Source organism: Microcoleus sp. T3_B1, from assembly GCF_036700445.1.
GTDB lineage: Bacteria > Cyanobacteriota > Cyanobacteriia > Cyanobacteriales > Microcoleaceae > Microcoleus.
On the sequence record NZ_JAUBOX010000015.1, the window covers coordinates 1 to 115,343 of the forward strand.

Here is a 115,343-nt window from a genome sequence, read left to right on the forward strand (position 1 = left end):
TGACTCCACTTGTGGTGCGATGAAGAAAGTAGTTGCAAATACCCTCAAAATGATTCTCAATTGTTGATGCAGATTCTCTAAAAAATACTTGTGCATGATTTAGCCATTCTTTGATTTTTGTCTGCCCTTCTTTGACCGTCAAATTAGTCTCATATATTTCTCTAAATTTTTCTTTCATCTCATACGCAATTCGCAAACATTCGGATTTTTCTAGTATTAATTCTAATTTATAAATCTGCTCTTGATTCAAATTTACTCGATTACTTAATAATAAATTTTTACTTTGCCTGTCTGTTATTCCGGCTGCTCTACGTAACTTATTTACGTCTTTGTTAACTACTTTCATTACATGAAAACGATCAATAATAACTTTGGCGTTTGGGAATACTTTTTTGATAACTTTAGGGAATCCTCCCCACATATCAACACTCACTTCCTCAACTTGTTTACGAACTTCAATTGGTTGTTCTATAAGGACTTCAATGATTTCTTCACAGCGATGAGAATCAATCATCTCAATTAAATTACCTTCGCCCAGGTCACTCACAACAGTCACAAAATTTCCTTGACATGAGCGCATACTTATCTCGTCGAGACCAATTCGTTTAACCCGTTGCCAATTCGGTTTTTTTTTGAGGGTGTTTACCTGCTCAAATATTCCTTTTATTTCGTCATAACTCAGTCCTTCTTCTCGTCCAATTTGCTCCATGCTCGATTGTTTGACACGCTCATAAATATCTTGTTCATATCGTTGAGTATGCCGTCTTTTAACGTCCAAAAAATCTAATTTTTCTGTGGGATACCGTTGACAAAAAGGACAGTAAAACTGCCGTCGTGGGATTTTTAGATATACAGGACGACCAAAAACCGACAAATCTCTTACTAAAATTGGTCGATTTTGATGCAGTTTTTCGGTAGGATTGTTACAATGATGACAAACAATTCCTTCTGATGAAATGCTCAGTCCCAAGAAAATTTTTCCCTCAACTTGAGTACAAGTTTCAACCCTGACTCCAGGCAAGGCTAATAGATAGTCTAGATGGAAGCTCATAACGGTAAATGTATTAGTAGGTACATTTTACACCATAAACTCAGGAGAGCCCAGTTAACAGTCAACAGTCAACAGTCATCAGTCAACAGTCAACAGTCAACAGCCAACCGTTCACAAATTATGAATTTTGGCGGCAAATCCCGAATACAGAGGTGTAGCCGTGCAGAAATGTGCTGCCGCCGACTGGGCCGATTTCGCCGTTGCAGAAAAAGCCGCTCAGCGGGATGTTTTTGAGGTATCGGCCGAACAGTCGGGAGTCAAAGTTCGATTCGCCGTAAAGCCCTTCACCGCGCCCCAGACAAGAGAACATCAAGGCGCCGGCGCTGGAGGTACCACTGTACTCGGCGGCCCGCTGATAGCGATCGAGCAGCATTTCTAGGTCTTCTGCGGAGGTTCGCGCGTCCCGCAGGTGAAATTGGATGCGCTGTCCGGGACGGACTCGATCGCCGATCGCAATTGCCCCCACTTTCGGATCTACTCCCAACAGATTGCGGATTAAAAAATCTCCCGGCTCTAATGTCAGCTTGAATTCATCGCTGACTAAGCCTACAAATAACGAGTGCTGCGCTAATTCTCGGTCTTCTTCGCTCAAAGTTTGAACTAACTCTCGCAACGCCTCTAAGGGCGATCGCTCGATGCCCGCGCTGCCCGTATCGTCGGTTTGTTCTTCGAGTTTGAGCAAAATATTCCGCTCTCCTTCCGTCACCCGATAAGGATGCCCGATCGGCCTGCAGCCTTGAGCGACGATCGTTTCCAAAACTATATTGCCGCTCAAAGCTACCCCAACCGTCCCTTCTCGGTAAAGCTGATAGTCGCAAAACAGCGCCGCGCCCCTGCCCGCACCGTCCCCCCCGGCGAGCCCCCCTACCTTTGCCGCGCCCGGATAGGCATAATCTAGCCCTTGCAGCAAATCGTTAATTTTTGCGGAAAAGGGGTCTGCCAAGATGATGAACTGCGGTTCTTCCTGGGCCGGCACGCCCAAGAGATCCACCCAAGTATCCGGGGGACTGTCTAAGTCGGGCAGTTCTTCTGCACCGACGTGAAAAGTTCTGACATTCACTCCCGGCAAATGGGCCAGACTGAGGCTGACTGCGGGAGATCCCTCGACTTCTTCGGTGATGCCGCCCCGGTTCGTGCCGATGACTCCTCCCCCGCCACAGCCCAAGATCGCGGGCACTGGCAGCAGTTCTCGGAGTAAAGGCATCAGCCGAGAATACTCGCTGGCAAAGGCAGACGAGATAAATATCAGCGCTAAATCAGCCGGGCCTTCTAGGTCGCGATCGGCTTGTTCTATAACTTCTTTGAGGGCGGATTCCAAAGAGGGACGGGTTGATAAAGCGCTGACCCATTGCATTTGGTTTTGGGTGTACATAAGGCAAACTTCTCTATAAAACTATCTCTATACATTAGGCTAACCGGAACTGGCCACTGGGGGGACGGTATTCTTGGGCGATCGATTCCCCATCGATTGCCGTTCTTGTGTTAACATAAGTTAACATGAGTGTCCCATTAATCTGTTTGGTCTTAAATGCCGTATTCAGCTAAATCTTAAAAGATAAAGCTCAATACAGTTTGACACACCAACCTCGTGTAATGTTTTCATCAAAAGTAAGGTCAGCTCGACCTACATTGATGCCTGTGGACTAGAATCCGCCTACGGGCTAGTAAAGCAGGAAGTAGAGACGGCTGCTGCGCTCGCAGTTATGGATGGTTTCTCTCTGGGCTGCTGCAACAGCAGCGCATCTCAAGCTATTATTAGCTGGGGTCGCCAGACCGAAACAGCAAATCCAACCCAAACTAACATCCAAAAAGAAAACCTTTCTTACTTAATAAGGTCAACGACCCAGGTCTAAAGACACGCTCGCTTCGAGCCTAAGACTTAAACCACAGTTGACCAGCCGTATACTTTAGAAGTCTACGTTTTTTGAGTTATGACACCAAGCGGCTGCTTAGCTAGTCCCTTGCTCTGTCGTTAACGGTTAGCGCGACTTGAAAAGGTTGTTTAGTTTGAGGAGCCTACTCCTCTAGGGGATTCACACCCTCTACCCTCACGTAAAAGACTCTTATAGAGTTCGGTCACGCCCAAGTAAGTAATGAAACAGGCGGAGTGCAGACCACGGAAGTAACCCTTACTGGAAGCCTAATCTGGTAAGGAGCAAGAGGGAGTTTTTCTATGATGAACACTCGTGAACTGTCATTTAAACTGCGTCATAACGAAGGGAGCCAAATAGGGCTGATAGGCTCTAACCAAAAAGGTAAGTGGGTAGATTTAATATTTAATCGTTATTAAATCGTGTGAATACAATTCCCACCGCAGAATAGACAGCATCTAAGGAAGAACAGACAACTAAACGATACAACAAGGTAAACCCTACAGAGTCTAGAAGAGGTCGAAAACTTCTAGTAAGTCTAAGGCAACGAAGACCGAAATCTCTGGAGGGTAGAGGATGGATGAAAAAGCAAACGCTAGTTTGTAATGAACTAGATAGAGGTTCAAGATTTGCCTCTGACCAAAAGGAATAGCAGACTTCATCTGGGTCTTATACGAAAAGACAAAATGTCAAAGAAACCAAATCTGAGGACAAGTTAGATGGGGGCAGTAATGTCAACAAACGGACTGAAGAAACAACTAGAAGACTGGAGCCATATTGAATGGCCAAAGGTCAACAAACTTGTTAGGAATCTACGACAAAGAATCTTTCGTGCTCGAAAACTTGGTAACTTCAAAACTCTTAGGAGTCTACAGAAGTTAATGCAACGAAGCTACGCAAACTTATTACTATCTGTTCGGCGTATCACCCAGACCAATAAAGGCAAAGCAACGGCAGGAATTGACAAAGAAATTATCAATACCCCAGCGCAAAGGGTGACTCTGGTAAATACTTGGAAGGGGGGAAATCTCCAACCAACCAGAAGGGTGGAGATACCAAAACCTAATGGAAAGAAACGACCGCTTGGAATCCCAACCGTGCGCGACAGAATCGAACAGGCAATAATTAAGAATTCACTAGAACCCGAATGGGAAGCCGTGTTTGAGCCAAATTCCTATGGCTTTAGACCTGGTAGAAGTTGTCAGGATGCCATTGTACAGAACGTCAATAGAGTTCTGCCTAAACGATACGGAAGTAATGACAAATGGGTACTAGAAGCGGACATTCGAGGATTTTTCGATAACATTGCTCATGAATCTATCCTGAACCAGATTAGTAACTTCCCCAAAAGAAGTCTTATCCAAGGATGGTTAAAAGCTGGATTGTTCTTTGAAGGAAAATTAAATCCAACAGAGATGGGTACGCCACAAGGTGGGGTTATTTCACCCCTACTTGCCAATATAGGATTGCATGGATTAGAAAATTACATAAAATCCACCAACCCAAAACTTGGCGTGGTCAGATATGCTGATGATTTTATTGTCACAGCCAAAGACAAAGGAAGTCTTGAAAAAGCCCAAATCCAGATTCAACAATGGTTATCAAAAAGAGGACTCGAATTAAGCGCGGAGAAGACGCTAATCACGTCAATGGATGATGGTTTTGATTTCCTTGGATACAACCACCGCCATTACAATGGCAAATTGCTAGTCAAACCCTCGAAGAAGAAAGTCTTAGACTTTTGTAAACGAATCGGGAAAGAAATAAAGGCAATGAACGGAGTAGAACAAGAGGGGGTCATCAGAAAACTCAATCCAATTCTTCGAGGTTTTGCTAACTATTACAAAGGACAAGTTAGCAAGGAAACCTTTGGATATATCTCATGCCGGGTATGGCAATACCTATGGCAATGGGCAAAGCGTAGACACCCACAGAAAAGCGCAAAATGGGTTCGGAAACGCTACTTCAAGACCATAAATGGCAATACATGGACATTCGCTACAACAACTAGCGACCGCCGAGGGAAAGAGAAATATTTAATCCTCTACCCGATAGCATACACACCCATTGAACGCCATGTAAAGGTCAAGGGGGAAGCGTCACCGGATGACTCCTCTCTAAAGGAGTATTGGGATAATCGCCACCAAAAATACGGTAAGAGCTACTGGGTTAAAAATTCTCGGAATTACAAAATCGCTCAAAACCAGAACTGGAAATGTCCAACTTGTGGCGAACCTCTATTCAATGGAGAGGAAATAGACACCCATCACATAATCCCTGTTTCTCAAGGCGGACGAGACGACATCGAAAACCTTCGGCACTTGCACAAAACGTGCCATAATCAGGAACACTCAAAACCCAAGTTTTCCGAGCTTGAAATAAGGCTTGAGCCGGATGAGTGCGAAAGCCTCACGTCCGGTTCTTAGGGGAGGGGAGAGCGGTGACGCTCGAACCTTACCCGGCAACATCTTTATTTGGGTTAAGGACGTGCCGTTAGCCGAACAAGCTCACTAAACAAAGGCGCGTGCTAACATTACCTAGAAATAGGTCGGGGACAACCATATTCTCCTACACTTTCCTACCAACAATTTTTATGACAACAACACCCGCAGGCAACATCCAAGAAAAAATTGAAGAAGAACTAGAAAGCGCTCGTACCGTCTGTGACCTCAAGGGCGCCACTTCCGGGGAATGCGCGGCGGCGTGGGACGCAGTTGAAGAACTGCAAGCAGAAGCTTCCCACCAAAAGCAAGTCAAACCTAAGAATTCTTTTGAAAAATTTTGCGACGACAATCCTGACGCTGCTGAGTGCCGCATCTACGAGGAATAAACGAGCCATTTAGCTCTATCCCTTTTCTCCCGCGCCGAAATCTAACTTTTGGCGCGGGAGAATTTTATTTGAGGGGTTGAGCCTTTAGGTAATGGCGAGATTTGCCCTCTATCCCCATACGGTTCAAATCCGCCAGCTTCCCCCTCGCCCCCCAAGGGGGACAAGAATTGGCTCTTGCGTCCCCCAAGGGAGGCGAGGAGGGGAAGGAGATATCTGAGGAATAAACAGTTTTAACTCAAGCGTATTGCCGTCTATCGTGTCTCAAGTAGCCTTCAAAGCGCGCCAAGTACCTTAGAAAAAATAGCAGTAACTAAAACATTAAGACCGTGTTCTGGTTGCTGATTTTTTAGCATTTTTGTAGTAAAATTTGTGACAAATAAGTGAGTATATTTTCCCAAAGATGTTGAGTCTTTTATTGGCAGCCACCGGGCCTTGGTTTCAACCGCTAGTCTGGATGCACTATCGGTTATCTGTGTTATATTGTTTCTGTGCCTTCATTCACGCTATGCACACAGCTCGATTCACCGAGGATTGCTAGAAACTTGATAGAAGGCTAAAACCCTTACAGAACCTTGAAAAAACAATATGTACGCTAAATCACAAGCAACCCCTGAGACGATCAAAGTACAGTCCGATAACGGTTCACTCCGGTTACAGTTCAGTACCAAGTACAATCCCATTTTTGGGGGGAAGCGAAAGCATCAGGGCTTAGGGATGAAGGATACTCCCGAAAACTGGCAAAAGGCGATCGCTATCGCTTGGCGGATCGAAGGAGCCAACAACGTTTAAGGTTAGTTTTGCTGGGTTTTATGCTAATAATTGAATCAATTTGTTAAATCCGTCAGTCGTCGACGTATCAAGGCCGATGATTTACTGCATCAATCCTCAATGCGAACAACGTGAAAATCCTGCTGCTGCTCAAAATTGTCAGGCTTGTGGCACGGATTTGTTAATTGCCGATCGCTATCGTATCCTTAAACCAGTGCGATCGCCCAATCCCGCACGCCCCACAGACATCTTTGAAGTTGAAGACTTGGGAACCGGGGAAAACGAATGGGGCACTGTCAAAATTTTAAAAGTCTTGAAACACACACACAATCCCGATTTAGTTCGCGTGTTCAAGCAAGAAGCGCGAGTTTTGATTTGGCTGGCCGGAAAGGGCTCAGTTCCCCAAGTCGAACCTGACGGTTATTTCCCAATTAAACTCCCCAATAATTTCCAGAAATTGTCTTGTTTGGTGATGGAAAAAATTACCGGAGAAAACTTGGCAGAATTCTTAACTAAAAAACAGTACGTTTCTCAAAATCTCGCTCTTGATTGGCTGCAACAAATGAGCAATATTTTGCAGGAAATCCACAAATATCATGTAGTGCATCGGGATATTAAGCCATCCAACCTGATGCTTGAAGCCAATGGGAAATTGAGATTAATTGACTTCGGCGCCGCCACAGAAGCAGAGATAGAGACCGCACCCATAGGTTCTGCGGGATACGCCGCACCGGAACAAATTCTAGGTAAAGCAGGCGTGCGATCGGACTTTTTTGCCCTAGGGCGTACTTTTGTACATTTATTAACAGGCATAGAGCCGATTAACTTTCCCGTTAATGAAAAAACTGGTAAAATTAATTGGAGGAACCAGGCTGTAGATATTGACCCGTTACTCCTAGAGTCGATCGACGAATTGATGGAACCGCTACCGGAAAACCGACCTGAAAATACCCAAGTTATTTTAGAAAAATTAAAAATTCACGACGCAGACCCCCTGCAAAAGGGGGACGCAACATCGCTTCAATAAATCTGTTCCAACCTGCGAAAATCGCGCTCAACTTCCGCCCACAAAGCCCGATTGTGAGGGTCAGTTTTCACAGCCTTTTTCAAATAAATTCTCGCCTTATCAACCTGCTTTTCTCCGATCAAATGTCGTCCCCAGCGCTGATAGGCGATCGCCTGCCACTGACGCACCTCCAAATCTTCGGGAACCCGCTGGGCTAAACCCTCAATCAAGGCGATCGCCCGTGGGAACCTCTGATATTTCAGCAACTGCTGCAGCTCAAAATAAGCATCTTGCTTTAACTTTTGTTCCGCAGCCGACAGATCCGCATTAGATTGAACCGCAGCCTCTTTTCGAGTCACTTTAACTGCCTGCGGTTGAGCTTTCACCTCCTGATCCGGCGGTGTCCAAGTAGGCGGCACAGTTGAATTGGCAACTTTCGACTCCGCAACATGGTGGGGGGCAACATTCACCAGGAACTTATAAGCCTCAGTAATAGCAATAAACTTATTCTTAGCCTGTTCGTTTCCCGGATTCACATCGGGGTGATACTGTCTGGCTAACTGCCGATAAGAGGCCTTAACTTGCGATAAACTCGCGCCAGACCTCAGTCCTAACTGTCGGTAATAATCTGCAATATCCATCTAGCATGAATGAGCGTTGATAATACCAGTGAACAAACCTGACGGTCAACGGAGTATCGTTAGACTGCAGGCTTCTTTTTCCCTGTTTGCAAGGGCTTTTTTGAGTGACGTAGAACCACCGCCACTTTCGTAATTCAAGCCAATCTTTTTGATAAGCTTGGCTGAATTTTCATCTCTCTCGAGTTCCTCGCCACACTGACAAGAATGCCATCGCTCAGACAATTCTTTAGGCACTTTGTTGAGACAGTTCCAACAATGTTGAGAAGTGCCTTTCGGGTCAACGAATACAACGCTTTTACCTAGTTTACCAGCGACATATTTGATAACAGTAGCAAACTGACCATGAGCAGCATCAAGCATTGATTTGTTTAAGCCACTCTTAGCCGCTTGACCGTTGGGCAAGTAGACCAGATTGCCGTCCTCAATATCAGTCTTAACTTGGGCGCGTCTAGTTAGATTCTTGAGACTCAAGTCTTCCAAAACTAAAACATCACACTTATTGAATAATTTATGTGCAGTCTTGAATTGAAAATCTAATCTTGTTCTCGCTACAAATTGATGAAGTTTGGAAATTTTGTCTTTGATAATTTTCCAAGACTTAGATCCTTTAACTCTTTTAGCTAACCTCGCTTGAAGTTTGGCCAACTTCTCAGAAGACCTTCTCAAAAATCTAGGATTTTCGACTCGTTCGCCATTGGACAAATAGAGATAATTCGTAATTCCCAAATCAATACCGAGACAGTTTTCGGCAGTCGGTTGAATTTCTGCAACCGTTACTGGCACTGTTTTATCTTCTAGCGTTAGGGAAATATACCATCCGTCTGCTTCTCTGATAACCGTTCCCGTCTTAACCTTGAATCCTTTCGGTATTGGTCTGTGGAATGCCATCGGCACTTGACCTATTTTCGCTAGGTCAATACAAATCCTGCTTTGCTCATCTTTGATAATATTCAAATTGTCAAGTTGAGGATAAGTAAACGATTTGTAATAATGAAAACCTTTAAATCTAGGCTTCCCCCTACGGCGGCCATTCTTGTCAAGTATCGTAAAGTTTGAGAAAGAAGTTTCTACCCTGTTGACTACATCCTGTAAGACTTGGGCATCCAACTTTTTGTAATCAGGAAATAGTTTCTTGGTGTTTTTCAAGTCAGCTAACTGTACGGTTTGCCACTGTACATAACCACCATCAATATTTGAGAAAATATCACCCTTTCTTGTTATGGGATTGCCTGCTTCATCTTTTTTCCTGCCATCTCTGGTTTGCACTCTAGTCAGAGGAATATTCTTGTAGATTTCCTCTACTGAGACTATAGAAGCATTCAAAGGACAAGTATTGATGGGTGTTCTGGTAGCTTCCCACCATTTGAATCTCTCGCTCAAACGGTAATTATACTGTCGCCTGCAGAGTTCCAGGTGAGTCGATATCGTCACTGCTTGGGGACGAGTGGGTTTCAGTTTGTACTTGTAGGTTAGCTGCAATGATATCTTCCTTTTTTCGACCTTCCTCAAATATAATGTGTGAATGCTAAAAGCGCAAGACTTGTTAGTAGAAAATCGCATCTTGTAGTGGTGCTACTGTTTCAATGCTTAGAATATACATTGAGAATCAGGATGCTCCCAAAGTATAATTGACTCGCTCCGTACCTCCGACCGCCGCGCCTTTCATCCTCTTGCTGAATTTATTCGGGGTACTGCGATCGCCCGGACGCCTCCAAGATATCTCCGCCTTATACACGCCTTGGACTTCCCGGCTGTTAAGTTAAATATGGCAGAATCCTTAAAGGTAAAGATTCTGCCAAAATTTACTGCGAACTAGGTTGTAGTGCGAGGGTTGCCCGCACTACGGTAGCGCAAAAATAACTTACGGACGATCTTCGATCACTCTGTCAATCAAGCCGTATTCTCTGGCTTCCTCAGCGGACATGAAATAGTCGCGATCCATGTCCTTCTCGATTTTCTCGATCGGCTTGCCAGTATTCTTAGCATAGATATTATTGAGTTCGTGGCGCAGCCGCAGAATCTCTTTCGCCTCAATCTGAATATCCGTTGCTTGTCCCCGCGTGCCCCCAGAAGGCTGGTGAATCATGATTCGCGAGTGAGGCAAAGCTAACCGTTTCCCCTTCGCACCGGCAGCTAACAGGAAAGAACCCATCGAAGCAGCCAAGCCCACACAAATCGTCACCACGTCCGATTTAATGTGCTGCATGGTATCAAAAATAGCCATGCCTGCCGACACCATTCCGCCTGGGGAATTGATGTACAAAATAATATCCTTACCTGAATCTTCCGAATCAAGATAGAGCATCACAGCGATGATTTGATTGGCAATTTCATCGTCAACGTCCCTGCCCAAGAAAATAATCCGTTCCCGGTAGAGGCGATCGTAGATATTAATCCACTGAGTATCATAACCCCCCGGCATCTTGTAGGGAACTTTTGGCACACCGATAGGCATAATTCGGAACTCCGTTTAGTTGGTAATTGGTAATTGGTAATTGGGAATTGGGCATCGGGAATTGGGCATCGGGCATTGGTGATTGGGAATCGGTAATGGGGAATCGGTAATTGGGAATTGTTAGTCATAAAAAGACTATTGAATAACTAACCCGGGTAGAAACTACTAGCCATTAACCCTTAATTATTACTCATGCCCATTCCCCATTTCCTATTACCCATTCCCCATTCCCCATTCCCCATTCCCCATTTCCAATTCCCAGTTAGATGACTCCAGCAGGCAGCGGTTTCGGCAATTCTTCCGAACTTTCAAGAACGCGATCGATCAAACCGTATTCTTTAGCTTCATGGGGCGTCAGGTACAGCAACCGATCCATATCTTTAGTAATCTTTTCGATCGGTTGGCCAGTACAGCTTGCAAAAATCTCAAGCATCGTCGCTTTATTTGCCAGCACTTCCTTAGCCCGAATTTGAATGTCACTTGCTTGACCCCGCGTGTAAGCCTTGGGTTGGTGCAACACAATCGAAGCGTGGGGCAAACTCGCCCGAAAGCCTTTTGTACCAGCCGCTAACAGCATCGCAGACATCCCCATTGCCGAACCGAGGCAAATAGTGTGCACAGGCGGCTTAATGTACCTAATCGTATCGCAGATAGCGAAGGCTTCTGTTTCAAAGCCGACGGGTTCGCCACTGTAACCAGAAGTGCCGGTCGAGTTGATGTAGATTTTGATCGGCTTATCCGGGTCTTCGTACTGCAAGAACAACAGTTCAGCGATAATCAGTTCTGTTACCGCAGGCACCAGAGGCATCCCCAGATAAACGATCCGCTCCTTCAGCAACAGGGATGGCAAATCGGGAGGTGGCGTCCGAGAGTTCCCTTCCCCGTAGTATGGCGATTGCACTGCTTTAATGGGTGTGTTCATCAGAAAAATGAGTCTGAAACCCCGTCCTTCTAGGACGGCTTTACATTGGATTGGGGTGGAGGGGTATGGTTGCCCCTCCGTGGAGATGTGGTCTTCTCCAAAACTCCCTTACGGGTAAAGTTAGCACGCGCCTTTGTTTTTAGAGCTTGTTAAACTTGCAGCACTGTTTCAGTGACCTTAAAACTGTTTAACTGCAAATGACAGGGCAGGGGACTAGCTTCGCATCAAGCGGGTGTCATGACTCAAAAAACGTAGACCTCGAAAGTCTTAGGCTGGTCAGGACGGCTCGCAAGAATCTCTTACAAGCCTCATGCACTTAGGCTGAGGTTCCTGACATAACCGAAATGTTGCCTGAACTGATGGAGCTATTCTTAAAGAAATACTAACGCAATCTTTAGGTATCCCGCATGAAAGTTAGTTTGCTCCCGGTTTTAAACGACCCTAACCTTGACGCTGCTGCGCCCTCAACGCAGCGCCAGCTAGCGATTTCGGTGTCTGCGATGGCAAGCTCGATCGACTCCAGCGTACCCTTAAACCTGTGCCTGATTCTCGACCACAGCGGTTCGATGGGCGGACGCCCCTTGGAAACCGTCAAACAAGCCGCCGGACGCTTGCTAGACCGGTTGAAGCCCGGGGATCGCTTTTGCGCGGTGGCTTTCGACCATAAAGCCAAAGTCCTCGTCCCCAATCAAATTGTGGGAGACCCCAGTAGCATTAAACGGCAAATTGAGCAATTGCGATCTGCCGGTGGCACAGCAATTGATGAGGGCATTAAGTTAGGTATTGAAGAGTTGGGCAAAGGTAAAAAAGAAGCTATATCTCAGGCATTTCTGCTGACTGACGGCGAAAACGAACACGGCGACGACAGCCGGTGTTTGAAGTTGGCTAAATTGGCGGCCGACTACAACATGACTTTAAATTCTCTGGGATTTGGCGATAACTGGAACCAGGATATTCTGGAAAAGATTGCTGATGCAGGCGGCGGTGCTCTGGCTCACATTCAGCGTCCTGAAGATGCGGTTGACGAGTTTGGTAAACTGTTTAGCCGCGTCCAAGGTGTAGGTTTGACTAATGCTTATTTGCTATTTTCCCTAATGCCAAAAGTGCGGTTAGCCGAACTCAAACCGATCGCCCAAGTTGCCCCGGATACGATCGAATTACCGGTACAGCAAGAGGGCGATCGCTTTATGGTACGTTTGGGAGATTTAATGAAGGATATAGAGCGAGTAGTTTTGGCTAATATTTATATTGGACAGTTGCCCGAAGGTACACAGGCGATCGGGCAATTGCAAATTCGCTACGACGATCCGAGTGTCGGTCAAGGTTTGCTTTCCGATCCTGTTGCACTTTCCGCTAATGTCCTGAAAGTTTATCAGCCGGCCATTAACCCGATGGTACAGCAGCACATTTTAGCTTTGGCTAAATACCGCCAAACTCAACTCGCAGAAACCCGATTGCAACAGGGCGATCGCGCCGGCGCGGCAACAATGCTGCAAACTGCTGCGAAAACTGCTCTGCAAATGGGCGATAAAAGTGCCGCAACTGTGCTGCAAACTTCTGCTACTCGTTTGCAGTCTGGTGAACAATTGAGTGAAGCCGATCGCAAGAAAACTCGGATTGCTTCTAAAACTATTTTGAAGTAATCGCGCGATTTGAAATTTTAAATAATTTTAAATTGGGCGATCGGACAATTTGGCGATGCTAAATCGCGTCTACAAACACGAAACCCGCACCCAGGCGGGTTTCAATATTCTGAGTCTCGCCTGCAAAAAGCGAAAGTCAGTGTAGCCGGATTGTTTCAAGCTGTGGAGCGACAAGAAGCTCGATCGTTTAGAATGTTTGTATCACCTATCAAGAGTGCTTGTAAGCTGTTGTGCATTTAAATTGTATATTTCGAGTCCCGATCAAAAATCGTCAAATCCTCTCCCCCTCTCCCCTTCTCCCGCTCTCCCTCTCTAAACCATAGGCAATCTAGATGCAACACAGCTTATGAGCCAGACAATATCTGATAAAGTACGCTGGACTACCGCCGATTTAGAACTATTGCCCGATAACGGCGATCGTTACGAAATTATTGATGGAGAGTTATTTGTGACATGGGCGGCACACTGGAATCATCAAGAAGTTTGTGCTAATATCTGCATGGAGTTAAAAACTTGGTCACAAAAAACAGGATTAGGAGAATCAGTAATTAGTCCAGGAGTTATTTTTACAGATGTAGATTGTGTTATTCCTGATGTAGTTTGGGCCAGCAATGAACGCTTGGCTATCTTGCTAGACGAAGCAGGCCATTTAACCGCCGCACCTGAGTTAGTTGTTGAAGTATTGTCCTCCGGGGCAGACAATGAAAGACGGGATAGAGATTTGAAACTCAGACTCTATTCGGTACGAGGAGTACAGGAATACTGGATTGTGAATTGGCGGTTGCAGCAAATAGAAGTTTATCGCAGGGAACAAGCAAGTTTAAGGCTCATTGCTACGCTGTTGAACGCTGATGAATTGACCTCGCCTTTGTTACCTGGCTTTAGTTGCTCTGTTGCTCAAATTTTTGCTTAGATTTATGAAACACTTTTACCGGGCGATCGGCATTTTAGGATTAGTTACCGTTTTGGGTGACATATCCCCTGCCATTCCAGCAGAGTCAGCGCCAATACTCATCGTTCAAAATCCTGCTGAAGACTTATTTAACAGCGGTTTAGCCAAATCAGAAGCAGGAGACATTCAAGGGGCGATCGCCGATTACACCGAAGCCATCCGGCTCAACCCCAACTACGCCAAAGCCCACAACAAACGCGGCATCATCCACGGCCGCAATCTCAAAGATTATCCAGCAGCTAAAGCAGATTTCGATCGCGCAATTGAAATTAACCCCAACTACGGCGACGCCTACTACAACCGCGCCAGAGTCCGCGAGTTCTTAGAAGACAAAGACGGGGCGATCGCCGATTATCAAAAAGCAGCGGAACTTTATCAAAAAGACGGCAATACCAACGATTATCAAGATGCTATCAAGCATCTTCAAATGCTGCAAGAATAGAGTGCTTTTGAAAACATAGTATAATATCCTTCTATCTGCGTTCATCCGCATTCATCGGCGGTTAAACATTCCAAATTAACTATTCAAAAAATGCCCGAAACTTCCACCGTTACCGTTACTGTACCCGCTACAACCGCCAATTTAGGCCCCGGCTTCGACTGCATCGGCGCCGCTTTAAGCCTCTACAACCGCTTCCAATTCTCCCGACTCGAACCCTCAGCAACAGAGAAACTAAAAATTACTGTTACAGGCAAAGAAGCCGCCAAAGTCAAGACAGATGACAGCAATCTCGCTTATCTAGCCTTTGTCAAGTTATACGGATACCTCAACCAATCGCCGCCGCCCGTAGCCATACATATAGATATGCAAGTGCCGCTGGCTAGAGGTTTGGGAAGTTCCGCCACAGCTATTGTCGGTGGGTTAGTCGGTGCAAATGAGTTAGCCGGAAAGCCTTTGAGTCAGGTGGAAGTGATGCAATTGGCGATCGAACTTGAAGGACATCCCGACAACGTTGTCCCCGCTTTACTAGGAGGATGTCGCCTCGCTGCGTCAACTTTGAGAATTGAACCGCAGAGGCACAGAGAACACAGAGAGGAGGATGCAGAGGGTTTTGCTTGGGAAATTTGCGATATTCCCTGGCATCCGAATATTGTGCCCGTGGTAGCCATCCCCGATTTTGAACTGTCTACAGCCGAAGCCCGCAAAGTTTTGCCTGCAGATTACAGCAAGGCTGATGCGATTTTTAATGCTGCACACCTCGGTTTGCTAGTGCGGGCTTTGGAAACTGGCAATGAAAACTGGCTGCGCTGCGCCCTCCAAGACAAAATTCACCAGCCTTACCGGCAATCTCTGATTAAGGGATATGAAGCGGTGCAACAAGCTGCCCTGAATGCAGGGGCCTATGAAATGGTAATTAGCGGTGCCGGGCCCACGCTTTTAGCTTTAACGGATGTGGCTAACGCTGAGGCGGTTGAGAGGGAAATGGCGGCTGCTTGGATGGAATTTGGGGTAAAGGCTGAGGTGCGTGCGATCGGCCTCGATACTCAAGGCGCGCAAGTCTCCCTTTAATTATTCCACTCCTAGACACACAACATCTACATAACCGTGTTTTGTAGGGGCAATCCCCCGTGGTTGCCCCTCTCCAGGGAATTATTCATATTTCTATTCTCGACCTCTCTCCTTCAAATCTCTTGAATATCAACTCAAGTCTCTTCTCGATAACTTCTGCTATTCCCTCTACAAAATTTTACATAAAAAAAATCCAGTCATTGTAGGGGCGGATTCACCATAATCTCAGGCTCAAACCAACAATCGCAAAAACCCGCCCCCACCAACGGTAAATACTCTTAATTAACTGTGACGCAGCGGAAGCTCTATCTGAATTTTAGTGCCTTTACCCGGTTCGGAAAAACACTTGAACTCTCCTTTGTGCTGCTCTACAATTATCCGATAGCTGAGAGCAAGTCCCGATGATATGGGTGGTTCCGCAGGTTTTACTCCCAAAAATGGATCGGAAATTTGGGCTGTGATATCTTTGCTATGTGCGATGTCGTTATCAGCAATCTCAATCGAAATTCGCTGAGCATCGACTACCTGAGTGGTAATCAAAATCACGGGCTTAAATTTGATGGATTCCAACTCCTCTAACTCTTGAGCCGACTCTTCCAAAGCATCGATCGCGTGATTGATGATATTCAGAAAAGCTTGATTGAGCAGACCTGCATAACACTCAATCTGTGGCAAATTGCCGAATTGTTTCATCACCTTGATGTCTCGCCTTCCCTCGCGAGCCGGCAAGCGGTGCTGCAACAACAACAGAGTATTTTCTAAACCGTCGGAAACATCAAATAACTGCCAGCCCGATCGATCGCTGCGGGAAAAATCCTGTAGCGACAAAATTATTTGGCGGATGCGATCGCTCCCGGTACGCATGGAACTCACAATTTTTAATAAATCGTCGAGTACGAATTCCACATCCATATCTTGCTGCTTTTGCAGAATTTCCGATCCGGGATTGACTAGCTCTTTTTGATACAATCGCAGCAGTTCAATTAAATCGGTCGCGTAGCTTTGGACGTGAGTTAGATTGCTGTAAATAAAAGTAATTGGGTTGTTAATTTCGTGGGCTATCCCAGACACCAATTCGCCCAAACTAGACATTTTTTCAGTTTGCAGCATTCGATCGCGCGACAGATCCAATTCTTGCTGGGTTAACTCCAACTGCGCCCTCAACTCGTGCGATCGCTTAGACGCACGCACCCGCGCCAATAATTCCTGCTTAACTATCGGTTTAAACAGAAAATCGTCAAAGGGCGCATCCAATGCTTGAACTTCATCAAATTGCTCCGGTGTTGTCAGCAGAATAAAATAGGCTGCCGCCAATTCTCGCTCGGCTTTCACCAGCCGGCACACCTCCAAAAAGTTGATTTGAGGCGAACTCCCGTCGCAAATTATCGCATCGGGGGACAATTCCTTCGCCAACTCTAAACCCTCCTTATCGTCGGGAACGACTCTCACCTGATGTCCCTCTTGGCTGAGTAACTCTTGGACAACTTGAAAAGTCACAGTATCCGCGATGATCGCCAGAATCTTTGCCATACTTCTACCACCTCCACAAATTACTTTTTAGGATACAACCGCCAGAATTGCGCTGACAGATTTAAAATTCCAAAATAGTTCAATTACATCAAAAAACAGCCCATACCCGCTCCCTCAAAACCAAAAATAGCTTATACCATTTTAGATTTTATATTTTAGAGTAAAAAATTGGGAAGGACTTACTGTATAATAATAGTTGGGAGCTTGCCTAAATTTGCATATTTTTTGGGGAATGGTATCACTAGAAGGTATAATTTTAGACGGGTAATGCAAAAATGCCAATTTTCTCCTTCGTAATTAATGTTACATCAGAGCTTTCGGTCGAAAGACTGCTGAGGGCGATCGCAGATACTTTCTCAAATTGCGCCAGGAAACAATAAAAAACTTTAAAATTAATTAATAGTATCGTTAAATTCACCTTCTCGGTCAGCGCCTGGGAATGCCAATTACCAACACCACCTCAACTTTGATTCAAGCCGAAACACTAGAACTATTAGAATGGCCGCGCCTGTGTCAGCACTTGGCTACCTTCGCGGCCACCAAACTCGGCGTCGCCGCCGCCCTTGACCTCGCAATCCCGGCAACTCAAGCTCAAACAGCAGAACTCCTCGCTCAAACTCAGGAAACTTATCAGTTAGAGAGCCGCGCTGGCGGTGCTTTGAGTTTTGAAGGAATCCAAGACATCGGCACTTCCCTGCAGCGAGCCGAACTCCAAGGTTTGCTCAGCGGCGAAGAATTGCTGGCAATTGCTACTACCCTCGCCGGAGCAAGGCAATTGCGCCGGATAATTGACTCTCAGGCAGATGTGCCGACGCTCAAAGAACTGGCAGCCCAATTGCGGACTTATCCCGAACTAGAGCAAGAAATCCATCGCTGTATAGACGATCGCGCTCAAGTAGCAGACAGAGCCACTCCTAAATTAGCAGGAATTAGAGTTCAAATGCGACAGTTGCGCGATCGCATTTATCAAATATTGCAGGGGATTTTGCAGCGCCAATCCAACGCCGTACAAGAACAGCTAATTACCCAAAGAAGCGGACGCTTTGTCATTCCCGTCAAAGCTCCCCAAAAAGATGCCATACCGGGCATCGTTCATGATTCCTCTGCCAGCGGCGCGACACTCTACGTAGAGCCCCACAGCACAGTCAATCTTAACAACCAAATGCGGCAGTTGCTCAGGCAAGAACAAGCCGAAGAAGAAGCAGTCCGCCGCGCCCTCACCGAGCAAGTCGCAGCAGTAAAACCCGATTTAGACAGATTGGTGGTTGTAGTTACAACTTTAGATTTAGCAGCAGCTAAAGCGCGTTATAGTTTTTGGTTGCAAGCAAACCCTCCGAAATTTATCGAATTGGGAGAGCCAGAATTAGCACCAAAAAATCCCGAAACAGAAGATGAGGAAAAAGAAGATGAGGAAAACTCAGAAAACAGTCAATTATTAATTCGCAACCTGCGATCGCAAATTACCCTGCGCCAGTTGCGCCATCCTTTATTAGTTTGGCAGCAACAGCACGAGCAAGGCTTTCCAGTCGTGCCGGTCGATTTAACGATCGGGCCGCACATCCGCGTCGTCGCCATCACTGGCCCCAACACTGGCGGCAAAACTGTCACCCTCAAAACCTTGGGATTGGCAGCTTTAATGGCGAAAGCAGGAATGTTTGTTGCCGCCCGCGAACCCGTAGAATTGCCTTGGTTCGACAATATTTTGGCTGATATTGGTGACGAACAATCTTTGCAGCAAAGTTTGTCTACTTTCTCTGGCCATATCCGCCGCATCAGCCGCATTTTAGAAGTTTTACACAATAAATCGCAGGCAGAAGGGGAAGAAAATTCAAACCTTCCAATTACTAATTCCCCACAGCAAGACCAAGAAGTCACAGATACACAGAACACTGTTTCTGCTCTCCCAATCCTCAAACCTAAATTACAAATTCCCAAACCCCAAATCCCAAATACTAATTCCCAATTACCAATTCCCAAATCTTTAGTTTTGTTAGACGAAGTAGGAGCGGGGACAGACCCCTCAGAAGGCAGTGCATTGGCGATCGCCCTGTTGAAATACCTCGCCCAACATTCCCTATTAACAGTTGCAACTACCCACTTTGGCGAACTCAAAGCCCTTAAATATCAAGACTCCCGCTTTGAAAATGCCTCAGTAGAATTTGACGACAATTCCATGCAGCCAACCTATCGCTTGCTGTGGGGAATTCCCGGACGTTCCAACGCCCTCACCATTGCCAAAAGACTCGGTTTGCTAGCATCTATAGTCGATGAAGCTCAAACCTATGTCGGGGGAGCATCTCAAGATGTCAATCAAGTGATTGCTGGACTCGAAGCACAGCGCCGGAAACAGGAAACCAAGGCCCGAGAAGCAACTCAACTGCTACACCAAACCGAAAAACTGCACAGAGAAGTTTCTCAAAAAGCAGCCGCTTTGCAAGAGCGGGAGCGAGAACTAAAAATAGCTCAGGAAGTGGCAGTAAATGAGGCGATCGGGTCGGCAAAATCAGAAATTGCTCAAATCATTCGTCGCTTGCAGTCGGGCAACCAGACGGCTCAAAATGCCCAACAAGCGACAGATACTTTAAATCAAATTTCTGAAAAACACCTGCCCTCTCGCCAACAACCGGTTAAACCCAAACCGAGTTTTATGCCGAAAGTGGGCGATCGCATCCGCATTCCCAGCTTGGGCCAAACCGCCGAAGTCCTCAGCGGCCCCGATGCTAACGAAGAGTTGAGCGTTCGGTTTGGGATTATGAAAATGACTGTCAAACTAGGAGAAATTGAATCCCTAGACGGTCAAAAACCCGAAACTAAAGCTCAATTAGCCAAGGCGGCAGCCCAAGCACAAGCACTCGCTACCGCTAAAGCTAAGCAAGCAGCGGCGGAATCTCCAAAACCCAATCCCGAAATTGCCATTCGCACTGCTAATAATTCGATCGACTTACGGGGTGCGAGAGTCTCAGACGCAGAAATCGAAATAGACAGAGCTCTTTCCAAGGCTGTGGAATACGGAGTTCTGTGGATAATTCACGGCAAAGGTACGGGACAGTTGCGGCGCGGGGTTCACGAGTTCCTCGCGAATCACCCGCAGGTTTCCCGCTTTGAGCTGGCTAGTCAAAAAGAAGGAGGCGCAGGTGTGACGGTGGTTTATTTGAAGTAGTCAGGATTTACGCATTTCCGGTTGACTCGTAATTATAGCAATCCTAAATCATTTGCATAATTATTGTAGGGGCAATCCCCCCGTGGTTGCCCGATAGATAGGGGGTAGGCACGGGGAGTAGGGGTAGCACTACCCCTACAGATTTATCTGAATCATTTAGGATTGCTATATCTAGTTGTATGCCGCAAAACAACTCGCAAGGAACATATCATACTGATGCAACCGGAATGGATACTAGACTGCAAATGTGGAATAATTAAGAGTTGATTTCCCACTTTAGTAACTGCCTGACTAATGAAAAAAACTCCCTCAAATGAAGTTTTGGTTGGCGACTGTCGTGAAGTGATGAAGACATTGCCAGAAAATTATATTTCTGCCTGTATCACTGACCCACCTTATAATTATGAATTTATTGGTCATAAATGGGATGACTCAGAAATTCAAAGGCGGATTGAAAGAGTCAATGGCAAGAGAAATAAAACCCTTGTTAAAAACATTCCCTATGGCAGTGGTTTAGCAGGTGGAGTCAGAAACGAAAAATGGTATCAAAGGAATCGCAACAACACTCTGGATTATGAAAAGTGGTGCTTTGAGTGGGGTGAGCAGCTTTTTCGGATCTGCAAACCGGGTGCGACAGTTTTAGTTTTCAATAGCACACGAACGGTTGCTCACGTACAAGTAGCACTTGAAAGTGCTGGTTTCTATGCGAGAGATATTCTTGTTTATAAAAGATCGAGTGGTATTCCTAAAGGTGTCAATATCAAACAACAGTTAGAGAAGAAAGGATATGAAAATTCTGAACAATGGGATGGTTGGCACAGTTGTCTGAGGAACGAATGGGAAGCAATCTGCGTACTTCAAAAACCACTGGTCAATAATTACTTGGAAACTCTACAGGAGTATGGTACTGGTCTATTTTATACTAAAGATCAGTTTGGTGGTTTTCAGTCAAATATTTTAGAAGGTATACAGCGTGAGAAAACCGAGGAGTTTAACGTCCATTGCACAGTTAAACCAATCGCTCTAATGAGAAAGCTGGTCGAAATATTTGTACCGCGTTTGGAAAATTCTATTCTAATCGATCCTTTCGCAGGATCGGGAACTACATTGCTGGCGGCGAAAGAATTTGGCATTAGGTATGTTGGCATTGAAATAGTACCTGACTACATAGAGATTATTAACAAGCGCCTTGATAGTTTCAGCGGTATACAGGGAATTCTCCCACTTTTTCAATAAGAAATGACTTTAAATCAAACCCGCTTATTGTTTGTATAAAATTAAACGAATCGTCCCCAGTGTAAACTTTCCAAGTCCCTACTTGGCACGCTGTAATAGCTGCGGGCAAATTATCTTGTCTAAGTATTAAAAATACGGGTTCGTAATTATAAGTACGAAGTAGTGGGCCATAAGATTTGAACTTTTTCAGTGTTCCAGAGTCTCCTGAGCCAATACGATATTTTGTATCTATTGCGTACCCATCAACAATCAGATCGCACGGCTCATCGCTTCCAACTTTAAATGCTGGCTGAAAGCTACTGCAATATGTTTTACACGTTTCAGTAACTAACAATTGCCAACACATACCTAACTCTTCCAATATTGCCTATTTTCTTTTTTTATTATTGGAGAAATACCAAACACATCCATTAAGATATCGTGTTCTTCATTCTCTTCTGCATAAATTTTTTCGGTAAATGACTTTTGGTATTTTGCTAAAATTTGCTCTAGTCTTCTTTCAGTCATCAGCAGTTACCAGATCAGCTAGACTAACGGATAATGCCTTGGCTATTTTGCTGGCATTAAGTAGAGTTATATTCCTTTCACCTCGTTCAACTGAACCAATATAGGTGCGATGTAATTCAGATAGTTCTGCAAGCTGATCTTGGGAAAGATTTCTGAGCTTTCGGAAATGTCTAACTTTTTTACCAAATTGCTCCGTAATATCCATACATTGCGCCAGATGAAGCAATCACAACTATAATCTGACAGACTATAAGTAGCGACAGACTATAAGTAGCATTCGAGAGCGCTAGGATCTTTGCATTGATATAAGTCCCGATCGTTTCAAACCACTGATTTGATTTCGGTCACTCTGCGGCGTAGGATGGTTAGAAGTAAAAATCTCTGGGTTTTGCGGATTGCGATCGATCGAACTTGAAACCGCAACTTTTCACCCGCAACTTTTCACCCGCAACTCCGTCCAGCAGTTAGGATTGCCGGAATCAAAGCAACGAGCTATGGAGACAAATTAACAGATGTGCTGTTGCCCACAGGCCGCAAAGCTTGAATCACGGCATACTGTTTGATATCCAGCCTCAACCAGTCTTAATTTCCCGTGCTGAAGCCATGCGCTCGACCGTAAAGCCCTCCGCTCCCACAAACGAAAGGGGCCAATCTCCCAACTGGGAAGAATTGACCCAAAAAGCACCAGAACCTACCCAGTTGGACAACATTAAAGCCCAACTGGATTTAGTGCTGTTAGCCCTAGAAGCACTGGCAGAAATAGGCTCAGAGGCGATGCTCAAGGTAGCAGCCGAACTGAATTTAGAGCCAATGGTAGCCGATCGGGTAGCTTTGTGGCGGCTGCGCCAATCTAACCCGCTGCGGAAAGGCCACGGAGGGCGCAAAAAACTAGATGTGGAGGAAGCTCGATCGCTCGTTTTGATAAGCTGTCATTTGGCAAAACAGCACCAAGCTTTAATCCGCCGCGCTGTTGCTTTGCTCGAACAAATGGCAGAGCAAAACCGCGAACCTCACACAATTGCTTTGTTGGGAGATTATATTGACAGGTTCAGCAACACTTATGGCTCGCGCATGGAAGATGCAGAAAATTTATCGGCCAGAGAGTTGACTGATTTGGCCCTAAAACTCCTGATCGATTTGCTGTTTTACAGCAGTCCCGGCGGCCACCGCCGCCTCTGGCTGGCTCTTCTAGACCGCGCTAAGAATTAAGCTAAGCATAATGGGAACGAGAATCACAAACATCGGGAACAGGCAAGATGCCTGTTCCACCAGAAAATTTATTTATTGTGGAACAGGCATCTTGCCTGTTGCTAAAAAAGCTTGTTGAGAATGCTGCCAAATATCAGATAAAACATAGTTATTCCCTCTTCCTTCTTCCTTCTTCCTTCCTGCTATGGTTCTCAAACGGTACACGCCCCCCACTTGCACGCTGGAAATTACAGCCAAAAGTTCGCCTCTATCTCGCTGGGCGGGCCAACCCGTGTTTAAATCTTTAAGTTTCGAGCTGCGACTCGACGACCCCAGGCTGCCAGATACCCAACACGTTACTCTCAGGGGCGATCGAATTCAACTCGAAACCCTCCACGAAGCTGTCAGCAACTACGTCCAAAACTTGCTCGGCGAATCCCGCGATTGGGAAAGCAACCTCAACTCTCAAACCGATCGTATTCCTGCGGGTTCAGACTCGCTAGAAGTCGCACGTAATGCCGTTATATTCGATCGATCCGTCCACACTTCCGAACTAGCAACCTCCGCCCCAAACACAGCCTACCTTCCGGTTCCCCCCCGCTTAGAGCCCCGCGGCTTGCTCGCCCACAACTTGTTTTTAGGCTCTTTGAGCGCCGCAGAATCCGGGCCAGTAGTTCCCTTGAGCACCCTGCAACTGTTTGACTTGGCCACAGCGCTAGATGACTGCGCCGCCGAAGTGATGGCGCTTCCCAACCTCAACCGCGAGTCCCAACGGCCGCTGTCCTCACCCTGGCTCAAGGTGGCAGCAATGCTGGTCGCCAGCGCGGGCCTGACGACTGGAATCATCAAAATGCTCGATCGAACCGCCACATCCCCGCAAACCGCCACAGCCCCCGCCACAGCCCCCGCCAATCCACAATTGAGCACCGCTCCCGGAAACCCCCAGTTAGCTGCCGGCGTTTCCCCCAGTCCAGTTCCCGCCCTACCGACACCCCCAGCACCAACACCCGCAGCCACACCCGGTTTACCACCGCTGCCGCCCCCGCCCATCAACACCGCCGCCTCCCCCAGCCCCAGCTTGCCCCCCATCGCCCTCGCGCCAACTCCCCCCACCAACAAACCCAGCCCCATCCAGCAGCCACCCCTGCTATTTCCCCCCAACGGCAGCGCAGCCAGCGCCCCACAGAGCGCCCCAGCATTCCCTCAAGGGTCAACAATCACTATTCCCGCCCCCGAAGAACCGCCCCAGGGCCGCCCCCAAGCACCCGCACCAGTACCCTACGTGCTGCCCCCATTACCGCCGAGACTAGCTCCCGCCGTACCGCCCCCCCTGCCTCCATCCCTGTCTGCTTCCCGATTTCCCGTTCCCCCGCCGCAACCCTTCCCCCGCCCCATCGAGCCGATTGTCCCCCCCGCCAGTACCGAACTCCCAGCCCTTGAGGACGCTCAACCGCCTGCGGAGTCTGAGGATAACAACCAGGTGGCGGCTAGCAAAAAAAACCACACTTTATTTGATACCATTCCTCAAGTTTCAGAAGCTAGAACTTACTTTGAGGAACGCTGGAAGCCTCCTGAAGGAATGGAACAAACTTTGGAATACAGCGTGCTGATCGATGAAAATGGGTCAGTTCAAAGTATTGTGCCGATGGGAAAAGCAGCAGCAGATTATATCGAGCAAATTAATATGCCATTAGCCGGCGAGCCGTTTGTTTCTGCCGTTTCTAATGGAAAAAACCCGAAAATTAGAGTTGTTTTGCGACCGAACGGTCGAGTACAAACCTTTTTGGAAGAGAGTGATTAAACGCTCTCAAACACATTGTCGAGATGGGAAATCTCGGTTAATTGCTAATCTTAAACAAGTTCAAAAAAAATCAATTTTTAACTGCGACAGCAGCAGCCAGCGTATTGACAGTTGCTCCAGTTTATGCTACCCATATCTCTTGACCCGTGCGGGCAGAGTCACCAGTAAAAAAATTTGCTGACACTCGTCAACTGATGTGCATTGCACACCCTACAAACTTCCTTTTTCCTTCTTCCTGACATCCGTTACATCCGTTACAGAATCCGTTGCCGAACTTCCTTCTTCCTGACATCCGTTACATCCGTTACAGAATCCGTTGCCGAACTTCCTTCTGCCTTCTGCCTTCTGCCTTCTATATCATCAATGCCCTTTTTTTCTATCCCAAACTTCTCCAATCCAATAAAAAATTGCAATCCCGCCAAAACTAAATAAAAAATCTTCAATACTAGCAGTACGATTGGGTAAAATCGCTTGCAGCATTTCTTCCGCAGCAGTGAAAATAGTAAAAATTGCGGGCCCGAAAGGAATTGAATAATTAAACAAATTCATATTTTTTTTGCCACTTGCTCTATGGCACAAAAAAGATGCTATTCCGTACAAAATAAAGTGGCCGAGTTTGTCATAAGGCGGATGAGCTAGAGGAAAGTTGACTAATTTCCCCGTACCTGCTAAAAGCATAATACTGAGAAGAATTAAAACGTACACAAAACAAGCAACTATCCAGAATTTTTTAGAGAAGTTCATCTTTTTTTTGCCGATACCGACTAGACACAAACCAAGGCAGCCCAACGCGAAACTAATATCAAATCTGGTTAAGTGCGTATTGTATTTGTAGGCCTGTGCCTACCCGTAGCAGCAGATCAAATTTAATGGGTTTTCACTGTCAAAACTTGCGGCGGCGACGCATCGGGCGGATAAATAAAATCTACATCTACAAGTCGCTTTTCTCCCGATTTCATCTCTAATTTTACCAAAGGTTCCCCCTGCTGTCCCCGCCGCTGCACTAAATGCACGTAGCGAGTTTGAGGCACTTTATTGTCATCAGTATAGCGCACTCTGACAGTTCCCCTAAAAAAAGTTTGAGGTGCCGGAGGTTCTAAAAAACTAAGTCCTCCTGAAGTTAATTTGTCTGTTTTAATTGGAGTTTGAATCGCGACAGTTACAGTTTGATTTTTGCTGGTAGAATTGTACAGCGGCAAGCTGAGATTGTATTGAATTCCGTAATTGCCGTGGGCGCGGTATGCTGTATCTGGGTAGCGGACTAGCATTCTCGCACTTTGCACTTGATTTGTACCCAGCATTCCGCGCGGGAGGCTGCTTAATGGGTAGGAAAATGCTGTTCCGGGTTGGGGAATTGCTAGGTTTGAGGTGGCGGGGTTGTCTGAGAGAAGTGCTCGCCATTCTGAACCTAATGCTACACCGGCAACTCGGCCGTAAATTATTTGACCTTCGGTGATTTCTGGCGGTGTGGGAGTTCGATCGCGCGGCCCGGCTATATTACCATTGTCTAATAAGTTTTGCCATTCTGCTATATTGGGCGATCGCTCGTTTCCCTGTCCGTTTCCCTGTGCATCAACTCGGGCAAACATCGCCAGACTGGCAACATAGACTATACCATCGCTCCGCAACCGCATCAAGGTCGATCGACCGTTTAGCGGCGGTACCAATCCCCGCACCGGTATCGCATGATTCATCAACAATTGGCTTTTTCCCGGTGGAATAATTAACTGCGGCTCAAAGTCAGACTGTCTCCTTCCTCTGAGAATATCATTCACAGCGCGACTTCCCGGCCCTGCGTAAATATTACTGTTTGAATTATCGACTTGCGGCGGCAATTCAATGAAAGGTGCATCGGGTTGGCTGAGATAACTCGCAGCTTGCAATATATCTAATTTTACAGGTTTATTGCCCGGATTGTAAACAATTACTCCTTGATACAATGTTCGCAAATCTTCGGGGGAAGGTGCGCGGGCTATGTGGTGGGCAAATATGTCGAAACGTCCTTGAAACGGAAAGTTTAAATGTGCGGCCGGAAATCTTTTACCATCTGGGGGAAATGTCGAAAGCAAAATTCCTTCTTGCAGCACTAATTCGGGGCTGTTGCTGTTAAATACTGGTATGTTGTCTAACTGTCCGGGGAGGGGTCGCACTTCTTGGATTTGGACGATTTCTTGAGGTGCGGGAGGGGTTTGGGCTAAGGGGATGATTGATATAATTGGCAGCATTTTTTAGAGGAGTTTTTTTTACCGCAGAGGGCGCAGAGGGCGCAGAGGAAGAGAGGGAAGAGAAGAGGATGTGAATATTTGTGTCGGGGCGGGTTTTGTACGGAGATTTTGCTCAGTTATAGCAGATATTGTGATTTTTACCTCGCCCACTGTTGTAATATGTATTTGTAAAATTGGGCTGTGTCTACTTTATCCATTGCTTGAATTTTTCGTCCTCCTAAATCTTTTACCATCCGGGGGAAATGTCGAAAGCAAAATTCCTTCTTGCAGCACTAATTCGGGGCTGTTGCTGTTAAATACTGGTATGTTGTCTAACTGTCCGGGGAGGGGTCGCACTTCTTGGATTTGGACGATTTCTTGAGGTGCGGGAGGGGTTTGGGCTAAGGGGATGATTGATATAATTGGCAGCATTTTTTAGAGGAGTTTTTTTTACCGCAGAGGGCGCAGAGGGCGCAGAGGAAGAGAGGGAAGAGAAGAGGATGTGAATATTTGTGTCAGGGCGGGTTTTGTACGGAGATTTTGCTCAGTTATAGCAGATATTGTGATTTTTACTTCGCCCACTGTTGTAATATGTATTTGTAAAATTGGGCTGTGTCTACTTTATCCATTGCTTGAATTTTTCGTCCTCCTAAATCTTTTACCATCCGGGGGAAATGTCGAAAGCAAACTTCCTTCTTGCAGCACTAATTCGGGGCTGTTGCTGTTAAATACTGGTATGTTGTCTAACTGTCCGGGGAGGGGTCGCACTTCTTGGATTTGGAGGATTTCTTGAGGTGCGGGAGGGGTTTGGGCTAAGGGGAGAATTGATATAATTGGCAGCATTTTTGAGATGAGTTTTTTTTTACCGCAGAGGGCGCAGAGGGCGCAGAGGAAGAGAGGGAAGAGAAGAAAATGTGAATATTTGTGTCGGGGCGGGTTTTGTACGGATATTTTGCTCAGTTCTAGCAGATATTGTGATTTTTACTTCGCCCACTGTTGTAATATGTATTTGTAAAATTGGGCTGTGTCTACTTTATCCATTGCTTGAATTTTTCGCCCTCCTATTTTAACTTGTGTGCGTCCTTGGCTGATGCCTTCGGTAATAATTTCTGTTTCCCATTCTCGCAGTTGGTAAAATTCGGGATGCGCTAAATAAGCGGTTGCCAAAATGTCCCAAAAATAGTAATCTTGAGATATTGCTAGGGCATAACACTGTCCTGCTAAGTCGGAAATTGGATATTTGCGCTGTTTTGCTAAGAGATTGGAAAATTCTACAGTCAGCGGTACATTATTCGTGATATCTAAAGGACACATGACAACGGGAATTTGTGTTTGCCAAATTCTATCGATTGCTATCGGGTCCCAGTAAGCATTCCATTCCGCCGACATATCTTGTCCGGGTTCCATATCTTTGCTAACATTGCCCATAACATTGAGGGCGCCTCCCATCCAGACAATTTCTTGAATTTTGCTTTCAATTTCTGGCGCGATATCTAAAGCTTGCGCTACTGTTGTTAACGGCCCCGTTACCATTAATGTGACTGGTACGGCTGCATCTCGCAAAACTCGTACCATAAAGTTTTGTCCGGGTTCTGATATTAACGGCGTGTCAATGGTTCCTTTTTCATTTAGAATGGGAAGTCGATCGACTGCAAAGGAATCTCGCCTAAATAACACCGGAAATGGATTCAGTCCCCGTACCGTACTCGCCGCCACCGGAACTTCTGAACGCCCCATCAAATCAAGGATTTTGCGCGTTGCACTCACGGCCGGTTGAATGTAGCAGTCCGCAGGAGTTACAATTACTCCCAGAGTTTCGACTTCCTCCATTGTCATCAGCAACACGACTGAGAGATAGTCGTCAACTGCACCGTCGTGATCCATTAGTACGAGTTTTTTGGACATTTTGCTTCCCCAGTGACTGAATTAGTGTAAAGTACAAATATTAATTTTTTTGTTCTAGAAACACAACTGCCTCAACTATATGAATACAGTATCACCTTACGGGTCTTGGAAATCACCTATTTCTTCCGATTTAATTGTTTCTGGAACTGTCGGACTCGGACAAATTGCTATTGACGGCGATGATATTTACTGGGTTGAGGGAAGACCTTCGGAAGCGGGAAGAAGCGTCCTCGTGCGGCGCACTCCTGACGGTAAAATCAGCGACGTGACACCGCATCCTTTTAATGTTCGCACTCGCGTTCACGAATACGGCGGCGCTTCCTTTGCAGTGGCTGGCGGTGTTGTCTATTTTTCTCATTTTGCCGACCAACGTATTTACTCTCAAGCATTAGATTCTCAACCCCAACCTCTGACACCTGCTGCTAATTATCGCTATGCAGATGCGATAGTTGACAAGCAGAGAAATCGCCTGATTTGCGTGCGCGAAGACTATGCAGGTGAGGGCGAACCTGTCAATACTATTGTTAGCATTAATTTAGATAACGGCGAAGATATTCAAATCTTAACTCAGGGCAATGATTTTTATGCTTCCCCTCGTTTAAGTCCAGACGGTTCTCTACTTTCCTGGATTTGTTGGAACCATCCAAATATGCCGTGGGATGGCACAGAATTGTGGGTAGCAGAAATTAATGCTGACGGTTCTTTAGGTGAAAAATACTTGGTTGCTGGCGGGGTTGATGAGTCGATTTTTCAACCGGAATGGTCGCCCGATGGAGTTTTGTATTTTGTTTCTGACAAGTCGAACTGGTGGAATTTCTACCGCTGGCAATCTAGAACCCCCCTCAATCCCCCCTTGGTAAGGCGGGAAGCAGAGATAGAAACCAGCTTGTGCGAAATGGCGGCTGAATTCGGACTTCCCCAGTGGGTTTTTGGAATGTCTACTTATGCCGTTGTCTCGGAAAGCAAAATTATTTGCACCTACACTCAGCAAGGCCTGTGGTATTTAGCGAGTCTTGATTTAACGACTAAGCAGTTGACAACAATTGAAACGCCTTACACTGATATTTCGTCGATCAAAGGGCGGGGAGAAACAGTTGTTTTTTTGGCAGGTTCGCCGACTGAATCTAGTGCTATTGTACAACTGAATTTAGCAACAAGTCAACTAGAAATCTTGCGGAAATCGAGCAATTTAAGCATCAATTCTGGTTATCTTTCTGTACCGGAACCGATTGAATTCCCCACGGAAAACAATTTGACTGCTTTCGGTTTCTTCTATCCCCCGAAAAATCAAGATTTCGCAGCGCCTGCGGGTGAAAAACCGCCGTTAGTTGTGAAAAGTCACGGCGGCCCAACTGCTGCTACTTCTAGCAGCATGAATTTGAAAATTCAATATTGGACGAGTCGCGGTTTTGCCGTGCTCGATGTTAATTACGGCGGCAGCACTGGTTACGGTCGAGAATACAGAAAAAGACTGCAAGATAGTTGGGGAATTGTCGATGTTGACGACTGCGCTAACGGTGCTAAATATTTAGCTCAAAAAGGTTTAGTTGATGGCGAAAGAATGGCGATCGCCGGAGGCAGCGCAGGGGGGTACACTACGCTGTGCGCTCTTACTTTCCGCGATGTATTTAAGGCCGGTGCGAGCTATTATGGAGTTAGCGATTTGGAAGCTTTGGCAACGGATACTCACAAGTTTGAAGCCCGCTATCTGGATGGATTAATCGGGCCTTATCCTGAAAGAAAAGATTTGTATGTAGCTCGTTCGCCGATTCATTCCGCCGAACGTTTATCTTGTCCCGTTATCTTCTTTCAAGGATTAGAAGATAAAGTGGTTCCGCCCAATCAAGCGGAAATGATGGTAGAGATATTGAAAGCTAAAGGTTTGCCGGTTGCTTATGTTGCTTATGAAGGGGAACACCACGGTTTTCGCCGCGCTGAAAATATCAAAAGAACTCTTGACGGCGAATTCTATTTCTATTCGCGGGTGTTTAAGTTTGAGTTAGCTGAACCTGTGGAGGAAGTGCCGATTTTCAATCTTTAGAAAACATTAAGTTTGCAGTTGCTCGCTCTTCCCTAAAACGCACCTGCAAGCTATATCATAATTCGCCAACTTTAAAGGTGATTTACTTCACAAATTTTGCTGTTTATTGTCACACCTTTAAAGGCTATACAGCTATAAATTTTTATAGTGCGATCGCCTTTTGTTGTTGCAGAAACGCCCGATCGCGCGATCGTCGAGTAGAGAGTCAATTACTATGCAAACTCCTGTCCACCTGATTCCATCTGCTTTGGGCGAGCTGTTTGCCGAAGTGAATCAAAATGGCTACATTACTCTAGCGGATAGGTACGGTTTGATGGCTGCTATTTTTGACGAAAATCTGACTGAGGAAGACAAACGCTCGATCGATCGCCTGCTGCGCTCTGTGTGCCGAGGAAAGATAAAATTAGTTAACGAACTGTCTACGATCAGATAAGTGCCGAGAATTTTATTTGACTGTAATTTTAAAAAGATCAACAATCAAAAAAAGCCCCAATTGTCTCGTAATTGGGACTTCCATCAAGGAAACTATTTTTAATTTTTCATCGAGATAGGACTAAGGTAAAAAAAGGTTTGGCGCGCGAATTATAGCGCAATACGCTTGGGTTAAAACTATTTATTCCTCGGAGATCCCCCTACATCCCCCTTAAGAAGGGGGACGCAAGAGTAATTTCTTGTCCCCCCCTTGTAGGGGCGGTGCCCCCGTGCCCGCCCTTGGCTAGGGGGGATCGAGCTTAACTGAACCGTATTGAATTATAGCGGTAGGGTGTGCAGTGCACACCTTACATATAGAAGTTTTGCGTAACTGCTGAACAAGTTTAATGTGCAGGTATAGTTGTCGCCAACTGCAACTTGCTCAAACTTTCTTCAGGCCCAAAATCCATCTGATAGCTGAGTGCCGAAGGAATCCCGAGCACGCAGCACGGAAAATTATTGCCTAGTTCCCTAACCAGCCGATGGTTGCCAGAATCACAGCCCAAGAACAGTAAATTTGCTGATTCTAATTCAACCACATTTCTCAGTTCTGTAGCAACCCGCCCGATGCGTAAATGAGCTTTGAATAAACCGCGCCATTCCTCAGCCAAACAGCGCGCTTGCCACAGCAACTTATCTGCTACCTCGTACTCATTATTTTGACCAAAAACTGCTCTCAAATCAGGCGGATCTATCCAACTTTTTCCCTGGGATATTGATGGGATTTCGGTTTGAGGTAAAGCGATCGCAGGCGCTGCACAGTTAAGGGCAAATGCTTCCTCTAACTCCGACACTTTCGGCTTGGCAGCCAAGGCATTTCCCACAGCAACTTTGCAAGTATCTTCTCCGTAACTTTTGGGCGCTTCGTCGATCACGTAGACAACTTGAACCGTGACTTCTTTAGTTGTTACTAAACGAGTTTGATGCGCCATCCAAAGGGTAATGTCCAGAGCTGTTTGGCTTTTGGGAGAACTATTGTAACCGACAATAAAATTGATACTTTTTGCCTGTTTTGTAACTTTTGATTTCTTAGAACCTTGCGCTTGTGGCTCCGGCAGCAACACCATTTCTTCTGCTAAGTTTTGATATCCCAATGCACTTTCAAAACGCGCTAACATTGTTTTGAGATTCACAGGCTTGACCTCTCTTAAGTGAATTGTTTGGTCTGTCCGTCGGGCGTTATTCGTCTTGGGTAAAATAGCGATCGAGAAAATTCAAAGCATAGTTGCGGAGTTCGTAATACTCCTGGGATTCCCGCAACTCTTGGCGATCGCGCGGGCGCGCAAACGGCACTGACAAAATTTCACCTATCGTCGCAGCCGGGCCGTTTGTCATCAGTACAATGCGATCGGACATATAGATAGCTTCATCCACATCGTGAGTAATCATCATTGCAGCTTGTCTGTGATTTTCCCAGATGTCCAGCACCTGTTTCTGCAACTTGCCGCGAGTCAGAGCATCCAGCGCTCCAAACGGTTCGTCCATTAATAACATTTTCGGTCGAATCGCCAAAGCTCGCGCAATCCCAACCCGCTGTTTCATGCCCCCTGAAATTTCGTCTGGATATTTATCGGCTGCTGCCGTTAAGTTTACCATTGCTAGATGTTCGTTGACAAGACTAATCTTCTCCGGGCGGCTAAGACTTTGCAAAACTTCATCAACGGCCAGCCGAATATTTTCCCGCACCGTCAGCCAAGGCAGCAATCCGTAGTGCTGAAATACCATCATGCGATCGGCTCCAGGTTTGCGAATTTCTTTTCCTTCCAGTGTCACCATTCCCCTGCTCTGTTTTTCCAAACCAGCCACTATTTTTAGCAGCGTTGATTTGCCACACCCAGAGTGACCGATTACCGAAATAAATTCGTTTTCTCCAATACTTAAATTGATATTGTCCAAAACGCTAAATTCGCTACCGTCACCATTTTTATACGACTTGAACAAGTTGTCAATTTCTAGAAATAGACGATCGCTCTTAACCGAACTTTGGGTACTGGTAGAAGTAGAAGTGTATTGACTCACGGTATTCTCCTCAAAAATAGTAAAGTGTTAATTGACTTTTCTGGCTATTGCCTAAATCCTCAAATTGGGCAGTCGGTTTCAACCGACTTTAGCTATTAGCCAGGGAATTTATTCCCTGGCGGGACATTAGGAAAAGCGCAACATCTCAAACATTAAGACTGAAAAAAAGACTGAGGGCGGTTAGCTCTAATTTCAAAACTATTCAAATAACCCACGGGATCGCTTGGATCAAAGGCCTTTTTATCAATAAAAAGTTCCGCAGGTTCCACTTGGTAATCCTCCTTGGGACAATCGATCCCCATTTCGGCAACAATCTTGCGGTAAATGTCGGTTCTCCAAGCTTTTTTAGCTAATTCCTCAGCATTTTTTGGAACTTCTTTAATCTGTCCCCAGCGAGCGGCTTGAGTCATCAACCAAATACTCTGAGACTGCCACATAAATGTTGAATGATTTCCCGGTATTTGAGGCAAATTCTTAGGAATGTCATAGAAAATAGTTGCATCTTCCGATTGTATGGTGCGGTCTTTTTCGTCAAACCCTCCATAGTTGTAGTCGCCAACAATTGCCGGTCGTGTAAATTTGTCGATCGCCCCTTTTTTCGGTTTCGCCCCCGTAAACGATCGCTCAGTTAGCAGCGCCGATATTTCACTGCGATTTTCCGGCTTGCTGCAATACTGACAAGCTTCCACCATTGCCTTCACCAGCGAGTAATAAGTCTTCGGATTTTCCTCAATGAATGATTCCATTACTCCCAAAAGGCGATCGGGATGTCCCAGCCAAACTTCCTTGCCTTGCACGAAGGTAAAACCCACTCCCAAATTGCCTTGAATGGCCCGCGTATTCCAAGGTTCTGCCACCATGTAAGCCTGCATGGCGCCAATCCTGATGTTCGTTACCATCTGCGGCGGCGGCACAATAATTACCCGAAATTCTTTGAACGGATCGACACCGGCAGCCGCCGATATGTAGCGGACAAAGTATTCGTAAATCGAAGAACTCAGAACAACTGCCCAAACTCTTTGTTCCGGTGGCTGACTGTCAAAAAAGGCTCGAAATTGTTTGCCAAATTCTTCCAAATTGCCGTTGTATTCGTGCCACGGGCGCAAACCGGAATCCCACATAGCTTTGTTCATCGTCATGGCGTTGCCGTGGCGGTGAATTGTCATTGCCGCGCACAGGGGTGCGTGCCGCGCTCCTTCGGCGCCAATTCGGGCGTTTGTGACGGCGCCGGATACGACTGGGGAGGCGTCGAGGCGGCCGAAGATGAGGCCGTCGCGGGAGGTTGCCCAGCTTGCTTCGCGGTTGAGTTTGACGTTTAAACCGTATTTGCGGAAAAAGCCTTTTTTCCAGGCGATCGCAAATGGTGCACAATCGTTAACCGGCACGTATCCTACGGTTAAATCTGGTTTTTCTAAGGTTCGGGAATCGACAACTGGCTTTACGGCTAAGGCTTCTTCTGTGAGTCCTTTTGCCGATCGATCCGCGCTAATTGCACAACCAGATAAAGCCATTCCCGCCGCCGCCATTCCCATCCCTTGCAAAAACTCGCGGCGCTTCCATTCATTGGAAAACTTGTCACTCATACAATTTTAGATTTTAGATTTTAGATTTTAGATTTGAAGTTGTAGTTGTAGGGTGCGTCGCCACCAACCATCACAAACAAAAATCGACCATCCATGAGCGACGCACCTTACAGTTGACACTTGATAGTTAACTGTTCGCTGCTGACTAATGACTAATGACTAATGACTAATGACTGCTGACTGCTCGATGCGTTACTAATTCCTGAATTTTGTCAACAGCAGCATCGAGCAACAATCCAGTTATGCCAATTACAAACACCGCTAAAAATACCGAACTCAGGTTCAAACGGCTCCACTCATCCCAGACAAAAAAGCCAATTCCCACACCGCCTGTCAGCATTTCCACCGCCACAATCACCAGCCAAGCAATCCCCAAACTAATCCGCAAACCTGTAAAAATGTAGGGCAAACTCGCCGGCCAAATTATTTTGGTAATCCGCCTCCAGCGCGGCATCTCCAACACTTGCGCCACATCCAGATAATCCTTGGAAACGCTAGAAACTCCCAAAGCTGTGTTGATAATTGTCGGCCACAAAGACGTGATGAATATGACAAAAATTGCCGACGGCTCTGCTAAATTAAAAATCGATAAAGCTATGGGCAGCCAAGCTAGCGGGGACACCGGTTTGAAGATTTGAATCAGCGGATTGAGCGCCATCATTGCCGGTTTCGACATCCCGATCAGAAATCCCACGGGAATCGCCACTGCTGCACCCAGGAAAAATCCCACCAACACCCGTCGCAAACTCGCTAGCAGCAGCCAGCCAATGCCTAAATCTCCAGGCCCGCGCTGATAAAATGGATGGAATATGTAATCTAAATTAGCGATTAACGCCTGATAGGGAGTGGGAATCAAATCGCTGTTGAAGCTGGCAACAATCCACCACAAGCCAATAATTCCCAAAAAACCCGCAGCAGGTAACAAAACTGCATCTCGGATGACAACGGGTTTTACACGCTTCCACGTTGCAACTCCTGCAAGTGCGATCGCAGATAAATTAAGCTGTATGAACATTTCTATCTCCTTCAGAGTCAGGGCAGGTACAAGAATCTTGAACAATACCAACCTGAGACACTGACGAAGCCAAACAATCTTTTTCAGAACATTTGGCTTTTCAGTCTCTTCTCAATGCCTGCGAAGTTAGCTGACGGGCTAGGACTGAGAGATGTCCTTCTCCTTAGATTTCAAAATCAAAAATTACACTCTAATTTGGCACTTTTTAACTTTGCTTTTTAATTCTGTAGAGATTCGCCCCGAAAATTGGTTCCTCCGCTCCAGCCACACGCTTGGTTTGATTCCGCAGCGCTGGATTAGGCTTGACGTTTTAAGCCAATTTAACTTAAGCTAGCACGAGCGTATTATATTGTCAATAGGTCTTGGGGAGTAGCTATTTGAGTGCGACAGAGGCCAAAAGTTGAGAGAAAATTCAAAAAGCTAATGATTAAAGTAATCTAGAAATATAAAATTACGATCGCTTACTTGATTTATATAAAAGCCATGATAGATTTTAGCCAAGCGCTACAAGATAAAATTGATATAATTACCGAAAACTGGATCGAAGCTGTTCGGAGCGACGAGGAAATCGGCACCGCCAAGCAACTCCCCTACGATTCCGTGCGCGACAGCCTTCCCATCGTACTGCAAGCGATCGTAACTATGCTGTCAGAATCAGAAGACAGCGACCTTCGGACAGTCATACAAGAAAGTTTAGACCACGGGACTGTCAGGGCCGGGCAAGGCTACGATGCCGAAGAAATTGCGCGGGAATACCGCTTGCTGCGGAGGGTAATTTTCGATGCTTTAGAGCCAGAATTGCTAAAAGGCTCAGCCGCTGAAGTGAACCGAGCTTATCGCTTAATTGACGCTGCCCTCGACGAAGCAATTGCTGACTGTTTCAAAACCTATACCCAGGCAAGATTCCAAGAACTACAGGAGTTGCAAAACCAATTGCAACTTACAAATCAAGAGCTGAGTCGCTTACTTCGCGCCAGTCAAGAGAATATATCTCACTTAGCTCACGAATTGAAAACCCCCCTCACCTCTATTATTGGCTACTCACAATTGTTTTTGCGCCAAATAAACAATCCTAGAGTTAAAGATTCGGCTCCCAATTTGGCACATATTGATAAAGTCCTCAACAACGGCAGACTATTACTTAGATTAATTAACGATACTCTCGAAATCTCGCGGTACGACACGGGACGCATAAATTTGCAGCTAAGTGCTACAAATGTGCGATCGGCGCTCGGCACTGTTGTCGAAATAATCGAGCCTTTGGCGAAAGCCAAAAATTTAGAGATCGCCCTTGAGTGCGATCCAGTTCTCGATCAAGTTATGACAGATTACTTGCGCTTGCAGCAAATTATCACCAACTTGGTGAGCAACGCCATTCGCTACACTCAAGCTGGTAATATTACCATAAAAACCGAATTATTGCCAGACCAACATTGGAGTATCTGCATCACCGATACAGGCATTGGCATTGCTTCAGAAGACTGCGATCGGATTTTTCAGCCATTTGTTCGGGCCAACAACTCCCTGGGTTCTGTGATGCCTGACAGTACCGGCTTAGGGCTAGCAATTGTCGCTCGATTAGTCAACCTCTTGCAAGGTAAAATCGAATTAGTTTCTGAAGTAGGAGTTGGCACCTCCTTCACTGTAATTTTCCCCTTAGAATTGGATGGAGTTTAGATTACTGTTAACTGTTGACTGTTGACTGTTGACTGTTAACTGTTGACTGTTAACTGTTGACTGACAACTGACAACTGACAACTGACAACTGACAACTGACAACTGACAACTGACAACTGACAACTGACTAATAACTAATAACTAATGACTAATAACTAATGACTAATGACTAATGACTTCTTTAAATCAGAAACCGAATAGTTACATAAACAGCCGCAGCCACCAATTGCACCGCCATCACAGGAAGCCCGTAACGCAGAAAAGTTTGAAAAGAAATCCGGCGTCCGTGCTGTTCAGAAATTCCCGCCGCCACTATATTAGAAGAAGCTCCTACCAAAGTGCCATTTCCGCCTAAAGTTGCTCCATACATCATCGCATAAAACAGCGGCAGCACAGCAGGTGGAAACTGCCCTGCAAAATCCGGCGCCAGCACTTCTGCCGGTGCAAGCCCGACATTGACAACATACTGTTTTAGCAGCGGCACCATCGCCACTACCAGCGGAATATTTGGCACCACACTGGACATCAAACCCACAAAAAATAACAAAACTAAAGATCCCAGAAAAATATTCTTACCTAAAATCACTGCTAATATTCCAGATATACTGGCGATGACTCCGGTTTTTTCCAAACCGCCAATCAGCACAAAGATAGACATAAAAAATAGCAGCGTGCTCCAATCTAAATCACGCAAAATATTATTAACAGAATCAATTTGGGAATGGTGAGCTAAAAGCATTGCCAAAGCAGCCCCCAACAAAGCAACGGCTGCCGGTGAAATAGGCACGGGCAGAGACTCTCCTATTACAAAAAAAGTCAGCACGAAAGCTATAATTAAGCCGCCTACTACTAAAACTCGCGGGTGATTGATTTTCGGGTGGGGCAAATGTTCCAAATCGTCTAAGTTCTTGTGCCAAATTTCGCGGAACAGCCAAGGCAACATAACTACTATCACTCCTACTGCGATCGCCCCGCCCAAACTTAACTTTAGCAGGTAATCTGCAAAGCTCATGTTAATAGCATCGCCGACAATGAATGTCGCCGGATCGCCCACGATTGTCAGCAGTCCCGAACTGTTAGCCACAAATACCATTAAAATCAGTAACGGCACAAAATCTACACCTACTTCTTCTGCCATTGGCGGAATTAATGGTGCTAGCAGCATGACTGTCGTGGCATTGGGCAAAACTGCACAAATTGGCGTAGTAATCGCGACAACACCCAGCAAGAGATTTTTGCCTTTGCCTTTAGCCAAAAGCACAATTTGAGTTGCCAAGTATTCAAATACTTTGGTAGGCTCAAAGGCTCTCACCATTACCATGACTCCGAAGAATAAGCCCAGCGTGGCGTGACTCCGACCGATATATTCGATCGCGTTGTTTAACGTCATCACGTGGGTAAACACCAGAATCACTGCTCCCAGAAATGCCGCAACTGTTAGGTGTATCCATTCTGTAATTATTAAGAAAATTACACATATAAATGTTGTTGCAGCAATCACAGCTTGTACGTTTTCCATTTATTCCCCTGAACAATTTAATACTTAAAATTAAAAACTATTAGTGTGAGGCAATGTACTACTTTATGGCTCTTCTGTCAATAGGTTGAAGGGCTGATTATCGTAGCAACACGCTGGGATCGACCCCTAGAGAGAGATCCGGCACAGGGAAAAAATCACCTCAAAACTACTTCTTTTGGCAGGGTCGCGATCGCCAGAAGTTTGGTATGGCGATCGGGCGATCCCTCAACTACAATGAAGCATAGGCAATCTCTGCCAAACTCAACCCCCACGCAGACATCATGGACTACAGCCAAGTGCTCGCCGACAAAACCGATACTATCGTCAAAAACTGGATTGAAGCAGTTCGTCAGGATCGGAAAATTGAAACCGCTGACGCCTTACCGCACTCAGCAATCGAAAATCACATACCTCACCTGCTGGCGGCGATGGTCACAGTGCTTTCCCAATATCAAAACAGCGAAATAAAACTAATAATTGAAGCCAGTTTAGATCACGGATTTCTCAGAGCAGAACAAGGCTACGACGCCGCAGAAGTAGCCCGCGAATACCATTTATTGCGTCAAGTAATATTCTCCCACTTAGAAGCCGAATTGCTAGCAGGAAGCGTCGCAGACGTATTCAGAGCTTTTCGGCTGATAGATGCCGTACTAGACGAAGCAATTGCCCAGTGTTTCAATAGCTACGTCGATCAGAGGATGCGGGAACTTCACCAAATCCAAACTCAGTTAACACTCACCAATCAAGAGCTCAATCGCCTCGTCAGCGTCAATCAAGAAAACGTCTACCATTTAGCTCACGAACTCAAAACTCCTCTCAACTCAATTATTGGTTATTCCGAACTGTTTTTGCGCCAAGAAAAATGGCAATCTGAAATCAAAGATACCCTCCCCGGCATCGAACACATCGAGCGAGTATTACGCAACGGCAGACAGTTGCTTCGCATGATTAATGACACACTAGAACTTTCTCGTGCCAATGCCGGAAAAATTAAACTTAACCTGCAGCGAACTAATGTACAATCTGTAATTAACACCGTACTAGAGATAATGCAGCCAATTGCTGATGCTAAAGGATTAAAGCTCGCTGTTACCAGCGACTGCGGCCCAACACAAGTAATCTCCGACTCTGGGCGGCTGCAACAAATTCTGATCAACCTGGTGAGCAATGCCATTCGCTATACAGAATCTGGTAGCATTGAATTAAGTTGCCGCCCTGCTGGAGAAGGAAATTGGGCGATCGCAATTACAGATACCGGCATTGGCATCGCCCCCGAAGATACAAAGCGCATCTTTGACCCCTTCTTTCAAGCAGGAGAAGCAGGCAAACAGCTCTTTCCCACCGAAAGCACTGGCCTGGGATTAGCAATAGTATCGCGGCTCGTCTCGCTGCTGCAAGGCAAAATCGAGTTAGTATCAGAAATAGGAGTTGGCTCAACTTTTACCGTGATTCTGCCCCAAGAAGTTAAAGTCCTCCAAGAAGTAAGCTAAACATTAAGTTCAAATTTTTACATCCGAAAATCCTATGCCTGCAGCCAACCTTAGCCCTTCCACCACAGCCTTTCCCCTCACCGCCGTAGTCGGGCAAGAAGCAATCAAATTAGCCCTGCTGTTAGCAGCAGTCGATCCCGGATTGGGAGGAGTTGCGATCGCAGGCCGCCGCGGTACAGCAAAATCAGTAATGGCCCGCGCCTTGCACTCATTACTGCCACCCATTGAAATTGTTAAAGATTCTTTTTGCAACGCCGAACCTAATGAAATTATTGCCGAACAGGCATCAGGCTTGTTACCAGAAAATGGCGGGCAAGATGCCCACACCACCGATACTAATTCCTTAAATACTGAAATAATTCCCACACCATTCATTCAAATTCCTTTGGGTGTCACCGAAGACCGACTCTTAGGTTCCGTCGATGTCGAACAATCAGTAAAATTCGGCCAAACCGTATTTCAACCCGGACTCTTAGCCCAAGCAAATCGAGGCGTACTTTATGTAGACGAAATTAACCTCCTCGACGACAACATTTCCAACCAATTGCTAACAGTATTAACCGAAGGACGCAACCAAATAGAACGCGAAGGCATTAGCTTTCAACACCCCTGCAAACCTCTATTTATCGCCACATACAACCCCGAAGAAGGGCCGCTGAGAGAACATTTGCTCGATCGCATCGCGATCGTACTTTCAGCCGACGCAGCACTCGAACTAGAAGAAAGAGTCTATGCAGTAGAACAAGCTTTATCCTACTCCCGATCCCCCCAAGAATTTCTCAATCAATACAGCGAAGACACCGACAACCTCAAAACCCAAATCATCCTAGCCAGAGAATGGCTCAAAGATGTCAGTATTAAACGCGAACAAATTGCCTACCTAGTAGAAGAAGCCATCCGGGGCGGCGTTCAAGGACACCGCGCCGAAATATTCGCAGTCCGCGTCGCCAAAGCCGCCGCCGCCATCGAAGGACGCACAGAAGTTAACGCCGAAGACCTGCGCCGCGCCGTAGAATTAGTCATCGTACCCCGCGCCACCATCATCCAAACTCCCCCAGACGAAAACTCTCCTCCTCCTCCCCCTCCACCGCCTCCCCAAAAGCAGTCAGAACAAGAACAAGACGAACCAGAAAACGAGCAAGAAGACGAAGAAGACCAAGAGGATGAAGACAACCCGGAACCTGAAGAAGAACCAGAAAAAGATACCATTCCCGAAGAATTTCTCTTCGACCCCGAAGGCGTAATTCTCGACCCCAGCGTGCTTTTATTCGCCCAACAATCCGCCAACAAACAAGGCAAATCGGGCAGCCGCAGCACCATTTTCTCCGAAGATAGAGGCCGTTACGTCAAGCCAGTCTTACCCAAAGGCCCCGTCCGCCGCATCGCCGTTGACGCTACCCTCCGAGCCGCCGCACCTTACCAAAAAGCCCGTCGCGACAGGAATTCTAACCCCCCCCAACCCCCCCTTAGTAAGGGGGGGCAACAGGCGAGTCAACCCCCCCTTGGTAACGGGGGGCAACAGGCGAGTCAACCCCCCCTTGGTAACGGGGGGCAACAGGCGAGTCAACCCCCCCTTAGTAACGGGGGGCAACAGGCGAGTCAACCCCCCCTTAGCAAGGGGGGGCAAGGGGGGGTTGAACGCCGTGTATTTGTGGAACAGGGAGACATTCGGGCGAAGCGCTTGGCCAGAAAAGCTGGAGCTTTAGTCGTATTTGTCGTCGATGCCTCCGGTTCGATGGCCCTCAACCGAATGCAGTCGGCCAAAGGTGCAGTCATGCAGCTACTCACAGAAGCTTATCAAAGCCGCGACCAAGTTGCTCTCATTCCCTTTCGCGGAGAACAAGCAGAAGTGCTGCTACCGCCCACTCGCTCCATAGCCTTAGCCCGCAAGCGTTTGGAACGTTTGCCCTGCGGTGGCGGTTCTCCCCTGGCCCACGGTTTGACTCAAGCAGTGCGGGTGGGAGTCAACGCGCGGCAGTCTGGAGATATCGGTCAAGTTGCGATTGTCGCCATTACTGACGGACGCGGTAATATTCCTTTGGCTCGTTCTTTGGGCGAACCGATTGTAGAAGGAGAAAAGCCTGATATTAAAAAGGAATTGTTAGAAATTGCTGCCAAAATTCGTGGGTTGGGAATGCAGTTGCTGGTGATTGATACCGAGAGCAAGTTTATTTCGACTGGCTTTGCGAAGGAATTGGCCAAGACTTCTGGAGGGAAATACTATCACTTGCCGAAAGCTACCGAACAGTCGATCGCAGCTATGACTAAAAATGCTCTGCGCGACGCGATCGGCTAAAATCCTGATACCCGGATTTATCTGCGTTTATCCGCGTTTATCTGCGGTTAAAAATCCAAAAATTAGACTTTTTGCCCAAAGTCTAATTTTTAACTCTCACTCTCCGGCGAGTCAGCGCCAGCGAACCCGCAACTAAACCCAACCCTACCACCGTCGAAGGCTCAGGAATTCTGGCGGGGAGAGACTCCCGGCTTGGCGTTGCCTGGTTCTGGCTGGAAGAATTTGTACCTTGGGGGAGTTGACCGCTATTCTGGGCCAGCAGCAAATATTCTGAACCCTGCCCTGAAGTAGCGGTATAAACGGCTCGGAAATTAGCTGCAACGGCAGCTTGACCGCCGGAGATAACGGCGGCGGCAGCCAATAAAATCCCGGCTGTAGGTGGCAATAATTTGCGCTCAAAAAATGTGGTCATTGGACATTACCTATTTAGCACTTTGTCGATAGAACTCGATCTATTCATTAATTTTCCGGGTATCCTCTGTCTAAGCTACCTTAGCCATTAACGGAACCGATTTTAGATTTTAGATTTTAGATTTTAGATTTTAGATTTTAGATTATTGAAGTTTCTGGCCCCTAGTTTCAACTAAGTCGCAAATCAAAAACCTAAAATCAACTGTGGCCCCTGTCTCTAGCATATACTCCTTAATCTCCAATCGTAAATCCCCAATCCAAAATTGATTGACTTCAGCTATCTGCGATCTGATAGACTTTAAGCTGGCCCCTGGCCGCAGATAGCGCCGGCCCTTTAACCTCAATTATAGCTTTGCCGCGACGCGCAACGCTGCGAGACAGCGACACGACACATACCTGTACGCAGTCGATTATAAACAATCGATCCCTGCTTGGGAGTGATTTCACCCCCCTTCTTTATCAAATCTTTAAACTCTTTCAGGTTTTGCAAACAAAGTGTAAAGCTGTCAAAATAGAGATAGCAATTCTCAGCCAACATTAGGTAAATCCTCGTGAGTAACACTAGCAATTTCCGCGAAGCCGTGCGCGAGGCCAAAAACCACGCGCTAGTAGGCCCCAACGTCATCTCCAACGCTCTCCCCTTCGTGGGCGGCGGACTTGTCTTAACTGCTGTCGGCACCTACGGCGGCCTCGGAGTGATTCGTAACTATCCCGGGATCTTTTTCCCCACATTCATCGCTGCGATCGTCGTAGAATTAATTCTATTCTTCGTCGCCCGCGCCGCCGCCGAACAAGGCAACAAAAATACCGCTTTGCCCCTGCTGGCAACCTACAGCCTGCTTTCCGGCTACACCCTCAGCGGATTGGTATTTACAGCCCTCAGAACCCAAGGTGTCGGCATCTCCGGCATCGCTTTTGCCGCACTCGGATGCGGCATTACCTTCATCGCCGCCCGCCAAATTGGCTCCAACCTTTCTGAACAAGACGGCATGGCCCTCACCAAAACTATCAGTTTAGGTGTCATTGCTTTGTTAGTCGTAGTTGGCGGTCAGTTTCTGCTCTCTCTATTTGGCGTCTACACCCCAACCTGGTTGGAAATTGGGATTTCTGGCGTCGGCGTGTTTATATTTGCCGGCGCTGCGATCGTCGATTTTTACATATTACCCCGCACCTACCGCGACGACCAGTATTTGCCCGCCGCTCTGTCGATGTACTTGACCTACATCAACTTGTTCATTTTCATTCTGCGCCTGCTGATTGCTCTCAACGGCCGGGATTAATTGAAACTTTAGCTTAAAAAAACCGCGGATCGATCGACATCGGGCCGCGGTTTTTGATTAAGATTTACCACCAAGATAGTCGTCATCGCGTCCTCTGTCCCTTATTTAAAAAACTTATATCATGTCCGCAGGCGACAGACATGAAGTATAATGTTACTTTTTAATCACTCTATCAAAGGTCTTGTTATCTAATTCTGTCGAGCGCGATTTCAATATTAATCACAAATTAATTGGGGAAAACTCATGTACTTAAAATATGAAGATATCAGGAGAGTCAGCGTAGAAATTACCTCCAGGTGCAATGCAGCTTGCCCGCAGTGTCCCCGCACCGACAACCCGATTTTGCCGGGGGCAGAATTAAAGATGGAGGATATTGAGAGAATTTTCCCACAAGAGTTTTGCTCTCAGTTGGATTTGGTTTATATGTGCGGCAACTACGGCGATGCTATGACTAGCAATACCACAATTCCGGCGATCGAGTATTTGCACCGCATGGGAGTTCCTCAAATCGGGCTTTATACTAATGGTAGCGGACGCAATCCCGACTGGTGGCAAGCCCTGGCAAAGGCGATGACAGGAGAAAACGACAGCGTAACTTTTAGTATCGACGGGTTGGCCGATACTAACAGCATCTACCGCCAAAATACCAACTGGGACAGGATAATGCAGTCGGTTAATGCCTTTATCCAAGCAGGCGGAAAAGCTGTATGGCACTACTTGATATTTGAACACAACCAGCACCAAGTAGAAGCAGCGCGGGATTTAGCCCAACAATTAGGATTTGTCGAGTTTGTACCGAAAGCAACCTCTCGTTTTGTGGCGAAAGAGATCTATGAGAAAGAGTCCGCAAATCAACAGCCTCAGAAGGCAGAAAACTCTCCGGTAGAGGCTAAGAGCGATCGCCCAAACCAACCAGCAACCGCTAATGTGTCAGCCCCTCAAAATCAAACACAGACCGCTGTTGGCTTGCACAAACAAGCTGAGGACTGTTTGAAACAAGGAAAGCTCTCAGAGGCGATCGCAGCCTGCCAACAAGCCCTAAAAATTCAACCTAATTTTGCAGCAGCCTGGAAAACTTTGGGCAATGCTGTTCAAGGTTTGGGGAAGATGCAAGCAGCAGCAGACTGTTACGCCAAGGCACTTAAAATTCAGCCTGATTTTCCAGAAGTTTATGCTAATGTCGGCAGTCTTTATGCTCAACAGCAACAGTGGCAGCCAGCTAGTGCTTATTACCAAAAGGCGATCGAGCTTAAACCAAATTTTGCAGGAGCTTATCGCAATTTAGCTAAAGTCTTGACGCAGTTGGGGCAACCAGAAAAAGCCAATTATGCTTGGTATCAAGCTATAGCTATCGAAACATCTCAAGCACCAGAACCAACTCCTTCTGTCCCATCAAAGCCAGCCAGCGAAGAACTTCAACCCCCATCGTTGGAACAATATAAAAATCCCCAGGGAGACCAATTTATCCAAGCGGTAGAAAAATTTGGTAGCCTAAACAATTACTACCGAAATGTAGAAATTAGCTGTCAAACTCAAGCCAGCAAAGAGATTTTCATCAGTTTTGAAGCGGAACTCTGGCCTTGCTGTTGGGTAAGCCATACTAAATACGCTGTTTATAACCACACTTACAGACCGCAAATGCTGGCTTTAATTGAAAAGTACGGAAATGGTTTTAATTCTCTCAGAACTCAATCGGTGAAAGATGCGATCGCCAGAGATTGGTTTCGCGAAGACCTCACAAAAAGTTTTTCCTGTTCTAAAAGGTTGGACGTATGCGCTCACGAATGCGGTAAAACTTTCAATTCAACAGGTTCGCAGTATATCTAAGAAGGAAGAACACGGATTTGGACACGGATACACGGATTAATTGCTGAAATGTCGAAATTTCTGCTAAACTGCAAAAATGCAGCCCACAACTAGGAGAACTAACCGTGGAAATTCTACACATAAAACACCATATCGAAACTTTGTCCGATCGCCTAACGGGTCTACAAGACTGTCTTTAGCTCAGCATTAACCGCCGAGAGCCAAAAGTTACAACAGCTAGCAGCACAGCCGAAATCGGGCAACAGCATCAATACAGGCGAACGGCTACTCCAAGAACTAGACGCACTCCAATCCTACCAGGCAAAACTCAACCAGTGCCAAACAATTTTGGCAGATGCTACAGCAGCACTGGAGTTACTCGAATTTCAAGCTGACGAGGAATTAGAGCAAGAACTTCAAACTAATTTAGCTCAACTCAACTGCTCTCTCGAAGAGTATGAATTAGAGCAATCCTTGAGCGGGCCTTGCGACAAAAATGGAGCCTACCTGATAATTAGTGCACCAATAGATGACTTAGATGCTCTAGACTGGGCACAAATGTTGCTGAGAATGTATGCTCATTGGGGACAAAACCGAGGCTATAGAGTTATGTTGGTTGAAGATTCCCTATTGGAGTATGTAAAAATTAATTCTGCTATTTTGGAAATAGGAGGAGTTAATTCTCTAACTTTGGCAATAGACGGACGTTTCGCTTACGGCTATCTAAAGTCAGAAACCGGGGTGCATCTACTGAAACGTACATCGCCTTTTAATATTACCAGAAAGCAGGCGAGTTCAGCGACGGTGGAAGTTGTGCCAATGTATGTGGAACTGGAGATTCCACAGCAGGATTTAGAATTAATAATCTTGCCTCCTCCCTACGTGAGGTGTGTAGTCCGAACTTTGGTGAGGATTGTTCACATTCCTACTGGTATTTCTGCAATATCTGGGGAGGAGCGGAGTCGATTGCAAAATAGAGAAAGGGCTTTGGCGCTTCTCAAAAGCAAACTGTTTGCTATTATGCAAAGACAAGGAGTTCAACAGCTTGCAGACATTCAGGTTGCTCGCCTAAAAACAGTCCTTAACCAACCAATTCGGGAATATCAATTTGCCAGCGACAGCGCGAACCAGGGCAAAGTTTGGGATCTGCGTACAGGAATCCAAACAACAGCCGTCGCCGAGGTGCTCGACGGCAAACTTGACTCATTTATCAAAGCTGGTGTGCTACTGAAAAATTGATTTGCACATTTAGAGCAACATTTCAGCTAAACTCAAAAATACACCCCACAACGCCGGAGAACTGACAGTGGAAATTCTACACATCAAACACAACATCGAAACATTGTCCGATCGCCTAACGGGTCTACAAGACTGTCTTTAGCTCAGCATTAACCGCCGAGAGCCAAAAGTTACAACAGCTAGCAGCACAGCCGAAATCGGGCAACAGCATCAATACAGGCGAACGGCTACTCCAAGAACTAGACGCACTCCAATCCTACCAGGCAAAACTCAACCAGTGCCAAACAATTTTGGCAGATGCTACAGCAGCACTGGAGTTACTCGAATTTCAAGCTGACGAGGAATTAGAGCAAGAACTTCAAACTAATTTAGCTCAACTTAACTGCTCTCTCGAAGAGTATGAATTAGAGCAATCCTTGAGCGGGCCTTGCGACAAAAATGGAGCCTACCTGATAATTAATACAGCAATAGATGACCTAGATGCTCAAGACTGGGCAGAAATGTTGCGGAGAATGTATTATCGTTGGGGAGAAAACCGAGGCTATAAAGTTGCGGATGTTGAAGGTTCCCTATTGGAGTATCTAGAAATTAATTCTGCAATTTTGGTAAGAGGAGGAGTTAATTCTGTAACTTTGGCAATAGAGGGACGTTACGCTTACGGCTATCTAAAGTCAGAAACCGGAGTGCATCTACTGAAACGTACATCGCCTTTTAATATTACCAGAAAGCAGGCGAGTTCAGCGACGGTGGAAGTTGTGCCCATGTATGTGGAACTGGAGATTCCACAGCAGGATTTAGAGTTAATAATCTTGCCTCGTAGCAACCTGAAGAGTAGTGACCCACTCGAAAGTTGGGTGAGGATTGTTCATGTTCCTACTGGTATTTCTGCAATATCTGGGGAGGAGCGGAGTCGATTGCAAAATAGAAAAAAGGCTTTGGCGGTTCTCACCAGCAAACTGTTTGCTATTATGCAAAGACAAGGAGTTCAACAGCTTGCAGATATTCAGGGCGAGATCCTAAAAACAGTCCTTAACCAACCAATTCGGGAATATCAATTTGCCAGCGACAGCGCGAACCAGGGCAAAGTTTGGGATCTGCGTACAGGAATCCAAACAACAGCCGTCGCCGAGGTGCTCGACGGCAAACTTGACTCATTTATCAAAGCTGGTGTGCTACTGAAAAATTGATTTGCACATTTAGAGCAAAATTTCAGCTAAACTCAAAAATACACCCCACAACGCCGGAGAACTAACAGTGGAAGTTCTAGACATCAAACACAATATCGAAACTTTGTCCGATCGACTGGGTGCAACCCAGGACTATCTTTGACATCCCCGCACTTACAGCGAAAATTCAAGATTTAGAGCAAATCTGCGCCCAACCAGCATTTTGGGACGACCAAGATCGAGCCCAAGAAACCCTGCAAGAACTTAATGACTTCAAATCTCACTTAGACCAATATCGCGGCTGGCAAACGAGCTTGGAAGATGCTAAAGCTATTTTAGAACTGCTGGAGTTAGAAGCCGATGAGTCCCTGTTCCAAGAAGCCTCATCGAGTCTTTCTCAGTTAACCCGCGAACTCGACCAGTGGGAACTGCAACAATTACTATCTGGGCCCTACGACGAAGGCGGCGCTGTTTTGACAATTAACGCCGGGGCCGGCGGCACGGATGCTCAAGATTGGGCCGAAATGCTGCTGCGGATGTACACCCGCTGGGGGGAAAGTCAAGGTTACAAAGTACATTTAATGGAAATTTCCGAGGGAGAGGAAGCAGGTGTTAAATCGGCTTCTTTGGAAATTGTCGGCCGCTACGCTTACGGTTATATGCGATCGGAAAAAGGCACTCACCGCTTGGTCAGAATTTCGCCTTTTAATGCTAATGACAAGCGTCAAACCAGTTTTGCTGGCGTTGAAGTGATGCCAATTCTCGATCGATCCGTCAAGTTGGACATTCCCGAAAAGGATTTGGAAATCACGACTTCCCGCGCTGGCGGCAAGGGCGGGCAAAATGTTAACAAGGTAGAAACCGCAGTCCGCATCGTTCACCTTCCTACCGGCTTGGCCGTCCGCTGCACAGAAGAACGCAGTCAGTTGCAAAATAAGGAAAAAGCTCTGGCATTACTCAAGGCTAGGCTGTTGGTGGTTGCTAAGGAACAGCGGGCTTCGGAAATTGCCGAGATTCGCGGCGACATGGTAGAGGCAGCTTGGGGCAACCAAATTCGCAATTATGTTTTTCACCCATACCAAATGGTCAAGGATTTGCGTACTGGAGTGGAAACAACCGCCATCGCAGATGTAATGAACGGCGAATTAGACCCGTTTATTCAAGCTTACCTGCGGCAGGAAAATCAGTTGGTCAGTAGTCAGTAGTCAATTGACAGTAGTCAGTAGTCAGTAGTCAGTAGTCAGTAGTCAGTTGACAGTAGTCAGTAGTCAGTAGTCAGTAGTCAATGAGGACTTCAGTCCGCAAAAAAGCAGGACTTGTATTCCTCACTAGGAAAATTTGGGTTTGTAGTGAGGACTTCAGTCCGCAAAAAAGAAGGACTGAAGTCCTCACTACGAACCAATTTTCTGGTATGATTTTTGGGTTTTGGTCGATCTCCCGACCTTCAACAGGTCGCGCGGCCAAAAAGCTTGATATGATAAAACTTGATCTACCGAACAAAAGGAGAAATAATGACCCAAGTTGTAATAGGCGAAAATGAAGGGATTGAGTCAGCCCTGCGACGGTTTAAGCGACAAGTTTCTAAAGCGGGCATTTTCCCCGACATGAGAAAGCACCGCCACTTTGAAACCCCGTTGGAAAAGCAGAAGCGCAAAGCTATTGCCAGAAGGACTAAGAGACGCTTCCACCGCAACAACAAACCCTAGAATTATTAGCACTAAATTGATTCGGCAGATATAATGCCTTGCGATTCTAGTACCGCAGCGACTCGGAGAATCACCGCTTCGCTGTAGGGAGCACCAATAATTTGTACCCCCAAGGGCAAAGCGCCGGGCCGCTGTACGGGCACGCAAAGAACGGGCAAGCCAATAAATGATAGGGGTTGGGTGAACAGTCCGAGATTGGGACGCACTAAGATTTCTTGTCCGGCTATTACCATTTTCTCGACGCCAATTTCAGGGGCAGCTATCGGGGTTGCGGGTGCGAGGATGATGTCTGTGTGTTGGAATATTTCGCGAATTCGATCGCGGTACCACTGTCTGAATCTCTGCGCTTGCAAGTACCAAGTCGCAGGGATCAGGGTGCCCGCTAAAAAGCGATCGCGCGTCGCCGGATCGAAGTCTTGAGGGCGCGATCGCAAATTGTCTAAATGCAAGTTTCCGCCCTCGCAGGCGGTAATGATAAATGCAGCAGCCCTGGCGCGATCGGATTCCGGTATGCTGACAGTCGCAAGCCCCCCTATTTTTGGGGGGTTTGTTGTTTTTTCTGTCCGCATACCACAATCTAAGACATTTGTCAAGGCTTTAGCAACTATTTCTACAGCATCCATTGCTTCCGGTGCGGCCCCTGTAGCGAAATACCCGTCAGCAACAGCAATTCGCAATCCTTCGATGCCTTGATTCAACTGCGGCGAACAAAGTTCTGGCGGGCGTGGAGTGCAAACTGGGTCACGAGAATCAGGGCCTTGCAGGATATCGTACAGCAGCGCCATATCTCTGATCGATCGGCCAAACGGCCCGACACAATCCAAACTACTCGAAAATAAATAAGCGCCAGCCCTCGACAAACGGCCGTAAGTAGGCTTAAACCCAAAGACACCGCACAAAGCAGCCGGTACGCGGATGGAACCGTTAGTATCAGAACCGAGGGTGATGGGTACAAAACCGGCGGCGACTGCTGCTGCGGAACCGCCGCTGGAACCGCCGGCGATGCGCGTAGTATCGCGGGGATTGCGAGTCGGCCCGTAGTGGCTGTTTTCGGTGACAAAACCGTAGGCGTACTCGTCCATGTTGAGAGTACCTACGAGCACAGCCCCGGCTTGTTTTAGTCGGGCGACCACCGCCGCGTCCTGGGTAGCCGGAGGATTGTCAGCGTTGATTTTTGACCCAGCTAGAGTAGTAATTCCGCCGATGTCGTACAGGTTTTTGACTGCGAAGGGAACGCCTGCTAAAGGGCCTGGGTTTTGGTTATTTGCGATCGAATTATCTATATTTTCGGCTGCTGCGAGTGCGCTTGATGCAGTGATGGCAGTAAAGCAATTAAAAGCTTTATCCTTAACAGCAATCCGTTCCAAAGCAGCACTTACCGCCTCTGTAGCCGTAACCTTACCACATTTAACAGCCGCTGCCGTAGCAACCGCATCCGCCTTATCTAAAAAACTTCTGCGTTCATCTGCGTTCATCTGCCCTCATCTGCGGTTAAAAATCTAAGGTTCAAACACCGGCGCGACTTCTACTTCTGGGGGTAAAGGGAATTCAGTAACGAGTCGGGCGATCGCAGCTATTCTCTCGAAGTTTACCACAACACCGGGGCGGTGTTCCGGGTCTAAGGGTAAGTTTATCAGTTCAGCGGTGCGATCGACATATTCTTCTATATTTGTCATTAGTCCATCCCAAACAACATCAGCGTTCATCCGCGTACATCTGCCCTCATCTGCGGTTGAAAATCTAAGGTTCAGATATAGGTGCGATCGATTATTGTATTGTAATCGCGATCGGGCAGTCAGTTATTATTGCTCAGTTTTTTGTATTCCTCGGATTGTCTGATATCATCTAAAGGAGATTTAGGCTCTAGTGGTTCATCAGGACAAAACTTTATAGATGTCTGCGTTTCCCAAGAATCTAAATTAAAATTAACTTCGATTTGAACCTTTCCTTTTTGCCAACCCTTGGAACCAATTTTGAGAATTTGACACTCTATTCCTTCTTGAGGAGAGTTCCAGTTTATATCCCCTCCCCTAATTTTCGTCTCTTCATTAATAGGCAGCTCTTTCATCAATTCAATTATCCGCTTCTGAAGTTTGTTAACTTCTACTGCATTAGCCTCCAATAATATATTTCTAAACTTGCTGGCTGCTAGCTCTTTAAACCGGCGCACCGTAAAAGTAGCTTTATTGAATAGCAAAACATCATCATCGCCGTCTAGTGTCTCATATTTTTTATGGGCTTCAATCTTTTCGTTCATTTTTTTACAAAATTCGGGTTCTTCCTCTTCAATACCATTTCCCGCTATCTTAGTCAAGCTCGTAAAAAAATAAATTAACTCTTGGACTTTTCCCACTCAAACACTGACAGTTTCCCGCAACTTCTCAACGGCAACATCCAGCGGAGGCAAATCAAAATCCTCAGCATCCATCAATTCCTTAACCTTCTCAAAAATCTCAACCTCCGCCTCTTCCTGGTCCGTCAGCTTATCATAAAAATAAGGGTCAGTAAACCACTGCTCAAAAGCAAACCTTAACACCCCATTCGGGTCAAGCATAAACTGCCAATACTTAGAAACTCGGTTATCAACTACTTCAAACAGCGGTGCCGGAGTCTGTATGGGATAATAGGTGTAATTATCATCACAAATATAGTACCAAACTATTCCCTGCCACGATCGGATTGCATAAACAACATATTCCTTACCTATAGTTAGTGGCAACTCAACTTTTCTAGTGTAACCGCGTGGCGGATCTATATATTTCTCCGGGAGAGATTCACCCCTATTAGCAATACAGCGAATTTTCATTATTTTCCCAATTTCTCGTTATTGCAGATTTATTGTTACTTTTTAGCAATAATTTATGTAATTTTATAGCCCTGCATCTGTATCTTTGTCGGGCTATCAGGTGTTATTAGTGAGGTTCTTGTACTCCTCAGATTGGCGGATGTCATCTAAAATAGATTCCGGCTGGGCAGGTTCATCAGGACAAAATTCTAATTTAATTACCTCGATTGTGCAGTAGCCAGTGCTTGTTGCCACACTTAGAGATGCTTCTATTCTTAGTTTGCCTTTTTGCCAGCCTTGAGAACCAATCTTTAGAAGCTGACAATCTATTCCTTGAGAAGGAAAAATCCATTTACTCTCAAAAACACTAACGTTTACTCCTCCCATAGAAAAATCAAAAAATAAATCAAAAAATATTGGATTACCCTTCCTCGATCCATCGTGTCTTTTGTTCAGCCTTTCCGCAAGTTTATTACTCATTAATTCTTTAAATCTATTAACTGTAAAAGTATCTTTGTGAATCAGTAAAATATCTGTTTCGCCGTCTAAATTTTTAAACTTAGCGTTCATATTTGTTTTGTTTTTGCACAACTTATGATAAATTATCATAATTACTTGTATTAGTCAATACCGATTTCAAAGCGAGTTATATTTGAATTTTACATATGGAATGAGTGGGTTTGTACGACCTCATGTTGAAAAATTGGTGCGACTTGAGAGTCAGAAAAAACTTGTTTTTGCCGGTTCAGTTTCCGCCAGCAACTTACCCCGCGAAATCACATACCGAACCGCAGCGCGCCTCCTAATTGCATCATAACAATCCTCAGCATCCAACACAATCAAATTTGCAGGTTTCCCCACCTCTATCCCATAATTATCATCTCCCAGATTGAGAGTTTTAGCACCGTTGACAGTCACCATATTAAAACAAGCTGCAATCTCAGCCATTCCCGTCATCTGACAAACATGAACCGCCATATGAGCGACATCCAACATATTTCCCGTACCTAAACTATACCAAGGATCTTGCACGCAGTCGTGGCCAAAACTCACATTCAATCCCTGCTGCCACAACTCCTTAACCCGCGTCACCCCACGGCGTTTGGGATAAGTATCAGCGCGGCCTTGCAGAGTGATATTAATTAAAGGATTGGCAATAAAATTAATTCCCGATTTTGCCAAACTTCCCATCAGCTTAAAAGCATAAGCATTGTTGTAAGAACCGAAAGCCGTCGTGTGGCTAGCCGTCACCCGCGAACCAGCCCCGCTTCTAATCGCACAAGCTGCTACAACTTCCAAAAATCTCGACTGTTCATCATCGATTTCATCGCAGTGAACATCTATTAATCTATTGTATTTTTCAGCAAGTTCAAATATTCGCTCAACCGACTTCACCCCATCTTCCCGCGTCAACTCATAATGCGGAATCCCGCCCACAGCATCCGCACCCATATCCAGAGATTTCTCTAAAAGTTTGTCATTTTCTGGACTTCCGTAAATCCCGTCTTGGGGAAAAGCCACAACTTGCAGAGTCATCCAATCTTTGACTTCTTCACGAACTTCCAAAAGTCCTTGCAAAGCCGTCAGAGTCGGTTCGCTAACATCAGCGTGACTCCTGACAAACAAAATCCCTTGAGACGCTTGCAGCCTTAAAGTTTCAACAGCCCGTTTTTTGACATCATCCAGAGTCAAACATTGCTTGCGTTCCCCCCAGATTTGAATACCCTCGAACAAAGTGCCGCTTTGATTCCATCGCGGTTCCCCCGCAGTCAAGGCCGAATCGAGATGAATGTGCGACTCCACAAAAGGAGGACTAACTAAATTGCCTTGAATGTCGATTTCGCGTTCGCCAACTTCTGAGATGTGCGGCGAAACGGCGACTATTCGCTCATTCTCAATAGCAATATCAACCGTTGGGCGATCGCCCGCACCTAACAAACGACATTCGCGCAGAACAATGCTATACTTTTGCTCAGGCATGACAATTGCACTTAATTTAACACTTGTAAACTTTATCCTTCAAGCGTGGCGATTCCGCCTAGTGAGACAAAAAGAATTCCCCAATCACTTGCGAACCCCCTCCTTCTCCCCCTCTGCGTCCTCTGCGCCCTCTGCGGTTAAAAAATCTTACTCAAAAATCACCAAAAAGAAAGCGCAACTACCAATCGCCAACATCAGACAATCTCAAACTCCAGATTGTGATTTTTCACAAAATCAAAGGTAAAATGGTCAACCACATTAGTATCGCTCAATTCCAGATTGTAAAAATCAACAAAATCCGCATCAAAATACGGCCCAGCGTGCCAAGTCCCCACATCTAACTTAATAAAACAATTGCCCGGAATCCGAAAAGCAGCCATATCCTCTAAACTCGGTTTATCGCTATCCCCAGGAGGCGCAACCGCCATCAACCAATCCTTCCCCTCCAAAGAACCCAAACACTGAGTACATTGAACGTGCCGCGTAATTTTGCGAAACTTGCGACCTTCCTTATGGAGTCGCATAATGTAAAATCTAGGAACACCATTTTGCAAATTTAACTGAGCATCCTCAGCATCGAAAGACTTGCCATCAACAGCCGCAAAGATAACTTGACCGTAACTCCGAAAATTCTCCGGTGTCACCCATTGTGCGGACAACTGCTTAGTTGAAATTGATTCGCTCATAAATACCAACATCCCCTCCCTGCTTTCCATGAAAAACATTCTAATACAGTAACTCCTCTCTCTTCTCTTCTCTGCGCCCTCTGCGTCCTCTGCGGTTAATTAAATAAAAAAATCTAGTTCGCTTTCTCGATCGCCCAAAACACCCTTACAATCAAACTCAGCACACTGCTGCAAAAAACGAGCCGGAATATCAGGCCGAGCACCCCAATGCAAATGCAAATAAGAAGCGTGCACCTGACAAACTCCCCAACCTTCAGCAACCGCCTCAACCTCCCCCCGCTTCCCATACCTCCAACTGTGATAAACTGGATTACTCGGTTCAACAGTTAAATGCGATCGATGAAACTCATGTCCCCAAACCTCATCAAACGCAGTTAACACCGAACTATCCCTCACAGCCACAGCTTCTCGGTATCCCAGCGTCAAACGCTTTCCCATCGCAGCAGCAGTTTCCAACACTCCCGCCCCGGGCCAAGAATTGCCATCGAAGTCTACAATAGAATCACACAAATACATCAAACCGCCGCACTCCGCATAAGTCGGCATTCCCGAAAAAATCGCCTTTCTTACCGCATCCCGAATTAAAACATTACCGCTCAATTTCTCAGCAAACACTTCGGGAAAACCACCACCAAAATATAACCCTTGCACATTGTCAGGAAAAACCGAGTCATCAAGGGGACTCCAAAATACCAACTCGGCACCCAACTCTTCCAACAAATCAAGATTGTCCTGATAGTAAAAATTAAAAGCCCGATCGCGCGCAACTGCAATCCTCACTCCAAATTGTTTTCCCAAACAGTTGACAACATCATCTTTTTGAGTTACAATTCCCGAAGGGAGACTGTGCCTACCTGAAAGTTGCTCTGACCCCTCACCCCCCCCATTTCGAGTTGCAGCCAACAAAGGCAAAAGTTGCTCCCAGTCAAAACTAACAGCAGCCAAATCAGCCAGTTTATCGATCGCACCATGAAGATTCGGCAACTCTTCAGCCGGAATCAAACCCAAATGTCGATCGGGAATAGTAACAGCCTCATCCCTACGCAAAACGCCCAAAATAGGTAAATTGAGCGGTTTGAGAGCATCTTGAAGCAGTTCCAAATGTCGATCGCTTGCCACCCGATTTAGCACCAAACCAGCGAATTTAAGGTCAGGGTTAAAAGAACGAAAACCGTGGGCGATCGCAGCCACAGAACCAGAGAGCCTGCTGCAATCTATCACAAACAATACCGGCAAATTCAGCAAAGAAGCAACATGAGCCGTAGAAGCAAAGGAAATAGAATAGTGTTGTTTTCCTTCTGGCTTCCTTAAATCCGTTAAATCCGTTAAATCCTTTACATCTCGTACAACCGTTGCCGAACTTCTATCGGTTACATCGGTTACATCCGTTACATCCGTTGCCGAACTTTCTTCTTCTTTCTTCCGAGAAACCCCATCAAATAGTCCCATCACCCCTTCAACTAAGGCATAATCGACATCTTGAATATGACGAGAAAAACACTTTTTTACATAAGATTCAGACGTTAATACCGGGTCTAAATTCCTACAGGGGCGACCAGTAACAAAAGCATGAAACATGGGGTCAATGTAATCCGGACCTACCTTAAACGATTGAACATTCAAGCCGCGACGGACTAAATAAGCTAAAAGGGCGATCGTTACAGTAGTCTTTCCCGCACCGCTGCGTTCGCCAGCAATTACTAAAGCCATAGTTCTAGTTAGTTAAAATAAATAATAGATAAGATTGCCAAAGTCGCTTTCCAATCAGGAAATTATCTGCGTTTATCTGTGTTAATCTGCCTTGCATCTGCGGTTTCTGTATCAATCAAAGATTTATGCAATCCTTCCTCATAAAAATAGACAGTTGATCAAGTTATGAGTATTGCTCTCGAACCGCTCAAATAATAACTATTTAACGAACCGCGAAGACGCCAAGAGCGCGAAGGAAGAAAAGAGAAGAATAAAAGTAGGGCAGACATTGCCTGCCCCACTGAATGTTAACTCAATCCGTCTTGCTTATTTTTTTCTCCTTTCTCCTGATTCCATCCATCCGTTACATCCGTTACATCCGCTACACAATCCGTTGCCGAACTTCTTTTTACTGTTTAGCCAACTTCAGCATTTGAGCCGTCACTGCCAAACTTTCTTCGTAAAGCACATCTCGGCCCCAACTCTGGAGGTGCTGGCCCAGCAACTGTTCCGTCACCTGATCGAACAGAGGACTCACCTGGTTAAACCGATCGGTTTGAGCGCCGCCCTTCGTTTCCATCCGCATACAGCCGCCCGCTTCCGAACACAGAACTGTACCGCAGTCAGCCTTTTCGTTTGTAGAATTCAAACGCACAGCAATCAAATCGCCCGCGACATCGCCCGTATCAGCAGTAGGAATAGCAGCCAACTCGGCTTCGACAACCCGTTCGTCGGGCCCCGCGAATTTAATTCGCTTGATTTGGTAATCGCCCTCTTCCTGTTTGAAAGCAACCGGACGCCACTGAAGCCGGCTCGCCAGCCAACCCAAATACATCAGCGCTTGAGTAGAATTGTCCTGTTCGTAATCGATCGTCACCCGATCGATTTCCCGAATCGCAGCGCGACGTTCCGGGGCGTCAAAAGCCTCAGCAGCCAACTCCTGCCATGCGGCCAGCCGGCGCCAATTGAGATCCGCGATCGGAATTCCCTCTTCGATCAGACTTTGCATCAACAGCAATTCCGCTTCACACTCGGCAAAGCTGCTAGAGTCAACAATCACAGAACTGCTAATTGTCGCCAGCCGTTGGAATAAACCTCGATCGGCATCGGGATTCGCCTTCCACCACAGCAGCGTCGGCAAATCACCGATAGTCAAGGCCGTCACGATGCCGCTCACCCGTTCCAGCGCAGCTTCCGTACCCCGCAGCGTAATGTACTCGCAGCAGATCAGATTGCCGCTGGTGCGCTTGTGAACCGGACAATAAGCAGCCACTTGAGCCTGCACGCCCGTATCTTCCCCCGCCGTCGGGCACAGAGCAATAATCCGGCAGGGATTGGCAGCCACGATCGCGTCAGCCACCCCCGAACCCCCGGAACCCAAGCCACTCGATCCCATCTCCTCGCCTTTTGAATTTTTGCGAGCCACTTCTTCCCGCAAAGTCGCCAGCAATTCCGCGTTAGCTTTGCCAGTTCTCGGCAGCCCGTAAGCTTTTTGAGCCGCCCTGATGCTAGATGCCGTCATCGGCCCGGTAATACCGTCCACCGGCCCGTCGTAAAACCCCAGATCCGCCAATAACTGCTGAGTTTCTTCCGGTTCGTAGACTACAAAAGTAAAAGTTGTTGCCCTAGTAGCGATCGGAAAATCGCCCTTAGACCCCGATTCTCTGTAACTTTCCCAAATTTGACTCAATTCGGCCTCTATTTGGTCGATCGACACATCTTTAGGACTTTGTAGCGAAACCAGGGGCGGAGCTTTCATCGGTGTCATCGTCATAAATCTTTTCTCCTTTCTTATTAGTCAGTTGTCAGTGGTCAGTTGTCAGTTTTCAGTTTTCAGTTTTCAGTTTTCAGTTGTCAGTTTTCAGTTTTCAGTTGTCAGTTTTCAGTTTTCAGTTTTCAGTTTTCAGTTTTCAGTTGACTGCCCACTACCCACTGCCCACTGCCCACTCACAACTGACCACTGACCACTGACTAATAACTCTTAAAGTCTTCGCCACTTACGACCGTCTCTGTTAATTAGCAGTTCTGCTTCCGCCGGTTCCCAAGTACCCGCTTCGTATTTAGGAACCAAATCTGGGTCGGTGGAGGATTCCCAATCCATCAGCGCCGGCGTTACCACCCGCCAAGCTTCTTCCACTTCATCAGAACGGGTAAACAAAGTTTGGTCGCCCAGCATACAATCAATTAACAGGCGATCGTAAGCATCCGAAGATGTCACCCCAAACGAAGAACCGTAACTGAAATCCATATCCACCGTCCGCGTCCGCAAATCCGGCCCCGGCATTTTCGCCTCAAACCTCAGCGAAATCCCCTCGTTCGGATGCACGCGCATAGTCAAAACGTTAGGAGTAGTTTGTTGGGCCGCAGACTGAAAGATTAGCAGCGGAACTTCGCGGAACTGAATCGCAATTTCGCTAACTTTTTTCGGCAACCGTTTGCCGGTTCGCAGGTAGAAAGGCACTCCCTGCCAGCGCCAGTTGTCAATCATAAACTTCATCGCCACAAAAGTTGGCGTTGTCGAGTTGGGAGCAACCCCCGGTTCATCGTGATATCCCGGCACGGGTTTGCCCTTCATCCAACCTGCGGAATATTGACCCCGAATCGCTGAGAACTCCAAGTTATGCAAATCTGCCAAGCGAGTTGCTTGCAGAACTTTCATCTTTTCGGTGCGGATGCTGTCAGCGTCGAGCGAGTTCGGCGGTTCCATCGCCGTCAGACAGAAAATCTGCATCAAGTGGTTTTGCAGCATATCCCGCAACGCCCCAGAGGATTCGTAGTAACCCGCCCGGTCTTCTACGCCTACTGTTTCTGCAACTGTAATTTGTACGTGATCGACAAATTGCCGGTTCCACAGCGGTTCAAAAATCGCGTTAGCAAACCGGAACACCATTAAATTCTGAACAGTTTCTTTACCCAAATAGTGGTCAATCCGGTAAACTTGCTGTTCTTGGCAAACCTTCTGCACAACTCGGTTGAGAGCTTTTGCCGAACTCAAGTCCCGGCCGAAGGGTTTTTCAATTACCAAGCGGTTTTTGACTGGATCGGCCAGCATTTGAGCCGCGCCCAGTTGCCTAATTGCTTCTGGGAAAAAGTTCGGGGAAACTGAGAGATAAAATATGTGATTGCCGCGAGTTCTCCTTTCTTCGTCGAGTTCCGCTAAGAAAGCTTTGAGTTTTTGATAGCTTTCGGGGTTGTCAATGTCGCCCGGACAGTAGTACAAACCTTGAGCGAAATCTTGCCAAAATTCTTCATTGCCAATGCCGCCGCCAAATTCTTCAATGCCTTCGCGCATTTGCTCTCGGAAGTAATCGTGACTCCAAGGGCGGCGGGCTACTCCCACGACGGTAGTTTCCGGTGGCAAGCGTCGATCGCGCTTCATCTGATAAATTGCAGGTACCAGTTTGCGCTGGGTGAGATCCCCAGAAGCTCCGAAGATTACCAGAATTTGTGGTTCCGGCACCCGTTCTTTTCGCAAACCGACGCGCAGTGGGTTTTCAAGTATTGCGACCATTTCTTATTTTGCTCCTTCCATAGCTGTCAACCTTACTGATAAATCCTGAATTATGGCTTCATATTTAGCCGTCAATTCTTTAATTTGAGCCTGATACTCAGATTTTATTTCGGCTCTGATTTCTTCCCTGAGTTCAGCCTTAAGTTCCTCTCTGAGTTCTCCCCTAACCTCCTCGCGAATTTTGTTCCTCTCAAAAGCCAGTCGAACTTCCCAATCCTTATCCCGCTGTAGCAGTTCAGCTTTTAGCTGCCTATTCTCTGAGCGCAACTGCTCTAACTCTAAAGCCACAGCAGCAGCACGCCTATCCCTTTCTCTGTTTTGCTGTCGGATTTGCTCTCTGAGCCGCTGATTGTCCGATCGCAACTTCTCGACTTCCGAAGCACTATCTTTAGGCGTTCGCCCGTTTCCGTTTGAAGGAAATCGCCGCTCTACCAGGCGCTGAACTGCTGCACCAGTGGGCATACTATTAGGCGATAACTCCAGAGCTTCTTGCCAAATTTCGAGTTGTAGCTCTGCGGGTAATCCTGTTAGAGGACGGACTTGATTTTCCTTTGTCGGAATTTTGAGACCAATTGGTCTCAAATTTTCGACAACCTGCGCTGCTGAAATAAATCGATCTGCTGTCCGTCTTCCGATGCCCCAGTTGTCAAGGCAATAAGCCTCAAAAGTCTTGTGAGTTTCACGGTACAGTTTCTCTTCCCGAATCTCATCAAGGGCTTTGCCAACTTCGTAAAATATCTGAAGTCCATGTTCGACAATGGATTCTAGTTCTTGAAGCCTTGTCCGTTCAGCTACATCAAGTTGGGCAGTGCCATATTCGGTTTCTACTAGGGTATTGATAGTTTGCATGGCAATTCCTCAGCGGTCGGAGATGGAAAATTCGAGTTGGAGCTTCTGGCGAGATTTCTGCTAGAGAAGGCAGTTGATTTTCCTCTGTCGGATTTTTGAGACCAATTGGTCTCAAATTTTCCCGGTTCGAGATTCAAAACTCAGCGCCAAGAGCCAAAGTAATCTGGATTTGATTTTCCTCTGTCGGATTTTTGAGACCAATTGGTCTCAAATTTTCCCGGTTCGAGATTCAAAACTCAGCACTCAAGAGCCAAAACAATTATCTATTCCGACTCCTAAATGCTTCTGCCTTCAAGGATACAGATATCTGTCTAGGCGACGGGTGACAACTTCTGCACTTTCTCTTGCAAGGAATCCATCAGGGATTGGAACGGGGTGACGAATTTATCAATCCCGTCCAAGAGCAAGTCTGCCATCACTTGGTCCAAGTTGATGTCGATGTCGGGATCTTTGAGACTTTCGATCAGCGTGTAAGCTTCTGCAACATTGTTCTCAATCCGGGGTGCGACATCGCAGTGATCGAAACAAGCTTCAACAGTGTTCGGCGGCAAAGTGTTAACGGTGTCGGGGCCGATTAGTTCATCGACGTACATGACATCGCTGTAGTTGGGGTTTTTGGTGCTGGTGGAAGCCCACAGCAAGCGCTGTACTTTCGCTCCCTTGGCCGCTAAAGCTTGCCAGCGATCGCTCGCTACGATCTCTTTATACTTCTGGTAAGCTATCTTGGCATTGGCGATCGCAACTTTCCCCTTGACTGCTTCCAGTCTGGCTTTTGTGGAAATATCTGTGACATTTTTGAGTTTCTCATCAATCTTGCCATCGATATTGATGTCGATCCGGCTCAAGAAGAAACTGGCCACAGAAGCAATATTGCTCACATCCAAACCTTTAGCCACCCGCGCTTCCAAACCGCGAATGTAAGCCCAGAAGGTTTCGACGTAGCTGTCAACCGAGAATAGTAAAGTCACGTTAACGTTAATCCCTTCGCTGATGACTCGCTCGACTGCGGGCAAACCTTGAGCGGTTCCCGGAATCTTAATCATCACGTTTTCTTTGCCGAGGGCTTGGTAATAGCGTATGGCTTCGCTAATCGTGCTTTCTGTGTCGTTGGCGATCGTCGGTGGCACTTCAATGCTAATGTAACCGTCTAAACCCTTCGACTCTGCGTAAACTGGGGCGAAGATGTCGCAAGCGTTGCGGATATCTTCAAATACCAGAGATTCGTAAATCTCCATTACAGATTTACCCGCCCGGATGCCAGCTTCGATATCCGCGTCGTAAATCACATTACCTGCGATCGCTTTCTCGAAAATAGCCGGATTAGATGTAATCCCGCGCAGTCCCCGACTTTCAATCATCTGTTTGAGTTCGCCGGACTCGATCAGATCGCGAGTCAAATTGTCCATCCAGATACTTTGGCCAATTTCTTTGATTTCTAACAGGTGATTCGTTGGTGTTGCTGTCATTACTGTAACTCCTACAATTTGATAGCTGTTAATTGGGACTTGGAAATTGGAAATTGAAAATTGGTAATTGAAAATTGGCAATGGGGAATTGGTAATTGGGAGTCGAAAGTTATCAGTTAAAACCCTCTTCCTTATTCCCTCTTCCTTATTCCCTCTTCCCTCTTCCGACGGACATCGGACTGACATCCGTTACATCCGTTACATCCGTTACACAATCCGTTGCCGAACTTCCTTCACTTTTGGACTGTTCTAGGATTGCGCGATCGATCTTGAATAAAAGACTCGACCATCGCTACATTTTCTTTACTCCCGACAATCAAGGGCGATCGCTCATGCAGTTTGGTCGGCACAACATCTAAGATGTCTTGAATGCCCGTACTTGCCCGCCCGCCGGCTTGCTCCATCAAAAACGCCAAAGGAGCCGATTCGTAGAGCAAACGCAATTTGCCTTCCGGGTTTTTCACCGTTCCGGGGTACAAAAACACGCCTCCCTGGAATAAAATCCGGTGAAAATCTCCCACCAAAGCCCCGCCGTACCGGGCGGTGTAGCCTTCGCTGCGGTGTACGTAGCGAATGTAGTCCCTCAAAGATTCCTCCCACTGCCAGAAGTTGCCTTCATTAACGCTGTAAATCGGGCCGCGATCGGGAACCTTAATGTTTTCGTTAGCTAGAATAAACTCGCCCAAACTGGGGTCGAGGGTAAAGGAATGAACACCCTGACCGATCGAATAAACCAGCATGGTACTGGGGCCGTAGAGTACATAACCAGCGGCAATTTGTTTGTGTCCGTGTTGCAGCAAATCGGAAGCAGAACCGTCTTCATCGTCCCCCTCTTGCTTGCGGATGCTGAATATGGAGCCGACATTGAGATTGATGTCAAGATTGGAAGAACCGTCTATGGGGTCGTAGAGCAGACTGTAACGCCCGATCGGACAGTTTTCGGGAATGTAGTAGGGTTTTTCCATTTCCTCGGAAGCCAAGCGGCAGACAAGTCCGCTTTGCTGGAATACCGAGATAAACACTTCATTGGCATAGATATCCATCTTTTTGACGGATTCTCCCTGCACGTTCACAGCCCCTGTAAACCCTAAAGCATCTTCCATTAACCCGGCTCTGCTGAGCCGCCTCGCGATCAGCTTAGCCGCCAGCCCGATGCGATTCATCAGGGCACTGAGATCCTGAGCATCTGCTGAAAAGCTGTGAAGTTGCTGGAGTACGTGACGGGATAGAGTTGTGCAATCGCGGTCTAAGGATTGCACCTGATCTATCGGGCCCAGGCGGGTTTCCCCTGTCGGCGCGTTTACCATGATTTTGATGTCCTCCCTGTCTTGCGGCTTGCTAGTTGGGGATTTTCAGGTGCAAGGCGTTTGCCCCTGAATCGGCTTTTAGGTCGATCGTCCCCCAAGTTCTATCTTAGGAAGGGTTTTGCGATCGGGCGTCGAACTTTAGGTGAATTTTAGATCCCCATCGAAAATTGAGGAGTTCGATCGACTGTTGAGTCGGGCTCTGTATTCAAAATAACTAAATTTTTTAATTAACCGCAGAGGGAGAAAGTGTTGGCTTCGGGATGTAGGTTTGCTGTATAGCAGAAGGAAGTTCGGCAACGAATTCTGTAACAGATTTAACGGATGGAAGTCAAACGATTTTAGATTTACGATTGATTTAGACCACCTGGGGCGGGGCTTGAGGATTTTAGATTCGTTATGAGCGCGATCGCTCAAGATTGTATCAGACGAGCGATCGTACTTTTCTAAAACAACTTTTGCTGCCCATTAGGTCTTGAATTACCTAAATATATCTGCTTGGAACCCGTGGAAATGTTAATCAAGCCCAAATCTTGCAGGCGATTTGTTAAATTTGATATTGTTACGCCAAGTTCGTCAGCCATTGCATAGAGGTGAGGCCAGTTTTGTAAATTACGTCCCCTTCGCTTCTGTTCCAAGATATATCGAGGCATTAACAAACAGCTAGCAAAATATTGCGCTTGCCATTCAATATCAACTTTACTATTTAATGTAGTTTGAAAACGACTTTTATCAATACTGCGGCACAAAAATAGCTGTGGAGTAGCTGGGCAGTTTAGAGGTAGTTCGAGCTGCTTTACAATACCATCAGCTTCATCTTGATTGACATGAAGTACCCAGTGTCCTATTTCATGAGCTATTGTCGATTGTTCCAGCCCTTTATTTTTTTTGATCTCTGTGAACAGTTCATTAATGGTAATTAAACGTTTTATTGGTTCTATTTTAGCTGCTATTATTCCCTCATTGTCGGGTGGTATTTTGTCCCAACATACACGGATTTCCAGAGCATCAGCCACCCGAGAAGCTTCAAAAGGCCACGTGGGGGGAAAACCTTCTTTTTGCATCTTCATCAACACCTCATTAGCCTGATCTTCGATCTCTTCTTTTTTTAAGAATCTTACTGGCTTAAATAAGTTCATTTTTTCTTCTCCTCACCTTCTACGATTGTTATCAAACCTATGGAAATATCATTTGAGCTAGCCTTTACCTTGGTAAATCTGTTTGGAACCTTTTGGGATGTAAATCCAGCCTAAGTCTTGCAGGCGATTACTCAAATTTGATATTGTTACGCCAAGCTCGTCAGCCATTGCGTAAAGGTGGCGCCAGTTTGTTAAATTACGTCCCCTTCGCTTCTCTTCCATAATATATCGAGGCATTAACAAACAACTAGCAAAATATTGAGCTTGCCATTCCACCCAATTCCCCTGGTTATTCAAAATGTACCGATCGAGTTCTTCGCTAGCAAGGCGACACAAGAATGTATCTATATTTTTTGCAACATTAGAATTCATCTTCCGCTGTTCAGATAAACTTTCAACTTCAGCTTGGTTAACTTGAAGTACCCAGTGTCCTATTTCGTGAGCAATTATTGAAGAGTCAAATTTATTCTGAAATTTGGAAATATATTCATTAATAATAATCGTGCGTTCTTGATGTAAAATTTTAGCTACAATTGGCCCTTCTTCATCAGGAGGAATTATAGCATAACAAATACTAACTTCTAGAAAATCAGCTACACGAGTGACATCAAAGGGCGATTTAAGAATAAAATTTTTTGCTTGCATTCGCTGCAGAATTTCATTAGCACTGCGTTCTATTTCCGCTTTGGAAAAAAAACGATAGATCCGTAGTTGTTTCTCTAGCTCTGAAATTTGGGCTTTGAGGGTAGCATTTTCTTGTTGCAGTTTTTCGAGCTGCTCCTCCCGTGCTTCTACGAATGAGTCAATACCAGGATTTTCCCGCACTCGACGGAATAAAGCAGGCATTTCCTTGTAATTCGCCCTGACCATTTCCTCAAGAGCTTCAGTGTCATGTTCGGTCATGCGACCGCCTAGGTAGATCAATTCCTCTGCGTTCAACTCTAGATGCTTTGCTAACGAGCGGATGACCTTCTCACTTGGCTCAACGTGGTCATTTTCCAGTTTTGAAAGGTAGGTGTAGTCCACTCCTACCTTTACAGCCAGTTCCCTCTGACTCAATCGCTTTTTCCTGCGGGCTTGCCAAATAACCGCACCAAAACTTTGACCTTCTTGTTTATCCATAGCCACATCCGATTTACTAACGAGATTCCCTAAGCCCACTGATTTTAACGTTGCGAGCATTCAAAGGGTGTGAAAGCTACAACCTTTACCTCATAAGGGTTTCAATACTTTTATTGTCGAGCTACTACCCAAATTGGTTAATCCACCATAACTTATAGGTCGATCGTAGCTGATGTTGAATAGCTATGTCAACACACTTTTTTATCTCTCGACCCCTTGACATAATTTTTCATGTTGCATATACTTTCAACACAATAGGATTTTAGCCAATATGTTGAAATTATATATCAACTATGACTGGCATCCCTCTAGTTGTTGAGTTACAAAGCTTTATACAGGAGGCAAAGTATGAAAAAACAGCAATCGAATCCGGATCAACTGTGCTTCTCAATCGGCCGACCCCTGCCACTGCTGCTGGAAGAAGTGCAAAAGACGAGCCGGAATCCAAACGTCAGGAAGGCTGTCGAACAAATGCTAGAAGGCTTGCGTACTTTGGAACTAGCCAACCAGACTGGAATTTCCAAGTCAGCTAAAGCCAAAGAAGCAATTCACGCAATTCTCACGAAATGAACCAATAACTGCCCTCTATTATAGAGGGCTCAGCCTGTGAAAAAAATTTGGGCATTTGCCAGTTATAATCTCTGGTTGCAGTTTGCTCCACCAGTGGGAAAAGAACACTTACACTGCGATATGAAGCGCGGTTTTGCCAAAGCACTCCAGCGAGAACCTCAAATAGCAGCACTGTTAGCGACTGACACCCAACCTCAGAAAATTGGACTGCTGGCACAAAGAGGAGTTTATGAATTTCATCAAGCCCCTGAACTGTTATCCCGAAAAGATGGTGCACAGCAAGTAGCAGAAATGCTGAAATTAAATCAACAGTCAGCCGTGGTTGAGGAGCGAGTAAAGCTCATCTTACAAAATTACCAGCAGCATCCTATTCTTTTTGGCAAGAACATCATTCAATTGAGTCGAGGTGATGAGGGATTTCCCCAAGCAATTATAATCAAGCAGGGGAATTATCTGTTTAACTTCTATGCAGCAATTGACTGCATTTTTGTTGAGTCTGATGGCAGGCTGCACATTTTGGACTTCAAAACAGGTAAATCTGATTTTGACAGACGACAGGCATACATTTACTTGCTAGCAGCCAATTATTTGTACCCGCAACAACCAGCTATTGCCTCATTCTACAATTTGGAGACTGGCAAGCAGTCTGACCCAATTAGCGCAACTGCTGGTACACTCAAAGCTTTTCAGATCGAGTTAGCACTAATTGCTCAAAAGCATCAGAAACAGTTAAAGCTTTACAGAGATAATCCTGCTGATTTCAGTATGATTTTTCCAGCCAATCCAGGTTTTAGCTGTGGCTACTGTTCCTTTAATTCAATTTGTCAATTTTCTTCTGTATCAGAGGTTGCTGCATGACTACTGCTCCCGTTCAAATTTCTCGGCAATCAGCCCCATCTCCAACATATCTGAGTGAAATTTTCCAACTGAGTATTTCTCAACCAAACTTAATCTGCTTTCGACTAAGCCCAGAAGTCGATCGCAAGATTGGCAATCGATTTAGCTGGCGTTTCAGTCAGAAATTTCCTGATGTGATTGTCATTTGGGAAGATAAATGTTTCTGGGTTTTAGCTAAACCAGATCAACCAATGCCGAACGAAGGTGAATGGCGAACAGCACTGAATGAAATTCTAAAAGAGCTGAAAAATGATATTGGCGATCTATCCTACTCAATTCAATGGGTAAATCAACCAGAGCCAACAGCTTGTATCTGTGCTCAACTAGCTGTGAGGCTATTACAAATCAGGCGAACTTTCTCACCTGCTGACACTGTTTGGTCTAATGGTTCTGTTGCAGTCAAGCGTGAAGTTGACTTTTGGGCCGAAACTTTTGCACTGCAAGGAATTCTATACCCAGCACTGGTTTTAACACCTCACAGCTACTTTACTTTTAATGGTACTCTCTCTGATTTCTATGAAAATCATCCTTACCGACACAAGCCTCAAGAGCTTTTGAGTGGAATGAAAGTTCGAGTCATTGAAAGTAATAGTTCGGCCACCATTGTTAATCTGCCAGGAATCATTGGGGAACGTAGAGAAGAATTGATTGAGAAAGCGACTGGTTCAACTAGCAAAGAAAAACTCAGAGAAGCACCTGAATATCAACCAGTAGTAGCGGTTCAGTTTGGCAAGGATACAAAAGAATTTCACTATCCAATGGCCGCTCTTTCTCCTTGTATTACCAAGAATACAGATCACAAATTTGATGTGGAATATGGAGATTTACTCAAGCATACTAAAATTCCATACCTAGAACGAAAGAACTGTTTAACCTCGTACAAACAAAAGGCTGGAGAACATCTAGCTGTTTATGGTTTTCAGTTAAGAGATAGTATCAATAGCCGTCAGCATCCCAACATATTCCGAAGGCTGCCATTTAAGCTTGATGAAACAAAACTACTTTTCGGAAAAGACAAGTCCGGTCAAAATGTTATTGGCAAAAGAGGTGAAGTCTTAAAGGGACTCTCTAGAGGTGGTGTTTATCGAAAACATAAGGAATATGAAGAAGATCCATCGAGAGAAATTCGCATTTCAGTTTTAAAAATTGGTAACTTTAAAGTCAATTCTTTCTTCCTGGAACAAATCTCTCAGCGGCTCAAACTATACAAATTTGAAAGCATCCCTTTGATAGATCGAGAGACCAAAAAGATTGATGAAGATAGAGTAAAGGTAGTTTTGACAGATGGCTTGAGCCCAGATGAGGCTAAAGCCCGAGTGGAACAAGCGATAGATGAGTTATTGCCAATTCCCCCGGATCTGGTTTTGACATTTCTACCGCAGAGCGATCGCCATGCTGACAATAGCGAGGATGGCAGCTTTTATGCTTATATATCTTCGCGCTTACTTCGCCGTGGAATTGCTAGCCAAGTCATTTACGAGGACACGCTGAAAGATACTAGCAATCACGGAAATATCCTCAATCAAGTCATTCCTGGAATTTTGGCAAAATTGGGAAACTTGCCTTTTATTCTAGCTGAACCTCTGGAGGTTGCGGATTATTTTATCGGCTTCGATATTTCCCGAACTCCCAAAAAGAAGGGAACTGGAAGCCTAAATGTCTGTGCAAGTGTCCGTCTCTACAGTAAACAAGGAGAGTTTATTCGCTATCGGCTAGAAGATGCTCTTACAGAAGGTGAAGAAATCGATAAAAGAACTCTAGAAAGGTTTCTCCCTGCTGCTGAACTCAGTCGCAAAACTGTACTAATTTACCGTGACGGTCACTTTTGCGGTAGTGAAATCAAGCATTTACGGGAACGATCGAAAGCCATTGGTTCCAATTTTATTCTAGTGGAGTGCATAAAGTCAGGAATTCCCCGACTTTACAACTTTGAGCAGTCAGTTTTGAAAGCACCAAAAAAAGGGTTATCACTTTGCTTGTCTTCCCATGAAGTGATTTTAGTTACAACTGAAGTGAAATCTGAGAAAATGGGTTTACCTTATCCCCTGCGTTTGAGGGTTATTCCTGATGAAGGACAGCAAGTATCACTTGATAGTGTAGTAGAAGCTACTCTTAAACTTACCTTACTACATCATGGAGCCCTTAAAGAGCCGCGCTTACCTGTACCGCTATATGGCTCCGATCGCATCGCTTATCGTCGTTTACAAGGGATTTCTCCGGGTGCATTGGATGGGGATAAACAATTTTGGCTGTAAGAGCGATCGCCCCTAAATCAACTAATATACAGCTTTTCGATCACACACTAGATTTTTTGTCAAGGTAACTTAACAGGAGTCACGCACCCCACAAAAGAAACCGGGTTTTTTACCGAATCTGCGCGCTGCAATCAGGTATTTTCCTAAAAAAAACCCGGTTTCTGGACTCCCATGCGTCAGCCCTACTTAATTAACTGGAGACTTGTGATCCTTGAGTATCGAGGCCGATCGCCCTTACATCAGCCTTCACCCCAAATTCCCCCAAGCAGCGACCATTTCCCTCTCAACCGCCTCAGCGTTAGCCACATCCGTTAAAGCTAAAAGTGTTGGCCCGGCACCGCTAATTACCATTCCATAGGCCCCTGCATTCAGGGCGGCTGGTTGCACCGCTTCATATCCCTGAATCAGAGATTGGCGGTAAGGCTGGTGAATTTTGTCTGGGAGGGCGCCGCGCAGCCAGTTTTCATTCCGAGTTTCCAAAGCCCGCACTAGGGATATTACACTGATGTCCCTTTGAATATAAAGTGTAAAACTCCAGGAGTGCTGACATTTGTTCTCTCAATCTAGATATCTCTACATCCAAGGGAGGGAGTAGTTTCTCAAGGTGGCGAACCTCACTAAACCACAGTTGTAACTCGGGTTTGAGAGTTGCATAGAGCGTTTCGGGACAGGAGAGTAATATTGCTGTTATTATCTCTGCTACGAATGGCTGTTGCTGCCACTTCCCTACAACAGACATTGCATCCCCGTCATCGCTTGACAAGCATTGGTGAACAATATCAAACAGTGAATTTAACTGAATAGCTGCCCGTAATTTCTCAAGTGTCTGTGCCACCTCTGACGAGGTATTCACCATAGTTGTGAATTCAACAGGCCAATGGTGCAGAATGGTACTGACAAATGAAGCAATTGAATCGGGTTGCTCTTTTCTCACAATGTCGGGGAGTATTTCTGCAAAGTAAGTAGCAACACTACGCCACTGATGTAAATCACAAGCAACATGAAAAAAGGTTTCTGGCAACCTTTCACTCTTCTGCAATAAAATATAACCTCGACATTGATTAGTGACTGGATCGACAGGTTCAAATGCTTGCCATAACACAGGCAGAGAAACCCAGTGAGGTGGATATTTGAAACGGGCAACATCCAGCAGAAGAACTAGATCCCGCTGTCGATGATAGCCACCAATTGGTGAAAAGTGACCATCACCCGTTTGTCCCAATACCTTTCGGCTGTAGGAAACAACTAGATGAATATCACCTGACGCCCTAGTCACCTCCTCAACTGCTTGCCGAAAGTTTTCCAAGCTGCTTTGGTGGTAACGGTTAGGTTTTACAACAGCACCGTTGCAACGTGCTATACAGACAAACTCATCAAAGGTGATACCGTTTTCTTTAATGACTGAAAGAGGTAAGCAACAGTCTAAAAACTCCTCTCCATACCATCTCCACACCCCTTTCCAAATGCGACCTGGGTCGATGGATAAGGCATTAAGAACAACAACTAAACTACCCAATCCACAAAAAGCGGGTTCTGCTTGAGTATGAAACTGTTCCGCTAGAGCAAAATACCCTTCCATACCTCCCAATGCCAACGCTTCTCGAAATATTTGCTTTCCCTCTACGGAGGAAAAGGCAATAGCAGAATCGGGGAGTGAACGACGATAAAACCCTTGAGCAGACATTGAGTGTTTTAACCCTTATTGCTTCTGGTGCTAATAAATATTATGCAACATCGTCACATTGATAATGATGAATGCACTTATTTACTAGTTTTTTGATTTTAGCAATAAAACGCTGCGAAGGTTGGACTTTCGGGGTGCCAATTTAAAAAACGTGATTATTTGCGAGGGACGGCTAGGCATCAATCTGATGAAATAATTCGCCAATTTGCCACAGAGTGAGCGGTATACAGCTCGGATAAATCTCACATCTTGCACCCTTCTCAATAACAGGCAAGATGCCTGTTCCACAAAGAGTGATTTTTTTTGTGGAACAGGCATCTTGCCTGTTCATAAAAAGCTTATTGAAAATGGTGCAATATCTCAGATAAATCACCTTTTTCTGAATATCCTCAATCACGCGATGTTTTATAAGAGTCGGCTCAAGAGTTGTAATAGTTGCAATAAATCCAATTTAAATCGGTGATTTGGGTTGGCAATGATCTGGTCGATCTTCAGGGGATTTATATTGACGTTGCTGATAACAATATGGAAATTACCAAATACCTTAAAGCGCCCCTTTTTGCTCCCTTGTTGGCTGGCAGAACCAGCCATTTCGTCAAAATTACTATCAGTTATCTGCTAATTTTATAGCCGCACAAAGGAGAGGTGCGTCACAGTTAATTTATCGTGTTTACCGTTGGGTGGGGGCGGGTTTTTGAGATGGTTTGTTTTAGCTTGAGATTGTTGGTGAACCCGCCCCTACAGGGACTGCAAAAAATTGGAAAAATGTAAAATTTTGTATATGAACTGACCGAAGTTGCGGAAAATAGACGATAGTTGATGTTCAAGAGATTTCAAGCCTCCGCGAAAACAATTTTTAATCAGGTAATAAAATGGTAGTAGCAGCACCTGTTCAATCCGGCAGTCAGTCGATTTTTCAAACTCGCTACGACAACTTTATCGGTGGCAAGTGGGTGCCACCGGTGAAAGGGAAATACTCGGAAAACCTGTCTCCAATTACAGGAAAATCAATTTGTCAAATCCCCCGATCGACCGCCGAGGATGTAGAATTGGCACTGGATGCTGCCCACGCCGCGAAAGACAAGTGGGGTAAGACTTCCCCAGCAGACAGGGCGCGGGTTTTGCACAAAATTGCCGATCGCATCGAAGAAAACCTCGATCGCCTCGCCATCGCCGAAACCTGGGACAACGGTAAACCAATTCGCGAAACCCGCCTCGCAGACATACCGCTGGCGATCGACCATTTCCGCTACTTCGCAAGCTGCATCCGAACTCAAGAAGGGTCGATCGGCGAACTCGACGGAACCACCGTCGCCTACCACTTCCACGAACCCCTAGGCGTTATCGGACAAATTATCCCCTGGAACTTCCCGATATTAATGGCCGCCTGGAAACTCGCCCCAGCCCTCGCCGCCGGAAACTGCGTCGTGCTCAAACCAGCAGGCCCCACCCCCGCCTCAATCTTGGTACTGATGGAAATCATCGCCGACTTAGTACCAGACGGCGTTATCAACGTCATTAACGGGCCCGGCGCCGAAATCGGCAAAACCCTCGCCACCAGTCCCCGGATTGCCAAAGTCGCCTTCACCGGCGAAACCACCACCGGCAGGCTAATCATGCAATACGCCTCCCAAAACGTCATCCCCGTCACCCTAGAACTCGGTGGCAAATCTCCCAACATTTTCTTTGAAGATGTCTGCGCCCAAGATGATGAATTCCTCGACAAAGCAGTGGAAGGATTAGTCATGTTTGCCTTCAATCAAGGCGAAGTGTGCACCTGTCCCTCCCGCGCCTTAATTCAGGAGTCAATCTACGATCGATTCATGGAAAGGGCGATCGATCGCATCCGCCAAATCAAACAAGACAACCCCTTAGATCCGACAACCGCCCTCGGCGCCCAAGTCTCCATCAACCAGATGGAAAAAATCGCCGAATACGTCAAAATCGGTCACGCCGAAGGCGCAGAATGCCTGATTGGAGGCGAAAGAAACATCTTACCCGGCGACTTGCAAGACGGCTATTACTTCCAGCCAACAGTCTTCAAAGGAAACAACAAAATGCGAATTTTCCAAGAAGAAATCTTCGGCCCAGTATTAGCAGTCACCACCTTCAAAGACGAAGCCGAAGCATTAGAAATTGCCAACGATACCCTCTACGGTTTAGGTGCCGGAGTTTGGACTCGCGACATCAACACCGCCTACCGCATGGGCCGCGCCGTTCAAGCAGGCCGCGTGTGGACAAACTGCTATCACCTATATCCAGCCCACGCAGCATTCGGCGGCTACAAATCATCTGGAATCGGCCGCGAAAATCACAAAATGATGTTAGATCACTACCAGCAAACCAAGAATTTGTTAGTCAGCTACAGCCCGAAAGCATTAGGTTTCTTCTAAGATTTTAGTCATTGGGAAGGAAAAAGGAAGAAGGAAAAACTTCAATGATTCGCGAACTCCTTCTTTCTCTCTTTCCTCTCCTTCTCTGCGCCCTCTGCGCCCTCTGCGGTTCATTAAAAAAAATCTCATTCACAAACGAAATATAATTGCTACACAAAGAGACTGCAATGGAAACTGCCAAAGTCACCGCAACAGAAGCCGCTTTAAAATTAATCAATCATCTCAAAACTCAACACGGAGAATTGATGTTTCACCAATCGGGTGGCTGCTGCGACGGTAGTTCTCCCATGTGCTATCCCAACGGGGAATTGATAATCGGTGATGGTGACGTATTGCTGGGCGAAATAGGCGGTTGTCCGTTTTATATTGCAGCGCAGCAATACAAATATTGGCAGCACACGCAGTTAATTATAGACGTGGCATCGGGGCCCGGAGGCAGCGATTTTTCCCTGGAAGGGCCGGATGGAGAGCGTTTTATTACTCGTTCTCGCTTGTTTGTTAAGGCTGATTAACTCTGTTTATCCTTAACTTGCCTCCAGTTTCTCTAAAAACATGAATTTGCTTAAGCCTGAAACCCGGTTTCTTTCATGGCAGCGAAAAAACCTATTTTATTTAAGTTTTTATCTAAGTTTCTCGCGTGGGCTAACGATGACCAATTTTCTGGCGATGGCAAAGGCATCTTATTTTTATAAGACTTGCTAGACAAAGGTTTCAGCCATTATTTGAGTTTGGTTGCCAAAAATTAAACCCTTGTTGAATCAGCACAATTGCCAGATAAGCTTCTGATGTTCCTGCGCCGATAATTCCTATCCTAATCTGGGATGAAACCATTTGTGCTTCTTCTGATTTAAGATTGCCGATCGGTTCTCAACTACTATTTTAATTAAGGGAAATCCAATTGGGGCGATCGCTCAATTGCGGATTGAGCTTTTGTTGATAGCGACAGGTTTCACGCTGCCGCTAAAATCAGTATCTAAGCCGGTGCAGGATTAATTATTAATTGGCGACTTCAAAATTTATGCACTCCAAACTTCAGCATACTTTAAGCTTGAGTATTTTTAATTAAAGCCAATTCAATTTTGTCACCAGCCTTTTGAGTCACTTGTGCGCGCAAACCTGGCCCAAAAAAAGTAGCTATTTTGTCTTGCTTTTCTTCCCATAAGTCGATCGGCAGTAGTGGCGAATAAAACTCTAAAATTAACCCATAAGCACCGTCAACATTAACTTCCCGCAACCCTTGCAGAAGCGGCCGTTCCTCGTCTGTCGGGGCCAGGCCCAAGCGCTCCAAAGCATCATCTAAGTGCGCGGGTTGGCCGTAGCGAAATCGAGTGATATCTTTGCGGACTTGGTTTTGAGTATCTGTGGCCTGACTTTCTCGCAAGAGGAGAACTTCAGCAGAGGTAGGTTCGGTGAACTCCACCGGTTCGAGTTCGGCGGCTTTCAGGGCCAAACCTCCTAGCAACAGCGGAATTCCATAAAAAAAACCGGCTAGGTTCAGGGTAGGTCTGTCTGTGAAGTAGGCTCCGAAACCGACTGCTGCTATAATACCGCCAACAACTAAGGCTAGGTTTGCTAAAGAAATTTTGCGTAACATATTAGTGAGGTAAGTAGTCCGACAGAAATAATATACTTTAATTATTATCTGTCAAAAAGTCTTGAATAAATTTAGTTTTTTTGCCAAAAGACCTGCAAAAACTGCTAGCATCTATGAGCGCGGGAGCGGTGTGCATCCACAGTCTTGTCTCTAGCTTCAGAAGCTTATCCAGCCGGACTCGTCCGGGCGCGCCATTGGTAAATATCCGTGTTAATTGCGCGGCTTTGGTTCCAGAAGGCAATCGAGATCGGCAGTATCATCAAAGTATACAGAGTGGCGATCGCGATCGACACTCTTGCCCTTTCAACCATTTTTCGGACATGATTAAAGACGAAGACAAACAAACTGCTGGAGCAAACAAGGCGGTTCTGGAGCAGATTAACTCGCTCAAGCGCGAAGATGAAAGGCTTTATAATATCTTAGCGATCGATGTCTGGGCCCTAGCCAAGACGATGGATGAATATCAACCGGGATTTTGGGCGGCTTTTATGAAAAACCGGGAGAAGGCCCTGAAGCGATTTTTAGCTGGAATGATTAAAAATAAACCCGCAGATACCAAACGTCCGCCTTTTTTGCGCTAAAATGTGGCTGAAGTTGGGCTGAACTTTTGATGTACAATCAAACTATAACACAGACCCAAAAACCCTGAGCAGATTCATCACTTCCCATATATAAACAGTGAAGGATTTGCCCAAAAAGGGATGTCGGTGAATTAAGAATCTCCGTCTGTTCGCAGGGGGGAATGTCAAATATTTTTGTTAATAGTAGCAAAGGAAAAAAACAATGGATGCACAAACAATCAAAGAGCGCGTAGCACAGATCGAAGTCAAGCGGGAATCCCTCGTGCGGCTGTTAGATCGATCGGACTTGGGAGCCATGAGAATAGATGTGAGTCAGGCGATCGAAGAAATTGACGATCTCTTAGAAGAATTCAAGCGCACTTTTAACAGTTAGGGCCATTGGGCATGCCCCATGCCCCATGCCCCATTCCTAATGATTAATTCAAAACCATGTCCATCAAAATTTGCTGAGAGCTCACCTCCGGGCAATTAGCAGGCGGCCGCCGCTGAGAGTAGTGTCCGGAGGGCTGCAAATCCCAAGCTTGGCGGTTGTCAGCCAGCATTACACCCAAAATTTCTTGCAATTCCTTAGCAATTGTCGGGTCTTCCACTTGAACGATCGCCTCAACCCGTCTGGTGAGATTGCGCTGCATCCAGTCAGCAGAACCAATATACACCTCTTCGTCGCCACCGTTGAAAAAATAAAACATCCGAGAATGCTCTAAAAAGCGGCCGATAATACTGATAACTCGGATATTTTCGCTAACACCCTCAACGCCGGGACGCAAACAGCAAATCCCCCGAATAATCAAATCAATTTTAACTCCCGCTTGCGAAGCTTCGTACAAAGCAACAATGATTTGAGGGTCAACTAAAGCGTTCATTTTAGCGACAATGCGGCCACAGCTACCGATGCCGCCTTCGGCCTGCAAGCGGCAGAATTCTGCCTCGCGGCGGATTAAAGCTAAAAATCGATCGCGCATATTGACCGGTGCCACCAATAATTTGCGATAAGATACCTGCCGCGAATAACCAGTCAAATAATTAAACAAATCCGTCAAATCCGATCCCAAATCCTCGCGACAACTCAACAAACCCACATCGGTATAGAGTCCGGCTGTTTTGGGATTGTAATTGCCGGTGCCGATGTGGACATAGCGGCGGATGTAATCGTCCTCGCGACGCACTACCATCACAATTTTGGTGTGGGTTTTGAGTCCCACCAAACCGTAAACTACGTGGACTCCCGCTTGTTCTAACTTGCGAGCCCAATTAATATTATTTTCTTCGTCGAACCTAGCTTTGAGCTCTACTAAAACGGCTACCTGCTTGCCGTTTTCTGCTGCTTCAATTAAGGCGCTGACGATCGGCGAATCTCCCGAAGTGCGGTATAAAGTCATCTTAATCGCTAACACGGAGCGATCGTGCGCCGCCTCAGTAATAAACCGCTGCACCGTCGCCGCAAACGAGTGATAGGGATGGTGCAGCATCAAATCCCCCTGGCGGATGGCGGTGAAAATATCCTGACCCTCCTCAGCATCCAACATCGATTTCTCTAAAATCCTTGCCGATTCCAAGTTCCGCAAGCGCGGCGGCACAACCGGAGTCCAAGGCGGGTCTTTCAGTTCCGGCACTGGCAGCCCCACAAAAGACATCAAATCCTTGAGGCCTAGCAGCCCCTCTACGACGTAAACATCTTGCTCACCGAGATCCAACTCATCCATCAGCATATCTCGCAGTGCAGGCGGCATACTCGCTTGAATTTCCATCCGCACCGCAGAACCTCCAAACCGGCGCTTGCGGAGTTCCTGTTCTATTGCCAGCAGCAAATCCTCTGCCTCATCTTCCTCCACGGTCAAATCGGAATTGCGAGTAATGCGGAACGGGTGATATTCCTCTACGTCCATCCCAGGAAACAAAGCTTCTAAATTGTGGGCAATCACCTGTTCTAGGGGGACGCCAGTCCAAACCGGAGATTTCCCCCTCTGCTGCCACTGCAAATCTCCCGGTAGCGGCAAAAACCTGGGCAAAACCTGCGGTACTTTGACGCGGGCAAACAATTCTTCGCGGGTGTCAGGGTCTCTGACTACTACTGCTAAATTGAGGCTGAGATTGGAAAGGTAGGGGAATGGGTGGCTGGGGTCAACTGCTAGGGGAGTGAGTACGGGAAATACTTGTTCTTTGAAGTAGCGATGCAAGTAATTCCGCTGTTCTTGATTGAGGTCAATGTAGTCGAGAATGTAGATGCCGCTTACTGCTAGTTTCGGCCGCAGGGTTTGCTCAAAATAGGCGTGTTGCTGAGAAACCATCGGCAAAAGCCGCTTGTTAAGGGCATCTAGCTGTTGTTGAGGCGTGCTGCCGTCGGAGGTCAATTTGCTGACTTTTGCTTGTACTTGCTGTTTGAGGGCGGCCACGCGCACCATAAAATATTCGTCTAGGTTGGAGCTAAAAATAGCGAGAAATTTGAGCCTTTCTAGGAGGGGCGTGCGGGGGTCGAGGGCTTCGTGGAGCACGCGGTTGTTGAATTCTAGCCAGCTTTGTTCTCGGTTGAAGTAGTATTGGGGGTCGCTGAGGTTGATTTCAGTGTAGGTTTTGGCGGGGGTCTTTTTTGGCTTGGGCATGGTTTGGGGGAGTCTTTGGGAGGCTCGGTGATGGCATCTCTAGAAATAGTATTGTAGGTTCAATAGTAGGTTTGCATCTGTCGATCGTACATTTTTGTCTGTCACCAGCGAAGGTATTGCAGGGAACATATGCAGTCTGGAGAGAGCCACTGTTATATTTATTGTCAGTACGATCGCCCGTTTTTACTCTGCAATATTCATCGCGATCGCAACAATTCTTCAAACTCTCGCAGCGCCACACTCGAACCCATCTGCCAGCCCCGATCGCAATATTGAGGAATTAAGGTTTTGAGATCGTAACCGGGAAACCAGCGACTAATTTGAGAGTCTCGATACTGCTGCGAATCGAACTGATAAATCGACAATTGACTTTGACGGTAAACCCATAGTTCTAAAGGTGCGATCGCTTCATAATCTTCTGGTTTAGTCGTGCAAGTCAGATCGATTTCGATCGCTAAATCTGGGGGCGGATCTGTTTCTAAATCTATTCGCTCTTTTCCTAAAATATCTGCGCGATTGTCGATGTAAAAACAATAATCTGGTTCGATTCCTTGTTGGTTAATGCGCTTGAGGGTAATTGGGGTAAAAGATTGCCAGTCTTTTCCAATGTGCCGGAGTAAAGCTTTGACCAAATCTGCTAATAAATCTGCTTGATTACCGTGTCTGGGCAATGGAGACATAATTCTAATTTCTTGGGTTTTGCTGCTGTAGCGAATTCTCAATCCAGCTTTATCTTCTCGACGGGCTAGCAATGCTTCATAATCTTCCCAAGTTCTAAATCGCAGAATAAGTTCGTCTCCTGGCGCGAGGGAAATTGTATCTTCACTAATTGTTGGTAATACCATATTTTAATTTCCTGCAAAGCTCGCCTCTTTCCAATTCTAGCACAGTTATATAGCAGTTGACAGTTACATAGTACCCGAATCAAACCGTTTCTCGATCGAGGGAGAGGGACTCTATTCATGAGGTTATTTATATCCGCCCGATCCAATTCTGCACCGCATTCAACAAATCATCTCCATCCACCCGAAAACCCGTTAACGGCAATTCTAGCGGTGTATCGGTAATCCAGGCGATATGAATTCCCATTTGAACGTCTGCGAGTTTGCGGGTGAAAGATGAAAGCGCATCTTCGCAGGGACAGGAGTGCAAAATTAAGGCGATGTGCTGTTTTTGCAGCCGATTTTTGAGTTGGGGAATTAATCGCTTGAATTCGGGGGCGTTGCGAATTGCGGGGATGTCTGTATCTGCGGGGAAGATTGCTTGATATAGTTGGGTACAGAGCTCTTGGGCGATCGCGCTTGTATCGGTTTCGCCTTCTAAAGCGCGAATGTTGAGGGGAACGACCCAGGTTTTATCGGTGGGTTGGAGTTGTTTTAGGAGTGTGGGGATATCTGTATTTTGTGGGTGGTTGTCTGGTGTTGGGGAATTGGTGGGTTGGGTGTGCCATGCTTGATAAAATTCTGGGTAAGTCATATTTTGGGCACAGTCCCAGATAATTTGGTAGCACTCTTTATAGCGATTAAAATCGTTTTCGGAGATTTCGGAAGTTAGGCAATCTTTCAAACCTGAGACGGCGGTGGCGAAGTGTTTACCTTTCATAATTTTACCTAACATATATGTCGCTAGCCTGCGGGTCTCTTCATCACCTGAATTGCGGATTAACTCGACTAAACCGGCGATCGCCACTTGGTTATCTTTGCCTATTTCCCTTAAGCTATCTACCGCTCGCCACCGGGTATCGTCATCACCTGAATTGCGGATTAATTCGACTAAACCGGCGATCGCCACTTGGTTATCTTTGCCTATTTCCCCTAAGCTATCTGCCGCTTGTCTCCGGGTATCTTCATCACCTGAATTGCGGGTTAACTCGACTAAAGATGCGATCGCAACTGGGTTATCTTTGTCTATTTTCCCTAAGCTGTATGCCGTTTGTCTCCGGGTAGATTCATTCTGAGAACTATTGATTAACTCGACTAAAGCTGCGATCGCAACTGGGTTATCTTTGCTTATTGTTCCTAAGCTCTCTGCCGCTTGCCTCCGGGTATTTTCATCCTGAGAAGTATTGATTAACTCGACTAAAGCTTCGATCACAACTGGATTATCTTTGCTTATTCTTCCTAAGCTCTCTGCCGCTAGCCACCGAATATTTTCATCATCTGAATTGCGGATTAACTCGATCAAAGAGGAGAGCGCAAGTGGGTTATCTTTGTCTATTTTCCCTAAGCTATATGCCACTAGCCCCCGCCGGACAATTTCATCACCTAAATTGCGGATTAACTCGACTAAAGCGGCGATTGCCACTGGGTTATCTTTGCCTATTTGCCCTAAGCTATATACCGCTTCCAATTGGGTACTTCCATTACCTGAACTGCGAATTAACTTGACTAGAGCGGCGATCGCAACTGGGTTATCTTTGTCTATTTTTCCTAAGCTATCTGCGGCTCGATATTGGGTATTTTCATCATCACAATTGCGGATTAACTCGGTTAAAGCGGCGAGCGCTTCTGGGTTATATTTGCCTATTTCTCCTAATCTTTCTGCCGCTCCCCTCCAGGTATCTTCATTATCTGAAGTGCGGATTAACTCGACTAAATCGGCGATAGCTTCTGGGCTATCTTGGTTTATTTCTCCTATTCCGGTATTTTCATTATCTAAATGGCGGATTAATGCTACCAAATCGGGAGTACCTTCTGGGTTATTTTCGTCTATTATCCCTAATACATAGGCTGCTTGGCTCCGGGTATATTCATCATCTGAATTGCGGATTAATTCGACTAAAGTGGCGCTCGCTACTCTATTATATTTGCCTATTCTCCCTAAGATATATACCGCTTTATGCTGGGTGTCTTCATCACCACAATTCCGGATAAAGTCGGCTAAAGCGGCTATCGCCACTGGGTTATCTTTACCTATTTGCCCCAAGCTTTCTGCCGCGTTACTCCCGGCATATTCATCTTGAGAATTACCGATAAACTCGACTAAATCGGAAATAGCTATTGCCCTATCCGTCTCTTTCAGTATGTCTCTTGAACCCTGTAGAAGTGGATATGGAAATGTTTGCCACTCCTGTTTTTCCTCATCAAAATAACCAAACCCCCACTTAATAACCTGCGACACAATCTCATCAGCAAAACTACAATCCTTAAACTCAGCAATCCCCGCAGCCGCTAGAAAATACGCACGATATCCATAAAATTCACCACACCCATCCTCAAACTCAACCAACGCCTGAATAAACGCTTCCTTCTCCTCCTTCCCTACCTCCTCACGCCCCAACCACAGCAAAATCACCTCTTTCCACTGCTTCTCAAAAATCCGGTACACCCCAGTAGGGGCGGTGCCCCCGTGCCCGCCCTCTGGGGGAATATGATTCAAGAAAAAGTGCCAATCCTCAACCGCCAACGCCGCAAAATATTCCTGAAACGTCGGATGGTAAAAAGCATAAATCCCCTCCAGCGTCTCCGCATCCCTCGCCACTAAATTCAGCCAACCCAAACGACAAGCCAACTCAAACTGCGATGCACCCATCACCCTATATCCCACACTTTCTCGCAACTGAAACCGCGACGTTTCATTTAACATCCCAGAAAGTGCCAACTTCCCCAAAGCCGCATTCAATTCCTGCTGCTGAATCCAATTCAGGCGCGGTTGTTTCCACTGATACAAAGTAGTTACAAACCGCCGATAAAGCTTAGCCTTAGTATCCGGCAAATCCCCATCCAACGACTGCCAAGTACCGCACAATAGCGAACATCTCAGGGGATTTTTCACTAAATCTCGAATTCGCTCTTTTCCCGATGCTGCTAATGCTTCCCGTAGCTGTTGAGAAAGATCCCCCCCAGCCCCCCTTAATAAGGGGGGAGTAAGAGTTTCCCCTTCTTGTTGCCCGTCCCCATCTTCTCTTGTCCCCCCACTTCTTAAGGGGGGGTTAGGGGGGGATCGAAACCATTTATCAATGAACATTTCCACTTGTTCGGGATAGGAAAACTCCAGAGTGCGATAAGTATCAAAAGTATCCAACGCAGTGCCGATCGCATCCCAAACATTCTGCCGACAACTTAGCACAATTCGCGCCTTTTGAATACAGCCGCCGGTTCTAATTTGCCGCTGAATTTCCGCCAAAGGATTGCCATCTCCCACCGCCATCTCATCCGCCCCATCCAACACCAACCAAACGCGCTCAGCATTAAACTGTGCTAAAAAATCATCCTTAATTTCCGCCGTCGCCTCAGCCTTCCCAATTCTCTTAATAGCCGCCAACAGCCAATTATCAAATAAATACGGCTCTAATTCCTTCCCCTGCAAATCAGCCAAGGATACCCAAATTACAATAGCCTCGGAAATGCCCGCCACTACCCAATTCGCAATCTGCCGCAACAGCGTTGTTTTCCCCGCCCCCGGTTCCCCAATAATTCCTAATCGTTTACCATTGCTTTTCGGGCTACTTCCTTGCTGGATAACTTGCTCAAGAAACTTGCTGTGTTCAAATTTTTGGGTAACTTCCTTTTCCCGGTACAAATCCGAACCTTCCTCAGCCGCAACATCCTCGCCTCGCTGAGTCACTTTCTGCAGTTCCACCAATCCCAGCGGCACATAAACATCATCTATTTGATGGTTGCCAAAAGTTAGCTGATTGCTACTAAGCCGCTGCTGTTCTTTCTCCTCTAATATCTGCTGGCAAATAGCTTGCCAGTCAATGGGCCGGTAAGCAAGGCGGCTGTTTTCAACTATCTCCTCAAGCAAAGCCTTTAGCTGTTCCATCAAAGCGTGAGTTTCGGCGGTTTGGGTATCATTTCGTGTTAAACTTTGCGCTGTAAAAATCGGGAACACCTTTTCATTGTCCTTGATTTCCTCGGCAAAGTAGGCAGATACTAAGCTAAACAAATTTTCCTTTAATTTAGCTTGATAAAGTGTGACATCACAATCTTTTAGGGCAATTTGCAGCAGTTTATTTTCAACTTCTTGAAATCTATTTGGGCTTAAGTCGTGGCGGGAACTTAGCAGCAATTCTATCTCATCTAAACCTTCTATTGGAATACCAGAAGGGGCTGTTTCTTTGTTAACCTGCTTTAATTCAGATTTTAACTGCTTAATCTTCTTATCTAGCCATTCTAAATAAGGACGGTCTTGAGGCAAGTAAATAACTATACCTCTAGAAGCCCTGCGAGACGGCTCAACCAATTCTTTATAACATTCTGAGGCGATTTGTTGCTGAGCTTTCAGGAAAGAACGTTTCAGCGCTTTTTCTAAATCGTGATTGACAATTTTACCGTTTCGTGATAGCTTGTTTACTCCCTTCAAACAGAGGTGCTTGAGTGCATCATTGGCTTGAGATCCCACTATCCCATCGAAAGCGACCTTCAGAAGACCTCCCAATATCGCCGCTTCTAGCATTTAACGGTTCTCCTAATTTCAGACTCCAAGCGGGTTATTTCAATGATAGGCGATCGAGTTTGGTTGCGGGCGATCGACCTATGCTAAAATCATCACATCAAAACTTCGATCGTCCGATCAAAAGTCGATCGCTACCACATTGAATTTAGGCAAAACGTTCAACTATTTTTCGAGGATTACCACGAAATCCTCAATCATCACATCAAAAGTTCGAGCCAGCTTGTGGACTGCTGCAAAGTCAACCATTGCCATACCCTGAGAACGAGCATAATTGCTAATCGTACTGTAGCCCACGCCCGATCGCTCCGCAACCTCTTTGAGCGTCCATCCCTTCTCGGCCGCCAACTCTCGAACCCGCAACCTTACTAAGCCTTTGCTCATATTCACTATTTACAAAATTTTGGATTTAGTATAATATATCAAAAAGCGATCGCCCCGGTCATTCGATTTTAGATTTTAGATTTTAGATTTTAGATTGACTCTAAAGATGAATCTGGGAGCTTGAACGTTGGTCGAAAATTTTGCGCCTCTCATGGCAGAAGTCGGGGCTTGTCTCCGTTTTGCGGCGGAGTCAACGAAACTAAAGACGATCGCCAGTTCAAATTAATCCCGACAGATTATTTCTGTCGATCGCACTTAGCAGAGATAGATTTACCTACTACCACCAGATGCAACTACAATGATATCAGAAAATCAGCTAAGATCATCAGCGATCGGCGCATCAAAAATTATTCACAAATCGTCGATCGTCAATCCGCGATCGAGATTTGTCACCGAAGAAACAGTAGCACTCCTGTTCAACATATCACCCGAACAGATATACCGGATCGAATGCTGCCACAACGTAGTGTACGTTCATGCCAAAGGCCTCAGTCGATTTGTCAGCTACGCCGATTTCCCCCCAATCCTAGAAGTAAAACCGCCCTGTGCTCAAGATTTTGTCGCCTGGTACAAACGCTGGAAACGGACACAAGCACCAGAATTTTGGACTAAATTCTATACGTACAACTTCAAAGCTGCTGTTTCAGTGGACAGCTTGCTTGAGTGGGGTAAATTAGTCGCTACAGTGAAATCGGTAATTTCTGCCTCAGCGCTGCAACAGCTACGAGATGTTTACGCTCAAGAAAAAGCATTGATGGAAAATTTTTAAAGCAGGCGGGGCGGGTAAACCCGCAATTGTTGGCGGGAGCATCTCAATGAAAGCAGCAAAGCTCGAAATTGGAATTAGGAGTCAGGAGTCAGGAGCCAGGAGAAAAGAGTCAGAAGGAAGAAGAAAGAAGTGTTTTTGCAAATATGAGATGCTCCCATTGTTTGCCACCAGGAAGATAAATGTAAGGTGCGCTTCGGCGCACCCTACGAAATAGAGATTCCCCTCAAAACTCTTCTTTACCTTCCAATCCCCACATATTGGAAACCAGCCGCTTCTAGAGCCTTCTTGTCTAAGAAATTGCGGCCATCAATCATCACCGCATGATCCATCAACTTCGCCATTTTCTCGTAATCTAAATTGCGGAACTGTTCCCAGTCAGTCACCAACACCAAAGCATCGCAACCGTCTGCCAACCTTTCCGGGTCAGTTTCTACCAAAACTCCCGACAAACCGTGACGCATCCCAGTTTGAGAAACAATCGGATCGTAAGCTTTAACTTTCGCTCCCAACCGATTCAAACTCTCGATTAAATTCAGCGCTGGAGCATCCCGCAAATCGTCAGTATCCGGCTTGAAAGTCAAACCCAAAAGTCCGACAGTTTTACCTTTGAGAATCTTCAAAACGTGCTGCAACTTTTCAATAGCAATGAACCGCTGCCGTTGGTTAACTTCCACTGCCGCTTTCAGCAAATGCGCCTCGTAACCGTAATCGTCAGCAGTGTGAACTAAAGCCGAGACATCTTTGGGGAAACAAGAACCACCCCAACCAATGCCAGCTTGCAGAAACTTGTTGCCAATCCGTGAATCTAAACCGATACCTCGGGACACTTGACTAACATCTGCACCGACGCGATCGCAAATGTTAGCAACTTCATTAATAAAGCTAATCTTCGTAGCCAAAAAAGCATTAGCTGCGTACTTAATCATCTCCGCTGAACTGATATCAGTCATCACCACAGGAACTTCCGGCAAAGACGGATTTTCTGCGAACTTGCGATCGACAATCGGCCGGTATAACTGTAGCATCAGATCCATAGCCCGCCGAGAGTTGCTGCCGAGAACAATGCGATCGGGATTAAAAGTATCGAAAACAGCACAGCCCTCCCGCAAAAACTCCGGGTTGCTAACCACATCAAATTGAACACCTTTTTTTGCTGCTACTTCCTCACCAGTAACCTCATCACCGCTGTGAGGTTTTTGACGTTCTGCTAAACCGTCTAGTACAATTCTTCGCACCCAGTCCCCGGAACCGATGGGCACTGTAGATTTATTGACAATGACTTTGTAATCGCCATCGAGGTGAGCTCCAATTCCACGAGCAACCGCTTCCACGTAGCGAGTATCGCTTTCTCCAGTAGGCAAAGGAGGCGTCCCCACGGCAATAAACAAAATATCCCCGTGAGACACTCCCGCTGCTAAATCAGAAGTAAATTCTAGATTGCCCGACGCAGATGCAGAGGACATTAATTCAGACAGTCCAGGTTCAAAAATAGGCGACTGTCCCGACTTCATTAATTTAACTTTTTCTTCGTTGTTGTCTACGCAAATCACGTGGTGGCCGATGTGGGCCAAACAAGTGCCGGTGACTAAGCCAACATATCCTGTACCGATGACACAAACTTGCATACAAATGTCCTCAAAGCTAGTAAATAAATCAGATGGGATGTTGAAAGAAGAAGGAAGAAGGGAGAAGGCTTTAGTTATCTAGGAGAGAAGGAAAAACAGCTTGTAGGGGTAGTGCTACCCCTACTCCCCGTGCCTACCCCTAGCGAGGGCAACCACGGGGGGTTTGCCCCTACCAATCTCTGGGGCAACCACGGGGGGTTTGCCCCTACAAATCCCCAGTCTCTACTTTTGGTTTCCCTCGATGCGATCGCGAAAATCCTTGATAGTCAACTCTAAACCTTGATCCAGCGGCACAGTTGGCTCCCACCCCAACCAAGTTTTAGCACGAGTAATATCCGGTTGTCGCTGTTTTGGATCGTCTTCCGGCAGCGGTTTAAAGATAATTTCTGCCCCTGGATTAATCGTGTTTTGAATTTTTTGTGCCAGTTCCAATATAGTGTATTCGCCGGGATTCCCCAAATTCATTGGCCCGATTTTGTCGCTATTCATCAAACGAATAAATCCTTCCACCAAATCAGAAACGTAGCAGAAACTCCGTGTTTGAGAACCGTCGCCGTATACAGTCAGTGGTTGATTCCGCAAAGCTTGAGCAATAAAATTGCTGACTACTCTGCCGTCATTTTCCAACATCCGCGGGCCATAGGTATTATGACAGCAAACGCAGTAAGTACCGCCTACAAAATTCTCTCCGTCGGGAACAGAAAAGTCGTATACATCCTCATCGATTTCAAACTCTTCTATGGCTTTAACTTTTGCCCAAGCTAAATCCCCTGTGATTTGAGCTTGCAGTTTTTGTTTAGCATTAGCCAGATTGAGAATGCTGTACTCGTCCAACCCTTGAACCGTTATCCGGTAAGACTTGTATTTTTTGCTGTCTCCTTTTCGCACTGTTGTCTCGAATTCCGACACACTTCCAACTATCCCGAATTTAGCTAGAATTAGCACTAGTTTTTCAATGATTTTTTGGCTGGAACTGTTAAACACTAGCAGCGAACCCGTTGTTTTCGCGTCGTGATTCCCGTCGCCTTCCCAGAAACCGTGTAAAAAGTGAACTAACTGTTCTTTGGGAAGTTGCAAAATCCAATTGGGTATATCTTTTTTGGTGCTTAATTCTTTGCCAAACCCCAAAATATTGACAACTAGATCGACTATTATTTTTGACCTGACGTTAACCGATGGCGCTCTTTTCTCCTCTTTGTCAAATCTGATTTCGCACTCGCAGCCAAATAACTCTCGCGTCACCCGGATCAGCTTTTCCAGATATTTGACATTTGAGCTAAATACGAGCTGGCGGTCTTTTTCTGTATGAACCAAACAGCCTTCTGCTAAGTAAAATCCCAAAAACCACAGGAAATCACTGACATTTTTGATGTAATTGTTGATTGCTTTGACGGATTGATAGCCAGCTATTTTGTCTTTTTGGGTCAAAGGCAATCCCAATTCTTGCCAAAGTTGCCAGGGAATTTTGTTGCCTGCTTCGTATTTTTTGATGGTGCTGAAGTATTGGCGATTGCTGATTCCTTTTCGAGCGAAATATCCATATATCTGCTCTCGGAATTTTTCTAAGTATGCGATCGCATCCTCGCTGATTACCCACAGCCCTGGTGCATTAACTTTATCGCTGATGTAAAAAGGTTCCAAGGGACGATCGATAAAAGGAATGTAACTGGGAACAGCTACATCATCCCCAACCTTTAAGTCTTTGCCAAATACGGCTTGAGGCAACCCTTGGCTGTCGCGAGTAAACAAACTGTGGTCTTCAGTAATTTTTACTTGTTTGCCCCAGGTTGTTGCAATTTTATACCCTTTCTTCGTCACTTTGTGTTTCCAAATTGCCGAGATTGGTTTTAAGCGCATTTTTCCCTGTTCGTCAAAGCAAGGAACTGAAACATTTGATATGTCACCTCCGATCCGGCTGTAGCATTCCTCAAATGTTTCGTAATAAAGTCGATCTCCTTTGTAATAGAGAACTTTTTGATCGCCTGTCAAACTGTTAAAAATTCGCACAACTCGAATGTCTACACCATTTTGACGGTGGTAATCAAAAGATAGGGTTTCAGCTACTCGCTTCCCTTCGTCGTAACACGATCTGATCCCGATACAATTAACGTTGCCGCGATAATCTTCTGTTTGTGGATGTACGTCAGGATCTCCGTACACTTCGGAAGTGGAAGCGAGAAAGAATCTTGCTTTTACCCGTTTAGCCAATCCCAACATATTCATCGTGCCGATGACGTTTGTTTTAATTGTCTTGACAGGGTTGTACTGATAGTGTATTGGGGAAGCGGGACAAGCCAGATGGTAAATCTGATCTACCTCTAACCGAATCGGTTCCGTGATGTCGTGGCGGATCAGCTCAAAGTATGGGTTGTCCAGCCATTTGAGGATATTGCGTTTAGTCCCGGTGTAAAAATTATCCAGGCAGACTACCTCATGTCCTTGGGCCATTAAGCGATCGATTAGGTGGGAACCGAGGAAACCTGCACCGCCTGTGACTAAAATTCTCATTGTGGAAACTGCCGTTCTGTTTAGGGGTAGGACTGGAGTACAAAAATTCAGTCGCTCGAATGAAACTTACTAATAGAATAACAAAATTGCGATCGACGATGTAAACACTTATGCGTCACCTTTATTAAATCTTTAATTAACTTAGCATTTGCCAATACTTTGAACAAAGTGCTATAATTCGCAAATGTCAGCTAGCAATTTTTAGTGAAGCTTCAATATTTTCGCAAAAATACTGTTGACAATAATTCACTTTTGAGTTAATAGGTATTAATTGTTTGTTTGTTGTGATTGGTGAGGCGATCGCTTCTGTCTTGAGTTATCTAAGAAAAGGCTGATTCCCTAGGTATGGCTACGCTTCACGGGCTTGTTTGAGAATAGGTTAATCCAGTTTATGTAAACAGGGCTGACGCGCGTCAATCGATTTTAGATTTTAGATTTTAGATTTTAGATTGACTTGCGCGAGATAAATGCGGGGGCTTGAGGATTTTAGATTTTAGATTTTGGATTGATTCCACGGATAAATCACGTGGCGGGTACCACCTTTGAAATTCTTGGTCAGAGGCTAGAAACCTTGTTTATTCGTAGATAAAGTTGAGCAAGCAAATATTTTTCCGAGAAACCCGGTTTATTTGGCCTTAGTCGCGATCGACTAACTGCGACGACGGTAATTAGAATTATACAGTATCGCTATCCGATCGCGGTGGAATCTCAGCAGCAGTTAAAGTCACGATTATTTTTAAGAAGACTTTGGGTATTCCTGAAGTATAAATGTCTGTTGACTACCTTTAAGATTCTGTTTCATCACCCGAAGCAGACGATTATCCATTGGCTGTGTATCTTGGGTGAAAAATTCATGAAGTACCTGCACTTTGCCTGCATAGTCTCGATCGGCTTTACAAATTACAATTCCTGCATGATTTGAGGTTGTAGAATGGAGATTGATGAAATCTTGACGATTTTCTGTAATGACTACTCGCCCTGCATTTGTCGCGTACATCAAGACTTCATCATCGGGAATTTTTTGATTGGCTTGTCCAGCTTCATAGGATGTCAAAACATCATAGCCACGCGCTCGCAGTAAATCAACCATTGCGATCGGAAAGTTTTCATTGGAGTAAAACTTTAGCATTTTTAGTTACTCATTTTCAGCAAGCCACAGCTCGATTTCTTCTCGGTTGTGTTCGTAATAGTTCGCAACCGCTTGCAAATCTTGAAGGGTGAGTCCTGGATAATTATAGAGAAGTTCGGATTCAGTTGCGCCCTGTTGTTGGTAGGCGATAATCGTCCAGACGGGAATGCGGGTATCGCGAATTCGCGCTGCACCGCCACAAATTCCTGGAGTTTTGTGAATGGGATTCTGAAGGGTTTGGATGAATTGTAGGGTTTGTGCTAGCAAGTCATCAGGCAGTGTTTCAATGGTTTGGAGAAGTTGTTCTTTGATGGTCATAATCGATCGCCAAAATATCAAAGAGTTGCGGGCTTTTTAGTGAGTTCTAGAAGTTGCCAAAGCAGTTCGGGCAAGCGATTTTGCAGAGGTTCTAGACGTTGAGCCAGTTCGTCTGGAATTTGAAGGGTAATTGTTGCCATGTTTTTTAGTGACTGACGCTCTCATTGAATCCTAGCACAAGAGAAGTGCGATCGCCCCGCGCGATCGGGTAAAGGTGCGATCGCGCTTTCTGATTTTAGTCGCTTCACCCTACCAATCTGTTGATTTGTGGCAAAATTTTAGTTACCGTTGTTATCGTTGATGTCTAAATTTTGTATTGATAGTTCTGAAGGTAGCGGTACAGTTATTTGTAGGAAAACATCAATTGTTATTTGATTGTTCTCAAAAGTTATATTGCTTACGTTAACTTTACTATTTTCAGATAAACCGTTTTGAATAGGGAATTTAGCAGGTGGCTTAGTTTTATATCCAGCATCCTCAAGCCATTCAGCAATATTTCTCCAATTTTCTATTTTTTCAACGCCTTTACCCACCAGACTTTTGACGTACTTATATAAGGTAGCGCATAGGTCAGTTTCAACTCCCTTGGGGTTCTTTTGGCGTTTTTCCGCTATTTCTCCGGGACTATGACCGCACAGAAGCCCCCGCAGGTGAAGCTTTTCCATTGGGGTGAGGCGTTTTCCCTTGGCTGAGGCCAGGTCTGCGTAGAGGTTTTCTAAGTCCCAGTGGTTTGCGGCTTCGGTAAATTGCTCGTCGGCTGGCGGCATAGGGGAGTGGGGTAAAAATTCCTGATGAAAGTCTAACATAATTACTGATGAGTGTAAGATAAAAGCTATGGTTAGTTAGATTATTATAAGTAGAATATCCCGAGTCTACGTGCAATGAGCCAAAATGACGAGAGAGGTAGCTTGAAGTAGCTAATAACTAGACTCATTGAGCATTGCTGAATCATTAGTTTTGAGGAAAATTTTATGATTTTTATAATCCCGATTATTTTGGGTGCTGCTGCTATAGCTGCTTCCGCTCTTGGCATTGGAGCTGGTATTGCAGGTGTTTCCGACATGAACGATGCAAAGGAAATGGGCAAGAGCGCTCAAGAACAGCATGAACGTGCTTGCAATCGTTTGAAAAACGAATGGGAATGCACTCAAAATCTTGCAGAAGAGTACGGTCAACTGCAACTAAATATCAAAATTCGTACAATTGGGCGATTTGTCAAATTTATTGAGCATATTGGTCAGCGTGGTTCTCTAAGCGACAAGCAGTTTTTGGAGGGATTAGAAGGCATTTCTATTCAGCAGATTAATGAGTACAAAACTGCGGCTTTAGAAGCAGAACAATTTGTCAAAGGTGGTTTTAAAGCTGCTGGGGCAGCAGTAGCGGCAGGTCAAGGTGCAGTTGGCTTGATCGGACTGTTTGGGACAGCAAGTACCGGCACTGCGATCGCTGGGCTCAGCGGTGCAGCAGCTTGGAATGCGACTCTTGCATGGCTGGGAGGTGGTTCTCTGGCTGCTGGTGGCGGTGGCATGGCAGTTGGTACAGTTGTACTTGGAGGTATTATGGTTGGTCCAGCCTTGGCAATTGGTGGCTTCATGCTTGCTGGTGAAGGTGAAAAAGCTTTGACAAAAGCACGAGAATATGAAGCCAAGGTCTATACAGAAATCGCTAAAATTGATGCTGCTAAAGACTTTTTGGAAATAGTCCAGCGACGGATTGATGAACTTAACTATGTGGTGAATAACTTGAACTCTCGTGCTGTTCTCGGACTTAACGAACTTGAATCCCAGGCATTTGAGCGAAATCAAAATGCAGATGTGCGTAAGTTGCAACAGGTAGCGCTTCTAGTAAAATCGCTTGCAGAAATTATGAAGACCCCTGTCTTAGATAGCGAAGGAAACCTCAACCCTGCGACTGCTAAAATCCAAGCTAAATACGGTACTATTTGAGGCAAGTTGACATGATAGCAAAAGAAGTTTCGCGAGGCATCTCAAAAATCACCAGTCCTGCTGAATGCTTACAGGAACTTGTCTCAGCTTACACTGAGTACAAGATGGTGGCAGAGCAGGAGCAGACTAAACGGCGTGAAATTGATGCCTGGGAAAAAACAACCATCGCTCAGATTAAAGCCCAGAGCGATTGGATGATGGAGTACCTCGATCGCTCATTTGATGAGCGTGCAGAAAATTTTCGCGATCTTTTTAGCGTAGTGGATTCGGCAATAGCTAGTGGCAATAATGAACAGTTAGCATTAGCTTTACATTCAATTACAGAAATAGCTAAGTCGAGTCCTTTCCAAGACCTTGCAAACTTAGCATCAGTAAAAGCTGCACTTAATGATCCAGACCATGAATGGGTGTTTTGATTCACCTTTATGAGTGTGGGTTGCCCCTTCACCTATCCCCTTAAATTGAAAAGCGATCGCCCTTAATCTCCAAAAGTGCGATCGCCTCCCATTCACCAAAAGTAATCTTCCATGATTTAATTAAAATAGCTAACCCTTTTTCACTACAAACTGGCATGGTCGGGTAATTTTGAGAAAGTGGGAGAAATAAGATGAACGTTACTCAATTAATAGAAACATTAAATGCTAATAAATTTATGCGCTCTGATGAGGAAGTGATGAGTTTTGAATACGCTTTAGCCGAACTTGCCCTACATCTTAACAGCGAATATTTGCCAGAACTCTATCTGGTTTTAGATGACAGATGCAAACAACATGAAGTCATGTATGGTCTCATTCATTTTCTGGAGTCTTTTGAACTCAAAGACCAGTTGCAGGCATTTATTGATAGCATAGACCGGATGATTGTTAATGCTAAAGAATGGACAATGATTCTAATTTATGGAATCCTAAATCAAGATTTAGCCCGAAATTTATATAGCCAGATGTTACATTCTACTGATTCTCAAAATCGGAATTTATGTACGCATTTGCTGCGCGAAATAGCCGCTCATGAATCCCCTCCTTTATCTACCCATGCTGAGTCAGTTATTTCCATCGCAACTGCGAATTAATATTGATGAAATTCAGAGGGATCTGTCGAGCTTTCTTAAACTCATCCAAGATGGGAATATCTTGGTACTCTTGCAAGACGATCGGCCAATAGCCGAAATTAAACCTATCAAATAAGATGCAAGCCGCTCTCAGGATGAGCGATCGCCCTTAAGCTCCAAAAGTACGATCGCCCTCCTCAAATTAGTTAATGGTATAATCATCAATCAAATACCATTTAGGAGTAAACCACTTATTTTAAATAATGGGACAGATACTTCTGAAGACACTCCAGAAGTTATAGAACAGGATATAATAGACCAAACGATTGAAGTAGGAAGTGGTTGTGACTGGAGAGGCAGTGGAGTAGAACCTCAGTGGCATAATCCAAAATCCATCAAAGCCTACGACCATATCGATCGCCATCATGACCCCAAACTGAAACCCCTTAATTTTAGAGGCAGGGCGGCATCCAAAAAACTGCCTCAAGGCCAGTGGCTAAATGCTCAAGGCTGGGTAAAAGCTGAACAAGTGACACCGAAATATCCCGGTTGTTACATTATAAATTTTAAGCGTTCTATTGGGAAAGTTCACTATCCCGATGGGAAAATAATTGAAAATGTTACCCATGCTTTTATTAAAAGGAAACCAGATGGAACATTCAAATCTGCTTATCCTGTTCTCAATGATGCTACGCTGTCCTCATTAGATAGGAGCGATGAAAATGAATAACTATATCAATTTTACAATCCAGTTAGAAAAACCTAATTGCGAACAATATGCTGACGCACCCGATGACTCATTAGGAGAACTTTCGCATTTTGAATTAGGTTTGAAACTATTTTGCTTTGAATGCGATCGCCCAGTATCAATAGAAATTGGTGAAGAAAAACTAAAAGTTTTTTTAGACCCCGATATCTGTATGCTCCTAGAAGATGAACTCCCCAAAAAAATTAGTGAGTTATCCCAAGGGAAACCCATCAAAATAGAATTTGTTGAAAGTGTGTGCCTTACTCTTGAATTGCAGCCATTAACCAACGATAAAATTAGCTGTAATTTCAAAGAATTTGGATATTTATCTCCAAACCAGTTTACCCTAAAATCCAGAAATCAACACTTTGAACTGAATAAAACTCAAGTTATAACAGAGTTAAAGGGATTTGTCGAACAACTCATGGAAATGGCTCTAAATGGCGGCTATATCACCCGCGAAGAAAAGCAAGAATTCCTGATGCCACTCGGCGAAATTGCGCCTGCTTCGGCTATTTGTTAATTAAGTACGATCGCCCTTAATCTCCAAAAGTACGATCGCCCTTAATCTCTCAAAGTGCGCGCGAGCGTAGCTATCGCGTAGGGAATCACCCTTAATCTTACTTCCCTTAATTACAAAACAAACTCGGATCTACATGAAAGAAACTCCCCAGAATCAATGCCAGCTCTTTACCAATATCTCGATCGCCATTAACCACTTCATACACTCTTTTTTCAGATCCAATGACTCCTACCAAATCAGCAGGTTGTAACTCTCTTTGTTCCATCAAAAACAGCAGTATTGAATGAGGCGTTGCTGTGGTTCCTGGTGCGTAATATTCCTGCTCAAATTTTTCAATCAATGCAATCAGCAATTCATATAACTCATTTTCTTCAGGAGTGCGATCGCCCCGGTGCATCAACTCTTCCACCATAGCCAGAGCCTTCTCATTATCCGCTTCATTTCTAATTATTTTCGGCTGATACTGAGACAATAACTCTTTGTATTTATCTGGATTAAAAGTAAGGGTCATTTTTCCTTAATTACTCACCCATTTCTAACTTTCCCAAAACAATTAAACTTTCTAAATCTTCCACAGCATCAGGAAGGAAATCTTGTACCGCCCTTCTTACCAACCGCAAATCAGTTTCATCAGCCCCTCCCAACATCCGCGTTAAATCCCCTATATCTATACCGCGACTAGCTTTTAGTTTCATCAAAACCAAATAAGGCAATCCGATAATTGGCAACCCATCCGGGGCCTTATTTGGATTTCTAATTGCCTCTCGTACCCAAGAATCCCTTGATTCAATTACATCCAAATAAGTACCATCAGGCAATTCCCAAGTGCTGCCCCCAATGCTAAGTTCTCCCGTTCTCCTGCTACCAGCTTGCTCTAATTCTCGATAAAGATTAGCAGCATCCTGAGTTAATACTAAGATCTCCACATCATCGGTCATTCGTTCAGGCATATAAAGGCGAGTAGCAATCCCTCCTACTACTACAAAAAGGGTGTTTTGAATAATCGTTTTAATGTTTGTCACGGGATGATTCCAGGTTCTTTTCTTCAGAAACTCTCGACTGCTGCCACTACCGGGACGACATCTACGCAATGCAATTTCAATGTAAAGTTTTCGCCTTTGTTCGGGAAGCTTTAGATTTAACATGATTATATAACATTTCGATAATTATACCCGACATTTTACACCATTTTAATTTAAGCCTTTTAGGGACGGGCAAGATGCCCGTCCCACAATAAAACACACTCTTTGTGGAACAGGCATCTTGCCTGTTCCTAACAAAAAGCCACACAGATTACGAATCTCGATCGAGCTTCAGCACAGCCATAAAAGCCTCCTGCGGCACATCCACAGTACCCACAGACTTCATCCGCTTCTTACCCTTCGCCTGCTTTTGCAGCAACTTCTTCTTCCGCGAAATATCACCGCCGTAACACTTCGCCAACACATCCTTCCGCAAAGCCGGAATGTGCTCCGAAGCAATCACCTTCGCGCCAATTGTCGCTTGAATCGGCACCTTAAATTGGTGGCGGGGAATCAACTCCTTCAGTTTTTCAGTCAACCCGCGGCCCACATTGTAAGCCTTATCCCGGTGTACGATCATCGCCAAAGCATCAACCGGATCGCCATTAATTAAAATGTCCATTTTCACTAACGGATTTTCGCGATAACCGATGAGGTGATACTCCATGCTCGCATAACCGCGCGATCGCGATTTCATCTGATCGAAAAAGTCAGTCACCACCTCCGCCAAAGGCAACTCGTAAACCAGCGTAGTTCGGCCTTGACTCAAATACTTCATATCCATAAAAATGCCCCGCCGACTTTGAGACAGTTCCATCAGCGCGCCCACATAAGTTTCCGGCGACAGCATTTCTACCCGCACATAAGGTTCCTCAATTTTCTCGCGATACTGAGGATCGGGCAAGTGGCTGGGATTGTCAATTGTTAACACTTCTCCTTTAATTGTTGTGATTTGATAAACAACAGAAGGAGCCGTAACAATCAAATCCAAATTGTATTCTCTCTCCAGTCTTTCTTGCACAATTTCCATGTGCAGCAAACCCAAGAAACCGCAGCGGAAACCAAATCCCATCGCACTCGAAGTTTCCGGTTCGTAAGAAAGCGCCGCATCGTTGAGTTCGAGTTTTTCTAAAGCTTCCCGCAAATCGGGAAATTGGTCAGCATCGATCGGGAACAAGCCGCAAAAAACCATCGGCTTTGCCTCTGTATAACCCGGCCAAGGCTCCGGTGCCGGCTTTTTGACCAAAGTAATCGTATCGCCGACGCGAGCATCAGCTACTGCTTTAATTGCCGCGCCCAGATAACCCACTTCCCCCGCGTGCAGTTCGTCTACTGGAACTTGAGTCGGTGAAAGGATGCCCAATTCATCGATGACATATTCCTTACCCGAAACCATTAACAAAACTCGATCGCCCTTTTTGACACTTCCGTCCATCACCCGGAAATACACAATTACCCCGCGATAAGCGTCGTAATAACTGTCAAAAATTAGCGCCCGCAGCGGTTTGTCAACAGTATCCTGCGGCGGTGGCACCAATTCGACGATCGACTCCAAAATCTCATCTATACCAATTCCTTCCTTAGCCGAAGCCTCGATCGCCCCGCTACAGTCCAGACCGATAATTTCTTCAATTTCCCCTTTTACCCGTTCCGGTTCTGCCCCCGGCAGGTCAATTTTATTTAAAACTGGAATAATTTCCAGATTGTTTCCCAAGGCAAGGTAGACATTTGCCAGGGTTTGTGCTTCCACGCCTTGAGATGCGTCTACCACCAGCAGCGCCCCTTCGCAAGCAGCGAGCGATCGCGACACCTCGTAAGAAAAGTCCACGTGTCCGGGAGTGTCGATCAGATTCAGCACGTACTCCTGACCGTCCTTGGCAGTATAATTCATCCGAGCCGCTTGCAGCTTGATCGTAATGCCGCGTTCGCGTTCGAGATCCATATTGTCTAAAAACTGCTCCTTCATCTCCCGTGCCTGCACAGTCCCAGTCGCCTGCAACAGGCGATCGGCCAAGGTCGATTTTCCGTGGTCGATGTGAGCAATAATCGAAAAATTACGAATGCGAGATACAGGGACGTTAGTCATGTTTTTTATCGAAGAGCTAATCGGCAAAGGATACTTTTTGTTGTATGATTACACAAGCAAGAGTAGAGTGCTTACTTCAACCTCTTACTGGGGATTGAGATGAAACCACAACTGAGGCAAACCTCAAGAGTATCAGTTATTAGCCTTTCAAGTGTCCGATCGAGCCCGGACACCCAAAAGGAAAAAACTTTTCTCTCTCTCATTGTACAGAAAGCGGTTAAGCGGTTGAGGAAAGGTTGGGTGCAAATCAGGGACTGCCAATATCTAGTCCAGTCGGTTGTCATCAAAAGAATTGAAACTTAAGAATTAAAACTAGGATTTTTAAACTATGAGCGAATCAAGAATACCTTCCCACAGTTCGTCAGAAAAAGTCGAACTGTCCATCCATATCGATCCTGAACTGCTAGACCAAATTAAGCACTTGACGAATGACCCCAGCAAAGTCATTGAAACAGCAATCAAGCAGTGGCTCCGAGGCGAGCGCCGGGAAGACGAGCTGGCTCTGAGTTTACGCCGCAACCCCCCAGTCCCGCCGCGTGGTGAATGGAACGACTGAGGTGCTCTCGCCCCAGACGGCGCGCGCAAATCTGCGGGGTGTGAAATTTAGATCGCACGGGCGATCTCCTGCAGATTTCGTGGCTAAAGCTACAGGTGGTGGGCGAGTGAACTCGGCTCAATCACAACCTCGGAACTATTCTAGGTGAGGGAAAAAATGCGTGAGCCATTTCCCGACTTGAGTTGTTCGCAGCCTCATATTTTGGCGTAATTTTCACACTTGATAGTTAATCGGTGCAGATTCCTAATTTCTCAATCTTAATTTTTATCTTTAAATTACCCAAAACGGCTGAGAACGAATAGTTTGGAGTTTTGAATTGAGTTCAGAATTAAAAAATTTATATTTTCTGAGTTCATTAATCACTCAAAAGTCAATAGTAGAAGCCTAAAAGTTTTGCAAATTGTGAGTTTTGAGCGATTAATGTTTTAATTAAAAAGCCCACAAGTTTTTAATTGATTAATAACTCATAAATTAACAGTAGAAGCCCCAACAATGGGGAGTCTTGAAATCTTTATTAAAAACTCAAGACTCCAAAATACGAACTACTTTCATCCCCTACTCTGATGGACTCTAACACAGATTTTCGGCGATCGAGCCTCGCCTCTACAGTTTTTTTTCAAGAGTTAGGGGCAGAATTAGTATTTACCCAAGACGCCTCTGGTCGATATCTATCTTTTTACTGGCAAAAAGCCGAGCAGTACAACCTTACAGCAGAACAAATTGTCGATCGCCCCCTCAGCGAAACCCTGCAACCCATCCCCCCTGCGCCTTATCTCGATATCCTGCGGCGGGCGATCGAAACCCTCGTACCGCAACGCTTCAGCTATCCATTTTGCCACGCCGGACAATATTTTCTCTTCGATTTGACACTCACTCCGGCGATCGACTCAAACGGCAAAGCTACAAAAGTCCTAGTTATGGGAAGGCTGCTGTCTGACAAACCCACAGACAGACGGCCAGACTCCCCAGAATTCATGCTCTATCGAGCTTTGCCCTCCTCCTTGGACGCCCGCCAACAAATGTCGCTTCCAGCGAGCCGTATCCCCGGTCGATCGCTCCCTCCCTACTCGGAAATCGACCGTAAAATCATCTCCCAAATCGCTCAAAACCTGCACAAAACCCTCGATTTAGACACAATTTGGCAACAAACTGTTAACAGTTTGGGTCAAGTTTTGAACGCGAGTCGCTGCATCATCTGTTCCTACAAAAAAGACAGCGAAAATCTCGAAACATCCCCCTTCCTTGCCTCAGAAAATCAGCAAAATTCGACCGCCGCAGCAGCCGAATTACAACAGTCCATAGCTAGCGACCCCTCGCTCCGGCTTTCTCCCGCTCAAATCGAAAATCTCCAATCGAAAACTTTTAAAGTAGTAGCTGAGTACCGCCAAGAAGCTTACTCTTCTATGCTGGGATTAGAACTGCGCGCAGCCGAACAGCCAGGGTGGATTCAAACTTTAGCCACCTTAAAACCAGTAGCAGTCGATTACGCCTCCCCCGCCACCGATCCCTTCTACCGCCATTCCGTGCTCGTAGCAGCTACCTCCTATGAAGACCAACCCAATGCACTGATATGTTTGCACCGCTGCGGCAACTCTCCGAAATGGAGTCCTGTCGAACTCGAATTCGCCCGCGAGTTAGTCGCTCAAGTCGGCAGTGCGATCGCCCACGCTACACTTTACCAAGAATTAGAACAGGCTCGCGCCGAAGCCGTGGCTCTTTCCCAACTTAAAAGTCAATTTCTTGCTAATACTTCTCATGAACTCCGCACCCCCCTCAACGGCATCCTCGGCTTCCTAAAACTGCTTATGGACGGCATGGCAGATGACCCCGAAGAAGCGCACCAATTTATCGAAGAAGCTTACCGCTCAGCAGTACATTTGTTCAATGTGATTAACGATATTTTGGATGTCGCTAAAATCGAAGCTGGCAAAATGGAGTTAGACCTCGCTCCCGTCAAACTCGGTGAACTTTTGCAACAAGTTGAGGATTTTACACGGGTTCAAGTCGAGCAAAAGCGATTGCAATTTCAAATCCAAAAACCCCCTGTGGAGGACGAGATTATTGTGTATGGCAACTACCAACGCCTGCTTCAAGTAATCTTGAACCTCACGGGCAATGCAATTAAATTTACCGGGGAAGGGGGAATTCGCATCAGTGCCGAGGTTATTAAGAAAAAGGTGACTGTTCACAACCAGCAGTTCCCCGGAATGGTAAAAATTCGAGTCGCTGATACTGGTATTGGCGTTTCTCTCGACAAGCAAGATAAATTATTTGAGTCCTTTTTTCAGGTGGACGGCGATCGTACCAGGCAATACGGCGGCACCGGTTTGGGATTGGCTATTTCTCAAAAACTCGTAGAAGCAATGGGGGGTACAGTAAATTTTTACAGTATGGGGGAAGGGCTGGGAGCTACTGTTACTTTTACTGTGCCGCTTTATCAAGAACCACTATTTAAAAATTAATCATATCGATTCCGGTGCAACCGTAATCATTGTTGACTGTTGACTGTTGACTGTTGACTGTTGACTGTTGACTGTTGACTGTTGACTGTTGACTGTGAGTAAAAAAATGAAAATTGCGCGAATTATTTCTTGGCAGCTTAATTCCACTTTACGCCCGACTTCGGAGCGCGGATTTGATATCATTCCGGCGCAGCCGGAATTGATATTACCAATTACCAATTACCCAACTGTACCTTACTCACTTAAAAATTACTATATTCCTGTATCCGTGAGTTCCGTTGCGTGAATAAAAGTCATCGATAATTGGTAATTATCCTACAAACACAGTTCGATCGCCCCTGTATCAATTTTAACTTTTATCCATCGCCAATCTCCCTCCTTGGGAGCTTGCAACTGAGATCGATCGTCCCCGCCACTTCCAATCCCCACCCAGAATTCGCATAAATCAAATCCGGGGTACGGATAACAAAGCTCATCTTTATTTGTCCGCTGGGCTCTCACACCTCCGAGTAAACCCGCGCACACCGCCAGCTTTACAAAAACTTAATGCCAGCTTATACGACTGATTAAGCTTCCCAACCCCCTACTGTAAAGGATTATTAAGCATACTGGACGCTCTCAGTTCTCTGTGAAAATCATAAAGATCTTGTAAAGACACCGAAACTACTTAGTAATGTTTGACGGGGTGTGGGAAGATTTAAGTAGAATTACGTAATCCCTAAGTCGGGCAGCGGCAGGCTGGCAAATTCAGTAAATTCCTGCTCAGTTGGCAGAATGGTAAACTTTTGCCAGTCTATTAGAAAAAGGGTTGCTATGAATCAGCAAATATCAGCTCAATCGCAAAAACTTTTACTCCAAATTGGCAGAAAGATTCGTCGAACCTTGGATCTCCATACCATCTGGCAGCAAACAGTTAACAGTCTGGGAGAAACACTAGGCGTCAGCCGCTGCATCCTTTGTCCCTATGAAAGTTCTAGTCTGCAAGTCAAAGTAGCTGCTGAATACTGCCAAGAACCATTTTTACCGATGCTGGGAATGGAAATCTCGCTCACAGCAGCACCTCATTTCCTTCAAGCTCTAGCCACCCTCGAACCGGTGGTAGTAGAGTCCTTTGCAGCCAATGACTCTTTTGGGCCGCAGTCGCTGCTAGTGGTGGCTACCGCTTACCAAGAGCAACCTAACGGCATAATTAGCTTGCATCAGTGCAAAGGTCGATCGTCGGGGAAGGGTAAGACCGATCGACCTTGGACTCAATGCCAGATCGAATTCGCACAAGAACTTGCCGAGCAAGTAGGAAGTGCGATCGCCCTCGCCACCCTCTACCAAGAGCGCAGCAAGCGAGTACAAGGACTATCCCAGCTCAAAAAGCAATTTTTGTTGAAAGCGTCCCACGAGCTCCGCACTCCCCTAAATCACATCATCGGCTATCTACAACTAACCATAGACGACCAAGCTGACGATCCCATAGAGGAGAGAGATTTTATCGAAGAAGCTCACCGTTCGGCTATCCACCTTTCTCAGGTAATTTCCAATATCTTAGATTACATTGAGTTAAGTGAAGCTTGCCAAACTCACGCAGAGTTAGCCACTTTCAGGAACCAGGAAAAATCTGGGCATCAGTAAACCTTCGAGTGGCGTCTTTGACAAGTCTAATATTTACCGTGCCCACAAGTTTTACCCAGAAAAAAGCTGACACTTTATCGATAGATTCCCTCAATAAATTCGATAGCTGGTTCATCAATTATTTTTAGGGAAAAATAGTTTTACACAGTACAGCAGAGCAACTACTACAGGTGGTAGCCCGGTGTATTTATCATATTATGTCCGCTCGAACGACTCCCATCAAATAGGTTATTTGACCGGAAAGGATAAGCTGTTGTGCATCTAATTTGACAGTCAATTTTTCTACAATTCTTGTGGGACGGGCAGGAGAGCCCGTCTCTGTATTCAATTTAGATGCGTAGCAGCTTATTGCAAGCATAAGATTGCACTTTTGCACTTTTAATGCTTTTAAATTGTGCTTGAGAGAATTACCCACCGCCCTTTTTTTTCGTAGTTTTCGGAGGGCTGACATAGCGCGCCCAAAAAGGTTCCTCCATATCTTTCATCGCTGCTAGTTTTTGGCGCTCTTCCTCTATGCGCTTGCGTTCTGAAAGATCAGAAAATATGTTGATACTGCCGACAGTCTGGCCGCCCGCATCTCGCACGCGTGCGGCCCAAAGCCAAACATCGATCGAACTACCGTCTTTTTTCAACAAAGATATTTCCAAACCGTTGTGCGGGTTGCCATTAGACGCAGACTTTAGCAGGGCGTAAAAATCTTGCTTTTGGCCTTGAGGAATATTCGGTAAAGGTTTCCCTAAAACCTCAGCCGCAGTCCAGCCAAAAAGTTGTTCGGCGGCGCGGTTCCAAACAACGGTATTGCCGTCATTGCTGGTACAGTTAATCGCCAGCGGCGCCGATGCTATCTGGGCTTGCAAAACTTGGTTAACGAGTTGCAGTTTCAATTCTACTTGCTTGCGATCGGTAATTTCCTGACAAGCGCCCCACAAACGGACAACCCGTTCAGCAGTTTTGTCCCACACCACTTGCCAGTAGTCCCGCACCCAGCGCACCTCGCCTTTTTGATTAAGAATGCGATACTCATTAGCTCCAGTGCGGCTGAAAGTACAGCCTTCTAATTGTTTAATTAACATTTCCCTGTCGTCAGGATGAACGAGTTCGGAGTTCCACCAACCAAACGATTCTAATTCTTCAGGAACGATCCCTGTGCAGCGCTCAAAAGCTTCTGTCGCCCACTCGCAGGCGAACTTGCCGTCGGGCAGTCCCTTAAAAGAATAGGCAAAATCCGAAGTAATTTGCGACATAACTCTGTAGTGGAGTTCCGACTCTCGGACTGCGATTTCGGCTTGCTTTCGTTCCCCTATTTCCCGCGAATTAATTATAATTCCCTGCACGCTCGAATCGCAAAGCAAACTGTTACCTACCGACTCCATGTAGATCCAAGAACCGTCAGCATGGCGTTTCCGATATTCGATTGCCCCCCCAATGCCGGGAGATTCTAACAACTTACCAAAATACGTCTGCCAAGCCAGCAAATCGTCTGGATGGATTAACTCGCCGTGAAATTTGCCAATTCTTTCTTCTGGGTTGTAACCCAAAAGCCGCTGTAGGGCTCCGCTGTGATATCGAACTCGCCCGTCGGAGCCGACAATGCTAATTAGATCGGGAGAATTACGCAGCATAGCTTGCAGTTTGGCTTCACTTTTAATTAATCCTTGATTGTCCCTGCGGTGCTGGCTAATTTGTTTTTCCAACTGCTCCCGTAGCTGTCTGATTTGCCCTACTTGCTGGGCTACAGTGCGTTCCAAGAGGCGATTTTTTTTTTCGATTTCAACCAGCTTTACTTCGTTATATCTCGCCATTTCCAACAGGCGATCTGCTGCAATTTCCTGCAAAGAATTAGATAAAATTTCCAGAGTTTCCGTGAGAATTGCCTGTTGCGGTGGTGGCAATTCTCTAGCTTGTTCCTGCAATGTTTCTAAGTGTTTGTAGACAGTTTCTAGCATTTTATTAAGGGGGGAATCTAATAGTTGCCTGCGGGTGCAACCCCTAAAAAGCGGACACAAGTTTTTTCAACATAACCCATAACTAAGACTGGTGTGTGGCTTGCGACCCATCGCGCTCTCAATAACCAGGCATTTTGGGACTTTATTTTCCGATCATAGCAACCGATAGAGAAATTGACACTCCCTTGCCTAAAGGCGCAGGGATTCTTGGATCATCCAGTCGAACTTATCTCTGTTTGGCTACCATCAGCGAGTAGAGATCGGTCTGTCCCCCAGCGTAAATTTCGGTGTGCCCCACCGTATTTAAATTGATTCCTGCCTGCTTCAATCCCTTTGCCAAAATATTTTTTCCGGCATTATGGTCGCGATCTAACACCACACCACAACCACAAATATGGGTTCGAGTTGACAGAGTTTTTTTAACCAGGTTGCCACAGTTTGAACATTCCTGAGATGTGTACTGAGGAGCAACAGCAATAACTGTTTTGCCGTACACTTTTCCAAAGTATTCCAACCATTGAGCAAACTGTGACCACGCAGCATCGCTAATTGATTTAGCGAGTTTATGGTTCTTAACCATGTTCCGCACCTGAAGGTCTTCGTAGGCTACAAAATCGTTAGATTTCACCGCGCCGGGCGTCGTCTTAATGGCGAAGTCTTTACGCTGTCTACTGACCTTCAGGTGTTTTCTTCCTAACTTGTTGATCGCTTTTTTTCGATTTTTAGAACCTTTCTTTTTCCGAGAAACTCGCTTCTGCGATCTCTTCAGAGCTTTTTCGCTTTTGCGGAGATACCGAGGATTAGGAACTGTTTCGCCATCGCTATCAGTATAAAAATGGTTTAATCCGACATCTATTCCAATGGCTTTACCAGTGGAAATAGCTTCCTCTTTCCGTTCCACATTGATACAAAATTGAGCGTAGTATCCGTCGGCACGACGCACGACTCTGATTCGTTTAATCTCGTTTGGCGCGTAGAAATACAAATCCCGACTACCAACCAACTTGAACTTCCCAGCAGCGAAGCCGTCTTTAAATGTTAAACATCTTTTGTCGGCAGAAAGTGACCAACCCGATTGTTTGTACTCAACGGAACGAGTGTGCTTTTTGAACTGCGGGAATCCCTTTTTCCCTGGTTTCTTTGCTTTGCAATTAGCAAAAAAACGCCCTATAGCAAAAATGGCACGCTCCGCCGAAGCTTGACGTGCCGTCGAGTTAAGCTTGCCTGCCCATTCAAACTCTTTCGCCATAATGGCACACTGTTTGTATAGGTCTACCAGCTTAATTCCTTGATTGTCTATCCAATGTCTAAGAGTTTTGTTTCGGACAAATTGAGCCGTCCGAATCATTTCGTCCATGATCCGATATTGCTCCGCTTTGCCTTTCAACTTAAACTCTAATACTATCATGGGAATAGTTTATCATTATTTTTACTGCAACTTTTACCCACAAAATCTACCTATTTAACAATTATTTACAAATTGTAGAAATTAAAGCCGTCTTAGAAGGACGGGGCTTTATACCCACTTTTGCGGTAAATTCTTGTTGCGCCCTAATTGCCAGCCCAGCCGCACCCCCAAGAAGTGCTCGCTAGGAGTGCGGGTAACTCCCCTACCCAGTGAATGTGGGGCTTCTCGCGGTTAAGCTAAACTAGATGGGTGTCAAGAGAAAGAGGGATTTATGACAGAGCAAGCCAACGCTCGCGATTTGTTTCGCGCTGCTTACGAACACCGCTATACCTGGGATGCCAATTTTCCCGGTTACAGTGCCGATATTGAACTCAAACAGGGCGACGAAGTATATACGGGTCATGTTTGGATCAAACCCGACATGAGCGTGGAAGTCACGGGCATTGAAGACGAGGAAGTGCAGCAAAGCGTCTACACCCAAATGCGCGATATTGTCACCCACCGCAAACGCTCGACATTTGAAAAATCTCACGGCAAAAATAGCTTCACCCTCGGCGAGAAGGACAGCACAGACGCTGTGGACATCTTGGTGCAAGGCGACTCAATGGGGTCTAACTATAAAGTCCGAGGTCTCTCAATTTGTCAAGTCAGCCGGGTGATGGGCCGCATGGCTTTCGTAATTGACACGCATAAAAGCTTAGAGACACCCGAAGGTTCTTTGGCAACCCACTACGATGCCGTTTTCCGCAACCCCCAAACAGACGAAATCATCAAAGAACTCGAATTTGAAGATACCTTTGACAAGATAGGCGACTATTATGTCATGACAAAGCAAGTAGTTCGATCAAAAGAAAAAGGTCAATTGACAACAACCGAGTTCAACTACTCCAACGTCAAACTGCTAGAACCAGCAGTAGTGTAGCGGCCTCAAAAACCCGATTTCTTAAATAAAACGGGTTTTTTTGGATAACGTATCAGAATCAACTTGATTTGGCGGCAAGTAACGCTACGATCGAACCAGAGAGCGAATTGAAATCGAGCATCAGCGTGAGAGAAACCGGGTTTCCTGTAGCCAGCTCACCTGAGCGTGCAAGTCTTTTGTCAAGAAACCCGGTTTCTTAAATCCCGCGCGGGTTGAGAATGCTGCCCTTGAGTCAAATCGAACTTTTATCAACTGCAAGAAATCATCACAGAGGCGAAATATGACACTAGCACTAACCAGAGATAACGTCGAAACAGTTCTCGATGAAATGCGTCCCTACCTGATATCCGACGGTGGCAACGTCGAGCTCGTAGAAATTGACGGCCCAGTGGTACACCTGAGACTGCAAGGAGCTTGCGGCTCTTGCCCGAGTTCCACAATGACTCTGAGAATGGGCATTGAACGTCGCCTGCGCGAGGCTATCCCAGAAATTGCTGAAGTCGAACAGGTAATGTAGCTGGGTAACGAGTAATTCACCAAAAAACGAGACGGAATCCCCGGGCTACAGACACGGGGATGGACTTTTCTGCTGTTTCAACCGCCGAAGGAAAGCAAAACAAGATAAAAGTAAGCGTAATTGCATACCTCTTGTACTGGTAGTTGTTTTTGAGCGTGTAGAAGCGAATTGTCCACAGCTTTAAGACTACGATTATGGTCTTACTAATCCCCTTGCCTTTTCAGGCGAGGGAGATGTCAAAGCACTCTATGCTGGTATAGCCTTTCTCAGAAAGATGAGGTACGTTGTTGGGATGAGAGCCCTCTTATGGTCGTTATATAGTAAGCGAGATACAGACAAAAAACTCCGCTCCGAGTCATACCTCACCTATCTGAGAAAGGCTATAGTAGTTGTGTAGAATTAATTGCACAAAATCTGTCTCCGCTCAATAAATCGGGGTAGACTACCCTGTCGGGAAGGATTTTGCTCCCGGAAAGAGGCTCGTCACTGAGCGATTTACCCCGATTTATTGAGTGGATACCCAAATCTGGCCTGCAAGCCTTGCTTAGTCAAGAGTCTTTATGTAATTAATGTTGCCAGGTTACCTAGGAGGAAGCCGAAAAATTGCTAATTTTTTGCTAAACTTTTAAATCATTTCTGCTTTTTATATTATGAAGTGTGAGGCATTTGCTTATGATTCCACAACTGAACACCCTCGACCAAATTTCAATGGTGACATCCAACTTTGGGGATGCTTTAGTATTTGCTGACATTCTCCAAGATTGGTTTCAGTTTTTAGGGGGTAAACCTGGTGAAGTTGTCGTTGTAGATTGTGGCAGCGATCTCAAAACTCAAAGGGTATACTGGCAATTGTTTGAAGAAGGTTTGATTGACAAATTGCAGGTAATCCAGTCTAATCACGAAGATAATCATGGGGGGATGGAGTCTGGTTATATAAAAGAATATACATCGGGGGCGATCGCGAGTAAACCTTACTTGCTATTTTTCCACGTTGACACCTTGCCCTACCGAAAGGGCCACGATGGTTGGTTAGAGGAAGCGATTGGTTATCTCGAACGCGATGATGTTTTCTCGGTTAGCGGTTCATTCAATCTGCCATCGCAGCACCACGACGCCTGGCCGGGGTGGTACTTTAGCGACAAGTGTAGTCTGAATTTTGCTCTGATGAAGCGGAGTAAATTTATGGCGGCAACCCATGAATTTGCTGGGGATTTTATTATGTCTGGCTTCAAAGGTGAGAATCCAGCTAAGGCGACTAATCAGGACAGATATTTATGGGAACTCGCTTTCGAGCAGTACGTAGAACGCCACAAGGAATACAGCTTATGTAAGGCAGAAGATCCGAACTGGACGGTATTTCATACAAATACTCACGAAGAGCGCTTGCAGAAGACTCGTCAAAAATACCTGAAGCGAGAAGGAATTGAACGCTTTATCAATGTGGGTTTTTCTGATGCCGAAAGGATTCCTGCTCAGGCACTTTATTATGGACAGTCGCAGATGGGAATTATGAAAAAATTGCGAATTATGTTCGGAAAATCACCAGTAGGCTCTTACTGGCGGCAGTTTAAACAAAGGCTAGCTCTTCAAAAATAATTTTGTTGGTGGGGCAGGCAAAATGCCTGCCCTTGCAGGGGCTAAATTGAGACAGGTAAGTAGGGCTTGCTGAATAAGTTAGAAAAAATCGCGTAGGCGTAGCCAGCCGTAGGCATCGCACTTGATGGGCAATTCAAGCTCGGCGAAACATAACTTTTTGTTGACTATAACTTGCCCTGCTATAGCTTTTAATAATCATTGAACCGTAAATAGGTGTGATTTTCGGTTTGTGACATAAAAACGCACAAAAAACCCGTCTTAACCAGGTAGAAAGGTTCATTACTAAAAAAGTAATAGCAATGGCTGTTTCGGAAGTATTATCAAGTTTTGCCATCACCCGATTCAGGCTAAATCTTCTTTTTCGCAAGTCCCAAATTTGCCCTCAATAGAGTTACGAATTCTTTCATCTTCCCAGGCTTGTTTCTTGGTTTCCTTACTAACATTTGCTGGTGGCTTTCCTAAAGGGGGGCCACTAATTCTAATTCCTCTTTCTTTACACCAAGCTCGGTTTTCTCTTGTTCGATAAATGCGATCTGCATGGACTGATTCTGGATAGTATCCTGTGTAATTTTTAAATGCTTCAAATGAGTGCTTTTAAGTCTCCTGATTCGTTAAAGTTATCCCAACTTATCCGGTCTAGAAATACATATCCTTCATTGCAACTCGCTGACAGTTTGGCTCCAAACTCTACGGGCTTTCCTGCTTTTCCTCTGATAATTGGACGGATGTGGGGTCATTCCTCACAAGTTAAGGAATGAAAAATAAATAACTTAATGAATTACTCAGGTTGGGGTACGGCTCGATAATTCCATTTTGGCAAATATTCGTCAAAAACAATTTGCATAGTATTTTTGAAGTTATCAGCTACCTTCCTACCAGTTTGATAAACTTTATTAAGGATATTTACAGCTACAGATAGTCCCGTTTTAGTGTGAGTTTTTTCTACGAGAGCTTTGACTAATTCTAAACTTGTAAAAATTACTCCTTGACAAGCCCTGGTAATATGAGGAAAAAGTCGATGTTCTATCGGATTATATTTAGATGTATAAGGAGGGTAATGAGCAATTCTGATCTCAATTCCTATTTCATTAACTAATTTCTGCAAATCTTCTTTAAAAATATAATGATTAGCATTATTACTACCTCCCCCATCACATTTCGCCAAGATAGAATTAGCGTTAGGGTAGGCTGCTTTACCATAATTATTCCACCAATTTTTTAAAGACTCACAGGCGAATTCACTGGGAGCGTGTCACTTTTGCGATAAGTATAAATACTCAGAATAAGTAGGGCAAAGGTTTTGAGCTATTGTTGGCAAAATCGGCGAAAATAATGATGTCTTAATTAGTGGCGATTGAACGATGACTCCCGAACAACAACAGGCGATTCAAACATATGTAGAGGCTATTTCGGCAATCCTGTATGCTGATTGTGACCCGAAATCGTTGAAAACATTAGAAGATATCGAGATCACGGTTAAAGATAAGGTGTTAACTCATGTGACACCGCAGATCGGAATTTTTTTATCTACTCAGCGAGCGGGACAAAAGCAGGAAGGGTAAAGAGATTAAAAAGTACATTAGGTGATTTAAGCATCACCCAAAAGCAAGCAGATAAACTAGGGTGTGGGAGTGGGAGTAGATTGAGTCCACATTTAGAAAACTGTTGTTTAAGACTGAGTGCTAATGTTGCATATCAAAATGCAGCCCAAGATATTGAATATATAACAGGGATTACGGTGCCAGCGAAGACACAACTCATATTAGTACATTATCAAAAATTTGAGCAGCCTGTAGCAACAGCAGATATTACCGAGTTAAGTGCAGACGGTGGAAAAGCACGATTGATAACACCACTCGGAGAAAAATCCGAGTGGAAAGACTATAAAGCAATTGTGTCAGAAGCAGGGATAGTAAGTAGTTTTGACCAAAATGAGCTCATCATTAATTGGGCCAATCAACAGCCACTAGCAAAACCAGTAAATTGTCAGACGGTGATGGACATGATGGCGTATGGAATATATTCAAGGAAATTAGTTGTGAACAGGACAGAAGGGAAATTCTGGACTGGTATCATTTGAATGAAAACCTTCAGAAAGTAGGCGGTTCAATGAAGCGATTGAAGCAAGCAGAAACATATTTATGGAAAGGAAATGTAAAAAAGGCAATAGCACTATTCATAGGATTGAAGAAAAAGCCAGCCGTTAATTTTTGTAAGTATTTAGAAAAGCATAAAGAAAGAATTATTAATTACGAACTTTTCCAGAGAGATGGAATCTGTTCGATTGGTTCTGGAGCAGTAGAATCAGGAATCAAGCAAATAGCTAGACGGGTTAAAATATCTGGAGCAAGTTGGAAATCAGAACATATTGGGCAGGTATTGGCTCATCGATGTGCTTACTTAAATGGCTTAATTGGTAAGCGAAGAAATGTTTAAGTATAAATACTCATCGCAAAAGTGACACGCTCCCAATTCACTGGTGTCTTTACTATTTCCTAATGTTATATATCCTCGGTTTTGTTGACAATCATAAACCCCATGCGGAATCACTTTACCGTGACCTAAACTCCAAAAATCATGATCGAAAGTAGTGACAGGTTCCTTTGTATAGAGAGTTCCCGGACGATACAAATTTCCTAAAACTTCTTTCTTTTTGGTATCAAAACGTAGGATGGGATTGCTGGCTTTTCTATACTCTGCATGAAGTCTAGCAATGTTTTTAAATTGAGCATCTCGATTTTTATTAATTCCTATTGTTTGTTTTTTTTGAGCTTTTCGTTTCACATACCCATGCTTTTTTAATAGTTTGGCAACTAATGGGAGACTAATGGTAAAACCTGCCGCTCGTAGTCCCGCAGCTATTTCTTTATGCGTCAAATTAGTCCATTTGATTAATTCATTCATTGGGTCTCCGGCTGTGTAATTTTTTAAAACTTCTAAAAATGCTGCATCAATACCGATTTGAGTAGACAGAATACTTTTTCTTCCCCCTCCTTTCTTTCTGATCCGGGAACTATTGAGTGTCTCTGAGTCCATTTTTTCTAAATCTTCTATTCCCTTGACGATGGTGTTTCGACTGCATCCCAAAAGTTGCATTACATAGCTAATTCCACCCCATCCTAATTTTTGATCTTCGATAGCTGCATACCTTCTTTTATCCTTTTCTGATAAGGATTTATAAAATTTTTTCATTTCTGACTCAATTGAATTAGAATAAGACATGGGTTTAAACGCCAATTAGAGTAGTTGTGTATAAAAATCTGTTGTGAGTCGAGCTCTGTAGGAGTGAAAATTGTAATCTCACACTTTTTTCATTATAACCGATAACTCATCAACTTATTTATTTTTTATTCCTAAGCTAAAAACACTGTTGTCAATGAGTAATCTTACTCATTTTTTACCGAAATACCAATTAAAATATGACTCCATTTGTTCATTCATTATTGAAAAAAAATTGTTCGGGACTTCTTTGAGTTCCAGGGAAAGGAGAAATAATTAGCCTGACATGAGGTTTTCATGCGTAGCTTAACAATCCCTAAATCTTGATTTTTTGCGTCGGCAAAATACTTAACTAGGTCAGAAGCTAATCCTTTTTGATAGGCCACAGAAAAATGATACATCCCTCGATAAATCATTTAAGAGTGAAACACGTTCAATTGGCACTCCTAATTCATCCGCAACGGCATCTCCCAAGTCTACCAAAACCGCATAAAATAGCCAAGTAGCCCAGATTTGAAGCTGGATTCCGTTGGACGAACCTGTCCATAAATAACTTAAATTTAGGAGTCTCTTTACTATACAAAATGCCTCTTCAATTCGCCAGCGTCTTTGATATAAATCTGCTACTACATAGGGGGGCAATATTTCGGGGTTTTGGACACTTGTCAGATAAGAACGCCAGGAGTTTTTTGAGCGGATTTGTACTAATCTTATAGTCAAAGTTGGTGTGTTTTTTGTCCCTGCACCTATCTGAATTATCTGGTCTTTAACCTCATAAGTATTGGTTAATACCCGCTTGACTTGATAAGATGCACCTTTCTTGATCCGAGTAATAAATCCAATTTCTTGCTCAATTAATTTTGACCAAAAAGCGAAGTGATAGAATCCTAATTCCAATAACAGCAAGGTTTTTGGCTTAACTTTTTTTAGTAAATCTTCTTCCCAATGAGTATCTGCTTGTTTCGGATTTTCCCAAAACCAAATTTCTTCGGGAAGATGAGTTACTAGGTCTATAATTACTCCCATTTTTCCGGATAATTTACCAATTGGAACATCTGATAAACTTTCTAGTTTACGAAATAATGCTTCTAATGTTGAGCCGTCAGCTATCCAGATATTTTCAAAGTTTTTTAAGGCAAATTGTACGCTATGTGGTAATGGTCTCGATTTTCTCATCAACCATTTTTGTCGAAAATGAGGTAGTAATTCTTTAAATACTTTTTCAAATAAAATTGATGGAAAAGTTAAAAATCTCGCTCGACAATGCTTGTTGACTAATTTCTTGTGGCTGACACCATAAAAATCCTTCTTTATTTAATAATCTGGTTAATTCTGTTACTCCTGGTACGGATCGCCATAGTAAACTGGCGGATTGCTGCCATCATTAATGGTAGTGTTAGAATTCTATCTCTTAAATTTAGTTGGCGATAAAAAGTTTTTTGGGCCGCCATTGCCGGAATTAATAAATCTTCCAGGTAATTCGCGATCGCTTCAGTTTCTACTTGGGGACGATTTTTTTTCTTTGCATGATCTCGGTTGATTCGTTTTTTGCTAGTCATAACTGGTTTAATTATGGCTCAACTGCTTGCC

The 115,343-nt window shown here is 45.4% G+C and carries 96 protein-coding genes, 10 pseudogenes and 1 riboswitch; of the genes and pseudogenes, 44 read left to right on the top strand and 62 right to left on the bottom strand.

Annotated features, from left to right (window positions below):
• On the bottom strand, positions 1-1,051 hold a 1,051-nt coding region (locus QT990_RS10620), incomplete at its 3' end, for an ISL3 family transposase (protein ID WP_333306955.1).
• A gap of 118 nt (positions 1,052-1,169) precedes the next feature.
• A complete protein-coding gene (locus QT990_RS10625) occupies positions 1,170-2,423 on the bottom strand; it encodes an FIST N-terminal domain-containing protein (protein WP_333142156.1) in 1,254 nt (417 codons plus the stop codon).
• Positions 2,424-3,653: 1,230 nt separating this feature from the next.
• On the opposite strand from QT990_RS10625, the gene ltrA reads away from it, so the two are divergent.
• The 4 genes from ltrA (at position 3,654) to QT990_RS10645 (ending at position 7,547) form a co-directional block, all read left to right on the top strand.
• Entirely contained in the window at positions 3,654-5,348 is a 1,695-nt protein-coding gene (gene ltrA / locus QT990_RS10630; RefSeq protein ID WP_333465224.1) for a group II intron reverse transcriptase/maturase, read from the top strand.
• Positions 5,349-5,515: 167 nt separating this feature from the next.
• Positions 5,516-5,752, top strand: a complete 237-nt coding sequence (locus QT990_RS10635; RefSeq protein WP_190662788.1) for a Calvin cycle protein CP12 — start codon at positions 5,516-5,518, stop codon at positions 5,750-5,752.
• A gap of 585 nt (positions 5,753-6,337) precedes the next feature.
• Positions 6,338-6,541: an Arm DNA-binding domain-containing protein gene (locus QT990_RS10640; RefSeq protein WP_333142154.1), complete on the top strand. Its 204-nt coding sequence runs from the start codon at positions 6,338-6,340 to the stop codon at positions 6,539-6,541.
• Positions 6,542-6,617: 76 nt separating this feature from the next.
• Positions 6,618-7,547, top strand: coding sequence for a serine/threonine-protein kinase (locus QT990_RS10645; RefSeq protein WP_333409723.1), 930 nt, complete (start codon positions 6,618-6,620; stop codon positions 7,545-7,547).
• Here QT990_RS10645 and QT990_RS10650 read toward each other — a convergent pair.
• Together QT990_RS10650 and QT990_RS10655 are read right to left on the bottom strand one after the other, a co-directional pair.
• Positions 7,541-8,167 (bottom strand): J domain-containing protein, encoded by a 627-nt coding sequence (locus QT990_RS10650; protein ID WP_333142152.1) that lies wholly within the window; start codon positions 8,165-8,167, stop codon positions 7,541-7,543. The two genes, QT990_RS10645 and QT990_RS10650, sit on opposite strands and share 7 nt — an antisense overlap.
• A gap of 45 nt (positions 8,168-8,212) precedes the next feature.
• A complete protein-coding gene (locus QT990_RS10655) occupies positions 8,213-9,646 on the bottom strand; it encodes a transposase (RefSeq protein WP_333142151.1) in 1,434 nt (477 codons plus the stop codon).
• Positions 9,647-9,795: 149 nt separating this feature from the next.
• Between QT990_RS10655 and QT990_RS10660 the strand changes: the two genes are divergently transcribed.
• On the top strand, positions 9,796-9,930 hold the full coding sequence (locus QT990_RS10660; RefSeq protein ID WP_333465225.1) for a hypothetical protein: 135 nt from the start codon (positions 9,796-9,798) through the stop codon (positions 9,928-9,930).
• A 98-nt stretch (positions 9,931-10,028) separates the two neighbouring features.
• On the opposite strand, the gene QT990_RS10665 is transcribed toward QT990_RS10660, so the two are convergent.
• Positions 10,029-10,622, bottom strand: a complete 594-nt coding sequence (locus QT990_RS10665) for an ATP-dependent Clp protease proteolytic subunit (protein ID WP_333044307.1) — start codon at positions 10,620-10,622, stop codon at positions 10,029-10,031.
• A gap of 262 nt (positions 10,623-10,884) precedes the next feature.
• A complete protein-coding gene (locus QT990_RS10670; protein WP_190741967.1) occupies positions 10,885-11,544 on the bottom strand; it encodes an ATP-dependent Clp protease proteolytic subunit in 660 nt (219 codons plus the stop codon).
• Between the two features lie 407 nt (positions 11,545-11,951).
• Here QT990_RS10670 and QT990_RS10675 point away from each other — a divergent pair, with 407 nt between their 5' ends.
• From QT990_RS10675 to thrB, 4 genes are all read left to right on the top strand, one after another.
• Positions 11,952-13,187 carry a VWA domain-containing protein gene (locus QT990_RS10675; RefSeq protein WP_333142150.1) on the top strand — a complete coding sequence of 412 codons (1,236 nt, stop codon included), beginning with the start codon at positions 11,952-11,954 and terminating at the stop codon, positions 13,185-13,187.
• Between the two features lie 346 nt (positions 13,188-13,533).
• Positions 13,534-14,100, top strand: coding sequence for a Uma2 family endonuclease (locus QT990_RS10680; protein WP_333465226.1), 567 nt, complete (start codon positions 13,534-13,536; stop codon positions 14,098-14,100).
• Between the two features lie 4 nt (positions 14,101-14,104).
• A complete protein-coding gene (locus tag QT990_RS10685) occupies positions 14,105-14,581 on the top strand; it encodes a tetratricopeptide repeat protein (RefSeq protein WP_333465227.1) in 477 nt (158 codons plus the stop codon).
• A gap of 90 nt (positions 14,582-14,671) precedes the next feature.
• On the top strand, positions 14,672-15,649 hold the full coding sequence (gene thrB, locus QT990_RS10690) for a homoserine kinase (protein ID WP_333465228.1): 978 nt from the start codon (positions 14,672-14,674) through the stop codon (positions 15,647-15,649).
• Between the two features lie 282 nt (positions 15,650-15,931).
• On the opposite strand, the gene QT990_RS10695 is transcribed toward thrB, so the two are convergent.
• Positions 15,932-17,179: a response regulator gene (locus QT990_RS10695; protein WP_333409712.1), complete on the bottom strand. Its 1,248-nt coding sequence runs from the start codon at positions 17,177-17,179 to the stop codon at positions 15,932-15,934.
• Between the two features lie 466 nt (positions 17,180-17,645).
• Here QT990_RS10695 and QT990_RS10700 point away from each other — a divergent pair, with 466 nt between their 5' ends.
• Together QT990_RS10700 and QT990_RS10705 are read left to right on the top strand one after the other, a co-directional pair.
• Positions 17,646-20,339, top strand: a complete 2,694-nt coding sequence (locus tag QT990_RS10700) for an endonuclease MutS2 (protein ID WP_333465251.1) — start codon at positions 17,646-17,648, stop codon at positions 20,337-20,339.
• 294 nt (positions 20,340-20,633) lie between these two features.
• Positions 20,634-21,575, top strand: a complete 942-nt coding sequence (locus QT990_RS10705) for a site-specific DNA-methyltransferase (RefSeq protein WP_333142145.1) — start codon at positions 20,634-20,636, stop codon at positions 21,573-21,575.
• 348 nt (positions 21,576-21,923) lie between these two features.
• Here QT990_RS10705 and QT990_RS10710 read toward each other — a convergent pair whose 3' ends face one another.
• Positions 21,924-22,082, bottom strand: a complete 159-nt coding sequence (locus tag QT990_RS10710; protein WP_333142144.1) for a hypothetical protein — start codon at positions 22,080-22,082, stop codon at positions 21,924-21,926.
• A complete protein-coding gene (locus QT990_RS10715; protein WP_333103771.1) occupies positions 22,075-22,287 on the bottom strand; it encodes a helix-turn-helix transcriptional regulator in 213 nt (70 codons plus the stop codon). The genes QT990_RS10710 and QT990_RS10715 overlap by 8 nt, the downstream gene beginning before the upstream one ends.
• 398 nt (positions 22,288-22,685) lie before the next feature.
• Here QT990_RS10715 and QT990_RS10720 point away from each other — a divergent pair, with 398 nt between their 5' ends.
• On the top strand, positions 22,686-23,291 hold the full coding sequence (locus tag QT990_RS10720; RefSeq protein WP_333103785.1) for a DUF3038 domain-containing protein: 606 nt from the start codon (positions 22,686-22,688) through the stop codon (positions 23,289-23,291).
• Between the two features lie 72 nt (positions 23,292-23,363).
• Here the strand turns inward: QT990_RS10720 and QT990_RS10725 are convergent, their stop codons facing one another.
• Positions 23,364-23,528, bottom strand: a complete 165-nt coding sequence (locus QT990_RS10725) for a hypothetical protein (RefSeq protein WP_333142163.1) — start codon at positions 23,526-23,528, stop codon at positions 23,364-23,366.
• Between QT990_RS10725 and QT990_RS10730 the strand changes: the two genes are divergently transcribed.
• Positions 23,476-25,071: a DUF4335 domain-containing protein gene (locus tag QT990_RS10730; protein ID WP_333142143.1), complete on the top strand. Its 1,596-nt coding sequence runs from the start codon at positions 23,476-23,478 to the stop codon at positions 25,069-25,071. The genes QT990_RS10725 and QT990_RS10730 overlap by 53 nt on opposite strands.
• Before the next feature lie 360 nt (positions 25,072-25,431).
• Here the strand turns inward: QT990_RS10730 and QT990_RS10735 are convergent, their stop codons facing one another.
• The 5 genes and pseudogenes from QT990_RS10735 to QT990_RS10755 all read right to left on the bottom strand — a co-directional run bounded on the left by QT990_RS10735 (position 25,432) and on the right by QT990_RS10755 (position 29,180).
• Positions 25,432-25,815 (bottom strand): VanZ family protein, encoded by a 384-nt coding sequence (locus tag QT990_RS10735; protein ID WP_333142142.1) that lies wholly within the window; start codon positions 25,813-25,815, stop codon positions 25,432-25,434.
• A 122-nt stretch (positions 25,816-25,937) separates the two neighbouring features.
• Positions 25,938-27,296, bottom strand: a complete 1,359-nt coding sequence (locus tag QT990_RS10740; protein ID WP_333465229.1) for a DUF3370 domain-containing protein — start codon at positions 27,294-27,296, stop codon at positions 25,938-25,940.
• A gap of 225 nt (positions 27,297-27,521) precedes the next feature.
• A pseudogene (locus QT990_RS10745) lies at positions 27,522-27,707 on the bottom strand (DUF3370 family protein); the annotation flags it as partial.
• 222 nt (positions 27,708-27,929) lie between these two features.
• Positions 27,930-28,118: pseudogene (locus QT990_RS10750) on the bottom strand (DUF3370 family protein); the annotation flags it as partial.
• A 138-nt stretch (positions 28,119-28,256) separates the two neighbouring features.
• A complete protein-coding gene (locus QT990_RS10755; protein WP_333142140.1) occupies positions 28,257-29,180 on the bottom strand; it encodes a nucleoside hydrolase in 924 nt (307 codons plus the stop codon).
• A 79-nt stretch (positions 29,181-29,259) separates the two neighbouring features.
• Here QT990_RS10755 and QT990_RS10760 point away from each other — a divergent pair, with 79 nt between their 5' ends.
• Both QT990_RS10760 and QT990_RS10765 read left to right on the top strand, forming a co-directional pair.
• The gene (locus QT990_RS10760; RefSeq protein WP_333142139.1) at positions 29,260-31,221 is read left to right on the top strand and encodes a S9 family peptidase; all 1,962 of its coding nucleotides are present in this window, start codon (positions 29,260-29,262) and stop codon (positions 31,219-31,221) included.
• A 214-nt stretch (positions 31,222-31,435) separates the two neighbouring features.
• Complete coding sequence (locus QT990_RS10765; RefSeq protein ID WP_190741995.1) at positions 31,436-31,654, top strand: hypothetical protein; 219 nt, start codon at positions 31,436-31,438, stop codon at positions 31,652-31,654.
• 382 nt (positions 31,655-32,036) lie between these two features.
• Here QT990_RS10765 and QT990_RS10770 read toward each other — a convergent pair whose 3' ends face one another.
• The 4 genes from QT990_RS10770 to ntrB all read right to left on the bottom strand — a co-directional run bounded on the left by QT990_RS10770 (position 32,037) and on the right by ntrB (position 36,309).
• Complete coding sequence (locus QT990_RS10770) at positions 32,037-32,825, bottom strand: universal stress protein (RefSeq protein ID WP_333142138.1); 789 nt, start codon at positions 32,823-32,825, stop codon at positions 32,037-32,039.
• A gap of 46 nt (positions 32,826-32,871) precedes the next feature.
• Positions 32,872-33,711: a nitrate ABC transporter ATP-binding protein gene (locus QT990_RS10775; protein ID WP_333142137.1), complete on the bottom strand. Its 840-nt coding sequence runs from the start codon at positions 33,709-33,711 to the stop codon at positions 32,872-32,874.
• A 152-nt stretch (positions 33,712-33,863) separates the two neighbouring features.
• Positions 33,864-35,294 (bottom strand): ABC transporter substrate-binding protein, encoded by a 1,431-nt coding sequence (locus tag QT990_RS10780; protein ID WP_333465230.1) that lies wholly within the window; start codon positions 35,292-35,294, stop codon positions 33,864-33,866.
• 166 nt (positions 35,295-35,460) lie between these two features.
• Complete coding sequence (gene ntrB, locus QT990_RS10785; RefSeq protein ID WP_333142135.1) at positions 35,461-36,309, bottom strand: nitrate ABC transporter permease; 849 nt, start codon at positions 36,307-36,309, stop codon at positions 35,461-35,463.
• 100 nt (positions 36,310-36,409) lie between these two features.
• Positions 36,410-36,622, bottom strand: a riboswitch (cyclic di-AMP (ydaO/yuaA leader).
• A 170-nt stretch (positions 36,623-36,792) separates the two neighbouring features.
• Between ntrB and QT990_RS10790 the strand changes: the two genes are divergently transcribed.
• Entirely contained in the window at positions 36,793-37,986 is a 1,194-nt protein-coding gene (locus QT990_RS10790) for a sensor histidine kinase (RefSeq protein ID WP_333465231.1), read from the top strand.
• 181 nt (positions 37,987-38,167) lie between these two features.
• Here the strand turns inward: QT990_RS10790 and QT990_RS10795 are convergent, their stop codons facing one another.
• Positions 38,168-39,505: an ArsB/NhaD family transporter gene (locus QT990_RS10795; RefSeq protein WP_333142133.1), complete on the bottom strand. Its 1,338-nt coding sequence runs from the start codon at positions 39,503-39,505 to the stop codon at positions 38,168-38,170.
• 281 nt (positions 39,506-39,786) lie between these two features.
• On the opposite strand from QT990_RS10795, the gene QT990_RS10800 reads away from it, so the two are divergent.
• The gene (locus QT990_RS10800; protein WP_333142132.1) at positions 39,787-40,995 is read left to right on the top strand and encodes a HAMP domain-containing sensor histidine kinase; all 1,209 of its coding nucleotides are present in this window, start codon (positions 39,787-39,789) and stop codon (positions 40,993-40,995) included.
• A 34-nt stretch (positions 40,996-41,029) separates the two neighbouring features.
• Positions 41,030-43,291, top strand: coding sequence for a VWA domain-containing protein (locus QT990_RS10805; protein ID WP_333465232.1), 2,262 nt, complete (start codon positions 41,030-41,032; stop codon positions 43,289-43,291).
• Positions 43,292-43,373: 82 nt separating this feature from the next.
• Here the strand turns inward: QT990_RS10805 and QT990_RS10810 are convergent, their stop codons facing one another.
• On the bottom strand, positions 43,374-43,703 hold the full coding sequence (locus tag QT990_RS10810) for a PEP-CTERM sorting domain-containing protein (RefSeq protein WP_333105776.1): 330 nt from the start codon (positions 43,701-43,703) through the stop codon (positions 43,374-43,376).
• Positions 43,704-44,253: 550 nt separating this feature from the next.
• Between QT990_RS10810 and QT990_RS10815 the strand changes: the two genes are divergently transcribed.
• From QT990_RS10815 to rpsU, 7 genes and pseudogenes are all read left to right on the top strand, one after another.
• Positions 44,254-44,982: a Bax inhibitor-1 family protein gene (locus QT990_RS10815; protein WP_333465233.1), complete on the top strand. Its 729-nt coding sequence runs from the start codon at positions 44,254-44,256 to the stop codon at positions 44,980-44,982.
• A 243-nt stretch (positions 44,983-45,225) separates the two neighbouring features.
• A complete protein-coding gene (locus QT990_RS10820) occupies positions 45,226-46,809 on the top strand; it encodes a tetratricopeptide repeat protein (RefSeq protein WP_333142129.1) in 1,584 nt (527 codons plus the stop codon).
• Positions 46,810-47,010: 201 nt separating this feature from the next.
• Positions 47,011-47,583: pseudogene (locus QT990_RS10825) on the top strand (PCRF domain-containing protein); the annotation flags it as partial.
• A gap of 24 nt (positions 47,584-47,607) precedes the next feature.
• Complete coding sequence (locus QT990_RS10830) at positions 47,608-48,027, top strand: peptide chain release factor-like protein (RefSeq protein WP_333465252.1); 420 nt, start codon at positions 47,608-47,610, stop codon at positions 48,025-48,027.
• 67 nt (positions 48,028-48,094) lie between these two features.
• Positions 48,095-49,214 (top strand): PCRF domain-containing protein gene (locus tag QT990_RS35810; RefSeq protein WP_445300664.1). Its coding sequence is split into 2 segments (ribosomal slippage): positions 48,095-48,168 and positions 48,167-49,214, totalling 1,122 coding nucleotides; the frame shifts between segments, so codons are not numbered across the junction.
• Between the two features lie 67 nt (positions 49,215-49,281).
• Positions 49,282-50,398 (top strand): peptide chain release factor 2 gene (gene prfB, locus QT990_RS10845; RefSeq protein ID WP_333142128.1). Its coding sequence is split into 2 segments (ribosomal slippage): positions 49,282-49,353 and positions 49,355-50,398, totalling 1,116 coding nucleotides; the frame shifts between segments, so codons are not numbered across the junction.
• Between the two features lie 306 nt (positions 50,399-50,704).
• Complete coding sequence (gene rpsU, locus QT990_RS10850) at positions 50,705-50,899, top strand: 30S ribosomal protein S21 (protein ID WP_006632476.1); 195 nt, start codon at positions 50,705-50,707, stop codon at positions 50,897-50,899.
• 11 nt (positions 50,900-50,910) lie between these two features.
• Here the strand turns inward: rpsU and QT990_RS10855 are convergent, their stop codons facing one another.
• The 15 genes from QT990_RS10855 to QT990_RS10925 form a co-directional block, all read right to left on the bottom strand.
• On the bottom strand, positions 50,911-52,374 hold the full coding sequence (locus QT990_RS10855; RefSeq protein WP_333465234.1) for an AtzE family amidohydrolase: 1,464 nt from the start codon (positions 52,372-52,374) through the stop codon (positions 50,911-50,913).
• A 24-nt stretch (positions 52,375-52,398) separates the two neighbouring features.
• Positions 52,399-52,575, bottom strand: coding sequence for a DUF4089 domain-containing protein (locus QT990_RS10860; protein ID WP_333123882.1), 177 nt, complete (start codon positions 52,573-52,575; stop codon positions 52,399-52,401).
• A 119-nt stretch (positions 52,576-52,694) separates the two neighbouring features.
• The gene (locus tag QT990_RS10865; RefSeq protein WP_333142126.1) at positions 52,695-53,252 is read right to left on the bottom strand and encodes a KGK domain-containing protein; all 558 of its coding nucleotides are present in this window, start codon (positions 53,250-53,252) and stop codon (positions 52,695-52,697) included.
• Positions 53,253-53,705, bottom strand: a complete 453-nt coding sequence (locus QT990_RS10870; RefSeq protein ID WP_333142125.1) for a hypothetical protein — start codon at positions 53,703-53,705, stop codon at positions 53,253-53,255.
• Between the two features lie 96 nt (positions 53,706-53,801).
• The gene (locus QT990_RS10875) at positions 53,802-54,254 is read right to left on the bottom strand and encodes a KGK domain-containing protein (protein WP_333142124.1); all 453 of its coding nucleotides are present in this window, start codon (positions 54,252-54,254) and stop codon (positions 53,802-53,804) included.
• 150 nt (positions 54,255-54,404) lie between these two features.
• Entirely contained in the window at positions 54,405-55,664 is a 1,260-nt protein-coding gene (codA, locus tag QT990_RS10880) for a cytosine deaminase (protein WP_333142123.1), read from the bottom strand.
• A gap of 194 nt (positions 55,665-55,858) precedes the next feature.
• Positions 55,859-56,350 carry an ureidoglycolate lyase gene (locus QT990_RS10885; RefSeq protein ID WP_333142122.1) on the bottom strand — a complete coding sequence of 164 codons (492 nt, stop codon included), beginning with the start codon at positions 56,348-56,350 and terminating at the stop codon, positions 55,859-55,861.
• A 99-nt stretch (positions 56,351-56,449) separates the two neighbouring features.
• On the bottom strand, positions 56,450-58,060 hold the full coding sequence (locus QT990_RS10890; protein ID WP_333142121.1) for a cobyrinate a,c-diamide synthase: 1,611 nt from the start codon (positions 58,058-58,060) through the stop codon (positions 56,450-56,452).
• 388 nt (positions 58,061-58,448) lie between these two features.
• Positions 58,449-59,813, bottom strand: coding sequence for a glucose-6-phosphate dehydrogenase assembly protein OpcA (gene opcA, locus QT990_RS10895; RefSeq protein ID WP_333142120.1), 1,365 nt, complete (start codon positions 59,811-59,813; stop codon positions 58,449-58,451).
• Between the two features lie 207 nt (positions 59,814-60,020).
• Positions 60,021-61,550 carry a glucose-6-phosphate dehydrogenase gene (gene zwf / locus QT990_RS10900; protein ID WP_333465235.1) on the bottom strand — a complete coding sequence of 510 codons (1,530 nt, stop codon included), beginning with the start codon at positions 61,548-61,550 and terminating at the stop codon, positions 60,021-60,023.
• Positions 61,551-61,553: 3 nt separating this feature from the next.
• A complete protein-coding gene (locus QT990_RS10905) occupies positions 61,554-62,399 on the bottom strand; it encodes a hypothetical protein (RefSeq protein ID WP_333142118.1) in 846 nt (281 codons plus the stop codon).
• Positions 62,400-62,710: 311 nt separating this feature from the next.
• Positions 62,711-63,865, bottom strand: coding sequence for a transaldolase (tal, locus tag QT990_RS10910; protein WP_333142117.1), 1,155 nt, complete (start codon positions 63,863-63,865; stop codon positions 62,711-62,713).
• A 233-nt stretch (positions 63,866-64,098) separates the two neighbouring features.
• A complete protein-coding gene (fbp, locus tag QT990_RS10915; protein ID WP_333142116.1) occupies positions 64,099-65,172 on the bottom strand; it encodes a class 1 fructose-bisphosphatase in 1,074 nt (357 codons plus the stop codon).
• A 443-nt stretch (positions 65,173-65,615) separates the two neighbouring features.
• On the bottom strand, positions 65,616-66,308 hold the full coding sequence (locus QT990_RS10920; protein ID WP_333142115.1) for an ImmA/IrrE family metallo-endopeptidase: 693 nt from the start codon (positions 66,306-66,308) through the stop codon (positions 65,616-65,618).
• A gap of 57 nt (positions 66,309-66,365) precedes the next feature.
• Positions 66,366-67,430 carry a helix-turn-helix domain-containing protein gene (locus QT990_RS10925; protein ID WP_333142114.1) on the bottom strand — a complete coding sequence of 355 codons (1,065 nt, stop codon included), beginning with the start codon at positions 67,428-67,430 and terminating at the stop codon, positions 66,366-66,368.
• Between the two features lie 348 nt (positions 67,431-67,778).
• Between QT990_RS10925 and QT990_RS10930 the strand changes: the two genes are divergently transcribed.
• The 3 genes from QT990_RS10930 to QT990_RS10940 are packed head-to-tail and all read left to right on the top strand — an operon-like array spanning position 67,779 to position 71,152.
• Positions 67,779-68,000 carry a hypothetical protein gene (locus QT990_RS10930; protein WP_333055735.1) on the top strand — a complete coding sequence of 74 codons (222 nt, stop codon included), beginning with the start codon at positions 67,779-67,781 and terminating at the stop codon, positions 67,998-68,000.
• 36 nt (positions 68,001-68,036) lie between these two features.
• Positions 68,037-68,858 carry a PD-(D/E)XK nuclease family protein gene (locus QT990_RS10935; RefSeq protein ID WP_333142113.1) on the top strand — a complete coding sequence of 274 codons (822 nt, stop codon included), beginning with the start codon at positions 68,037-68,039 and terminating at the stop codon, positions 68,856-68,858.
• Positions 68,855-71,152, top strand: coding sequence for a Piwi domain-containing protein (locus QT990_RS10940; RefSeq protein ID WP_333142112.1), 2,298 nt, complete (start codon positions 68,855-68,857; stop codon positions 71,150-71,152). Before QT990_RS10935 ends, QT990_RS10940 begins: the two co-directional genes overlap by 4 nt.
• A gap of 246 nt (positions 71,153-71,398) precedes the next feature.
• Here QT990_RS10940 and QT990_RS10945 read toward each other — a convergent pair whose 3' ends face one another.
• Complete coding sequence (locus QT990_RS10945) at positions 71,399-71,632, bottom strand: hypothetical protein (RefSeq protein ID WP_333142111.1); 234 nt, start codon at positions 71,630-71,632, stop codon at positions 71,399-71,401.
• Entirely contained in the window at positions 71,616-72,836 is a 1,221-nt protein-coding gene (locus QT990_RS10950) for a phytochelatin synthase family protein (protein WP_333142110.1), read from the bottom strand. Before QT990_RS10950 ends, QT990_RS10945 begins: the two co-directional genes overlap by 17 nt.
• Before the next feature lie 872 nt (positions 72,837-73,708).
• On the opposite strand from QT990_RS10950, the gene exaC reads away from it, so the two are divergent.
• Both exaC and QT990_RS10960 read left to right on the top strand, forming a co-directional pair.
• The gene (exaC, locus tag QT990_RS10955) at positions 73,709-75,229 is read left to right on the top strand and encodes an acetaldehyde dehydrogenase ExaC (RefSeq protein WP_333142109.1); all 1,521 of its coding nucleotides are present in this window, start codon (positions 73,709-73,711) and stop codon (positions 75,227-75,229) included.
• 167 nt (positions 75,230-75,396) lie between these two features.
• Positions 75,397-75,741: a DUF779 domain-containing protein gene (locus QT990_RS10960; RefSeq protein WP_333142108.1), complete on the top strand. Its 345-nt coding sequence runs from the start codon at positions 75,397-75,399 to the stop codon at positions 75,739-75,741.
• A gap of 530 nt (positions 75,742-76,271) precedes the next feature.
• Here QT990_RS10960 and QT990_RS10965 read toward each other — a convergent pair.
• On the bottom strand, positions 76,272-76,823 hold the full coding sequence (locus QT990_RS10965) for a DUF2854 domain-containing protein (protein WP_333142107.1): 552 nt from the start codon (positions 76,821-76,823) through the stop codon (positions 76,272-76,274).
• Between the two features lie 80 nt (positions 76,824-76,903).
• Here QT990_RS10965 and QT990_RS10970 point away from each other — a divergent pair, with 80 nt between their 5' ends.
• On the top strand, positions 76,904-77,404 hold the full coding sequence (locus QT990_RS10970) for a hypothetical protein (RefSeq protein WP_333411986.1): 501 nt from the start codon (positions 76,904-76,906) through the stop codon (positions 77,402-77,404).
• 202 nt (positions 77,405-77,606) lie between these two features.
• Positions 77,607-77,777, top strand: coding sequence for a hypothetical protein (locus QT990_RS10975; protein ID WP_333104150.1), 171 nt, complete (start codon positions 77,607-77,609; stop codon positions 77,775-77,777).
• A 43-nt stretch (positions 77,778-77,820) separates the two neighbouring features.
• Here the strand turns inward: QT990_RS10975 and ppk1 are convergent, their stop codons facing one another.
• From ppk1 to QT990_RS10995, 4 genes are all read right to left on the bottom strand, one after another.
• Positions 77,821-80,004 carry a polyphosphate kinase 1 gene (gene ppk1 / locus QT990_RS10980; RefSeq protein ID WP_333465236.1) on the bottom strand — a complete coding sequence of 728 codons (2,184 nt, stop codon included), beginning with the start codon at positions 80,002-80,004 and terminating at the stop codon, positions 77,821-77,823.
• A gap of 197 nt (positions 80,005-80,201) precedes the next feature.
• On the bottom strand, positions 80,202-80,849 hold the full coding sequence (locus QT990_RS10985; protein ID WP_333465237.1) for a Uma2 family endonuclease: 648 nt from the start codon (positions 80,847-80,849) through the stop codon (positions 80,202-80,204).
• 127 nt (positions 80,850-80,976) lie between these two features.
• Positions 80,977-85,401 (bottom strand): HEAT repeat domain-containing protein, encoded by a 4,425-nt coding sequence (locus QT990_RS10990; protein ID WP_333465238.1) that lies wholly within the window; start codon positions 85,399-85,401, stop codon positions 80,977-80,979.
• A 162-nt stretch (positions 85,402-85,563) separates the two neighbouring features.
• Complete coding sequence (locus tag QT990_RS10995) at positions 85,564-85,782, bottom strand: helix-turn-helix domain-containing protein (RefSeq protein WP_006632503.1); 219 nt, start codon at positions 85,780-85,782, stop codon at positions 85,564-85,566.
• A gap of 298 nt (positions 85,783-86,080) precedes the next feature.
• Between QT990_RS10995 and QT990_RS11000 the strand changes: the two genes are divergently transcribed.
• The gene (locus tag QT990_RS11000; protein ID WP_333465239.1) at positions 86,081-86,551 is read left to right on the top strand and encodes a hypothetical protein; all 471 of its coding nucleotides are present in this window, start codon (positions 86,081-86,083) and stop codon (positions 86,549-86,551) included.
• 236 nt (positions 86,552-86,787) lie between these two features.
• On the opposite strand, the gene QT990_RS11005 is transcribed toward QT990_RS11000, so the two are convergent.
• From QT990_RS11005 to QT990_RS11040, 8 genes and pseudogenes are all read right to left on the bottom strand, one after another.
• Positions 86,788-88,176: a UDP-glucose/GDP-mannose dehydrogenase family protein gene (locus tag QT990_RS11005; protein ID WP_333465240.1), complete on the bottom strand. Its 1,389-nt coding sequence runs from the start codon at positions 88,174-88,176 to the stop codon at positions 86,788-86,790.
• Positions 88,177-88,398: 222 nt separating this feature from the next.
• Positions 88,399-88,827: pseudogene (locus QT990_RS11010) on the bottom strand (GDP-mannose 4,6-dehydratase); the annotation flags it as partial.
• A pseudogene (locus tag QT990_RS11015) lies at positions 88,828-90,183 on the bottom strand (LAGLIDADG family homing endonuclease); the annotation flags it as partial.
• Positions 90,166-90,684: pseudogene (locus QT990_RS11020) on the bottom strand (GDP-mannose 4,6-dehydratase); the annotation flags it as partial. The pseudogenes QT990_RS11020 and QT990_RS11015, both read right to left, overlap by 18 nt.
• Before the next feature lie 736 nt (positions 90,685-91,420).
• Positions 91,421-91,813: a DUF5615 family PIN-like protein gene (locus tag QT990_RS11025; RefSeq protein WP_333155309.1), complete on the bottom strand. Its 393-nt coding sequence runs from the start codon at positions 91,811-91,813 to the stop codon at positions 91,421-91,423.
• 6 nt (positions 91,814-91,819) lie between these two features.
• Complete coding sequence (locus tag QT990_RS11030) at positions 91,820-92,131, bottom strand: DUF433 domain-containing protein (RefSeq protein ID WP_333104155.1); 312 nt, start codon at positions 92,129-92,131, stop codon at positions 91,820-91,822.
• A gap of 17 nt (positions 92,132-92,148) precedes the next feature.
• Positions 92,149-92,271: a hypothetical protein gene (locus tag QT990_RS11035; RefSeq protein ID WP_333142100.1), complete on the bottom strand. Its 123-nt coding sequence runs from the start codon at positions 92,269-92,271 to the stop codon at positions 92,149-92,151.
• A 138-nt stretch (positions 92,272-92,409) separates the two neighbouring features.
• Entirely contained in the window at positions 92,410-92,937 is a 528-nt protein-coding gene (locus QT990_RS11040) for a helix-turn-helix domain-containing protein (protein ID WP_333465241.1), read from the bottom strand.
• A gap of 165 nt (positions 92,938-93,102) precedes the next feature.
• Here QT990_RS11040 and QT990_RS11045 point away from each other — a divergent pair, with 165 nt between their 5' ends.
• The 4 genes from QT990_RS11045 to QT990_RS11060 all read left to right on the top strand — a co-directional run bounded on the left by QT990_RS11045 (position 93,103) and on the right by QT990_RS11060 (position 96,396).
• Positions 93,103-94,077 carry a hypothetical protein gene (locus QT990_RS11045; RefSeq protein WP_333147707.1) on the top strand — a complete coding sequence of 325 codons (975 nt, stop codon included), beginning with the start codon at positions 93,103-93,105 and terminating at the stop codon, positions 94,075-94,077.
• An 11-nt stretch (positions 94,078-94,088) separates the two neighbouring features.
• Complete coding sequence (locus tag QT990_RS11050; RefSeq protein WP_190740856.1) at positions 94,089-94,493, top strand: hypothetical protein; 405 nt, start codon at positions 94,089-94,091, stop codon at positions 94,491-94,493.
• 191 nt (positions 94,494-94,684) lie between these two features.
• On the top strand, positions 94,685-95,146 hold the full coding sequence (locus QT990_RS11055; RefSeq protein ID WP_333465242.1) for an Imm30 family immunity protein: 462 nt from the start codon (positions 94,685-94,687) through the stop codon (positions 95,144-95,146).
• Positions 95,147-95,847: 701 nt separating this feature from the next.
• Positions 95,848-96,396 (top strand): hypothetical protein, encoded by a 549-nt coding sequence (locus QT990_RS11060; protein ID WP_333465243.1) that lies wholly within the window; start codon positions 95,848-95,850, stop codon positions 96,394-96,396.
• Between the two features lie 106 nt (positions 96,397-96,502).
• Here QT990_RS11060 and QT990_RS11065 read toward each other — a convergent pair whose 3' ends face one another.
• The 3 genes from QT990_RS11065 to lepA all read right to left on the bottom strand — a co-directional run bounded on the left by QT990_RS11065 (position 96,503) and on the right by lepA (position 99,504).
• Complete coding sequence (locus QT990_RS11065) at positions 96,503-96,907, bottom strand: transcriptional regulator (RefSeq protein ID WP_333465244.1); 405 nt, start codon at positions 96,905-96,907, stop codon at positions 96,503-96,505.
• A 10-nt stretch (positions 96,908-96,917) separates the two neighbouring features.
• The gene (locus QT990_RS11070; RefSeq protein WP_333465245.1) at positions 96,918-97,541 is read right to left on the bottom strand and encodes a hypothetical protein; all 624 of its coding nucleotides are present in this window, start codon (positions 97,539-97,541) and stop codon (positions 96,918-96,920) included.
• 148 nt (positions 97,542-97,689) lie between these two features.
• Positions 97,690-99,504 carry a translation elongation factor 4 gene (gene lepA / locus QT990_RS11075; protein ID WP_333104169.1) on the bottom strand — a complete coding sequence of 605 codons (1,815 nt, stop codon included), beginning with the start codon at positions 99,502-99,504 and terminating at the stop codon, positions 97,690-97,692.
• Positions 99,505-99,832: 328 nt separating this feature from the next.
• Between lepA and QT990_RS11080 the strand changes: the two genes are divergently transcribed.
• Together QT990_RS11080 and QT990_RS11085 are read left to right on the top strand one after the other, a co-directional pair.
• Positions 99,833-100,060 (top strand): hypothetical protein, encoded by a 228-nt coding sequence (locus QT990_RS11080; RefSeq protein ID WP_333051858.1) that lies wholly within the window; start codon positions 99,833-99,835, stop codon positions 100,058-100,060.
• A 563-nt stretch (positions 100,061-100,623) separates the two neighbouring features.
• Positions 100,624-102,522: an ATP-binding protein gene (locus tag QT990_RS11085; protein ID WP_333465246.1), complete on the top strand. Its 1,899-nt coding sequence runs from the start codon at positions 100,624-100,626 to the stop codon at positions 102,520-102,522.
• Here the strand turns inward: QT990_RS11085 and QT990_RS11090 are convergent, their stop codons facing one another.
• Both QT990_RS11090 and QT990_RS11095 read right to left on the bottom strand, forming a co-directional pair.
• Positions 102,523-102,705, bottom strand: a complete 183-nt coding sequence (locus QT990_RS11090) for a hypothetical protein (RefSeq protein ID WP_333412598.1) — start codon at positions 102,703-102,705, stop codon at positions 102,523-102,525. It abuts the gene before it with no gap.
• Between the two features lie 132 nt (positions 102,706-102,837).
• Positions 102,838-103,023, bottom strand: coding sequence for a hypothetical protein (locus tag QT990_RS11095; RefSeq protein WP_333465247.1), 186 nt, complete (start codon positions 103,021-103,023; stop codon positions 102,838-102,840).
• 312 nt (positions 103,024-103,335) lie between these two features.
• Here QT990_RS11095 and QT990_RS11100 point away from each other — a divergent pair, with 312 nt between their 5' ends.
• The gene (locus QT990_RS11100; protein ID WP_333412599.1) at positions 103,336-104,145 is read left to right on the top strand and encodes a GAF domain-containing protein; all 810 of its coding nucleotides are present in this window, start codon (positions 103,336-103,338) and stop codon (positions 104,143-104,145) included.
• A 407-nt stretch (positions 104,146-104,552) separates the two neighbouring features.
• Here QT990_RS11100 and QT990_RS11105 read toward each other — a convergent pair whose 3' ends face one another.
• A complete protein-coding gene (locus QT990_RS11105) occupies positions 104,553-106,091 on the bottom strand; it encodes a PAS domain S-box protein (protein WP_333147987.1) in 1,539 nt (512 codons plus the stop codon).
• 226 nt (positions 106,092-106,317) lie between these two features.
• On the bottom strand, positions 106,318-107,499 hold the full coding sequence (locus QT990_RS11110) for a transposase (RefSeq protein ID WP_333147989.1): 1,182 nt from the start codon (positions 107,497-107,499) through the stop codon (positions 106,318-106,320).
• Positions 107,500-107,770: 271 nt separating this feature from the next.
• On the opposite strand from QT990_RS11110, the gene QT990_RS11115 reads away from it, so the two are divergent.
• The 3 genes from QT990_RS11115 to QT990_RS11125 all read left to right on the top strand — a co-directional run bounded on the left by QT990_RS11115 (position 107,771) and on the right by QT990_RS11125 (position 110,534).
• A complete protein-coding gene (locus tag QT990_RS11115) occupies positions 107,771-108,421 on the top strand; it encodes a DUF3386 domain-containing protein (RefSeq protein WP_333147991.1) in 651 nt (216 codons plus the stop codon).
• Between the two features lie 280 nt (positions 108,422-108,701).
• Entirely contained in the window at positions 108,702-108,938 is a 237-nt protein-coding gene (locus QT990_RS11120; protein WP_006632519.1) for a NifU family protein, read from the top strand.
• Between the two features lie 672 nt (positions 108,939-109,610).
• Positions 109,611-110,534 (top strand): hypothetical protein, encoded by a 924-nt coding sequence (locus tag QT990_RS11125; protein ID WP_333147993.1) that lies wholly within the window; start codon positions 109,611-109,613, stop codon positions 110,532-110,534.
• Positions 110,535-110,667: 133 nt separating this feature from the next.
• Here QT990_RS11125 and QT990_RS11130 read toward each other — a convergent pair.
• Positions 110,668-111,267 (bottom strand): annotated as a pseudogene (locus QT990_RS11130) (transposase); the annotation flags it as partial.
• Between the two features lie 45 nt (positions 111,268-111,312).
• Positions 111,313-111,768 (bottom strand): annotated as a pseudogene (locus tag QT990_RS11135) (ISAzo13 family transposase); the annotation flags it as partial.
• Positions 111,769-111,895: 127 nt separating this feature from the next.
• On the opposite strand from QT990_RS11135, the pseudogene QT990_RS11140 reads away from it, so the two are divergent.
• Positions 111,896-112,970 (top strand): annotated as a pseudogene (locus QT990_RS11140) (ISKra4 family transposase).
• Here QT990_RS11140 and QT990_RS11145 read toward each other — a convergent pair.
• Together QT990_RS11145 and QT990_RS11150 are read right to left on the bottom strand one after the other, a co-directional pair.
• Complete coding sequence (locus QT990_RS11145; RefSeq protein ID WP_333148176.1) at positions 112,944-113,756, bottom strand: ISAzo13 family transposase; 813 nt, start codon at positions 113,754-113,756, stop codon at positions 112,944-112,946. The pseudogene QT990_RS11140 and the gene QT990_RS11145 sit on opposite strands and share 27 nt — an antisense overlap.
• 211 nt (positions 113,757-113,967) lie before the next feature.
• A pseudogene (locus tag QT990_RS11150) lies at positions 113,968-115,312 on the bottom strand (IS4 family transposase).
• Between the last annotated feature and the right edge of the window lie 31 nt (positions 115,313-115,343).

Bases quoted from the DNA above. Each gene is read 5' to 3' on its own strand.
- QT990_RS10625 (WP_333142156.1), bottom strand. From the start codon at position 2,423: ATGTACACCCAAAACCAAATGCAATGGGTCAGCGCTTTATCAACCCGT.
- ltrA (WP_333465224.1), top strand. From the start codon at position 3,654: ATGTCAACAAACGGACTGAAGAAACAACTAGAAGACTGGAGCCATATT.
- QT990_RS10635 (WP_190662788.1), top strand. From the start codon at position 5,516: ATGACAACAACACCCGCAGGCAACATCCAAGAAAAAATTGAAGAAGAA.
- QT990_RS10640 (WP_333142154.1), top strand. From the start codon at position 6,338: ATGTACGCTAAATCACAAGCAACCCCTGAGACGATCAAAGTACAGTCC.
- QT990_RS10645 (WP_333409723.1), top strand. From the start codon at position 6,618: ATGATTTACTGCATCAATCCTCAATGCGAACAACGTGAAAATCCTGCT.
- QT990_RS10650 (WP_333142152.1), bottom strand. From the start codon at position 8,167: ATGGATATTGCAGATTATTACCGACAGTTAGGACTGAGGTCTGGCGCG.
- QT990_RS10665 (WP_333044307.1), bottom strand. From the start codon at position 10,622: ATGCCTATCGGTGTGCCAAAAGTTCCCTACAAGATGCCGGGGGGTTAT.
- QT990_RS10670 (WP_190741967.1), bottom strand. From the start codon at position 11,544: ATGAACACACCCATTAAAGCAGTGCAATCGCCATACTACGGGGAAGGG.
- QT990_RS10675 (WP_333142150.1), top strand. From the start codon at position 11,952: ATGAAAGTTAGTTTGCTCCCGGTTTTAAACGACCCTAACCTTGACGCT.
- QT990_RS10680 (WP_333465226.1), top strand. From the start codon at position 13,534: ATGAGCCAGACAATATCTGATAAAGTACGCTGGACTACCGCCGATTTA.
- QT990_RS10685 (WP_333465227.1), top strand. From the start codon at position 14,105: ATGAAACACTTTTACCGGGCGATCGGCATTTTAGGATTAGTTACCGTT.
- thrB (WP_333465228.1), top strand. From the start codon at position 14,672: ATGCCCGAAACTTCCACCGTTACCGTTACTGTACCCGCTACAACCGCC.
- QT990_RS10695 (WP_333409712.1), bottom strand. From the start codon at position 17,179: ATGGCAAAGATTCTGGCGATCATCGCGGATACTGTGACTTTTCAAGTT.
- QT990_RS10705 (WP_333142145.1), top strand. From the start codon at position 20,634: ATGAAAAAAACTCCCTCAAATGAAGTTTTGGTTGGCGACTGTCGTGAA.
- QT990_RS10710 (WP_333142144.1), bottom strand. From the start codon at position 22,082: ATGACTGAAAGAAGACTAGAGCAAATTTTAGCAAAATACCAAAAGTCA.
- QT990_RS10715 (WP_333103771.1), bottom strand. From the start codon at position 22,287: ATGGATATTACGGAGCAATTTGGTAAAAAAGTTAGACATTTCCGAAAG.
- QT990_RS10720 (WP_333103785.1), top strand. From the start codon at position 22,686: ATGCGCTCGACCGTAAAGCCCTCCGCTCCCACAAACGAAAGGGGCCAA.
- QT990_RS10730 (WP_333142143.1), top strand. From the start codon at position 23,476: ATGGTTCTCAAACGGTACACGCCCCCCACTTGCACGCTGGAAATTACA.
- QT990_RS10735 (WP_333142142.1), bottom strand. From the start codon at position 25,815: ATGAACTTCTCTAAAAAATTCTGGATAGTTGCTTGTTTTGTGTACGTT.
- QT990_RS10740 (WP_333465229.1), bottom strand. From the start codon at position 27,296: ATGCTGCCAATTATATCAATCATCCCCTTAGCCCAAACCCCTCCCGCA.
- QT990_RS10755 (WP_333142140.1), bottom strand. From the start codon at position 29,180: ATGTCCAAAAAACTCGTACTAATGGATCACGACGGTGCAGTTGACGAC.
- QT990_RS10760 (WP_333142139.1), top strand. From the start codon at position 29,260: ATGAATACAGTATCACCTTACGGGTCTTGGAAATCACCTATTTCTTCC.
- QT990_RS10765 (WP_190741995.1), top strand. From the start codon at position 31,436: ATGCAAACTCCTGTCCACCTGATTCCATCTGCTTTGGGCGAGCTGTTT.
- QT990_RS10780 (WP_333465230.1), bottom strand. From the start codon at position 35,294: ATGAGTGACAAGTTTTCCAATGAATGGAAGCGCCGCGAGTTTTTGCAA.
- ntrB (WP_333142135.1), bottom strand. From the start codon at position 36,309: ATGTTCATACAGCTTAATTTATCTGCGATCGCACTTGCAGGAGTTGCA.
- QT990_RS10790 (WP_333465231.1), top strand. From the start codon at position 36,793: ATGATAGATTTTAGCCAAGCGCTACAAGATAAAATTGATATAATTACC.
- QT990_RS10795 (WP_333142133.1), bottom strand. From the start codon at position 39,505: ATGGAAAACGTACAAGCTGTGATTGCTGCAACAACATTTATATGTGTA.
- QT990_RS10800 (WP_333142132.1), top strand. From the start codon at position 39,787: ATGGACTACAGCCAAGTGCTCGCCGACAAAACCGATACTATCGTCAAA.
- QT990_RS10805 (WP_333465232.1), top strand. From the start codon at position 41,030: ATGCCTGCAGCCAACCTTAGCCCTTCCACCACAGCCTTTCCCCTCACC.
- QT990_RS10810 (WP_333105776.1), bottom strand. From the start codon at position 43,703: ATGACCACATTTTTTGAGCGCAAATTATTGCCACCTACAGCCGGGATT.
- QT990_RS10820 (WP_333142129.1), top strand. From the start codon at position 45,226: ATGTACTTAAAATATGAAGATATCAGGAGAGTCAGCGTAGAAATTACC.
- QT990_RS10830 (WP_333465252.1), top strand. From the start codon at position 47,608: ATGTATGTGGAACTGGAGATTCCACAGCAGGATTTAGAATTAATAATC.
- rpsU (WP_006632476.1), top strand. From the start codon at position 50,705: ATGACCCAAGTTGTAATAGGCGAAAATGAAGGGATTGAGTCAGCCCTG.
- QT990_RS10855 (WP_333465234.1), bottom strand. From the start codon at position 52,374: ATGAACGCAGATGAACGCAGAAGTTTTTTAGATAAGGCGGATGCGGTT.
- QT990_RS10860 (WP_333123882.1), bottom strand. From the start codon at position 52,575: ATGACAAATATAGAAGAATATGTCGATCGCACCGCTGAACTGATAAAC.
- QT990_RS10870 (WP_333142125.1), bottom strand. From the start codon at position 53,705: ATGAAAATTCGCTGTATTGCTAATAGGGGTGAATCTCTCCCGGAGAAA.
- QT990_RS10875 (WP_333142124.1), bottom strand. From the start codon at position 54,254: ATGAACGCTAAGTTTAAAAATTTAGACGGCGAAACAGATATTTTACTG.
- codA (WP_333142123.1), bottom strand. From the start codon at position 55,664: ATGCCTGAGCAAAAGTATAGCATTGTTCTGCGCGAATGTCGTTTGTTA.
- QT990_RS10885 (WP_333142122.1), bottom strand. From the start codon at position 56,350: ATGAGCGAATCAATTTCAACTAAGCAGTTGTCCGCACAATGGGTGACA.
- QT990_RS10890 (WP_333142121.1), bottom strand. From the start codon at position 58,060: ATGGCTTTAGTAATTGCTGGCGAACGCAGCGGTGCGGGAAAGACTACT.
- opcA (WP_333142120.1), bottom strand. From the start codon at position 59,813: ATGACGATGACACCGATGAAAGCTCCGCCCCTGGTTTCGCTACAAAGT.
- zwf (WP_333465235.1), bottom strand. From the start codon at position 61,550: ATGGTCGCAATACTTGAAAACCCACTGCGCGTCGGTTTGCGAAAAGAA.
- QT990_RS10905 (WP_333142118.1), bottom strand. From the start codon at position 62,399: ATGCAAACTATCAATACCCTAGTAGAAACCGAATATGGCACTGCCCAA.
- tal (WP_333142117.1), bottom strand. From the start codon at position 63,865: ATGACAGCAACACCAACGAATCACCTGTTAGAAATCAAAGAAATTGGC.
- fbp (WP_333142116.1), bottom strand. From the start codon at position 65,172: ATGGTAAACGCGCCGACAGGGGAAACCCGCCTGGGCCCGATAGATCAG.
- QT990_RS10920 (WP_333142115.1), bottom strand. From the start codon at position 66,308: ATGAACTTATTTAAGCCAGTAAGATTCTTAAAAAAAGAAGAGATCGAA.
- QT990_RS10925 (WP_333142114.1), bottom strand. From the start codon at position 67,430: ATGGATAAACAAGAAGGTCAAAGTTTTGGTGCGGTTATTTGGCAAGCC.
- QT990_RS10930 (WP_333055735.1), top strand. From the start codon at position 67,779: ATGAAAAAACAGCAATCGAATCCGGATCAACTGTGCTTCTCAATCGGC.
- QT990_RS10940 (WP_333142112.1), top strand. From the start codon at position 68,855: ATGACTACTGCTCCCGTTCAAATTTCTCGGCAATCAGCCCCATCTCCA.
- QT990_RS10950 (WP_333142110.1), bottom strand. From the start codon at position 72,836: ATGTCTGCTCAAGGGTTTTATCGTCGTTCACTCCCCGATTCTGCTATT.
- exaC (WP_333142109.1), top strand. From the start codon at position 73,709: ATGGTAGTAGCAGCACCTGTTCAATCCGGCAGTCAGTCGATTTTTCAA.
- QT990_RS10960 (WP_333142108.1), top strand. From the start codon at position 75,397: ATGGAAACTGCCAAAGTCACCGCAACAGAAGCCGCTTTAAAATTAATC.
- QT990_RS10965 (WP_333142107.1), bottom strand. From the start codon at position 76,823: ATGTTACGCAAAATTTCTTTAGCAAACCTAGCCTTAGTTGTTGGCGGT.
- QT990_RS10975 (WP_333104150.1), top strand. From the start codon at position 77,607: ATGGATGCACAAACAATCAAAGAGCGCGTAGCACAGATCGAAGTCAAG.
- ppk1 (WP_333465236.1), bottom strand. From the start codon at position 80,004: ATGCCCAAGCCAAAAAAGACCCCCGCCAAAACCTACACTGAAATCAAC.
- QT990_RS10985 (WP_333465237.1), bottom strand. From the start codon at position 80,849: ATGGTATTACCAACAATTAGTGAAGATACAATTTCCCTCGCGCCAGGA.
- QT990_RS10990 (WP_333465238.1), bottom strand. From the start codon at position 85,401: ATGCTAGAAGCGGCGATATTGGGAGGTCTTCTGAAGGTCGCTTTCGAT.
- QT990_RS10995 (WP_006632503.1), bottom strand. From the start codon at position 85,782: ATGAGCAAAGGCTTAGTAAGGTTGCGGGTTCGAGAGTTGGCGGCCGAG.
- QT990_RS11000 (WP_333465239.1), top strand. From the start codon at position 86,081: ATGATATCAGAAAATCAGCTAAGATCATCAGCGATCGGCGCATCAAAA.
- QT990_RS11005 (WP_333465240.1), bottom strand. From the start codon at position 88,176: ATGCAAGTTTGTGTCATCGGTACAGGATATGTTGGCTTAGTCACCGGC.
- QT990_RS11025 (WP_333155309.1), bottom strand. From the start codon at position 91,813: ATGCTAAAGTTTTACTCCAATGAAAACTTTCCGATCGCAATGGTTGAT.
- QT990_RS11030 (WP_333104155.1), bottom strand. From the start codon at position 92,131: ATGACCATCAAAGAACAACTTCTCCAAACCATTGAAACACTGCCTGAT.
- QT990_RS11035 (WP_333142100.1), bottom strand. From the start codon at position 92,271: ATGGCAACAATTACCCTTCAAATTCCAGACGAACTGGCTCAACGTCTA.
- QT990_RS11040 (WP_333465241.1), bottom strand. From the start codon at position 92,937: ATGTTAGACTTTCATCAGGAATTTTTACCCCACTCCCCTATGCCGCCA.
- QT990_RS11045 (WP_333147707.1), top strand. From the start codon at position 93,103: ATGATTTTTATAATCCCGATTATTTTGGGTGCTGCTGCTATAGCTGCT.
- QT990_RS11050 (WP_190740856.1), top strand. From the start codon at position 94,089: ATGATAGCAAAAGAAGTTTCGCGAGGCATCTCAAAAATCACCAGTCCT.
- QT990_RS11055 (WP_333465242.1), top strand. From the start codon at position 94,685: ATGAACGTTACTCAATTAATAGAAACATTAAATGCTAATAAATTTATG.
- QT990_RS11060 (WP_333465243.1), top strand. From the start codon at position 95,848: ATGAATAACTATATCAATTTTACAATCCAGTTAGAAAAACCTAATTGC.
- QT990_RS11065 (WP_333465244.1), bottom strand. From the start codon at position 96,907: ATGACCCTTACTTTTAATCCAGATAAATACAAAGAGTTATTGTCTCAG.
- QT990_RS11070 (WP_333465245.1), bottom strand. From the start codon at position 97,541: ATGTTAAATCTAAAGCTTCCCGAACAAAGGCGAAAACTTTACATTGAA.
- lepA (WP_333104169.1), bottom strand. From the start codon at position 99,504: ATGACTAACGTCCCTGTATCTCGCATTCGTAATTTTTCGATTATTGCT.
- QT990_RS11080 (WP_333051858.1), top strand. From the start codon at position 99,833: ATGAGCGAATCAAGAATACCTTCCCACAGTTCGTCAGAAAAAGTCGAA.
- QT990_RS11085 (WP_333465246.1), top strand. From the start codon at position 100,624: ATGGACTCTAACACAGATTTTCGGCGATCGAGCCTCGCCTCTACAGTT.
- QT990_RS11090 (WP_333412598.1), bottom strand. From the start codon at position 102,705: ATGATATCAAATCCGCGCTCCGAAGTCGGGCGTAAAGTGGAATTAAGC.
- QT990_RS11100 (WP_333412599.1), top strand. From the start codon at position 103,336: ATGAATCAGCAAATATCAGCTCAATCGCAAAAACTTTTACTCCAAATT.
- QT990_RS11105 (WP_333147987.1), bottom strand. From the start codon at position 106,091: ATGCTAGAAACTGTCTACAAACACTTAGAAACATTGCAGGAACAAGCT.
- QT990_RS11110 (WP_333147989.1), bottom strand. From the start codon at position 107,499: ATGATAGTATTAGAGTTTAAGTTGAAAGGCAAAGCGGAGCAATATCGG.
- QT990_RS11115 (WP_333147991.1), top strand. From the start codon at position 107,771: ATGACAGAGCAAGCCAACGCTCGCGATTTGTTTCGCGCTGCTTACGAA.
- QT990_RS11120 (WP_006632519.1), top strand. From the start codon at position 108,702: ATGACACTAGCACTAACCAGAGATAACGTCGAAACAGTTCTCGATGAA.
- QT990_RS11125 (WP_333147993.1), top strand. From the start codon at position 109,611: ATGATTCCACAACTGAACACCCTCGACCAAATTTCAATGGTGACATCC.
- QT990_RS11145 (WP_333148176.1), bottom strand. From the start codon at position 113,756: ATGTCTTATTCTAATTCAATTGAGTCAGAAATGAAAAAATTTTATAAA.